The organism is Pseudacidovorax intermedius (assembly GCF_003350475.1).
Classification (GTDB): Bacteria; Pseudomonadota; Gammaproteobacteria; order Burkholderiales; family Burkholderiaceae_C; genus Xenophilus; species Xenophilus intermedius.
Map to the genome: position 1 here is coordinate 283,523 of NZ_QQAV01000002.1, position 111,728 is coordinate 395,250.

The window sequence follows — 111,728 nt, forward strand, 5'->3', positions numbered from 1 at the left end:
TGGTGCGGATGCAGATCTCCGGCCGGTAGACGGCCTGGGGCAGGAAGTTGATCGACAGCCGCGTGTCCATGCCCAGGCCCGCGGCGATGCGGATCGCATTGACGCGGCACGCTTGGTCGAAGCGGTAGCGGTTGTCGGCATTGACTTGGTCGAGCACCGTCATCGCCCCTTCTCCTTCCGGGCCGCGGACCAGCGCCTCATGCGCCCAGATGGCGCGCGCCGGCACGTCCAGGATCGGCTGGTACGCGAAGCTGAAGGGAAAGAGGGGCACCTCGCCTTCGCGGCAGCCCTTGCAGCGCGCGTTGGCGCCGGAAGGCGAGCTTCCAGGAGCCGGTTGCAAGGCGATGGTATGAATCATGAACGGACGCTCGGTCGAAGAGAGGGCGCGACCTGGGCCCGGGCGCCCCAGGCAGGCGGAACGTCTGCATGGCGGCGCTGCGCTGGGCCGACGTCACGAATGGCTGGATGTTCGCCTGGGGCGTCTCGTCCATGTGTAGGCGGCCGTGCCGCACAGGTGAGGTCCGCTTGCGGGGGGCGGCCCGCTTACTCGCACAAGGCGCGGATTTCCGGCGGAATCGGCAGCGCCCGCATCCGGCCATCCGGCCGTTTGCCACCGAAGATGCGCACCTCCTCGCATTCGAGGATCAGCGTCTCGCCCTCGGGGTCGTCCCGCGTCACTCGGTAGGTCTGCACGAAGCTCTTCTCGCGCCATTCGCGGATATGGACGGCGAATTGCAAGGTGTCGCCATAGCTCGCGGTGCTGACGAAGCGCGCCCTGGTGTCCACCAGGGGCGTGCCGATCACACCCAGCGTGCGTGTCGTCTCCTCCCAGCGCGGCACGCCGCAGCTGGCGAAGAAATGGCGCGACGCGGCATCGATCCAGCCGAAGAAGTTGGGAAACCAGACGATGCCGGCAGGGTCGCAGTCGCCGAATTCGACGCGGGCGGTGTAGATGATGGTCTTGGACATCGCGGCAGGTTAACGGCAGCGCGTGGCTTCAATCGGCCTTGATTCCCCGCTCCTTGATGATGGTGCCGAAGCGCGTCGAGTCGGCCATTGCCCGGTCGTGGAAGGCCGCCGGTGTGCCGGGTGCGGCCTCGCCGCCCAGTTGCTGGATCCGTTCCTTGACCATCGGCAGCGCCAGCACCTTGTTGATCTCGGTGTTGAGACGCGCGATCACGGGCGCGGGCGTGCCGGCCGGCGCATAGAAGCCGAACACGGTGTCGGCATCGAAGCCCTTCAGCCCCGCCTCGGCCAGCGTGGGCACGTCGGGAAAGAGCGGCGAGCGCTGCGGGCTGCCCACCGCCAGCAGCCGCAGCTTGCCGGCCTTGACCTGCTGCAGCGCGATGCCGGGGTCGAAGTAGTAGTCGATCTGGCCCGCCAGCAGGTCCTGCAGCGCCGGGGCCGCGCCGCGGTAGGGCACATGGGTGGCGAAGGTGCCGGTCTGCGACTTGAACATCTCGCCGGCCAGGTGCGGCGAACTGCCGACGCCCGGCGAGCCGTACGAGAGCTTGCCCGGCCGCGCCTTGAGGTAGGCGATGAACTCCTGGATGTTCTTGGGCGGCAGCTCGGGCCGGATGACCAGGTACACCAGCACCCGCGCGGCGGCCGCCACCGGCACGAGGTCCTTGGCCGGGTCGAAGGGCATCTTCTCGTACAGGTGCGGATTCACGGACACCATGCCGCCGGAGCTCATCAGCAGCGTGTAGCCGTCGGCCGGCGCGCGGGCCACCACCTCGCCGCCGATGTTGCCGTTGGCGCCGCCGCGGTTCTCCACCACCACCGGCTGGCCCAGGGCTTCCGACAGCGGCTGGCCCACAAGCCGCGCCAACTGATCGGCCGCGCCGCCGGGCGGGAAATTGACGACGACCCGGATCGGCTTGGTCGGCCAGGCCTGGGCTTGGGCCTGCGCAGCCAGCGGGGCGGCGAGTGCCGCGACCATGCAGGCGGCGCCGGCCAGGTTCAGCGCCAGGCGGCGGCGCGGGTTGCGGATCGTGGTGTGGGGTTGAGGGGTCATCGCTTGTCTCCTTTTTTGGCTTCTTGGGGATCTCGGTGGCTCAGGCACCCTGGCCTTGGGAGCGCGGCGGCCGGCGCATCCAGCGGATCGGCTGCTCGGCCACCGGACGCGGCGGCGCGCCGTGGGCCCGCAGCGTGGCGTCGAGGGCGGTGCCGGCCTCGTCGGCCAGCGCGGCCTCGCGGGCTTTGGCAATGGCCTGCGCCCGCTCGGCCGGCGTGCGGCCGGGGCTGCGCGCCAGGTGGTCGACGATGTGCAGCAGGTTGGCCTTCCCGCGCTCGTTGGTGCTGCCGTAGCCCTTGATCAGCCGGCCGCACAGCGCGAGTTCATGGCCCAGGGCCCAGTCCTCGCGCGCGCCGGCCTCGACGGCGGCGAGCCAGTGCTCGATCAGCCGCTGCTCCTCGGCGAAGCGGCTGCCGATGGGGCGCAGGCGGCGCAGGCTGGCCAGCAGCCGCAGCGACGCCATGCCGACGACCGAATGGCTGCCCACCTTCAGCGGCAGGGCCCACGGCGACTGGCCGCGGCGCTGGCGGGCGCGGTCCCAGTCCTGCAGCCGGAGGGCGAGGGCGGGGGGCAGCAGGGCGGCGAATTCCGGCACACCGGGCTTGAAGTGGTCGTAGACGCGCAGCAGGTCGGCCTCGCCGGCCTTGACCTCGGTGCGCACGCGGTCGGCGCGGCTCGCGCGGGCCTTGAGCGCGGCCACGCGCACGATGTCGTCGAAGGCCATCCACAGGGCCAGCCAGCGGGCCATCTCGCGGGTGACGGCCCAGCCCTGTGCGCCCGAGGGGTCGGTTGCGCGTTCGGCATCGAGCACGCGCGCCAGGCGGTCCGTGTAGCGGCGCGCGTAGGCGGCATCCTGGTACTCCCGCGTGCGCGCATGGCCCAAGGCCAGCATCTCGTGCACGGCGAGCGGAAAGCGGCTGGCCAGGTCGGCGGGCGGCGTCGGCGCTTCGGTGGCTTTCACCGCCGGGTCTTTCAGCAGTGCGTCGACGAAGGCCGCCTGCTGGCGCGGCGCATTCACGGTCTCGTAGGCCCGGGCGAAGCCGCGCAGGCTGGCCGCCGCCATCGCTCCTGGCTTCTTGCCCGTGGCGGGATCGTGGATGGCGGCCTCGAAGGCCGCGCGCGGCCAGGGCAGCACGCCGCTGCCGGCGATGGCGCCGTACATGATGCTGCTGATGACGGTGCCGCATTCGCGGGCCATCGTCACCATGTCCAGCACCTGGTGCGCGCGGCTGAAGCGGCGCACCACCTCCAGCAGCTGCGCCGGGTCGGCCCGACCGTCGCCCAGCGCCATGCGTTCGGACGTCGTCAGGCTGCGGCTGGAGGAGGTGATGACCTGCGTGCGCGCCGGGTCGGCCATGCCGTTGGCGATCTGGCGCGTGGTCTCCAGCAGTTCGGAGGAGACGATCACGTCCAGCGCGCCCGGGGCCGGCACCAGGCTGAACACCGGCTGGCGGCCCTGCAGCTGCGCCAGCGGCACCGGGAAGACCTCGACGTAGTAGGTGGTGGCGCCGGTGCGCTGGGCCACGCCGGGCACCGAGGTGCTTTGCGCCGCATAACCGGCATGGCGCGCGGCCTCGATCAGCCATTCGGTGAGCACGCCGCCGCCCTCGCCGCCCAGGGCGCACAGCAGCAGGGTGAGGGGGCGTTGGGTGTTGGCGTGGGTCATCGCGGGCGCAGTGGTGGAAGAGGGCGTCGACATGGCAAGCGTGTTCAGGCAGGCCGCAGCGCGCGCACCAGCGCCGACTGCAGGCCGTGCAGCAGCCGCTCGTGCCAGCGCGGGTTCTGCACCACCTCGGCCCGGTAGAAGCTGGGGCACAGCGTGGCCGCATGGGCATTGGCGCCGCACAGGCCGCAGCCCACGCAGCCGTCGATGACGGTGGCCACCGGGTCCACCTTGAGCGGATCGGGGTTGTCCTTGAGCGTGAGCGTGGGGCAGCCCGACAGGCGGATGCAGGCGTGGTCGCCGTTGCACACGTCCTCGTCCACGCCGTACTTCACGCGCACCACGCGCTCGCCCTTCTTGAGCAGCTGCGCGATCCAGGGCTTGATGCGGCGCTGGCGCTCCAGCTGGCATTCGCCTTCGGCAATGATGACCTTCAGGCCCTCGAAGGACGTGGTGAACGCCTCGGTCAGCGTGGCCCGCATGGTCGCCACCTCGTAGGTGTGGACGGTGCGCATCCATTTCACGCCCAGCCCGCGCAGCGTGTCCTCGATCGTGTGGTTCTTGTGGGCCAGGCTCTGCTGCTTGTCCTCGGCGCGGGCCTTGGTGTCCTCGTCGGGCGTGGAGATGATGTCCTGCGTGCCGGTGGCGCTGGTGTAGCCGTTCTTGAAGATCAGCAGCACCGCGTCGTCGCCGTTGAAGAGGGCGCTCTGCACGCCCGTGAGCAGCCCGTTGTGCCAGAAGCCGCCGTCGCCCATGATCGACAGCACCCGCCGCTGCATCATGGGCGAGACGCCCGCGCGGCTGGCCAGGCTCATGCCGTAGCCCAGGATCGAATGGCCGCCGCTGAAGGGCTCGAAGGTGCCGAAGGCATGGCAGCCGATGTCGGCCGCGATGTGCACCTTGCCCACCTCCTGCTGCGCGAGCTTGAGGGCGGAGAAGACCGGTCGTTCCGGGCAGCCGATGCAGAAGCCCGGCGGCCTGCCCGGCAGCGGCTTGCCGAGCAGCTCGGCCACAGCGCGGCGGCGCGCGTCGTTGGCGGCCAGCCAGTCGCTGCCGGCCTGGCCGGCGCCCTCGGGCATGTAGCGGGCGGCGAAGGCGGCCAGGCCGCGGGTCAGCACCTCGGTGGTGTACTCGCCGGCCATCTGGAGCAGGTCCTTGCCGTGCAGTGGCGTCTGCAGGTCGCGGCGGCGCAGCAGGGTGGCGATGTCCTGCTCGATGTACTCGGGCTGGCCTTCCTCCACCACCAGCAGGGCGCGCTTGCCGGCGGCGAACTGCACGATCTGGTCTGGCACCAGGGGGTAGGTGACGTTGAGCACCAGGATCGGGATCTCGCTCTGGCCGAAGGCATCGGCCAGGCCGTGCTGCTGCAGCGCGCGGATGAGGGCGTTGTAAAGCCCGCCCTGCACCACGATGCCCAGGTCCTCGCGCCTTCCCGCCATCAGCTCGTTCAGGCCATGCTCGGCGATGTAGCGCTGGGCCGCCGGGATGCGCTCGGCGCTCTTGCGCTTCTCGTGGCCAAAGGTCACGGGCGGATGGGCCAGCCGCTCGTAGTCGAAGCGGGCCGGCTCCTCCATCAGGCTGCGGGTGCTGACGGCGGGCGCGCGGTTGTCCTTGCAGTCGAAGCTGCCGCGCACATGGCAGGCGCGGATGCGCAACTCCATCATGCAGGGCATGCTGGACGCTTCGGAGAGGTTAAAGCCTTCCTCCACCATACGCACCATCGTCGGCAGGTGCGGCCGCGGGTCGAGCAGGCAAAGACTGGACTTGAGCGCATAGGCATGGGTGCGCTCCTGGATCACGCTGGCGCCTTCGCCGTAATCCTCGCCCACGACGATCAGCACGCCGCCGGTCACACCGGGCGACGAGAGGTTGGAGAGCGCATCGGCCGCCACGTTGGTGCCGACGATGGACTTCCAGGTCACGGCGCCGCGCAGCGGATAGTGGATCGAGGCGCCGAGCATGGCCGCGGCCGAGGCCTCGTTCGAGCAGGCCTCCACGTGCACGCCGAGCTCCTGCATGTAGTCGCGGCCCTGCACCATCACGTCCAGCAGGTGCGACACCGGCGCGCCCTGGTAGCCGCCCACGTAGGCCACGCCGGCCTGCAGCAGCCCCTTGGTGATGGCCAGGATGCCCTCGCCGTGGAAGGTCTGGCCCGCGCCCAGGCGCAGCGCCTGCACTTCCTTGCTGAAGGAAACTTCCATGTTCTTGTCTCTCCGTCGTGGGGCTTCATGGCCGCCCGTCCTGGGGCGGCGGCAGCGTGCGTGATGCGGGCCAGTCGACCCAGGACCGTTCGGGCTGAGTCAACCCAAATCCGTTCGGGCTGAGCTTGTCGAAGCCTGGGCACCCACCCTTCGACAAGCTCAGGGCGAACGGCATCGCCAACCGGCACTGCGCAGTGTCCGGCGCATCGGGCATGCCCTCAATGCAATGGAGCCGCTAAGTGTTATGAACGACGTGCATATGGAAAAGCTGGATCTGAACCTGCTGCGCGTCTTCGATGCCGTGCACCGCACCCACAACGTAAGCCGCGCCGCAGAGGCCCTGGGCCTGACCCAGCCGGCGGTCAGTCACGGCCTGACCCGGCTGCGGCTGGCGCTGGGCGACGCGCTGTTCACCCGGGTGGCCGGCGGTGTCGCTCCCACGCCGCGGGCCGAGCGGCTGGCCCCGGCCGTGCGGGCGGCGCTCGCCACGCTGGACGAGGCCGTGGCCGAGCCCGAGCGCTTCGACCCGGCCCATTCGCGCAAGACCTTCCGCATCCACATGAGCGACATCGGCGAGGGCCGCTTCCTGCCGCCCTTGATGGAGCACCTGCGCGCCCTGGCGCCCGGTGTGCGGCTGGAGACGCTGCCGCTGCGCCCGCAGGACATCGCCGCCGCGCTGGACGAGGGCCGCATCGACCTGGCCTTCGGCTTCCTGCCCAAGGTGAAGGACACGCGTCACCAGCACCTGCTGAACGACCGCTACATCGTGCTCGTGCGCGCCGGCCATCCCTTCGCCCAGCGCGCCTTGCGCGGCAAGGCGTTGCTGGCGGCACTGCAGGGGCTGGACTTCGTGGCGGTGCGTTCGCATGCCGACACCCTGCGCATCCTGCAGCTCATGGAGCTGGAGGACCGCGTGCGGCTGGTGACCGAGCATTTCATGGTGCTGCCCGCCATCGTGCGCGAGACCGACTTGGCGGTGGTCATGCCGCGCAACATCGCGCGCAGCTTCGGCGAAGGCGCCGGCTTCGCCATCGTCGAACCCGACTTTCCCCTGCGCGATTTCGGCGTGGCCCTGCACTGGAGCCGCCGCTTCGAGGACGATGCGCCCAATCGCTGGCTGCGCGGCGAGATCGTGCGCCTGTTCGGCGAGGACACCGGCCTGCCGGCCTGACCGGATGCTGCACCGCCGCAGGGCCTGCGGCACCAGCATGGGGCGCGCAGGTGACGCCACGGTGCATGGCGAGGGTGCCCACGCGCGGCGCATAACGATTGGCGGATGGCCTCTATGGCCCAGGGCGTATCCGCGTAAGCTCGACTCCGACTAACTTCGCCCATCGCCGCGCCGCCTGCGGCTTCGCTGCCCCCACGAGATCCATGAGCACCTCCACCCAACCCATCCAGTTCTTCCACCGCGGCCGCGTGGTGGCGGTCGACGGCGTGCATCCCACGCGCTCCGTGCTCGACTGGCTGCGCGAGGACGCGCGCTGCACCGGCACCAAGGAAGGCTGCAACGAGGGCGACTGCGGCGCCTGCACCGTGGTGATCGGCGAACTGGCCGCCGAAGGTGAATCCGGCGCCGTCGGCGGGCTGAAGCTGCAGACGGTCAACGCCTGCATCCAGTTCCTGCCCACGCTGCATGGCAAGGCGCTGTTCACCGTCGAAGACCTCAAGGCGCAGACGGCCTGCGTGCACGACGGCGAGCGTCATTCCAAGCACCCTGTCCAGCAACTGCATCCGGTGCAGCAGGCGATGGTGGACTGCCACGGTTCGCAATGCGGCTTCTGCACACCGGGCTTCGTGATGTCGATGTGGGCCAGCTACGAGCAGCACGGCGCCCGCGGCAGCCGGCCGACGCGCCAGCAGCTGGCCGACGAGCTGTCGGGCAACCTGTGCCGCTGCACGGGCTATCGGCCCATCCTCGACGCCGGCCAGAAGATGTTCGACCTGCCGCCGGTCAGGCTGGATACCGCCCCCGTGGTGCAGGCCCTGCAGGCCCTGCGCACCGACGCCACCTTCGACTACGCCGCGCCGCTCGGCCACCGCACTGACCACTTCCACGCACCCGTCAGCCTGGAGGCCTTCGCCGAACTGCGCGTGGCCAAGCCGCAGGCGCGGCTGCTGGCCGGCTCCACCGACATCGGCCTGTGGGTCAACAAGCAGTTCCGCGACCTGGGCGACATCCTCTACATCGGCAACGTGCCCGAGCTCAAGCGCATCGACGTGGTGGAGCAGGACGAGCTGTGGATCGGCGCCGCCGTCTCGCTGGAAGACGCCTGGTCCGCCATCGTGCAGCGCGCGCCCTCGCTGCAGGACATGTGGCTGCGCTTCGCCTCGCCGCCCATCCGCCATGCGGGCACGCTGGGTGGCAACGTGGCCAACGGCTCGCCCATCGGCGACTCGCCGCCCATCCTCATGGCGCTCGATGCGGAGGTGGAACTGCGCAAGGGCCACTGCGTGCGCCGCATGCCCCTGACCGACTTCTACGTCGACTACATGAAGAACCAGCTGCAGAGCGGCGAGTTCGTACAGGGCATCGCGCTGCCGCTGTCGGCGTTCGAGCGCCAGTTGCGCGGCTACAAGATCAGCAAGCGCTTCGACTGCGACATCTCGGCCCTGTGCGCCGGCTTCGCGCTGGAGCTGGACGGCGAGGTGGTGCGCAGCATCCGCCTGGCCTACGGCGGCATGGCCGCCATCGTGCGCCGTGCCACCCAGGCCGAGGCCGCCCTCGTCGGCAAGCCCTGGACCCAGCAGACCGTCGAAGCCGCCAAGGCCGCACTCGCCCAGGACTTCAAGCCGATGACCGACCTGCGCGCCTCGGCCGACTACCGGCTGCAGGTGGCGCAGAACCTGCTGCAGCGCTTCTGGCTGGAGACGCGCGCCGACGAGCCGCTGGAGGCGCAGGAGACCAGCGTCTGGACGGTGATGCCTCACGCCCCTGCCTTCGGAGCCTGAACGATGAACAAGCCGATCGACCCCGCCCTGCTGCAGTCCGCCGAGGCCTTCGCCGACTACGCCGCCAACACGGCCGCCCGCATCGACACCCGGGCCGAAGCCCAGGCCCTGGCCCAGGGCGCCCGCGTGGGCATCAGCCGCCCGCACGAATCCGCCCATCTGCACGTGGCCGGCGAGGCCACCTACACCGACGACCTGCCCGAGCTGGCCGGCACGCTGCATTGCGCGCTGGGCCTGTCGCCCGTGGCGGCCGGCCGGCTGGAAGGGCTGGACCTGGACGCCATCCGCGCCATGCCCGGCGTGGTGGACGTGATCGTGGCCGACGATATTCCGGGCGCCAACGACTGCGGCTCGATCGTGCATGACGATCCTTTTCTGTGCGACGGTGACATCCGCTTCCTGGGTCAGCCACTCTTTGCCGTCATCGCCCGCACCCGCACCGAGGCCCGCCGCGCCGCCGGGCGCGCCAAGGAAGCCGCCCGCGTGGTGCCGGCCGAGCCGGTGCTGACGCCGCAGCAGGCCCATGCCCGCGGCGAGTACGTGGTGCCGCCCATGCACCTGGCTCGCAGCGACAAGGGGCTGGCCGTGCGTGCCGCCATTCAGGCCGCGCCGCATCGCCTGAAGGGCGAACTCGACGTCGGGGGCCAGGAACAGTTTTACCTCGAAGGCCAGATCAGCTACGCCATCCCGAAAGAGGGCGGGACGATGCAGGTCTACTGCTCGACCCAGCATCCCACAGAGATGCAGCACCTGGTGGCGCATGCGCTGCACCTGCATTCCAACGAGGTGCACATCGAATGCCGGCGCATGGGTGGCGGCTTCGGCGGCAAGGAATCGCAGTCCGGCCTGTTCGCCTGCATCGCCGCCGTGGCGGCCAACAAGCTGCGCCGGCCGGTCAAGCTGCGCCCGGATCGCGACGACGACTTCCTGATCACCGGCCGCCGGCACTGCTTCTGGTACGAGTACGAGGTGGGCTTCGACGACGAGGGTCGCATCCTTGGGGCCGAGATCAGCATGGTCTCGCGCGCCGGCCATTCGGCCGACCTCTCGGGCCCGGTGATGACCCGTGCCCTGTGCCACTTCGACAACGCCTACTGGCTGCCCGAGGTGAGCATGCACGGCTTCTCGGGCCGCACCAACACCCAGAGCAACACCGCCTTCCGCGGCTTCGGCGGGCCGCAGGGCGCCATCGCGGTGGAGTACGTGCTGGACTCCATCGCCCGCCAGCTCGGCCGCGATGCGCTCGACGTGCGCCGCGCCAACTTCTACGGCAAGACCGAGCGCAACGTCACGCCCTATGGCCAGACGGTGCGCGACAACGTGATCCACGAGCTTGTCGGCCAGCTCGAGGATTCGAGCAGCTACCGCGAGCGTCGCGAGGCCATCGCGGCCTTCAACGCCAAGAGCCCGGTGCTCAAGCGCGGCATGGCGCTCACGCCGATCAAGTTCGGCATCAGCTTCAACGTGCCGCACTTCAACCAGGCCGGGGCGCTGGTGCACGTCTACACCGACGGCTCCATCCTCGTGAACCACGGCGGCACCGAGATGGGCCAGGGCCTGAACACCAAGGTGGCGCAGGTGGTGGCGCATGAACTGGGCGTGGAATTCGAGCGTGTGCGCGCCACGGCCACCGACACGACCAAGGTGGCCAACACCTCGGCCACGGCCGCATCGACCGGCGCCGACCTCAACGGCAAGGCCGCGCAGGACGCGGCCCGCCAGATCCGCGAGCGGCTTGCCGACTTCGCCGCGCGCCGCCATGGGGGCACGCCCGACGCGGTGCAATTCGCCAATGGCAAGGTGCAGGTGGCCGGGCGCGAACTCACCTTCGCCACGCTCGTGGCCGAGGCCTATACCGACCGGGTGCAGCTGTGGTCCGACGGCTTCTACAGCACGCCCGGCCTGCACTGGAACGCACAGACCATGCAGGGCCATCCCTTCTACTACTTCGCCTATGGTGCCGCCGTGAGCGAGGTGGTGATCGACACCCTGACCGGCGAGTGGAAGCTGATGCGTGCCGACGTGCTGCACGACGCCGGCCGTTCGCTCAACCCCGCGGTGGACATCGGCCAGGTCGAGGGCGCCTTCATCCAGGGCATGGGCTGGCTCACCACCGAGGAGCTGGTCTGGCACCCGGGCAACGGCAAGCTGCTGACGCACGCGCCCAGCACCTACAAGATCCCCACGGCCAACGACTGCCCGCCGGTGTTCAACGTGCGGCTCTTCGATGGCCCCAATGCCGAGGACTCCATCCACCGCAGCAAGGCCGTGGGCGAGCCGCCGCTGCTGCTGCCCTTCTCGGTGTTCTTCGCCATCCGCGACGCCGTGTCGGCCGCGGGCGGCCACCGGGTCGATCCGCCGCTGCGGGCACCGGCCACCAGCGAGGCCATCCTGCGTGCGTTGAACGCGGTCCAGTCCGCTCCCGCCGCCGCCTGATCGTTCGGCCGGGGCCGTCGTCGCCATGGCCCCGCCACGGGGCCGGGCGCCGCCTGTCTCTGGCAGAGTGAGGCCCCATGCGAGACCAGGCCCTCTTCGACAAGATCGATCTGCACCTCATCCGGGTGCTCTACACCGTGCTCACCGACCGCAGCGTCTCGCGCGCTGCCCTGCGGCTGGGCATGTACCAGCCGGCCGTCTCGGCCGCGCTCAAGCGGCTGCGCGAGCTGTCGGGCGACCCGCTGCTGGTGCGCTCGGGCTCCGGCATGGTGCCCACCGAGGCGGGGTTGCGCATGATCGAGCCCGCGGCCAGCATCCTGCGCGCCGCCGAGATGCTGTTCTCGGACGTGCGCGGCTTCGATCCGCAGACGGCGGCCACCACCTTCCGCATCGCCGCCAACGACTACCTCGATCCGCTGTTCCTGCCGCTCGTGGTGACGCAGATCAAGCGGCTGGCACCGCTCACGCGCATCGAGATCCATCCGCTCTCGTCCGATTCCGACTACCACGCCCACCTGGCCGAAGGCACGCTGGACCTGGTGATCGGCAACTGGCTCAAGCCGCCAGAAGACCTGCACATGTCGCGCCTCTTCGGCGACGAGGTCGTGTCGATGGTGAGTCAGGAGCACCCCGCGGTGCGCCGCGGCTGGGACTTCGAGACCTGGCTGGAGGCCGAGCACATTGCGCCGACGCCCACGCACCCGGGCGCGCGCGGGATCATCGACCAGATGCTCGACGCCATCGGCCGCCAGCGCAACATCACGGCGCGCTGCGCGCACTTCAGCCTGATTCCGCAGATGGTGGCCAGCAGCCTGCTGGTGCTGACCACCGGCCGCCAGTTCTGCGAGCGCTTCGCCCAGCAGCTGCCGGTGCGCATCCTCGACTGCCCGGCCACCTTGCCCCGCCTGCTCTATTACCAGCTGTGGCACGAGCGCACGCATTCGTCGAGTGCGGCGCAATGGCTGCGCGAGCAGGTCAAGAACGCGGCCGCCTCGCTGCGGCAGCCCGGCGCCCCCTGATTCCCTTCGCTTTCCTCATCCACAACAACACCGGAGACAAACCCATGAATGCGATCGAGCGGCTGTTCAAGCTGCAGGAGCACGGCACGACCGTGCGCACCGAGCTGCTGGCCGGCCTGACCACCTTCCTCACGATGGCCTACATCATCTTCGTCAACCCCTCGATCCTGGGCGACGCGGGGATGCCGAAGGAGGCCGTCTTCGTCGCCACCTGCGTGATCGCCGCCCTGGGCTCGGCCATCATGGGCCTGTATGCCAACTACCCGATCGCGCTGGCGCCGGGCATGGGTCTGAACGCCTACTTCGCCTACGGGGTGGTGCAGCACATGGGCTTCACCTGGCAGGCAGCGCTGGGGGCGGTGTTCGTCTCGGGTTGCCTCTTCCTGCTGGTGACGCTGTTCCGCATCCGCGAGCTGATCATCCGCGGCATCCCGCTGTCGCTGCGCTATGCCATCACGGTGGGCATCGGCCTGTTCCTGGCGCTGATCGCGCTCAAGAGCGCGGGCATCGTCGCCGCCTCCCCGGCCACGTACGTCACGCTGGGCGACCTGCACCAGCCCGCGGCCGTGCTGGCGGTGCTGGGCTTCTTCCTGATCGTGACGCTGGACCGGCTCAAGGTGCCGGGCGCCATCCTGATCGGCATCGTGGCCGTGACGCTGGCCAGCTTCTTCTTCGCGGGCAACCAGTTCAAGGGCGTGGTGTCGGCGCCGCCCTCCATCGCGCCCACGCTGCTGCAGCTGGACATCAGGGGTGCGCTGGCCGGCGGCATCCTCAACGTGATCCTGGTGTTCTTCCTGGTCGAGCTGTTCGATGCCACCGGTACGCTGATGGGCGTGGCCAAGCGCGCCGGCCTGCTGGTGCCGGGCAAGATGGACCGGCTCAACAAGGCGCTGCTGGCCGATTCGGGCGCCATCTTCGCGGGCTCGCTGCTGGGCACCTCCAGCACCACGGCCTATGTCGAGAGCGCGGCAGGCGTGCAGGCGGGCGGCCGCACGGGCCTGACGGCGCTGACGGTGGCCGTGCTCTTCCTGGCCTGCCTGTTCATCGCGCCGCTGGCCGGCGTGGTGCCGGCCTATGCGACGGCGCCGGCCCTGCTCTTCGTGGCATGTTTGATGCTCAGGGACTTGACCGAACTGGACTGGAACGAGACCACCGAGGTCATCCCCGCGGCCATCACCGCGCTGGCGATGCCCTTCACCTATTCCATCGCCAATGGCCTGGCCTTCGGTTTCATCAGCTATGCGGTGCTGAAGCTGATCACCGGCCGGGCGCGGGAGGCGCACTGGATGGTGTGGGTCATCGGCGGGATCTTCCTGTTCAAGTACATCTACCTGCCGGGTCACTGACCTATCCGGGCCGGCCCCAGGCGACTAGCATTCACCGTTTTTCTTAAAAGAGCGACCCCCGAAGGCCACCCCCCATGTCCCCCCCCAGACTCCAGCTCGCGCACATCACCAAGCGCTATCCCTCGGTGGTCGCCAACAGCGACGTGTCGCTCATCGTGCAGCCCGGCGAAACCCATGCCGTGCTGGGCGAGAACGGCGCCGGCAAGTCCACGCTAATGAAGATCATCTACGGCTCGGTCAAGCCGGACGAGGGCACGGTGAACTTCAACGGCCAGCCGGTGGCGATCCGCAATCCGCAGGAGGCGCGTCAGCTGGGCATCAGCATGGTGTTCCAGCACTTCAGCCTGTTCGACACGCTGACGGTGGCAGAGAACGTGTGGCTGGGCCTGGACAAGAGCCTGGCGCTGGCCGAGGTCACGCGTCGTATCGTGGCCAAGGCCGGCGAATACGGGCTGGAGATCGACCCGCTGCGGCCGGTCCATACCCTGTCGGTGGGCGAGATGCAGCGGGTGGAGATCATCCGCGCGCTGCTCACCGACCCCAAGCTGCTCATCCTGGACGAGCCCACCTCGGTGCTGACGCCGCAGGCCGTGCAGAAGCTCTTCGTGGTGCTCAAGAAGCTGGCCTCCGAGGGCTGCTCCATCCTCTACATCAGCCACAAGCTGCACGAGATCCGCGAGCTGTGCACCGCCTGCACCGTGCTGCGCGGCGGCAAGGTCACGGGCGTGTGCAATCCGCAGCAGGAGACCAACGAGTCGCTGTCGCGCCTGATGATCGGCGCCGAGCCGCCGCCGCTGACGCACCGGCCGTCCAACGTGGGCGAGGTGGCGCTGGCGGTCGAGCGTCTGAGCCTGCCGCGCGAAGACCAGTTCGGCGTGGACCTGGACGGCGTCTCGCTGCAGGTGCGCGCAGGCGAGGTGGTGGGCATCGCCGGCGTGTCCGGCAACGGCCAGAAGGAGTTGCTCTACGCCCTGTCGGGCGAGGACGTGCGGGCCGAGCCCGGCATGGTCCGCCTTTTCGGCCAGGGCGCGGGCCGGCTGCGGCCGCGGGCGCGCCGCAGGCTGGGCCTGCATTTCGTGCCTGAAGAGCGGCTGGGCCGCGGCGCCGTGCCCACGCTGGGCCTCGCGCATAACCTGCTGCTGACGCGCGACGACGCGGTGGGCAGCGGCGGCTGGCTGCGCATCGGCCAGCTGGAGCAGCAGGCCCGCGCCATCATCGAGCGCTTCAAGGTCAAGGCCGGCGGGCCGCAGTCGGCGGCCAAGTCGCTGTCGGGCGGCAACCTGCAGAAGTTCATCGTCGGCCGCGAGATTGACGCCAGCCCCAAGCTCTTCATCGTGTCGCAGCCGACCTGGGGCGTGGACGTGGGCGCCGCGGCGCTGATCCGCGCCGAGATCCTGGCGCTGCGCGACGCGGGCTGTGCCGTGCTGGTGGTCAGCGAGGAGCTGGACGAGCTGTTCGAGATCAGCGACCGGCTGCATGTGATCGCCAAGGGGCGGCTGTCGCCTTCCATCGACCGGGCGGCGGCCACCGTGCCGCAGATCGGCGAATGGATGAGCGGACTGTGGGAGGGCGCGGCTTCGCGCGCGGAGGAGGAGGGCATCCATGCTCAAGCTTGAGTTGCGGCCGCAGCTGTCGCGTTTCTGGAGCTACGGCTCGCCCATCCTGGCGCTGCTGATCACCGTGGTGATCGGCGTGATCCTGTTCGCCGCGCTGGGCAAGGACCCGGTGCGGGGGCTGCAGGTCTTCTTCTGGGAGCCGATCAAGAGCAGCTATGCCATTGGCGAGCTGCTGGTGAAGGCCACGCCATTGCTGGTCATCGCGCTGGGGCTGGCGGTGTGCTTCCGCTCCAATGTGTGGAACATCGGTGCCGAGGGGCAGTTCGTGCTGGGCGCCATCGCCGCGGGCGGCATGGCGCTGCTGGCCGACAAGAACACCGGCCCGTGGATCGTGCCGGCCATCCTGATAGCCGGCGTTCTGGGCGGCATGCTGTGGGCGGCCATCGTGGCCTGGCTGCGGGACGTGTGCAATGCCAATGAGATCCTCACCAGCCTGATGCTGGTCTACGTGGCCACGCTGCTGCTGCTGTGGCTGGTGGGCGGACCGTGGAAGGACCCGATGGGCTACAACTTTCCGCAGACCAAGACCTTCGAGTCGGTGACGCAGATCCCGCGGCTCATGAAGGGCTCGCGCGTGACCATCGGCGTGGTGATCGCTCTGGTGGGCGTGGCGGCGCTGTGGGTCTTCCTGTTCCGCACCCGGCTGGGCTTCGCGCAGCAGGTGGGCGGGCTGGCGCCGGCGGCGGCGCGCTACGCGGGCTTCTCGGCCCGGCGTGCGGTGTGGATCGCGCTGCTGACCTCGGGCGCCGCGGCCGGCCTGGCCGGTGCGCTCGAAGTGGCCGGCCCCATCGGGCAGCTCACGCCCTATGTGCCCGCAGGCTACGGCTTCGCGGCCATCATCGTGGCCTTCGTCGGGCGGCTGCATCCGGTGGGCATGGTGTTCTCGGCCATCCTGATGAGCATGTTCTACATCGGCGGCGAGTTGGCGCAGTCCCGTCTGGGCCTGCCCAAGTCGCTGACGGCGGTGTTCCAGGGCCTGCTGCTGTTCACGCTGCTGGCCTGCGACACGCTGGTGGCGTACCGGGTGCGCGTGAAGGCCGCGGCGCGGCCGGTCTCGCCCGCGGCAGGCACCTCGTCGCTGCAGGTATCGACGCCGGATGTCGTCCCCCAAGTCAAGGAGGCCTGAACATGAACCCCCACGCTCATCACTTCGTGTATTCGCAGCCCCCCGAGGGGGCGCAGGCCTCCCTTGGGGCGGCCCGTCGGGAGGCCTGAATGGAAAGCTACGCACTCCTCCTGGGCGCCATGCTCAGCGCCGGCACCGTGCTGGCCATCGCCGCGCTCGGTCTGCTCATCAACGAGAAGGCCGGCATCGTCAACCTCGGCGCCGAGGGCATGATGCTGTGCGCCGCCATCGGCGGCTTCGCGGCCTATGTGCACACGCACAACGCCTGGATCGGCTTTGCGGCCGGCATGGCGGTGGGTGCGCTGCTGGCGGGCCTGTTCGGCGTGCTGGTGATCTGGCTCAACACCAACCAGTACGCCACGGGCCTCGCGCTGTCGCTCTTCGGCGTGGGCTTCTCGGCCTTCGTCGGCATCAACTACGTGCAGGCCAAGGCGCCAGGCGGCATGGCCTTCGCCATCCCTGTGCTGGGCGACATTCCCTTCATCGGGCCGGCGCTGTTCCGCCACCATCCGCTGGTGTACTTCGCGGTGGCGCTCACCTTCGCGCTGATCTGGTTCCTGTACCGCACGCGGGCCGGGCTGGTGCTGCGCTCGGTGGGCGAGTCGCCCGAGTCGGCGCACGCGCTGGGCTATCCGGTGCGGCGCATCCGGCTGATGGCAGTCATGGCCGGCGGCGCGCTGTGCGGTCTGGCGGGCGCCTACCTGTCGGTGGTCTACACGGGACTGTGGGTGGAGAACATGGTGGCCGGCCGTGGCTGGATCGCGCTGGCGCTCACCACCTTCGCCACCTGGCGGCCCCTGCGGGTGCTGCTGGGCGCCTACCTCTTTGGCGGCGTGACGCAACTGGGCTTCCACCTGCAGAGCGTGGGCGTCGACGTGCCCAGCCAGTTCCTGGCCATGATGCCCTACGTGGCCACCATCGTGGTGCTGGCGCTGATCTCGCGCAACCCCGCCTTCATCCGCGTCAACATGCCGGCCTCGATCGGGAAACCGTTCTACCCCGGCTCATAATGCGCGCTGCATTTTTTCACCTCCCTCAACGTCTTGCTGCCAAGGACCTTTAGACAATGACCGATCTGAACAAGCGCTCGCTGCTCAAGCTCGCCGCCATCTCCGCCGCGGCTGCGGCCGCCCTGGTGGGCTGCGGCAAGAAGGAAGAGGCGCCTGCTGCGGCAGCACCCGCGGCGCCCGCGCCCACCGCCGCCGCGCCCGCTCCGGCTTCGACGGCACCCCTGGAGATCGCCTTCGCCTACGTGGGCCCGGTGGGTGATGGCGGCTGGACCTTCGCCCACGACAACGGCCGCAAGGCGCTCGAGAAGGAATTCGGCGACAAGATCAAGACCACCTTCGTCGAGAGCGTGCCCGAGTCGGCCGATGCCGAGCGCGTGTTCCGCGACTTCGTGGGCCAGGGCAAGAAGCTGATCTTCGGCACCACCTTCGGCTACATGGAGCCCATGCTCAAGGTCGCCGGCGACGCCAAGGACGTGAAATTCGAGCATGCCACCGGCTACAAGACGGCCGAGAACATGCGCACCTACGACAGCCGCACCTACGAAGGCGCGTACATGGCCGGCATCATCGCTGGCGCCATGACCAAGTCGAACAAGCTGGGCGTGGTGGGCTCGGTGCCGATCCCCGAGGTGCTGCGCAACATCAACAGCTTCACGCTGGGTGCCCAGTCGGTGAACCCCAAGATCACCACCAACGTGGTGTGGGTCAATGAATGGTTCAGCCCGCCCAAGGAAACCGAGGCTGCCACTGCCCTGATCAACGGCGGTGCCGACGTGCTGTTCCAGAACACCGATTCGCCGGCCGTGCTCAAGACCGCGCAAGAGAAGGGCAAGCGCGCCTTCGGCTGGGACAGCGACATGACCGCCTACGGTCCCAAGGCCCACTTGGCCTCGGCCGTGATCAACTGGGGCCCGTACTACATCAAGGCCACCAAGGACGTGCTGGATGGCACCTGGACCACCGGCCAGACCTGGTGGGGCGTGAAGGAAGGCGCGATCGACCTGGTTTCCGTGGCCGACGACGTGCCGGCCGACATCAAGGCCAAGGTCGACGAGGTCAAGAAGGGCCTGAAGGATGGCACCTTCCAGATCTGGAAGGGCCCGATCGTCGGCCAGGACGGCAAGGAACTCATCGCCGCCGGCGCAGCCGCTGACGACAAGTTCCTGTCGGGCGTGAACTTCTACGTCAAGGGCGTCGAAGGCAAGGTGCCAGGCGGCGAAAAGAAGTAAGCACGCTGCTGAAAACATCACGGGGCCACCTTCGGGTGGCCTTTTTCGTTGGGTGTCTCCTGCCTCTGACACGCGATGATGCTGATGGGCACGCTCATGCCCGCTTCGGAATTCGCACATCAGGGAAAGCACGATGGCAACTCAAGCGACAAACACCGGCGCAGTCACAACCAGCAGAAAGGAATTGAGCGGAATTCGATGGGTTTCAAGATTTCCAACCAGCACATCTTGCGACGACCTAGCAGCTCCTTTCAGAGGCAACGTGAACAGATTCATTAGCGCCATCCAGGCTGCAGGCGGGACCGTGCGCATTTCGGCCACCTATCGCCCGAGAGAGCGTGCGTATCTCATGCACTACGCTGCAGCAATAGCAAGAGGCAGCGTTGCGCCGGATCGTGTACCTTCCATGGCCGGAGTGGACATCGAATGGGATCATGGGGCGAACGAAGCATCACTCGCTGCAGCCCGAGCAATGGCGGCAGCCTACGACATCGTCTATCCGCCGGCCTTGCTCACACGGCACACGGAACGCGCAGCGATTGACATGACGATTTCTGGTCTGCGCAACAAGACTGTTAAGGATGCGTCGGGCGCTGACATTCCGATCAAGACGGAAAGTGATCTGTACGAAGTGGGTGAGAGCTATGGCGTCATGAAGCATCGCGTTGATCGCCCCCACTGGTCCGACAACGGCCATTGAGGCTCTAATGCAGCGACTTGTACTGCTTGCCATCCTTGGGCTTACAGCCGCCCTCGCACGCGCGGAACCAGCTTTTGTGCAGGTGTTGCCTGACGGCAAGCGCGAGCTATTCACGACCCGCGTGCTGGCGCCGGGTGACGAGATTCAAAGCCAATTTCCTGACTCCAGCGGACGGCCCCGGTGTTGCGTGAAATTGCGGGTACTCAATACGCTACCGGATTCGTCCCGCGTCACCGATCAGTTGAACGAGGAGCACGTGTATTCGTACCAATTGCCAGCGTCAGATCTGATCAATGGCGTGCCCTTCATCGGCGCCGCATGGACGGGCCCGTTCAAGGGAAAAGTTCGCAACCCGATGCCCACGGTCTGCACCAGCAACGAAGGTGCGCATCTTCTGCTGATGGAACGAGGTCGTCCGAAGGCACACCTCTACATGTATTTCGGCTACGACGTGGAGCCCACCTGCACCGAGAGGCTGCTCGCACGCTTCGAATGAGCGGGTGCCCGCTGGGGACGGCGCGGCTTATGCTTGGGCATCGCGATTGCCGACCCCATTCCCACCATGAGCCTGCCCTTCGATACCGCCGCCATCCCCGCCGAGCGCCTTCCTGAGTTGTTGGGCATCATGCCCAAGGCCGAACTGCACATGCATATCGAAGGCTCGCTGGAGCCTGAACTGATCTTCGCGCTGGCGCAGCGCAATGGCGTGACCATCCCCTATGCCAGCGTGGAAGAGCTGCGCAAGGCCTATGCCTTCACCAATCTGCAGAGCTTTCTGGACATCTACTACGCCGGCGCCAGCGTGCTGCTCACTGAGCAGGATTTCTACGACATGGCCTGGGCCTACCTGCAGCGCGCGGCGGCCGACAACGTGCGCCGCGCCGAGATGTTCTTCGATCCGCAGACCCACACGGAGCGCGGCGTGTCGATGGCCACGGTGATCGGCGGCCTGCACCGGGCGTGCGTGGACGCCAAGACGGCGCTGGGCGTGGATGCGGCGCTGATCCTGTGCTTCCTGCGCCATCTCAGTGAGGAGTCGGCCTTCGAGACGCTGGAGCAGGCGTTGCCTTTCCGGGACCAGTTCATCGGCGTGGGCCTCGATTCGAGCGAGGTCGGCCATCCGCCCGAGAAGTTCGCCCGCGTCTTCGCGCGCTGCCGCGAGTTGGGCCTTCACCTCGTCGCGCATGCCGGGGAGGAAGGCCCGCCCGCCTATGTGTGGAGCGCGCTCGATGTCCTCAAGGTCGAGCGCATCGACCACGGCGTGCAGAGCACCAAGGACCCGGCGCTGATGAAGCGCCTGGCCGCCGACCGCATTCCTCTGACGGTCTGCCCGCTGTCCAACCTCAAGCTCTGCGTGTTCCCCCAGTTGTCGCAGCACAACCTGGGGCAGTTGCTCGACGCGGGCCTGATCGCCACCGTGAACTCGGACGACCCGGCCTACTTCGGTGGCTACATGAACGAGAACTTCTTGCAGACCTTCGCGGCCACGGGCTTGGACGCGAAGCAGGCCTGGCAACTCGCCGCCAACAGCTTTGAAGGTAGCTTTGCCGATGTAGCGGCCAAGAAGCAATGGAGAGATGAGCTGGCTCATTGCTTCGCCAGCTTCCGCTGACGATGATCAGCTGCGCTTCGGGCTCACCGTCTTGCGATACCCCACCCGCCCCTTGTCGTCGACGCTTTCCAGGTGGACGTCGAAGCCCCAGAGCCGCGCGACGTGCTTGAGCACCTCGGGCGTCTCTTCATGCAGCGGCCGACCGTTGCGCTGCGTGTGGCGCAGCGTCAGTGAGCGGTCGCCGCGGAGATCCACATTCCAGACCTGGATGTCGGGCTCGCGGCTACCCAGGTCGTACTGTCGCGCGAGCGATTCGCGCAGGGCCCGGTAGCCGGCTTCGTCGTGGATGGCGGCCACTTCCAGTTCCGGATCGGCCTCATGGTCGCGTATCGCAAAGAAGCGGAAGTCGCGCATGACCTTCGGGCTCAGGAACTGGCCGACGAAGCTCTCGTCCTTGAAGTTGCGCATGGCGTAGTCCAGCGTCGTCAGCCAGTTGGAGCCGGCGATGTCGGGGAACCACTGCCGGTCTTCCTCGGTGGGCTTCTCGCAGATGCGCTTGAGGTCGCTGTACATCGCGAAGCCCAACGCGTAGGGATTGATGCCGCTGTAGGCGCGGTGCCCCACCGGCGGCTGGTAGACCACGGCGGTGTGCGAGCTCAGCCACTCGATCATGAAGCCGTCGGCCAGCAGGCCGCGGTCGTACATGGTGTTGAGCAGCGTGTAGTGCCAGAACGTGGCCCAGCCCTCGTTCATGACCTGCGTCTGGCGCTGCGGGTAGAAGTACTGCGCCACCTTGCGCACGATGCGCACCACTTCGCGCTGCCAGGGCTCCAGCAGGGCGGCGTTCTTTTCGATGAAGTACAGCAGGTTCTCCTGCGGCTCCTCGGGAAAGCGGCGCGCCGCCTGTGGGTCCTGCGCCGCGGCACCGGAGCGTGGCACCGTGCGCCACAGGTCGTTGAGCTGGCGCTGGATGTAGGCCTCGCGCTCGGCGCGGCGTTCCTTCTCCTGCGCCAGCGAACGCTTCTGCGGCCGGCGATAGCGGTCCACGCCGTAGTTCATCAGCGCGTGGCAGGAGTCGAGCAAGTCTTCCACCGCCTCCACGCCATGGCGTTCCTCGCACTCGGCAATGTAGTTCTTGGCGTAGACCAAGTAGTCGATGATGGACGAGGCATCCGTCCACATGCGGAAGAGGTAGTTGCCCTTGAAGAAGCTGTTGTGGCCGTAGGCCGCGTGGGCGATCACCAGCGACTGCATGGCCATCGTGTTCTCCTCCATCAGGTAGGAGATGCATGGGTCGGAGTTGATGACGATCTCGTAGGCCAGGCCCATGTGGCCGCGGCGGTAGTTCTTTTCGGTGGCGATGAACTGCTTGCCGTAGGACCAGTGGCGGTAGAGCACCGGCATGCCCACGCTGGCGTAGGCGTCCATCATCTGCTCGGCCGAGATGATCTCCAGCTGGTTCGGGTAGGTGTCCAGGCCGAAGGCGCGCGCCGTTCTGGCGATCTCGTCGTGGTAGGTCTCGATGAGCTCGAAGGTCCAGTCGGACGGGCTGGGCAGGCGCTCGGGCGCGCGCTCGAAGACGGGGGGCAGGCGGGACGGGGTCATCGTGTCCTTGGCTCCTGGCGGGTTCATTCCCACTTAGGCGGCGGCTGCCGCGCCTTCCTTCTTGAACAGCTCGCGGAACACCGGGTAGATGTCCTGCGCGCTCGACACCTTGCGCATCGCGAAGTGGCCGAAGCGGTCTTCGAGTTGCGTGTATTCCTGCCACAGATTCTGCTCGGCCTCGGCCACCTGCACATAGGCGTAGTAGCGCACCAGCGGCAGGATGGCATCGGCCAGCAACTCGCGGCATCGGCCGCTGTCCTGGTGCCAGTTGTCGCCGTCGCTGGCCTGCGCGCCGTAGATGTTCCATTCGCTGCTCGGGTAGCGGGCGCGGATGATGTCGCGCATCAGCACCAGCGCACTGGAGACCACGGTGCCGCCGGTCTCCGTCGCATGGAAGAAGTCGTCCTCGCTCACTTCCTGCGCCTGCGTGTGGTGGCGGATGAAGACGAGTTCGATCTTCTCGTAGTGCTTGGTGAGGAACAGATACAGCAGCATGAAGAAGCGCTTGGACATGTCCTTGCGCGCCTCGTCCATGGAGCCGGAGATGTCCATGAGGCAGAACATCACGGCCTTGGCGCTCGGCACCGGTGTGCGCACCCGGCTGCGGTAGCGCAGGTCGATGGGGTCGATGTAGGGCACATGACGCGCGCGGCGGCGGATGCCGTCCAGCTCGTCCTGCAGCGACTTCATCAACTCCGCATCGGGCTCAGGCTCGCGCGCCAGGTCGGCGATGCGCGCTTCAAGCGCCCGGATGTCCTTGCGGTCCTGCCCACCCAGCGCGATGCGCCGCGCCAGTGCGCCACGCATGGAGCGCACCACATGCAGGTTGTTGGGCGTGCCGTCGCTGGTAAAGCCCGCGCGGTGGCTCTTCCACTCGGGCACCTCGGCCAGTTGCGTGCGGATCAGGTGGGGCAGGGCGAGGTCCTCGAAGAAGACCTGCATGAACTCCTCGCGCGTGAGGCGGAAGACGAAATCGTCCTCGCCTTCGCCGCTGTCGCTGGCCTGGCCACTGCCCGAGCCGCTGCCGCCCTGGCCCTTGGGCCGCTCGATGCGGTCGCCGCGCACGTACTCCTGGTTGCCCGGATGCACGTACTCGCGGTTGCCGCCCTGCGCGTGGCCGAAGGTGGGTTCGGACACGTCGCGCCGGGGCAGCGTGATGTCCTCACCCGCCTCCAGGTTGCGGATGCCCCGGCCGCTGACCGCCTTGCGCACCGCGTCGCGGATCTGCGTGCGGTAGCGGCGCAGGAAGCGCTCGCGGTTGCCGACCGACTTGTTCTTGCCCGACAGGCGCCGGTCAATGATCTGCTGGAACATCGCCAAGGTGCAGCACCTCCATGGTGGCGGAGAGGATTGGTCAGGACGACTTGCGCACGCGCAGGTACCACTCGCAGAGCAGGCGCACCTGCTTGGGCGTGTAGCCCTTCTCGACCATGCGCGTGACGAAGTCCTCGTGCTTCTTCTGCTCGTCGGCGCTGCTCTTGGCGTTGAAGCTGATCACCGGCAACAGCTCCTCGGTGTTCGAGAACATCTTCTTCTCGATCACCGTGCGCAGCTTCTCGTAGCTGGTCCACGTCGGGTTGCGGCCGTTGTTGCTGGCCCGCGCCCGCAGCACGAAGTTGACGATCTCGTTGCGGAAGTCCTTCGGATTGGAGATGCCGGCCGGCTTCTCGATCTTCTCCAGCTCGGCATTGAGGGCCGCGCGGTCGAAGACCTCGCCGGTATCGACATCGCGGTACTCCTGGTCCTGGATCCAGTAGTCGGCATAGGTCACGTAGCGGTCGAAGATGTTCTGGCCGTACTCGGAGTAGCTCTCCAGGTAGGCCGTCTGGATCTCCTTGCCGATGAACTCCGCATAGCGCGGCGCCAGCATCTCCTTGATGTAGCCGATGTACTTCTGCTCGGTCTCGGGCGGGAACTGCTCGCGCTCGATCTGCTGCTCCAGCACGTACATCAGGTGCACCGGATTGGCGGCAACCTCGGTGCTGTCGAAGTTGAAGACCTTGGAGATGATCTTGAAGGCGAAGCGGGTGGAGACACCACTCATGCCCTCGTCGACGCCCGCGTAGTCGCGGTACTCCTGCAGCGACTTGGCCTTGGGATCGGTGTCCTTCAGGTTCTCGCCGTCGTAGATCTGCATCTTGCTGAAGACGTTGGAGTTCTCCGGCTCCTTCAGCCGCGTGAGCACCGAGAACTGGGCCATCATCTTCAGCGTGCCGGGCGCGCAGGGCGCCGCGGCCAGCGAGGAGTTGCGCACCAGCTTGTCGTAGATGCGGATCTCTTCCGAGACGCGCAGGCAGTACGGCACCTTGACGATGTAGATGCGGTCGAGGAAGGCCTCGTTGTTCTTGTTGTTGCGGAAGGCCTTCCACTCGCTTTCGTTGCTGTGGGCCAGCACCACGCCGTCGAAGGGAATGGCGCCGAAGCCTTCGGTACCCTTGAAGTTGCCTTCCTGCGTGGCCGTCAGCAACGGGTGCAGCACCTTGATCGGCGCCTTGAACATTTCCACGAATTCGAGCAGCCCCTGGTTGGCCAGGCACAGGCCGCCGGAGTAGCTATAGGCGTCGGGGTCGTCCTGCGCATAGGTCTCCAGTTTGCGGATGTCGACCTTGCCGACCAGCGAGCTGATGTCCTGGTTGTTCTCGTCGCCTGGCTCGGTCTTGGCCACCGCGATCTGCTTGAGCACCGACGGGTAGCGCTTGACCACCTTGAACTGGCGGATGTCGCCGCCGTACTCCTCCAGCCGCTTGACGGCCCAGGGCGAAAGGATGCGCTGCAGGTAGCGCCGGGGGATGCCGTATTCCTTCTCCAGGATCTCGCCGTCCTCGGCGGCATCGAAGAGGCCCAGCGGCGACTCGTTCACCGGCGAGCCCTGGATGGCATAGAAGGGCACCTGCTCCATCAGCTGCTTGAGCCGCTCGGCGATGGAGCTCTTGCCGCCGCCCACCGGGCCCAGCAGGTAAAGGATCTGCTTCTTTTCTTCGAGGCCCTGTGCCGCGTGGCGGAAGTACGAGACCACCTGTTCGATGGCGTCTTCCATGCCGTAGAACTCGCGGAAGGCCGGGTAGATCTTGATGACCTTGTTCGCAAAGATCCGCGACAGGCGTGGGTCGTTGCGGGTGTCGACCACCTCCGGATCCCCGATGGCCTTCAGCATCCGCTCGGCGGCGGTCGCGTAGGCCGTGGCGTCGCGCTTGCAGACGTTCAGGTAGTCCTGCAGCGACATGACCTCTTCGCGCGTGCGCTCGTACCGGGCGGTGAAGTTGCTGATGACGTCCATGGGTGCACACCTCCAATGGGTCGGCAGGATTCAACATCGAGCCACAGCGGATGACCAGGCCGCCAGGCTCCGGAAACTCCTCAAGACGCGGTTCCAGCATACGGCAGAACCTTGCGCGGCGCGCGCTTCGATGAAAGGGACGAAACCCGCCCAATTCTTCGGGCCGCACGCCGGGCCGAAGTTCCACCCCGACTGGCACATCAGCTGATACGCAAAAGACGTGCCGCTGGATGGAGCCATGCATGCAAACCCGCAGGAATCGAGGGAAAGACCTACGTCCGTCGGTGCCGGCCCACAGGCGCGTAGGCCGAGGACCTCAGCGAAACCAGCGAAGGGAGCGTGGCCCGCCGACAACACTTCCTGGCGGCTGCGGGCGCGGCGCGCGCTGGGCCGGAACACGAAAAAGGCGCTGGGCGACCGGAGTCGCGCAGCGCCTGAGCGGTGGCAGAGGAGGGCACGAAGCACCTCCCCGCGGGGTCAGCTGAAGAACTCCTTGGCCTTGTCCAGCCAGCCCTTCTCCTGCGGGCTGTGCTTGTCGCCGCCCTTCTTGAGCGACTCGTCCAGGTCCTTGAGCAGCTTGCGCTGGTACTCGGTGAGCTTGACCGGCGTCTCCACGCGGATGTGGCAGTACAGGTCGCCCGGATAGCTGGAGCGCACGCCCTTGATGCCCTTGCCACGCAGGCGGAACTGCTTGCCGCTCTGTGTGCCCTCGGGGATGTCGATGGCGGCCGGGCCCTTCAGCGTGGGCACCTCGATCTCGCCGCCGAGCGCAGCGGTGGTCATGCTGACCGACACCATGCAGTGCAGGTCGTCGCCGTCCCGCTCGAAGACGTCGTGCTTCTTCAGCCGGATCTCGATGTACAGGTCGCCGGGCGGTCCGCCGTTGGTGCCTGGCTCGCCGTTGCCGGTGCTGCGGATGCGCATGCCGTCGTCGATGCCGGCAGGGATCTTCACCTCCAGCGTCTTGTTGTTCTTGACCTTGCCCTGGCCATGGCAGGTGGGGCAGGGCTCGGGAATGATCTTGCCCGTGCCGCGGCACTGCGGGCAGGTCTGCTGCACGCTGAAGAAGCCCTGGCGCATCTGAACGGCGCCCGATCCGTGGCAGGTGGTGCAGGTGATCGGCTTGGTGCCGGGCTTGGCGCCGTTGCCGTGGCAGGTGCCGCATTCGTCCCAGCTGGGAATGCGGATCTGCGCGTCCTTGCCGTCGGCCGCCTCTTCCAGCGTGATCTCCATTGCGTAGCTGAGGTCGCTGCCGCGGAACACCTGGCGGCCGCCACCACGACGGGCGCCCGCGCCGCCGCCGAAGACGTCGCCGAAGATGTCGCCGAAGGCCTCGGCGAATCCGCCGAAGCCTTCCGGGCCGCCGCCCATGCCGCCGCGCATGTTGGGGTCGACGCCGGCGTGGCCGTACTGGTCGTAGGCCGCGCGCTTGTCGGCGTCCGACAGCATCTCGTAGGCCTCCTTAGCCTCCTTGAACTTCGCCTCGGCCTCGGTGGCGGCATCGCCCTGATTGCGGTCAGGGTGGTACTTCATCGCCAGCTTGCGATAGGCCTTCTTGATCTCGTCCTCGCCCGCGTTCTTGGGAACGCCGAGGACCTCGTAGTAGTCGCGTTTGCTTGCCATGGGACTCGCGCGGAAGCGGTTCGGTGGAAAACGAAAAGAGGCTGGACCACCCTTGGACAGGTGACCAGCCCCGCGTCAGCTCAAGGCGTTCAGCCCTTCTTGACTTCCTTGACCTCGGCGTCGACCACGTTGTCGTCGGCCGGATTGGCGCTCGCATTTTCTGCGCCAGCGCTACCCGCGCCGGCCGCACCCGCGGCGGCTTCGGCGGCCTGCGCGTCGGCGTACATCTTCTCGCCCAGCTTCTGGCTGGCGGTCATCAGCGCCGTGGTCTTGGCTTCGATGGCGTCCTTGTCGTCGGACTTCAGGACTTCCTCGAGCTCCTTGATGGCAGCCTCGATCTTGTCCTTCTCGCCGGCGTCCAGCTTGTCGCCGTGCTCGCCCAGCGACTTGCGCACGCTGTGGACCATGGCTTCACCCTGGTTGCGCGACTGCACCAGTTCGACCTTCTTCTTGTCCTCGGCGGCGTTCAGCTCGGCGTCCTTCACCATCTTCTGGATCTCGTCCTCGGACAGGCCCGAGTTCGCCTTGATGGTGATCTTGTTTTCCTTGCCGGTGCCCTTGTCCTTGGCGCCGACGTGCAGGATGCCGTTGGCGTCGATGTCGAAGCTCACCTCGATCTGCGGCGTGCCGCGCGGTGCCGGCGGAATGCCTTCCAGGTTGAATTCGCCCAGCAGCTTGTTGCCGGAGGCGATCTCGCGCTCGCCCTGGAACACCTTGATCGTCACGGCCGGCTGGTTGTCGTCGGCCGTCGAGAAGGTCTGCGCGAACTTCGTCGGGATCGTGGTGTTCTTGGTGATCATCTTGGTCATCACGCCGCCCATCGTCTCGATGCCGAGCGACAGCGGGGTCACGTCCAGCAGCAGCACGTCCTTGCGGTCACCCGAGAGCACCTGGCCCTGGATGGCGGCGCCGACGGCCACGGCCTCGTCGGGGTTGACGTCCTTGCGCGGCTCCTTGCCGAAGAACTCCTTGACCTTCTCCTGCACCTTGGGCATGCGGGTCTGGCCGCCCACCAGGATCACGTCGCTGATGTCGTTCACGCTGATGCCGGCGTCCTTGATGGCCGTGCGGCAGGGGGCGATGGTGCGCTCGACGAGGTCCTCGACCAGGCTTTCCAGCTTGGCGCGGGTCAGCTTGATGTTCAGGTGCTTCGGGCCGGTGGCGTCCGCCGTGATGTAGGGCAGGTTGACGTCGGTCTGCGAGGAGTTCGACAGCTCGATCTTGGCCTTCTCGGCGGCTTCCTTCAGGCGCTGCAGGGCCAGCACGTCCTTCGACAGATCGACGCCCTGTTCCTTTTTGAACTCGGTGATGATGTAGTCGATGATGCGCTGGTCGAAGTCTTCGCCGCCCAGGAAGGTGTCGCCGTTGGTGGACAGCACCTCGAACTGCTTCTCGCCGTCGACGTCGGCGATCTCGATGATCGACACGTCGAAGGTGCCGCCGCCCAGGTCATACACGGCGATCTTGCGGTCGCCCTTGTCCTGCTTGTCCAGGCCGAAGGCCAGCGCGGCCGCGGTGGGCTCGTTGATGATGCGCTTGACTTCCAGGCCGGCGATGCGGCCTGCGTCCTTGGTGGCCTGGCGCTGGCTGTCGTTGAAGTAGGCCGGCACCGTGATCACGGCCTCGGTCACGGGCTCGCCCAGGTAGTCCTCGGCGGTCTTCTTCATCTTGCGCAGCACCTCGGCGCTGATCTGCGGAGGCGCCATCTTCTTGCCGCGCACTTCCACCCAGGCGTCGCCGTTGTCGGCCTTGGAGATGGCATAGGGCATCAGGTCGATGTCCTTCTGCACTTCCTTCTCCTCGAACTTGCGACCGATCAGGCGCTTGACCGCATAGAGGGTGTTGCGCGGGTTGGTGACCGCCTGGCGCTTGGCCGAGGCGCCGACCAGCACTTCGCCGTCTTCCTGATACGCAATGATGGACGGCGTGGTGCGCGCGCCTTCCGAGTTCTCGATCACGCGGGTGTTGTTGCCCTCCATGATCGCCACGCACGAGTTGGTCGTGCCCAGGTCGATGCCGATGATCTTGGCCATGTGTCGTTACTCCTGAATCTGAAGAATCTGTTGTGCTGAACTTGTGGATAACCCGGCCGGATTCAAGGGATGCGCCGGGGATTTCCTGTGGAGCAATGTCGAATTACTTGGGCGCCGCGACGGTCACCAGCGCCGGCCGCAGCACGCGCTCGGCGATGGTGTAGCCCTTCTGCAGCACGCTCACGACGGTGTTGGCTTCCTGCTCGGCGGGCACCATCGAGATGGCCTGGTGCTGGTGCGGGTCGAATTTGGTACCGGCGGCAGGCGCCACCTCGATCACCTTGTTGCGCTCCAGTGCGCTCTTGAGCTGGCGCAGCGTGGCTTCGGCGCCTTCGCGGATCTGCTCGGGAGTGGCTTCCTTGATGGCCAGGCCGGCTTCCAGGCTGTCGAGCACCGGCAGCATGCTTTCGGCGAAGGACTCCACGGCGAACTTGCGGGCCTTGGAGATTTCCTCGTCGGCGCGGCGACGGGCGTTCTGCACATCGGCCTGGGCGCGCAGGTACTGGTCGGCCAGCTCGGCCGACTTGGCCTTCAGCTCGGCCAGTTCGGCTTCCAGGTTCTGCTCGGGCGTGGCGGCTTCGGCATGCACGGCGTCGTTCTGGGCGTCGGCCGTGGGCTGCTGGCCTTCCGGGGCGGGCGAATGGGGGGTGTTCTCCGTCATGGTCGATGGAACGTTGGGGTTCAAACTGCCCAGCAGCTAGGGACCCCAAAGCCCTTTTCAAGGTGGGGATGCTGCGCAAAGGCTAAGAAATTTCCAATGAAGGCCGCCAGGGCCATCGAGGAAGGCGATTGAGCCGAAGCAAAAAGGCGGCCGTCGTGGGGCCGCCTGGGTGCGCAGGGTGTGGGGCTCAGCGAGCGTCGAGCAGTTCGACGTCGAACTTCAGGGTGGCATTGGGCGGGATCACGCCGCCGGCGCCACGGGCGCCGTAGCCCAGGCCCGGGGGGATGATCAGCGTGCGCTTGCCACCGACCTTCATGCCGGCCACGCCTTCGTCCCAGCCCTTGATCACGTGGCCGGCGCCCAGCGGGAAGGCGAAGGGGTCGTTGCGGTCCAGGCTGGAATCGAACTTGGCGCCCTGCTGGCCATCGTTGTAGAGCCAGCCGGTGTAGTGCACATGGACGTACTGGCCGGCGCTGGCCTCGGCGCCTTCGCCGACGACGGTGTCTTCGTACTGCAGGCCGGATGCGGTGGTGGGCATGGAGATTCCTTTGGATGGACGGGCCGCACCGGCAGCGGGGGCCGGGCGGCGGGGCAAACGCGCGAGTTTAGGCGGAGGGCGATGCCTCGGCCGGCGTCGCGGGTGTCTTCTTGACGAGACCGACCTGCCAGCGGCCGGCAAAGGCCTGCAGGTCGGACAGGCGCTTGAGCAGATCCTGCCCGCTGGTGGTGAGGCAGTAGCCGTCGCCGCCATGGCACAGCAGGCCGGCCTCGCGCAGTTCCTTGATGCGGGTGTTGAGGGTGTTGGGCGTGATGCCACCCACGCTGTCCTGCAGCAGGCGGAAGGTCTGCGGATGGCCGTCCCTCAGGGCCCACAGCACGCGCAGCGCGTAACGCGCTTCGAGCAGCGCCAGCAGTTGCCGCACGGCGGCCTGGTCTTTGGAGCTCATCGGCAAACCCTCCTCGTCGTGGGCCCGGGGTGGCCCGGTATGTCGTGGCGGAGCTGGGGCCGGCCGTGCAGCCGGTCGTGCCGCAGTCTATCGGTGCGCACCCGCGCCGGCCATCGGCTCACCCAGGCGCACTGCGCGCCCCGGCGCCCAGTCCGGGTTGAACGACAGGGCGGGCGGCGGAAAGAGCATCACCACCGTCGAACCCAGCAGGAAGCGCCCCATCTCCTGGCCCTTGCCGAAACGCAGGGCCGGATCGTCGTAGCGCCATTCGCGGATCTCGCCGCCGCGCGGTGGATTGACCACGCCATGCCAGACGGTCGCCATGCTGCCGACGATGGTGGCACCCACCAGCACCAGCACGAAGGGACCGTGGTCGCCCTCGAAGACGCACACCACCCGCTCGTTGCGGGCGAAGAGCCCCGGCACGCCCCGCGCCGTGGTCGGATTGACCGAGAACAGCGCCCCCGGCACATAGATCATGCGCGTGAGGCGCCCGTCGCAGGGCATGTGGATGCGGTGGTAGTCGCGCGGACTCAGGTAGAGCGTGGCGAAGCTGCCGTCCCGGAACTGTGCTGCCAAGCCGGAATCGCCGCCGATCAAGGCCGTGGTCGTGTAGCGGTGGCCCTTGGCCTGGAAGATCTGGTCGCCCGCGATGGGGCCGAACTGGCTGATGGCGCCATCCACCGGGCAGACCAGCGGCGCGTCGGCGATCGGCCGGGCGCCGGGCTTGAGGGCGCGGGTGAAGAACTCGTTGAAGCTGGGGTAGCGCGCGATGTCGCTCTCGATCGCCTCGCTCATGTCGACGCCGTACTTGGCGACGAAGTTGCGGATGATCCAGGTCGTCAGTGCGCCGCGCTCCTTGCCGGCCACCCAGCCTGCGAAGGAGGTCAATGCCTGCTTGGGATAGAGGTACTGGGGGAGAACGGCGAAACGGTCGGACAAGGGGACACCGGCGATCGTGGGCGTTCGATTCTATCGAGGGGGTTCCCGCAAGCCGCCCCGGGATTTGTACGGTGCAGGCCTGCGGTCAGGTCACCGGCGCCGGGTTGAACAGCACCAGCTGGTTGTGCAGCTTCCACTGCTCGGCCCAGGTCTTCTTGCGGCCCGAGGCCACATCCAGCATCAGTCGGAACAGCTCCCAGCCCATGTCCTCGATGCAGGCCTCGCCATCGGCGATGCGGCCCGCATTGACATCCATCAGGTCGTGCCAGCGGCGCGCCAGATCGCTGCGGGTGGCCACCTTGATGACCGGCGCCTCGGCCAGGCCGTAGGGCGTGCCGCGGCCGGTGGTGAACACATGCAGGTTCATGCCGGCGGCCAGCTGCAGCGTGCCACAGATGAAGTCCGAGGCCGGCGTGGCGGCATAGAGCAGGCCCTTCTGCCGCGCCTTCTCGCCCGGCGCCACCACGCCACTGATGGGCGCGCTGCCGCTCTTGACGATGGAGCCCATCGCCTTCTCGACGATGTTGGACAGGCCGCCCTTCTTGTTGCCCGGTGTGGTGTTGGCGCTGCGGTCCACCTGGCCGCGCTGCAGATAGGCGTCGTACCAGGCCATCTGGTCGATCATGGCCTGCGCCACTTCGGGCGTGGCGGCGCGGGCGGTGAGCTGGTCGATGCCGTCGCGCACCTCGGTCACCTCGCTGAACATCACGGTGGCGCCGGCGCGCACCAGCAGGTCGGTGCAGAAGCCCACCGCCGGGTTCGCTGTGACGCCGCTGAAGGCATCGCTGCCGCCGCACTGCACGCCCACCACCAGCTCGCTGGCCGGCACCGTCTCGCGGCGGCGGGCGTTCAGGCGCGCCAGGTGCACCTCGGCCTGCCGCAGGATGGAATCGACCATGGACATGAAGCCGACGTGCGCCTCGTCCTGCAGGCAGACAACGTCCAGCTTCGCCTCCTCGCTGGTGCCGACGTCGGCCACGCTGCGTTCGTCCAACAGCGGGATGGCGCCGGGCGGCAGCAGCCGCTCGGGCTGCAGCTTTTCGCAGCCCAGGCTGACCACCATCACCTCGCCGCCGAAGTTAGGGTTGAGGCTGATGTTGCGCAGCGTTCGGATGGGCACCACGGCGTCGGGCGCGTCGATGGCCACGCCGCAGCCATACGAATGCTCGAGCGCCACCACGTCGTCCACGTTGGGGTATCGCGGCAGCAGCTCGGTCTTGATGCGCTGCACGGCGAAGTCGGTGACGCCGGCCACGCACTGCACGGTCTGCGTGATCGCGAGGATGTTGCGGGTGCCGACCGAGCCGTCGGCGTTGCGGTAGCCCTCGAAGGTGTAGCCCTTCAGCGGCGCAAGCGGCTCGGGCCGCACGGTCGCGATGGGCAGGCCTTCGAGCGAGCGCGCCTCGGGCATGCGCAGCAGGCGCTCGTGCACCCAGCTGCCACGCGGGATGGGCTTGAGCGCGTAGCCGATGACTACGTCGTAGCGGCGCACGGCACCGCCTTCGGGAATGTCCACCAGCGCCACCTTGTGGGCCTGGGGCACTTTGTCGACCAGCGTCAGGCCATCGGGGAACACGGTGCCGGCCGGCAGCCCGCCGTCGTTGGCCACGATGGCCACGTTATCGGCAGGATGCATGGCGATGCGCAGGGGCGGGCGGGTGGGGCTCATCGGGGGCTCGGCGTCGAAAGGATGGGGCCGCAAGTCGCTCAGGCTCGTTCGCCCACTTCGGCCGTCTCGCGGGTCCAGCTGCGGGCCTGCTCGCTCAGCGACAGACCGAGGCCCGGGCGCGTGGGCACCAACATTCGGCCGCCCGCGATCTCCAGCCGTTCGTTGAACAGCGGCTCCAGCCAATCGAAGTGCTCGACCCAGGGCTCGGTCGGGTAGATGGCACCCAGGTGCACATGCAGTTCCATCGCGAAATGGGGCCCCAGCATCAGGCCGGCATGCTCGGCCTGGGCCGCGATCTTGAGGAAGGGCGTGATGCCGCCCACGCGCGGGGCATCGGGCATCAGGTAGTCGGCGGCACGGTGGCGGATCAGGTCGCCGTGCTCGGCCGCGCTGGTGAGCATCTCGCCGGTGGCGATGGGCGTGTCGAAGGCCGCGGCCAGCGCGGCATGACCCTCGTGGTCGTAGGCATCCAGCGGCTCCTCGATCCACACCAGGTTGAACTGCTCGAAGATGCGGCACATGCGTTGCGCCGTCGGCCGGTCCCACTGCTGGTTGGCATCCACCATGATCGGCACATGGTCGCCCAGGTGCTGCCGCACGGCCTCGACGCGCTGGATGTCGATCTTGCTGTCGGGCTGGCCCACCTTGAGCTTGATGCCGCCGATGCCGCGTTCGATGGACGCGGCAGCGTTCACCTTCAGCTGGTCGATGGGCGTGTGCAGGAAGCCGCCGGAGGTGTTGTAGCAGCGCACCGACTCGCGCTGCGCACCCAAAAGCTTGGCCAGCGACAGCCCGGCGCGCCGCGCCTTGAGGTCGTACAGCGCCACGTCGAAGGCGCCGATGGCCTGCACGCCCATGCCGCTGCGCCCGACCGAGGCGCCGGCCCAGCACAGCTTGGTCCACAGGCGCGCGATGTCGCTCGGGTCCTCGCCCAGCAGCGCGGGCGCCACTTCCTTCGCATGCGCGAACTGCCCGGGACCGCCGGCGCGCTTCGAATACGAAAAGCCCAGCCCGCGATGCCCGTCCTTCGTCTCCATCTCGGCGAAGAGCATGGCGATCTCGGTCATCGGCTTCTGCCGTCCGGTGAGCACCTTGGCGTCGCTGATGGGCGTGGCCAGCGGCAGGTAGCAGGAGGACAGGCGGATCCAGGTGATGCGGTCTTGGGACATGGGCGCGGGGCAGAAGCGGTGGGGCAGCGGAGCAGGGCGAGGCGAGAGCTCAGTCGAGCGAGATCTTTCCGGTCTCGATCACCTTCTTCCAGCGGGCGGACTCGGTCTGCATGAAGGTGGCGAACTGGGCGGGCGTGTTCGTGACCATCTCGAAGCCGATGCCGGTGAACTGGTCCTTGACGCGCGGGTCGTTGAGGGCGGCGACGAAGGCGGCAGCGGCCTTCTCACGAACGTCCGCCGGTAGGCCCTTGGGGGCCACGATGGCCTGCCAGGAGGTCACTTCGACGCCCTTGACGCCCAGCTCCGACAGCGTGGGGACGTCGGGCAGCACCGGCGAGCGCTTGGCGCTGGTCACGGCCAGCGGGCGCATGCGGCCGGCCTTGATGTACTGCAGCACGGCGTTCACGTTCTGGAAGGAGGCATCCACCTGGCCACCCATGATGTCGGTGTGGGCCGGGCCGCCGCCCTTGTAGGGCACGTGGATGCCGGTGGTGCCGGTCTGCTGCCAGAACAGCTCTGCCGTCAGGTGGTCGCTGGAGCCGGCGCCGGCGGAGGCGAAGGTCATCTTGCCCGGATTGGCCTTCTCGTAGGCGATGACGTCGGCGACGCTCTTGTGCGGCGAAGCGGCCGGCACCACCAGCACGTTGGGCGAGGCCACGGCCACGGTGACCGGATCGAAGTCCTTGAGCGGATCGAACTGCAGGCCCTTCATCAGGTGCGGCACGATGACCAGCGGGCCGAGGGAGGTGACCAGGAAGGTGTTGCCATCGGCCGGCGCGCGCTTGACGAAGGTGGCGCCGATGGTGCCGGTGGCGCCGGCCCGGTTGTCCACGATGAAGCTCTGCTTGAGCGACTCGCTCATCACTGGCATCAGCGCCCGGGCCACCTGGTCGGTGGAGCCGCCGGGAGGGAAGGGCACGACCAGCGTGACGGTCTTGCTGGGCCAGGCGTCGGCGGCGGCCGCGGCGAGCGACAGGCCGGCCAATGCTGCACAAAGGAATTGCTTCATGATGTCTCCTGAATGGTTGAGTTGAAATGACAACGTTGTCATTTCCAAGCGCAGCTCCGGCTTGTCATTTGTGTTGGAACACCGAAGCGAACGGCGATCAAATGATATCGTTGTCATTCCTGCTGTCAACGTGCCCTCATGGCGAATGGGTGCGCGCTTCGGCAGGGGCGCACCGCGGCACGGACGCCCCGGGGCCGCGAGTCTCTTCTGGCGTGAAGCTGTTAGGCTCCCGGGCCTTCCTGCCATGAGTGTTCCTCCGCCCCTCAAGCCCGCCACGCTGCACGACGTTGCACGTGCCGCAGGCGTCTCGCCGATCACGGCCTCGCGGGCCCTCAGCAATCCCGCCCTGGTGTCGCCCAAGACCATTGCCCTGGTGCAGCAGGCGGTGGAGGCAACGGGCTACATCCCCAACCTGCTGGCCGGCGGCCTCAAGTCGCGTCGCAGTCGCATGGTCGCGGGCATCGTGCCGGCGCTGTCGGTCGCGCAGTTCCTGCCTTCCGTCCAGACGCTCACAGAGACGCTGGCGGAGGAGGGCTACCAGGTGCTGCTGGGTCAGACCCGCTACGACGCCGCGCGCGAGGAGGCCGTACTCAACACCATGATCAGCCGCCAGCCGGATGGCATCGTCTTCGCTGGCCTGATCCAGTCCGAGGCGGCGCGTGAGCGTCTGCGCCGCGCGGGTGTGCCGGTGGTGGAGATATGGGACCTGTCGCAGCGCCCGGTGGACATGCTGGTGGGCTTCTCGCACCTCAAGGTGGGCAGCGCATTGGCGGGCTTCTGCCTCGCCCGGGGCTGGCGGCGCGTGGGCATCGCCACCGCCGACGACCATCGCGCAATGCAGCGGCGCGAGGGCTTCATTGCCGCCTTCGGCCGCGAGGTGCCCACGGCCTGCGTGACCGCCCCCAGCAATCTGGAACGTGGCCGCCGCGCGCTGGCCGACCTGCTGGCGCAGGATCCGGCACTGCGCATGATCTGCTGCAGCTCCGACCAGCTGGCGCATGGCGTGCTGGTCGAGGCGCATGCGCGCGGCCTGCGCGTGCCGCAGGATCTGGCGATCTGCGGCTTCGGCAACGCCGACTTTTCCGCCCACCTGCTGCCCAGTCTGAGCACCGTGCTGGTCGATGGGCCCGGGATCGGCCGCCTGGCCGCCGAGATGGTCCTGGCCCGCGCGCGCGGCGAACCGGTCGCTCAGCCGGTCGTGGACGTCGGCTTCCGCATCGTCGAGCGCGAATCCACGGCCGGCGGCTGAGCGGCCGTCATGTGAGGTGCCGTTCTACCTCACGACCATGAACATGCTTGGGAGCCACAAGCTGAACTGCGGCACGAACGTCACCAGCCCGAGCGCCAGGATCAGCGCGCCATAGAAGGGCCAGATGGTGCGCATCACCTCGCCCACCGATACCCCGCCGATGGCGCAGCCCACGAACTGGGTGGTGCCCACCGGCGGCGTGTTCAGCCCCAGCGCGCAGTTGATCAGCATCAGGATGCCGAACTGCACCGAGGTCATGCCGTACTGCTGGGCGATGGGCAGGAAGATGGGCGTGCACAGCAGGATCGTCGCCGCCATGTCCAGGAAGGTGCCCAACAGGAACAGGATGACGTTGATCAGCAGGAAGATCACCCACGGCGTCGTCGACACCTTCGACAGCATCTGCCCCGTCAGCTCCGCCACGCCATACAGGCTGATCAGGTAGCCGAAAGTGCTGGAGATGCCGATCAGCAGCAGGATCACGCCCGTGGTGCGCACGGCCTTGGCGGCCGCCTTGATGAAGTGCGCCCACTTGAGTGTGCGGTACAGAAAGATGGTCAGCGCCAGCGCATAGAGCACCGCCACGGCCGCGGACTCGGTGGCCGTGAAGATGCCCGATAGGATGCCACCCAGGATCAGCACCACGATGAACAGCCCCGGCAGCGCCGCGGCGAAGCTGCGCGCCACGATGGCCCAGCCCGGGAAGGTGCCGGCCGGATAGCCGCGGCGCACCGCCACCACATAGGCCGCCAGCAGGTTGCACAGCGTGAGGATGATGGCCGGCAGCAGCGCGGCCAGGATCAGCGCCGCGATCGACACCTTGCCGCCCGCCGCCAGCGAATAGATGATGAGGTTGTGGCTGGTGGGCATTAGCGCGCCGACCAGGGCCGCATGCGTGGTCACGTTGACCGCATAGTCGGCGTGGTAGCCCTCCTTCTTCATCATCGGGATCATCACCGCGCCCATGGCGGACACGTCGGCCACTGGCGAGCCCGAGACGCCGCCGAAGAGCGTGCAGGCCACGACGTTGCTCATGCCCAGGCCGCCGCGCACATGGCCGACCAGCGACTTGGCGAAGTCGACGATGCGGTCGGCGATGCCGCCGTAGAGCATCAGCTCGCCCGCGAAGATGAAGAAGGGGATCGCCAGGAAGGAGAAGATCCCCATGCCGGACATCATCTGCTGGAACCCCACCGCGAGCGGCAGGCCCTCGTAGAGCAGCGTGGCCAGGGCCGACAGGCCGATGGAGAAAGCCACCGGCACGCCCAGCAGCAGCAGGGCGGTGAACGACAGGGTGAGGATGAGCAGCGGGATGGTCATGCGGCCTCCAGGCACGCGGCAGGACGAGGAATGTGCGGGGGGCGCGTGATGAAAAGGGGCCGGCGGCAGCGCATGGGCATCAGGTCCACGACGGCTCCAGTTCGCGGCCCTGGGCCAGCGCCAGGATGTGCTCGATGGAGAACAGCACGATCAGCACGCCGGCAAAGCTGGGCGGCACGTACTTCCAGCCTTCGGAGATGAAGAGCGTGGGCAGCCGGTAGCTCCACACCGACTCGGCCAGGTAGGCGCAGTTCCAGGCCATGGCGGCGCCGAACAGGCCGACCAGCGCGTGGATCAGCATCTCCAGCTTGAGTCGAAGCCGGGGTGGTGCCAGCACGAGCAGCGATTCCAGCCCGATGTGGCCGGCGTCGCGCACGCCCACGGCCACGCCGAACATGGTGACGTAGAGCACCATGAGCAGCGCCAGGCTCTCGGCCCAGGTGGGCGTGCTGTTGAGGATGTAGCGCCCGAACACCTGCCAGCTCACGGCGCAGATCACTGCGACGAGGCCGACGATGCCCAGCACCATGCAGGCGCGCGCGAGGGCGCGGCAGAAGCGGGAGTACATGGGGTTTCTCTCTTTCTCCCTCCCCCGCTGGAGGAGGGCAGGGGTGGGGGCCGGCGGCGGTAGCAAGGCAGAAGCGTTCGATGCGCCGCTGGCTCCCATCCCTGCCTTCCCCCAGAGGGGGAAGGTGCCCAACCCCCGCTGCGGCTTACTGCGTGTCCTGCACCCGCTTGACCAGGTCCTTCAGCCGCGCGTCGGTGATGAACTTGTCGTAGACGGGCTTCATGGCGGCCTCAAAGGGCTTCTTGTCGATCTCGATGATCTCGGCGCCGCCGGCCTTCACGGCGGCCAGCGACTTGGCCTCGCGCTCGGCCCACTGCTTGCGCATGTAGGGCACCGACTCCTTCGCGGCCTGGCGGATCCAGCCCTGCTCCTCGGGCGAGAGGCGGTCCCAGGCACGCTTGGAGAAGAGCAGCATCTCCGGCGCCATCGAGTGCTCGGTCTTGGCGAAGTACTTGGCCACCTCGAAGTGGCGCGAGCTCTCGTACGACGGATAGTTGTTCTCGGCCGCATCCACGAGCCCGGTCTTGAGCGCCGTGTAGACCTCGCCGAAGGGCATGGGCGTGGCATTGCCGCCCATGGCCTCGACCAGCGCCACCCACAGGTCGGATTGCTGAACGCGGATCTTCAGCCCCTTCACATCGGCCAGGCCGCGCACCGGCTTCTTGGCGGTGTAGATCGAGCGGGCGCCGCTGTCGTAGAAGGCCAGTCCGATGAAGCCCTGCTTCTCGCAGCTCTTGAGGATGTCCTCGCCGATCGGGCCGTCCAGCACCTTGTGCAGGTGGTCGGTGGAGCGGAACAGGAAGGGCATGGTCGGCACCTGCGTCTCGGGGCAGATGTTGTTCATCGGCGCGATGTTCACGCGCACCATCTGCAGCGCGCCGATCTTGGTCTGCTCGATGGTGTCCTTCTCGCTGCCGAGCGCGCTGTTGTTGAACACCTTGATGCTGTGCTTGCCACCCGACAACTGCTTGAGCCGCTCGCCCATGAACTTGACCGCCGTGACGGTGGGGTAGTCGTCGGGGTGGATATCGGCCGAGCGGAACTCGGTCGCCTGCGCCGCCAGCGTCGCAGCACTGGCGGCCAGGGCGAGCAGAGCGGTCTTGATACGAAGGGTCTTCATGTTGTCTTCCTCGGGTGGATCCTGGGGGGTGTGGCGGTCTTCTTGGAACTTCAGGGTTGCCAGGCCGGCTCGGGCAGGCCCTGCGTGCCCGGCTGCAGCGCGAAGACGCCGCCAGCCAGGGGTTGATCCGACAGGTCGCCAGCCGGCCGGATCGAGGTGACGAAGAGGGTGTCGAGCGCGGCGCCGCCGAATGCGCACATGGCGGGCTTCTTCACGAGCACTTCGAGCGAACGGTCTAGCCGGCCGTCGGGCGTGAAGCGGTGTACCAGACCGGCATCGTTGCCGCAGATCCAGTAGCCGCCGTCGATGTCGATGGCGGCTCCGTCCGGTCGGCCAGGCAGCGGCTTCATGTCGACGAAGAGTCGGCGGTTTGACGGCGTGCCCGTGTCGGGGTCGTAGTCGAAGGCCCAGATGGCCTGCACCTCGGGATGTGAATCCGACAGGTACATCGTGCGACCGTCTGGACTGAAGGCCAGGCCGTTGGGCGTAATCAGGTCGTCCAGCATCGGCTGCAGCGTGGTGCCGTCCAGCCGGTAGAGCACGCCGACCCGGGCGGCGGCGCCCATGTCCATGAGCATGGTGCCCGCCCAGAAGCGGCCCTGGCGGTCGCAGCGGCCGTCGTTGAAGCGCATGCCGGCGCGGGCATGCTGCACAGGCGCCAGCGTAGTGACCTGTGCCTGGTCTTCCGCACCCAGGGTGAGCGTGTGGACGCCATCTTCCATGCCGGTCAGCCATTGGCCAGGTCGGCCCGCCGCGGCGGCGATGCAGGCGGGCATCTGCGGCGTGGCCCACTGGCGGTGGCCCTCGGCCGCCGCCCAGCGGTTGAGCGTGCGGCCCGGGATGTCCACCCAGTACAGCGCCTGCTCGGCCTCATGCCACACCGGGCTCTCGCCGGTGCCATGGCGCGCGTCGACGACGAGTTCGGCTCGGGATGCCTGCACGGTCTCAGTCTCCGAAGGGGCCCTGGGCGGTGAAGGCACCGCCCTGGTAGATGGCGTTGGGGTCGTCGGCCGCCACCGGCGGCTGGGTCTCGACCTGCGCGCGGAAGACCTCGGAATCGTCCTGCGGCACCCAGCCCAGGTGAGCGGCGGCGCGGTTGTCCCACCACACCTCGCGGTTGGCCGAGGCGCCGAAGACCACCGTGTGGCCGACGTCGGGCGTGAACAGCGACCGCTCCACCAGCCGCGTCAGGTCGTCGTAGCTGAGCCAGGTGCTCATCATGCGGCGGTTGGCGGGGGCCGGGAAGGAGGAGCCGATGCGGATGCTCACCGTCTGGATGCCGTACCGGTCCCAGTAGAACTGGGCCATGTCCTCGCCAAAGGACTTGGACAGGCCGTAGTAGCCGTCGGGCCGGCGCATCGCCGTGGCGTCGATGTGCTCGGTCTGCTTGTAGAAGCCGATCACATGGTTGGAACTGGCGAACACGATGCGGCCCACGCCCTGGCGGCGCGCGGCCTCGTAGACGTTGTAGATGCCCTTGATGTTGGCTTCGAGGATCTGTTCGAAGGGCCGCTCCACCGAGATGCCGCCCAGATGGACCACGGCATCGCAGCCCGCCAGCAGCGCGTGCACGGCCGCTTTCTCGGCCAGGTCGCAATGCACGATCTCTTCGTGCGCGCCCCGCGCTGCGCCCAGCGGCGCGATGTCCGAGACGCGCAACTGCTCGGCAAAGGGCACCAGCCGTTCCCGCAGCACCTGGCCAAGACCGCCGGCCGCGCCGGTGAGCAGCAGCCGCTGCAGGCGACGGGCGGGACTGGAGAAGGAAGGGGCGGTCATGGAATCGGCGGCCTGTGATCGACGCGATGCAAAATGCTGCATCAAGGTAAACGTTTAACTTCGCGGCTCGAAAAAAGCCGCGAAGGGCTGGCCGCGATGGTGCGCACCACCCGCTCCGGCGTCAAGTTCAGCGCGCTAGGTGCTTACCCTTGATGAGACTGCGCGTGGAATTCCGTGCGACGAGTCGCGGAGGTATAACGTTTTCCTGCGCTGCAACATCCTCGCCTTGGATGGCGGCGATCAGCCGGCGCATGGCGAGTTCGCCCGTCGCCTCGCCCATCATGTCCACGCTGGTCAGGGCCGGGCTCACCAGGCGGCCGTAGGCGATGTTGTCGAAGGCCGCGACGGACACCTCGTCCGGCACGGCAATGCCCAGCGACTGGGCCTCAAGCAGCAGGCCCATGGCCAGCAGGTCGTTGTAGGCCACGATGGCGTCGCCGCGGTCGGGCGACAGCAGCAGGCTGGAGGCGAGGCGTTCGCCTTCCTCGGTCGACGGCGCCGACGCATCCACCGTGCGCACGCTTGCCTTGACGCCCTGGAAGGCCTCGCGCAGCCCGCGTTCGCGGTCCGCACTCCAGCGCGCGCCCGAAAACCCCAGATAGGTGATGCGGCGATGGCCGAGGTCCCGCAGATGACGGCCGAGCATCAGCCCGGCCTGATGGCTGTCGCAACCCACGCTGGCGTGGTGTGGATAGGGCGAGGGGCGACCGAAGAAGACGACCGGCGTGCCGCTGTCCAGCACGCCCTGGATGGCCGCGGCCGGCAGACGGGCGCTGACCACCAGCCCATCCACCCGTCGACACAGCGACTGCAGGACGCCCAGTTCGGGCGAGGTGCTTTCGGCCGCGTCGGCAATGATCAGGTTGAGCCCGCCGGCGGCCGCCACCCGCGCGGCGCCGCTGACGAGGCTGGTGAAGTAGGGGTTGCGGATGTCCAGGATCACCACGCCGACGTTGCCGGTGCGGCCGGTGATCATGCCGCGGGCCATCGGGTTGAGCGAATAGCCCAGCTCGCGCACGGCCTGCGTGATGCGGGCCTCGACCTCGGCGGTGAAGCGCTGGCCGCCGTTGACGAACTTGGAGACCGTGGCGGTGGAGACCTTCGCCGCCAGGGCGACATCGCGGATGGTGGCAGCGCGCTTGCGCGGAGAACTCATGGACAGGCAGGCAGAGGGGGCTGGGTGTGGGCGCGACCATGCCACAAACTGCGGGGCTTGCGGCGGCCGTACGTGCCGGCGCCGGCCGGAAGGATAGAGAGTCCTAGGTTGTCGTACAACTGACGACCGTTTTATGATGACCTTCATGCCCCGTCCGACCGCCCCCGCCATGCCCGCGATCCCTGCCGAGAACCAGGCGGTACGGGCCTTGCCGCAGCGTCGCGCGCGTGGCCTGGCGCATGGCCTGGTGGACGACCTGGGTGAGCGCATCCGGGCCGGCCAGATCCGCCCGGGCGACAAGCTGCCCACCGAGTCCGCCATCATGCAGACCTACGGCGTGAGCCGCACCGTGGTGCGCGAGGCACTGTCCCGGCTGCAGGCGGCCGGGCTGGTCGAGACGCGCCATGGCATCGGCACCTTCGTGCTGCCGCCGCGGGCGGCCGGCATGTTCAGCCTGGATGCGTCCGAGATTCCCACGGCGGTCGATGTGATGGCGGTGCTGGAGCTGCGCATCAGCCTGGAGACCGAGTCGGCCGGCCTGGCCGCCCAACGCCACTCCGGGGCCCATCTCCAGGCGATGCGCGAGGCGCTGGATGCCTTCGAGCAGGACGCAGGCGACGCGGGCGATTCCATCTCGCCGGACTTCCGCTTCCACCTCGCCATCGCGCAGGCCACCGGCAACCCCTATTTCGCCGAGATACTGGGCCACCTGGGCACCAACATCATCCCGCGCACGCGCGTCAGCGCGATCCGCAACCAGGCGCACCGCGGCGAATACCTGGAGCGCGTGAACCGCGAGCACGAGGAGATCTTCTCGGCCATCGCCCGCGGCGATGCCGATGCCGCGCGCGCCGCCATGCGCATCCACCTGACCAACAGTCGCGAGCGCCTGCGCCGCGCGCGCGAAGAGGCGGCGCAGCGCCAGGCTTCCGCCGCCACAACCTGAGCACGGAGTGGGGTCTTCGCCCTCGAAAAAGCGCGCACTTAGTTGTACGATGACTGACAACAAGACGGCCAGCAACGACTCTTCATCCAAGCCGCCACGCGTTTAAACCAAGTTGGAGACAGACATGACCCTCAACCGCCGCCAGTTCGTCAGTGGTGCCTCAGGTGTTGCACTCGTGGCCTCGGGCGCCGTCCGCGCCGCGGACACCTGGCCGTCCAAGCCGATCCGCATCGTCGTGCCCTATCCGCCGGGCGGTTCCTCCGACATCATCGCCCGGGCCATCAGCCAGCCGCTGTCGCAGGCGCTGGGCCAGAGCGTGATCGTGGACAACAAGCCCGGCGCCAATGGCAACCTGGGCGCGGACATGGTCGCCAAGGCTGCGCCGGACGGCTACACGGTGCTGCTCTGCGACGTGGGCGCGCTCGCCATCAGCCCGTCGGTCTACACCAGGCTGCCTTTTGACCCCTCCAAGGATCTGCGTGGCGTCACCATGCTGGCCTATTCGCCGCACCTGCTGGTGGTTCATCCCTCGGTCAAGGCCAATACGCTGCAGGAACTGGTGGCGCTGTCGAAGACCAGCGACCTGAACTTCGCCGTCACCGCCACCGGCAGCGCGCCGCACCTGGCCGGCGTGGCGCTGGAGCGCGCCAGCGGCGCCCGCTGGACCTATGTGCCCTACAAGGGCGGCGTGCAGGCCATTCAGGACACCGTGGGCGGCCAGACGCAGGTGCTCATGAACGGCATGCTCGCCACGCTGCCGCATGTGCAGAGCGGCAAGCTCAAGCTGCTGGGCGTCTCCAAACCCACGCGCATGCCCCTGGTGGGCGACGTGCCCACCATCGCCGAGCAGGGCGTGCCCGGTTTCGAGTCGGGCACCTGGCAGGGCGTCAAGGCGCCGCGCGGCACGCCCGACGCCATCGTGCAGCGGCTCAACCGCGAATTCATCGCTGCCATCCGCGCTGCCGAAGTGCGCTCGCGCCTCGCAGGGCAGGGCGCCGAGGTCGTGACCATGACCGGCGCCCAGGAAGAGCAGTTCTTCGACAAGGAACGCGCCCGCTGGGCCACCGTGGTGCGGCAGGCCGGCATCAAGCTCGACTGAGCGCTTCCCTTCTTTTTCTTCTTCTTCTTTCAACAAACGCTTCCAGGAAACCTGCAGATGAACCCGCAAGATCTCAAGACCATCATGGGCTCCGGCCTGCTGTCCTTCCCGCTGACGGACTTCGACGCCGAGGGCAACTTCGACAAGAAGGGCTATATCGAGCGCCTCGAATGGCTGGCCCCGTATGGCGCCAGCGCGCTGTTCGCCGCGGGCGGCACGGGCGAGTTCTTTTCGCTCACCGCCGACGAATATCCCGAGATCATCAAGACCGCGGTCGACACCTGCCGCGGCAAGGTGCCGATCATTGCCGGCGCCGGCGGCCCCACCCGCTTCGCCATCCAGTGCGCCCAGGCTGCCGAGCGGGCCGGCGCCCACGGCATCCTGCTGCTGCCGCACTACCTGACCGAAGCCGGCCAGGAAGGCCTGGCCGCCCATGTCGAGGCCGTGTGCAAGAGCGTCAAGTTCGGCGTCATCGTCTACAACCGCGGCCAGGCCAAGTTGATGCCCGAGACGCTGGCCAAGCTGGCCGAGCGCAATCCCAACCTGATCGGCTTCAAGGACGGCATCGGCGACATCGAGCTGATGAGCTCCATCTTCCTGACCATGGGCGACCGCTTCGCCTACCTGGGCGGCCTGCCCACGGCCGAGGTCTATGCCGCCGCCTACAAGGCGCTGGGCACGCCGGTGTATTCGTCGGCCGTCTTCAACTTCATCCCCAGGACGGCGATGCAGTTCTACGAAGCCGTGCGCGACGACGACATGGCGACGCAGCATCGCCTGCTGAAGGACTTCTTCATGCCCTACCTGGCCATCCGCAACAAGGGCCAGGGCTATGCGGTGAGCATCGTCAAGGCCGGTGCCAAGATCGTCGGCCACGACGCCGGCCCGGTGCGCACGCCGCTGACCGACCTCAGGGCCGACGAATACGCTGCGCTGGAGGCACTGATCGCCAAGCTGGGCCCGCAGTAAGCCAGGCGCTGCATTGCCGGCACACTCCGAGGCGGCTGGCGCCTCGCAGCTGACCGGCCATCGAAGCGGCCGCGCGATGAGCGCGGGCCGCTTTTCCCATCCCTCTGCGTCGATCATGAGCCACACGCCCACCATCACCGACATCGAAGTCATCCCGGTCGCCGGCCGCGACGGCATGCTGATGAACCTCAGCGGTGCCCACGCGCCCTTCTTCACCCGCAACGTGCTGCTGGTGCACGACAGCGCCGGCCGCACCGGCGTGGGCGAAGTGCCCGGCGGCGAGGGCATCCGGCAGGCCCTCGAGGACAGCCGCCCGCAGCTCGTCGGCCAGTCCATCGGCCAGCGCCTGCAACTGCTGCAGCATGTGCAACAGGCGCTGGCCGGCCGCGACCCGGGCGGCCGCGGCCTGCAGACCTTCGACCTGCGCATCGGCGTGCATGCGGTTACGGCCATCGAGTCGGCGCTGCTCGACCTGCTCGGCCAGCACCTGGGCGTGCCCGTGGCGGCCCTGCTGGGCGAAGGCCAGCAGCGCGAGCGGGTGGAGATGCTGGGTTACCTCTTCTTCGTCGGCCCTTCCGACAAGACCGATCTGCCCTACGTGAAGCCCGGCGAGGACACCAGCGCCAGCGACGACTGGGCCCAGGTGCGCCACATGACCGCCATGACGCCCGAGGCCACCGTGCGCCAGGCCGAGGCTGCGCACGCGCGCTACGGCTTCAACGACTTCAAGCTCAAGGGCGGCGTGCTGGCCGGCGAGCAGGAAATCGAGGCCGTCACGGCACTGGCCAAGCGCTTTCCCGAGGCCCGCGTCACGCTCGATCCCAACGGCGGCTGGCTGCTCAAGGACGCCATCCGCCTGATGCGCGACATGCGCGGCGTGCTGGCCTATGCCGAAGATCCGTGCGGCGCCGAAGGCGGCTTCAGCGGCCGCGAGGTGATGGCCGAGTTCCGCCGCGCCACCGGCCTTCCCACCGCCACCAACATGATCGCCACCGACTGGCGGCAGATGGTGCATGCGCTGTCGCTGCAGTCGGTGGACATTCCGCTGGCCGACCCGCATTTCTGGACCATGGCCGGCAGCGTGCGCGTGGGCCAGACCTGCCGCGACTGGGGCCTGACCTGGGGCTCGCATTCCAACAACCACTTCGACATCTCGCTGGCCATGTTCACGCATGTGGCGGCAGCTGTGCCCGGCAAGGTCACGGCCATCGACACGCACTGGATCTGGCAGGACGGTCAATTCCTCACGCAGAACCCGTTGCAGATCCGTGGCGGCTTCGTCGAGGTGCCCACGGTCCCGGGCCTGGGCGTCACCGTGGACCGGGCCGCGCTGCAGCGTGCCAACGCGCTGTATCAGCAGCATGGCCTGGGCGCGCGCGACGACGCGATCGCCATGCAGTACCTGATCCCCGGCTGGAAGTTCGACAACAAGCGCCCGGCCATGGTGCGCTGAGCCAACCCGTCATTCGACAAGGAGCATCCCCATGAGCGAATTCAACAACCTCATCAACGGTGAATGGCTGGCCGGTGCCAGCTACAGCCCCAACCTCAACCCCAGCAACCTGGCGGACGTGATCGGCCAGTACACGCAGGGCGATGCCTCGCACGTCGATGCCGCCGTGGCGGCCGCGACCGCAGCCTTCCCGGCCTGGTCCACGGGCTCGGTGCAGGCGCGCAGCGATGCGCTGGACAAGATCGGCACCGAGATCCTGGCCCGCAAGGAAGAGCTTGGCGCGTTGCTGGCGCGCGAAGAGGGCAAGACCCGCGCCGAAGGCATCGGCGAGGTCACCCGCGCCGGCCAGATCTTCAAGTTCTTCGCCGGCGAGTGCCTGCGCCTGTCGGGCGAGACCGTGCCTTCGGTGCGCCCCGGCATCGGCGTGGAGATCACGCGCGAGCCGGTGGGCGTGGTGGGCCTGATCACGCCGTGGAACTTCCCCATCGCCATTCCGGCGTGGAAGATCGCGCCGGCCCTGGCCTTCGGCAACTGCGTGGTGCTCAAGCCGGCCGACCTGGTGCCGGGCAGCAGCTGGGCACTGGCCGAGATCATCCATCGCTCGGGCATTCCGGCCGGCGTGTTCAACCTGGTGATGGGCCGTGGCAGCGTCATCGGCAATGCGCTGGTGCAGCATCCCGGCATCCACGCGATCAGCTTCACCGGCTCGGTGGGCGTGGGCCGCGGCATCGCGCTGGAATGCGCCAAGAGCGGAAAGAAGGTGCAGCTGGAGATGGGCGGCAAGAACCCGCAGGTGGTGCTGGACGATGCCAACCTGGACCAGGCCGTCGAGCTGTGCGTGCAGAGCGCCTTCTATTCCACCGGCCAGCGCTGCACCGCGTCGAGCCGGCTGATCGTGACCGAGGGCATCTACCCGCGCTTCATCGAGGCCATGAAGGCCCGCATGGCGAAGATCAAGGTGGGCGATGCGCTGGCGCAGGGCACCGACATCGGCCCCGTCTCCAGCCAGTCGCAGCTGGAGCAGGACCTGGGCTATGTCGAGATCGGCAAGGCCGAGGGCGCCATGCTGGCGGTGGGCGGCGAGCGGCTCGCCCTCGGCACCGAAGGCTTCTACATGGCGCCGGCGCTGTTCAGCGACAGCGGCAAGACCATGCGCATCAACCGCGAGGAGATCTTCGGCCCCGTGGCCAGCGTGATCCGCGTGAAGGACTACGACGAGGCGCTGGCCACCGCCAACGACACCGAGTTCGGCCTGTCGGCCGGGATCGCCACCACCAGCCTGAAGTACGCCACGCACTTCAAGCGCCACAGCCAGGCCGGCATGGTGATGGTCAACCTGCCCACCGCGGGCGTGGACTACCACGTGCCCTTCGGCGGGCGCAAGGGCAGCAGCTACGGGCCGCGTGAGCAGGGGCGCTATGCGCAGGAGTTCTTCACCATCGTGAAGACGGCGTACACGCTGGCTTGAAAATAAAAAGCACCCCCCATGCCGCTTCGCGGCTCCCCCCTCTCTGGCGCCTTCGGCTTGGAGGGGGGCGCACCCAGAGGCCTGGCGAAGCCAGTTCCTCGGGTGCCCGCGCGTGGCCTGCTCCGCGGCCATTTGATCATTGGCGTCGCGCCAGTTTTATGCGGCGTGGGTGGCACGCAGCGCCGCGGAAAACTGACATGACGTGCTCGGCCTTGCGGCCGGCAGGTGGCTTCATCGCCGTCTGCCGGCCGTTGTCGTTTCAATGGGACGTCAGGGCGGGCCGGCGCGTTGCGATCCACAGCCCCAGCGCAATGGCCAGTCCCAGCGCTGCCGCGACGGTGCCGACGAGGAACACGCCGCGGTAGCCCGCCCAGTCGGCCAGCAGCCCGGCCAGCGGCCCGGTCAGGCCATAGGCCAAGTCCTGGAAGGCCGAGAAGGCGCCCATGGCCGTGCCGCGCAGCGGCGGGGCCACGCGGTGCACCACGTCGCGGCCCATGGCCGGGAACACCATCGAGCAGCCCAGGCCGGTCATGAAGGCACCCGCCAGCGCCGCATTGGGCGTGGTTGCGCTCCACAGCAGCGCCTGGCCCAGCGCCTCCACCGCCAGTGAGGCGGCAGCCACCGGCAGCCCGCCGATGCGGTCGGGCAGGCCGCCGAACAGCAGCCGCACCAGCACGAAGCCGGCGCCGAAGGCCGTGAGGCCCAGGCCCGCATGCGCCCAGCCTTGGGCCCGGAAATGCAGCGCGAAGAAGGCGCCGATGGCCGCGAAGCCGATGCCCTGCAGGCACACGATGGCGCCCTGCGGCGCGATGCGGCCGACCACGCGCCAGATCGAAGGTCGTTGGGCGGCCGCCATCACGGGCATGCCGTCGAGCCGTGCCACGGCCAGCAGCGCCAGCGCCGGCAAGCCGGTGGCCACAGCCATCGCACCGGCCAGACCCAGTCGGTCGTACAGCGCGATGCCCAGCGGCCCTCCGACGGCCAGCGCGCCGTAGATGGCGGCGCCGATCCACGCCAGCACCTGGCCCGAGCGGGCCGGCCCCACCAGTCCGATGCACCAGGTGATGGTGCCCACGGCCACCAGGCTTTCGCCCACGCCGAGGAGCAGGCGCCCGATCAGCAGCACCTCGTACGCCGCGATGGCGCGCAGGCCCGGCAGGCCGGCCGCCAGGCAGACCACCGCGCCGGCGATGTAGCAGAACAGGCCGCGCACCGTCGCCACCTTGGCACCCTGCCGGTCGGTGAGCGTGCCGGCGAAGCCGCGGCTGAGGATGGTGGCCAGGAAGGCGATGCCCACCGCCAGCCCGGCCCAGGCATTGCCCAGGCCCAGCGTGCCTGCCACGAAGAGCGGCACCGTCGGCAGCGTCATGCCCACGCACAGGCAGGCCACGAAGAGCACGCCGACCAGCCACCAGAAGGGCAGCGGCATCGGCGCGGAAGAAGTCGTTGGAGAAGGTCTTGAAGTCATGCGCCGATAATGCGACGAGTTCGTCAGGTTTTCCATTCGCATTCGCAGCCCCCGCCATGAGCCCACGTCGCAGCGCACCTCTGTCCTCGAGAAAGGAGCCCCAGCAGGCCCGCTCCGCCAACCTCGTGGCGGCGGTGCTCGAAGCGGCTGTTCAGGTTCTGGCCCAGGAAGGCGCGCAGCGCTTCACCACGGCCCGTGTGGCGGAGAAGGCGGGTGTCAGCGTCGGTTCGCTCTACCAGTACTTTCCCAACAAGGCGGCGATCCTGTTCCGGCTTCAGAGCGACGAATGGCAGCGCACCACCACGCTGATGCGCGGCATCCTGGAGGACGAGGCCTTGCCCCCGCTCGCGCGGCTGCGGCGGCTGGTGCAGGCTTTCATCCGCTCCGAATGCGAGGAGGCCGAGGTGCGCACCGCGCTGGCCGATGCCGCCCCGATGTACCGCGATGCGCCTGAGGCCGGCGAAGCACGGGCGACCAGCGCGCGGGCCTTCCGCGTCTTCCTCAAAACGGTGCTGCCCGAGGCCGCCGGCCCCACGCGCAGCCGCGCCGGCGACCTGATCCTGGACACGCTGAGCGGCGTGGGCAAGGCCTTCTCCGACAAGCCCCGCAAGCCGGCCGAGATCGAGGCTTATGCGGCGGCCATGGCCGACATGTTCTGCGCTTATCTTGTGGGCCTGGGCGCGTTGCCCGAGCCTGCACCGCCGGCCCGCCGCCTGCGCGTTGCGCGAAAGCGTGGATGATGTCGGGCCACTGCGGAGATCCCATGCACCTCACCCCTTCGCCTTCGACGATGGCGCCGCGCGATGCGCTCGGCTGCACCGCCAGCACGCTGGTGCACGATGACGAGCTCGACGCGGGTGGCGTCCGTGTCTATCGCAAGGCCGTGACGATGACCGAGCTGGGGCCGGTGGAGACTGCGCCCTCGGACAGGGGCCTGCTGCTGGGCATTTCGCTCGCCCCGGGGCATCGCCGGCGCATCGTGCACGCGCGGCACGCCAGCACGCACGACTTCGGCTGCGGCGCGATCTATCTGCGCGACTTCGGCGAGCGTTACCGCGCCGACATGAAGACGGGTTTCGACTTCCTGCTGGTGGAGTTTCCGCAGGCCGTGCTGCGCCAGACCACGGAGCGGCCCCTGGCTCTGGGCGAACTGCTGGCGGCCTCGCCGGTGGGCGCCCATGACGCGGTGCTGCACCATCTGGCGCTGGCGCTGCTGCCCGCGCTCGGTCGGCCGCAGCCGGGATGCGGCCTGTTCGTCGAGCAGGTCACGGCGGCGATGGCCGCCCAGCTCCTCTTGCGCGCGGGCGCCTCGCAGCCGGCCGGCACGCGTGCGCGCCGCCGGCTGTCACCCCGTCAGGAAGCGCGCGCCAAGGAGATGCTGTCGATGCGCGTGGATGGGGACCAGAGCGCCCAGGCCGTGGCCGAGGCCTGTGGCCTGTCGCGCAGCTATTTCATCGAGGCCTTCCGCGAGACGACTGGCCAGACGCCCTACCAGTGGGTGCAGGCGCAGCGCCTGGCACGTGCCCAGGCACTGCTCGCGCAGCCCGGGCTGTCGCTGGCGGCCATCGCGCTGGCCTGTGGCTTTGCGGACCAGAGCCACTTCACCCGCGTCTTCACCCGGCACATGGGCATGCCGCCGGGAACCTGGCGGCGCAGTGCCGGCCACTGAGGACCAACGCCGGCACCGACCCCGACGGCCGCCGCGCGATCAGCCCTCGATCAGCCCTCGATCAGCGCCAGCAGGTCGGCGTTGACCTGGTCCTTGTGCGTGGTGCAGGTGGCGTGGGGCGCACCGGGGTAGACCTTGAGCGTGGCGCCCTTGATCATCTGCGCGGCGAGCTTGCCCGTGCCCTCGATGGGCACGACCTGGTCGTTGTCGCCATGGATGACCAGCGTGGGCACGTCGATCTTCGCCATGTCGGCGCGGAAGTCTGTGCCGGAGAAGGCCGTCACACAGTCCAGCGTGCCCTTGATCGAGGCCTGCAGCGCAATCTGCAGCGTCTGCTTGAAGATGCCCTGCGACACCGGCGTGGCCCCCGGCCGGTTGGTGCCGTAGAAAATGGCGCTGAAGTCGTCCAGGAACTGCGGCCGGTCGGCCATCAGCCCGGCGCGCAGGCCTTCGAACATGGCGGCCTCGGGCCCCTCCGGATGGTCCGCCGTCTTGACGAACAGCGGCGTCACCGCACTGACCAGTGCCAGCCGGGCCACACGGCCGCTGCCATGGCGGGCGATGTAGCGCGTCACGTCGCCCCCGCCCATCGAGAAGCCCACCAGCACCACGTCCTTCAGGTCCAGGGCCTCGATCAGCTCCGAGATGTCGTCGGCGAAGGTGTCGTAGTCGTAGCCGGTCCAGGGCTGCCCGGAGCGGCCGAAGCCGCGGCGGTCGAAGGCGACGGTGCGGTAGCCGCGCTCGGCGAAGAACATCATCTGGGCGTCCCACATGTCGGCGCTCAGGGGCCAGCCGTGGCTGAACAGGATGGGCTGGCCGCTGCCCCAGTCCTTGTAGTAGAGGTCGGTTCCGTCGCGCAGGGTGAGGAAGCTCATGCAAATCTCCAGGGGTTGAAGAAGACAGGGAGGGGAGAGGAAAGTGGCTCTGGTGTTCAGAGCGCCAGGAAGTGGTGGACCTCGGGCTGGCCCGGACCGATGTGGTAGCGGACCACCTCGCCTTGAAGGTCGGCATCGGCCTGGGACACGCGGTGGTGCTGGCGCAGGTGCTCCGCCCAGGACTCGACCATGAACCATTCGACGATGCGCTGCGGATCGGCCGTGTGCTCGTGCAGTCCCCAGGCATAGGCGCCGTCGCGTCGGCGCTCGGGCGCCAGGCGCCGCACAGCGGCCAGGAAGGCGGGGCGGTCTTCCGCGCGGATGCGGTACTCGATCTGGATCATGACCGGGCCGCGGTCATGGGCCACGGGCTCGGCCAGCAACGGCTCCGGCCAGTGGCGCGAGGCCTGCAGGTCCGCGTCGCCCGCGGGCAGGCGTACGCGGTGGAAGAGCAGGGCCACCACCAGCAGGCCCAGCGCAGCGGCGGCGAGCGCGCCGCGCACGCCGATCTGCTGCGCCACCAGGCCCCAGCCCAGGCTGCCGGCAGCCATGGCCCCGTTGAACACCGTCAGGTAGACGGCCAGGCCGCGACCACGGACCCAGTTGGGCAGAACGGCCTGGGCCACGCCGTTGAGCGTGGTCAGGGCGGTGATCCAGCCCACGCCCAGTATCAATAGCAACAGCACGGCCAGCCACTGGGGCGGGGCCAGCACCAGCGCACCGAGCACCACCGCCGTGAGCACCGATGCCAGCAGCACCAGCCCGTCCGCATCGAGCCGGGCGCGCAGCCGCGGCATGACCAGCGCACCGACGATGGCGCCCGCGCCGACGGCACCCATCAGCACGCCGTAGAAGCCGGCCGTGCCCTGAAGCATCTGGCGTGCGACCAGCGGCAGCAGCGCCCAGGCCGCGCTCGCGAAGAGGAAGAACACCGCCGCGCGCACCAGCACCACATGCAGCTCGCGGCTGGCGCGTGCATAGCGCAGGCCGGCGCGGAAGGCGCCGAGGAAGTTCTCGGACAGGCCCTCGTCCGCCGCGGGCGCAGGCCGGCGCCACCACAGCAGTGCGGCGATGACGAAGACATAGCTCAGCACGTCCGCGCCGTAGGTCACGGCTGCGCCGAAGCTGGCCAGCAGCAGGCCGCCCAGGGCCGGCCCGACGGCGCGGGCGATGTTCACGCCCAGCGAGTTGAGCGCCACCGCGTTCTTGAGCTGCGCGCGCGGCACCAGCTCGGGCACGATGGACTGCCAGGTCGGTCCCATCAACGCCGCGCCCACGCCGCCCACGAAGGTCAGCACGATCAGCAGCTCCACCGTCAGTGCTCCGCTGCGGGAGAGCAGCAGCAGCGCCGCGCTCACGCCCGCCAGCAGCAGCTGCACGGCGATGAGGAAGCGTCGGCGGTCCAGGATGTCCGACAGCACGCCGGCCGGAATGGCCAGCAGGAAGACCGGCAGCGTGGCCGCCGTCTGGATCAGCGCGACGGCCGTGGGGCTGGGCGACAGGTCGGTGACCAGCCAGCCGCTGGCCACGTCGCGCATGAAGCTGCCGATGTTGCCCAGCACCGTGGCGCACCACAGCACGGCGAACACCGGCAGGCGCAGGGGCGCGAAGCTGCCGCCTTCCTTGCCCGCCTCAGCCATGCCGCCGTTCCCGCGCATCGAGCCAGGCCACCAGCAGGAAGCCGCCGACCAGGCCCAGGTGCTCGAAGAAGGCATTGGCCGCCATGAAGCGTTGCGGCTGCGGCATCTCCCAGAAGCGCAGCGCGACCAGGGTGGCGCCCAGCGTGAAGGCGGCGAGCACCAGGGCCCCCAGCCAGCGCAGCCGGCCGCTGATGACCATGGCCGAGGCGCCGAGTTCGAGCACGATCACGGCCAGCGCCATCGGCGCGGCGGGTGCGATGCCGAAGTGCTGCATCTCGGCCACGGCACCGGAGAAGTCGAAGGCCTTGACCAGTCCGCCCTGCAGGTAGGCTGCGCACAGCAGCAGCAGGCAGACGGGCCTGATCCATGAAGACTGCGTCCAGCCCATCAGACCGCCCAGCAGGCGCAGCCCAGCGCGCCCCAGAAGCTTTTGAGGTCGCCCACCGGCAGGCGGCTGCCCCAGGCGCTCGCATGCGCATGGCCATGCACGTTGCAGGCGCTCGCGCAGCCGCAGGATGCGGCCGCCTGCCGCAGGGTGGCCTGCAGCGGTGCGCCTTCCTGCGCGCCCCAGGCGCCGTAGCCGCCGTAGCGGCGCACGGGCGACCAGTCGGGCATGGCTGGCGGCGGGCCGCCTTCATCCAGCGTGGCGAAGGGACCCGCGCCGTAGACGACCTTGCCGCCCACCATCGTGAGCAGCGCGCTGGTGTCGGCGATGTCGGATTCGGGGCAGGCGAAGAAATCGCGGTCGGGCACGACGAGGTCGGCGAACTGGCCGGCCTCGATGCGGCCCTTGCGGCCTTCCTCGTTCGAGAACCAGGTGACCTTTTCGGTCCACATGCGAAGCGCGGTCTCCCGGTCGAGCAGGTTGCGCTGCGGCGTGATCTGCAGCCCGCCCACCGTGCGGCCGGTGATCAGCCACGACAGCGAGACCCAGAGGTTGTACGAGGCCACGCGCGTGGCATCGGTGCCGGCCGACACATGGATGCCCTTCTCCAGCATGCGCTTGACCGGCGGCGTGGCCTCGGCCGCGGCGGCGCCGTAGCGCTCGACGAAATACTCGCCCTGGTAGGCCATGCGGTGCTGCACGGCCACGCCGCCACCCAGCGCCGCGATGCGGTCGATGGAGCGCTCCGAGATCGTCTCGGCATGGTCGAAGAACCAGTTCAGGCCCGCCAGCGGCGTGTCGCGGTTGACCTTCTCGAACACGTCCAGCGCGCGGCTGATGGTCTCGTCGTAGGTGGCATGCAGGCGCCAGGGCCAGCGGTTCTGGGCCAGCACGCGCACCACCTCTTCCAGCTCGCCTTCCATCTCGGGGGCCATGTCGGGCCGTGGCTGGCGGAAGTCCTCGAAGTCGGCGGCCGAGAACACCAGCATCTCGCCCGCGCCGTTGTGGCGGAAGTAGTCGTCACCCTGCTTGTATTTCGAGGACGCTGTCCAGTTCAGGAAGTCCTGCTTCTCCTGTTTGGGCTTCTGCGTGAAGAGGTTGTAGGCCAGGCGGATCGTGAGCTGCCCCGCGTCCGCGAGCTGCTGGATGACCTGGTAGTCCTCCGGGTAGTTCTGGAAGCCCCCGCCCGCGTCGATGGCGCCGGTCACGCCCAGGCGGTTGAGCTCGCGCATGAAGTGCCGCGTGGAGTTGAGCTGGTACTCGGGCGGCAGCTTCGGCCCCTTGGCCAGCGTGGCATACAGGATGGCCGCATTGGGCTTGGCCAGCAGCAGGCCGGTGGGGTTGCCGGCGGCATCGCGCACGATCTCGCCGCCGGGCGGCGCGGGCGTGTCCTTGCCGTAGCCCACGGCCCGCAGCGCGGCGCCGTTGAGCAGGGCGCGGTCGTACAGGTGAAGGATGAAGACGGGCGTGTCGGGGGCGACGGCGTTGAGCTCGTCGATGGTGGGCAGCCGCTTCTCCACGAACTGGTGTTCGGTGAAGCCGCCGACCACGCGCACCCACTGCGGTGCCGGCGTGATCGCCACCTGCTGGCGCAGCATGGCCATGGCGTCGGCCAGGCTGCGCACGCCGTCCCAGCGCAACTCCAGGTTGAAGTTCAGGCCGCCGCGGATGATGTGCAGGTGGTTGTCGATCAGACCGGGCAGCACGGCGCGGCCCTGCAGGTCGACCATGCGGGTGGCGGGGCCGGCCAGCGGCAGCACGTCCTCGCGCCGGCCCACGCGCAGGAAGCGGCCGTCGCGGATGGCGACCGCGTCGGCCACGGGATTGGCGCGGTCCAGCGTCGTGAAGCGGCCGTTGTGAAGGATGAGGTCGGGAGGCAGGGTGTCGTCAGCCATGGGGTCCATTCCGTGAAGTGGCGCTGGGCGGGAGCGGTCGGGTGCCGCCGGTCAGGCCGGGTCGTGGGGCTGGGGCGCCTCGGCCTTGGCGCACTGGGGCAGCTTGCCGAAGACGTGCGGCTTGACCTGGTGCTGCAGCCAGGACGTCGACACCGCATCGGGGCGGATCCAGCCGCGGATGAGCGGCGGGATCTGCTCGCCCACCAGGATGCCCAGCAGGCCCACTAGCGCGATGACGGGCGGCGCGGGCGAGCGCACCTGGACCAGGGCGTAGATCACGCCGACCAGGATGCCGACGGCCAGCGAAAGCAGGTAGGGCTTCATCGTCGTGGTCGCCGCGTCAGCCTTCGTGGGCACCGAACATGGTCTTGGCGTAGGTGACGCCCAGGCCGTAGGCGCCGCCCCATTGGCGTGCGATGCCGGTGGTCAGCTCGTAGGTCTCGCCGCGGGCCCAGTCGCGTTGCAGCTCCAGCAGGTACTGCAGCGAGGTCATGGGCCGTGCGCCGGCCTGCACCATGCGCTGCATGGCGCGCTCATGGGCTTCGGGAGAGACGTCGCCGCAGGCGTCGGCGATCACGTAGACCTCGAAGCCCTGGTCCAGCGCGGACAAGGCCGGGCCGACGATGCACACGCTGGTCCACAGGCCGGCCAGCACGATGCGCGGCTTGCCGATGGCGTTCACGCGCTCGATCACGGCCGCGTCTTCCCAGGTGTTCATCGAGGTGCGGTCCAGCATGGCCTGGCCGGCGAAGGCTTCGGTGATCTCGCTGAACATGGGGCCCGAGAAGCTCTTCTCGGCCACCGTGGTCAGGATGGTCGAGACGCCGAAGCCGGCCGCCGCCCGCGACACCAGCGCCGCGTTGTTGCGCAGCACGGTCGCGTCGATGGAGTGCGTGGCAAAGGCCATCTGCGGCTGGAAATCGATCAGGATCAGCGTGTGATCCTGGGGTGCGAGCAGCAGGGCGCCGGGGGTGGGCTTGGCTTGGACGGTCATGGTCGGTTCCTCGTTTGCGGATGCAGAGACGGCTTGCGAGGGGCGGATGCTCGTCGGGCCGGTCGGTGCACGTCTTGTCGATTGGTCGGGCTTTTTGAACGTTTGGCGGGCGGGCCGTGCACGGTTGCTGGCCGCCTGTCTTTCTCGCATTCCATCGAAATACTTCACCGGTGGGCCGCCCAACCTTTCGGGGTACGGCTCACTTGTGGATTCGCTGGAATGAATGAATCATCCGCGTCGCTCGCTGCGCCGTTGGCGAGTTTTTCCATTCGTGAGCATCGAAGTTTTCGATGGTCCGCACCGCCCCAGGACGCCCATGCTCAAGCTCACCCTCGAGGCCATCGAACTGGTCGACGCCATCGACCGCCACGGCTCCTTCGCCGCAGCCGCCGTGCGGTTGAACCGCGTGCCCTCGACCATCTCCTATGCCGTGGCCAAGCTGGAGGAGCAGCTGGGCCTGCGCCTGTTCGAGCGGCAGGGTCCGCGCGTCGAACTGAGCGCGGCGGGGCGCGAGATGCTGGACGAGGGCCGCTGGCTGCTGGGTGCCGCCGCCACGCTCGAATCGCGCATGCGCCAGGTGGCCACCGGCTACGAGTCCGAGCTGCGGCTGGTGCATGACTCCCTCATCCCGACCGAGGCGCTGATGGACGACATCCGCGACTTCGAGGCGCTGCGTTGCGGCACCCGCCTGCGCCTCGGTTGTGAAGCCCTGTCCGGCAGCTGGGAGGCGCTGCGTGACGGCCGGGCCGATCTCGTCATCGCCGCGGGCGAAGGGCCGGCCGGCGGCGGCTACCAGGTGCATCCGGCGGGCACGCTGGACTTCGTCTTCTGCGTCGCGCCCCAGCATCCGCTGGCGCGGGCCAAGGGCCCGCTGCGCCGTGCCGACCTGCTGGCCCACACCGCCATCGTGGTGGGCGACACGGCGCGTTCGCTGTCGGACCGCACGGTCGGCCTCATGGCCGGGCAGCCGCGCATCACGGTGCCCTCCATGGCGGCCAAGATCGCCTGCCAGCGCAGCGGGCTGGGGCATGGCTTTCTGCCGCGCGCCTGCGTCGAGGCCGACCTGGCGCGCGGCAGTCTGGTGGCCGTGCCCATTGAGGAAGGCCGTCCGCCGGAGAGCTTCTTCCTGGCCTGGAAGACCGGGGCCGGCGGTCGTGCCCTGCAGTGGTGGCGCGAGCGCCTGCAGCGCCCGCTGGTGCCGGCCTTGCTGCCCCGCAGCGTGTGACGCATCGATATGGCATCGGTATGGCCTCCGGATCGTCAGCCGTTGCTGCGGCGGCTCTCGGGCGTCATGTCGATCACGGATGATCGGGGCCCCCTCACAGGAGCACGCATGCCCGACAAGATCCTCGTCTTCTACGGTTCCTACCGCGCCGACCGCATGGGCATCCGCCTGGCGGACTACATCGTGGCCCAGTTCAAGGCGCGCGGCGCCGAGCCCGAACTCATCGACGCCCAGGCCGTGGGCCTGCCCATGCTGGACCGCATGTACAAGGAGCATCCCAAGGGCCAGGCGCCCGCAGCCATGGAGGCATTGGCCGGCAAGATTCGCGATGCCGATGCCTTCGTCTTCGTCACCGGCGAATACAACTGGGGCGTGCAGCCGGGGCTGAAGAACCTCACCGACCACTTCCTGGAGGAATGGTTCTGGCGGCCGGCGGCCATCGCCAGCTATTCGGCCGGCCGCTTCTCGGGCGTGCGTTCGGGCACGGCCTGGCATTCGATCCTGTCGGAGATGGGCATGGTGGTCATCTCCAGCACACTGGCGGTCGGCCCCATCTCGCAGACGCTGGACGAGGCGGGCGAGCCCACGGGCGATGCCGGCAAGTCGCTGGCCAAGGCCTTTCCGCGCTGGGCGGACGACCTGGCCTGGTGGACGAATGCGGCGCGCGTGCAGCGTGCAACGCAGGCGCCGCCGTACTGATCAAACCGAGGGCGCGGGGCCGCGGCCGCGACGCAGCAGCGCTTCGAGCCCTTCGAACAGCAGCTCCGACATCACCGCCAGCGCTGCGGCCGGCAGCGCGCCGGCCATCAGAAGTGCGCGGTCGTTGAGCGCCAGGCCGGTGACGATGCGCTCGCCGAAGCCGCCGGCACCGATGAAGGCCGCGATGGTGGCCGTGCCCACGGCGATGGTGGTGGCGGTGCGCACACCGGCGATCAGCGTGGGCAGGGCCAGCGGCAGCTGCACCAGCCGCAGGTTCTGCGCCCCGGTCATGCCCAAGGCAGTGCCGGCCTGGGTGAGGCCCGCAGGCACCTCGGCCAGGCCGGTGACGGCATTGCGCATGATCGGAAGCAGCGCATAGAGCGTGAGGGCCACCAGCGCCGGCAGCGTGCCGATGGCGCCCAGCAGCGAGATCAGGATGGCCAGCAGCGCCAGCGAGGGCACGGTCTGCAGCAGCCCGGTCAGGCCCAGCACCAGCGCTCGCAGCCGCACATGGGCGAACACCGCCATCGCCAGCGGCACGCCGATCAGCACCGCGAGGCCCACCGACACGGCCACCAGCATCAGATGCTGGCGCGCGAGCCGGCCCAGGTCGGGCCCGAAGAGCTTGGCGACGAAGCCGCGCGCGGCCTGCGCGTCGGAGCCCGCGCCGCCCGCGAGGAAGTCGCGTGCGATGTCGGCGAAGGCCACGCCCTGCAGCTCGGCCCGCGCGTTCATGCGGATCATGGCGGCCTCGTCGATGCGACCCTCCAGCTGCTGCAGCGCGGCCCAGGCCTGGGGCAGGCGCTGCGGCAGGTCCAGGCGGTAGAGCAGCACCGCGTCGTAGCGCGGAAAGTAGCCGCGGTCGTCCTGCAGCACCGTCAGGCCCAGGTGTTCGATCTTGGCGTCGGTGGTGTAGATGTCGATCACGTCCACCTGGCCGGCGCCGATGGCGTCGTAAGCCAGGCCGTGGTCCAGCCCGGTGGGTCGCTGCGGCAGGCCGTAGCGCGCGGCCACGCCGCGCCAGCCGTCGGCGCGGCCGATGAATTCGTTGGTCAGACCCAGGCGCAGCTCGGAGTGCTTCGCCAGGTCGCCCAGCGTGCGGATGCCCAGGCGTTCGGCCTCGCTGGCGCGCATGGCCAGCGCGTAGCCGTCGTTGAAGCCCAGCGGCACGGCCATGCCCAGGCCCAGCGGCTGCAGCGCGGCCCGCATCTCCTCGGGCGCGAGCGGCTTCGGGCTCTTGAGGATCTCCAGCGCGATGGTGCCGGTGTATTCGGCATAGAGGTCGATGCCGCCAGAGCGCAGCGCCTCGTAGACGATGGCTGTGTTGCCCAGGCCCTGGCGCACCGTGGGCGCGCGCCGCAGATGGGGTGCGGCCGTCTGGACCAGCACTTCGGCCAGGATGTACGACTCGGTGAAGCGCTTGGAGCCGATGCGCAGCTCGCCTTCGTCGCGCTGCTGGGCCCAGGCGGTTGGCATGGCGAGCAGCAGGAAGGCCAGCCAGAGCCGAAGGCGGGGAAGATGAAGTGCGCCGGTCATTCGGCCAGTATGGCCGAGGCGCTGCGCTCAGTACGTGCTGCGGGCTGGGGCTGTGCTCGACTGCCGCCACCGCGCGGCACTCGCATCCAGCGTGCTGCGCAGCGCCACCAGGTCCAGCGCCGTCGCCACGAAGAGCGCGCCCAGGTCCAGGCATTGCCGTGCCCGTGCCTCGTCCACCATGAGGATGCCGGGCGCCTTGCCCGCCGCGCGGATACGGCGGATGGCATCGTCGATGGCCACATCCACCTCGGGGTGGCGAGGGTTGCCCGCGTGGCCCATGCTGGCCGACAGGTCGGCCGGGCCGATGAAGATGCCGTCCACGCCCTCGACCGCGGCAATGGCCTCGATCTGGTCCAGCGCCTCGCGCGTCTCCACCTGCACCAGCACGCACAGTTCCTCCTGCGCGCGGGCCACGTAGTCCGCGGTGCGGCCGAAGTTGCTGGCGCGCATGGAGCCGCCCATGCCGCGCAGGCCGGCAGGCGCATAGCGGGTGGCGGCGACCGCAGCGCGGGCCTCGTCGGCGTTCTGGACGAAGGGCAGCAGCAGGCTCTGCGCGCCCACGTCCAGGTAGCGCTTGATGAGCACCGGGTCGTTCCAGGCGGGCCGCACCACCGGGGCGCAGGGCATGCAGCCGGCGGCAGGCTGGGCGGCGGCCACTGCCTGCAGCTGCTGCAGCATCAGCGGCACATCGCTGGGCGTGTGCTCGGTGTCCAGCAGCATCCAGTCGAAGCCGGCGCCGGCCACCAACTCGCTCACGTAGGGCGAGGGCAGGGTGGACCAGACGCCGATCTGCGGCCGGCCTTCGGCCAGGGCCTTCTTGAAAGGGTTCGGGAGCAGGGCCATGGCCGTCCTCAGCTGAAGTGGCAGGCCACGCTGCCGAAGTCGCCGTAGTCGGCCACGATGGTGTCGCCCTGCGCCACATCGATGGGCCGGATGAAGGAGCCGGCCAGCACCACCTCGCCCGTGGCCAGCGTCACGCCGTGCCGGTGCAGTCGGTTGGCCAGCCAGGCAATGCCGTGGCCCGGATGGTTGAGCACACCGGCGGCCAGGCCGGTTTCTTCCACTTCGCCGTTGCGGCTGACGATGGCGCCGATGCGGCGCATGTCCACGTTGAGCTGGTCAGGCTTGAAGGGCCGTCCGCCCAGCACGATGGCGGCATTGGCCGCGTTGTCGGCGATGGTGTCGAGCACGGTGCGGGTGCGGCCGGTGGCCGGATCCACACGCTGGATGCGCGCGTCCAGGACCTCCAGCGCGGGCACGACGTAGGCGGTGGCGTCCAGCACGTCGAAGAGCGTGCAGTCGGGCCCGGCGAGCGGCTTGGCGAGGATGAAGGCCAGCTCGGCCTCGACCTTGAGCTGAAGGAAGCGCCCGGCCGGAATGGTGGCGCCGTCGCGGTAGAACATGTCGTCGAGCAGCACGCCGAAGTCGGGCTCGTCGATGCGCACGGCGCGCTGCATGGCCTTGGAGGTCAGGCCGATCTTGTGGCCCTTGATGGTGCGGCCGGCCTGCTGCTTGAGCGCCATCCAGGCGGCCTGGATGGCATAGGCATCGTCCGTGGTCATGCCCGGATGGGCCAGCGACAGCTGGCCGCAGGGCACGCGGCTGCGCTCGGCCTCGTCCAGCCGGGCGGCGGCCTCGCGGCAGGCCTCGGGGCTGAGGGTGGTGCTCATCGCGGTTCGGCCTCCACCACGTTGCGCAGCACGCCCACGCCGGTGACTTCGACCTCCACCAGGTCGCCCGGTTGCAGGAAGCGCGGCGGGTCGAAGCGGATGCCGGCGCCGATGGGCGTGCCGGTGGCGATCACGTCGCCGGGCAGCAGCGGCGCGAAGGTCGACAGGTAATGGATCAGGTAGGCGAAGTCGAACATCAGGTGCTCGGTCGTGTCCTCCTGCCGCGTCTCGCCGTTCACGCGGGTCTGCACGCGGAGCTTGCCGAAGCCGTCGGGGTATTCGTCGGCCGTGACCAGCCAGGGGCCGATGGCGCCGGAGCGGAACCAGTTCTTGCCCTGCGTGACGTTGAACTTGGCATGGTGCACCCAGTCGCGGATGGTGCCTTCGTTGATGCAGGTGAGGCCGCCGATGTGGTCCAGGGCCGACTCGCGCGGGATGCGCCGTCCGCCCTGGCCGATGACGATGCCGATCTCGCCTTCGTAGTCCAGCTGCTGCGAATCGGCCGGCTGCAGCAGCGCCTCGCCATGGCCGCAGAAGGACTCGGGCACGCGCATGAAGATGCTCGGGTAGCGCGGCAGGTCGCTGCCGTCCTTGTACTCGGCATTGCGGTGCGCATAGTTGACGCCGATGCAGAAGATGCGGCGCGGCTCGCGCACGGGCAGGTCCAGTTGCACATCGGCCAGCGCATGGTCGGCGCTGGCGCCGGTCCAGGCCTCGCGCGCCTGCGCCATGGCGGGCGCGCCGCCTGCCAGCAGTTCGCGCACGCCGGCGATGGCGGGCAGGCGGCGGCCCAGGTCGATCACGCCCTGGCCGGACGCGTCGAGCGCGCCCCAGCTTTCACGGCCCTGGTGGGTGTAGCTCAGCAGCTTCATGCGGCCACCTCCGCGTGGGCGTCGAAGCCGAAGAAGGCGGCGGGGTTGTCCACCAGGATGCGGCGCAGCGTTGCCTCGTCGGGCGCGAAGCGCGTCAGCAGGTCGAGCAGCGCGCCCTCGTTGGGCGGCTGCTTGAGCGAGATGGGGTGCGGCCAGTCGCTGCCCCACACGCATCGGTCCGGCGCCGCGTCGATCAGGCGCCGTGCCAGCGGCACCACATCGTCCCAGGGCTCGCCGGTGTGCGACAGCTTTTCGGACAGGGACAGCATCACCCAGAAGTTGCCGCGCTGGAACAGCTCCAGCAGGCAGCGCAGGCTGGCATCGGCCTCGCCGGCGGCGGGGTCGGCGCGGCCCATGTGGTCCACCAGCACCGGCACCTCCAGGTGGGCGAAGGCCTTCATCTGCTCGGCCACGCCCTTGGGCTCCGGCTGCACCTTCACGTACCAGCCCAGCTCGCGCACGCGGCCCAGGGCGCGGTCCATCTCGGCCGGGCCGAAGCTGATGCCCAGGCCGCCGCGGGTGAAGCGGGCGCCGCGCACGCCGGCGTCATGCAGCTGCTGCAGGTAGGCGTCGTCGCGTTCGATCAGCACCGCCGCGTTGGCGCAGCCCATGTAGCGTCGCGGGCCGTCGCCGTTGAGGCCGACCAGCGCATCGAGCACCACCTGATGGTCGGCACCATAGGTGGTGGCCTGCACGATCACGCCGCGCTGGATGCCCAGCGTGGCATGCAGGCGCTGCGCCACCTGCCAGGTGGCGGTGGGCATCTCGTAGGCGGCGCCGGGGCGCACGGGGTAGCGCTCGGGCGGGCCGAACACATGGAACTGGCTGTCGCAGGCCAGCGGCGGCAGCGGCCTGGCCGGCGCGCGCGGATGGGGGTCGAAGGGCAGGTAGTCGGGCATGTCGGCAGTCGGGCGGATCAGACGATGTAGGCGGTGAACACGCACTCGATGAGCTTGCCCATATCGAGCTCGGGTGCGTGGATGGCATGGCGCGCGGGGCGCGTGGCGGCGTCGGGGAACATCTCCAACCAGGGCGCGTTGAGGGCGGGCCGCTGGCTGCGGTCCTTCATCCACACCGTGACCTTGACCACGTCGGCGGTGCTGCCGCCGGCGGCTTCGACGATGCGGCGCAGGTTGTCCAGCATGTGCCGGCACTGGGCCTCGATGCCCTCGGCGATCTGGCCGGTGGCCGGGTCGGTGCCCAGCACGCTGCCACTTTCGACCAGCGGGCCGATGCGGCAGGCGGCGGGAATCGGATTCTTGTGGCCGAAGCCGCCCACGTAGATGGCGGTGCGGCCGGCGGGCGCGGCGCGCCCCAGGCTCACTGGGCCGTGATGTTGGCCTGCTTGATGATGGGGATCCATCGCTTGTCTTCCTTGTCGAGGAACTGGGTGAATTCGGCGGGTGTCATCGCGCGGGCCTGCGAGCCCAGCACGTTGAAGCGCTCCTGCACGGTCTTGTCGGCCAGGATCTTCTGCAGCGCCTGCGACAGCTTCTGCACGATGGCGTCGGGCGTGCCTTTGGGCGCCATCAGGCCGGTGAAGGTCTCGGTGCTGAAGTCCTTGAAGCCGGACTCCTGCAGCGTGGGCACATCGGGCAGCTGCGGCAGACGCTGCGGCGAGGTCACGGCCAGCGGCCGCGTGCGGCCCTGCTGGATGAATGGCTGCGCCACGGAGATCTGGTCGAAGTTGAAGTCCACCTGCCCGCCCAACAGGTCGGTGGTGGCGGGCGCATTGCCCTTGTAGTGCACGGTGACCCAATGGGCGCCGCTGTCGCGCTGCAGGTATTCGCTGACCAGATGGTTCTGCGTGCCGGCGCCGGGCGAGGCCATGGTGAGCTTGTTGCCGGGCTTCTTGCCGGCCTCGATCAGCTCGCCGATGGTCTTGTAGGGCGTCGACGGATTCACCTGCAGCACCAGCGGCGTGAATGAGACCGAACTCACCGGCACGAAGTCGCGCCGCCAGTCGTAGGCGTCGCGCTTGAAGATGGTGGGCGAGAACAGCAGCGGCCCGTTGGCCGTCATGAAGAAGGTGTAACCATCGGGCGCCGCCTTGGCGACGAACTCGCCGGCGATCAGCCCGCCCGCCCCGGGCTTGTTGTCCACCAGGAAGGGCTGCTTGAACTGGGCCTGCAGCTGGTCGCTGATGATGCGCGCGGCGCCGTCCACGTTGCCGCCGGGCGGGTAGGGCAGCACCAGGCGCACGGGCTTGTCGGGCCAGTTGCCCGCGCCTTGCGCCTGGGCCGCCACGGGGGCGAGGGAAAGAAGGGCGCCGGCGGCAATGGCCGCGGCCAGGCTCAGGGCCTTGGATCGATGCATGGGCTTGTCTCCATAGGGCTGCTCGGGCAGCGTTCGCAATGGCCCCACTGTAGGAAGCGAAGGCACGAGGCCGCAATGCGAACATCGCAGATAAGTCCATGATGTGGACTTTCCGGCCTCGCCGGCTGTGGGGCCCGCGTCCACAATGCGGGCCATGCAGATCGATCCCCACACCCTCACGCCCGAAGCCACCTACCGCCTGCTCAGCGGCCTGGTGGTGCCACGGCCCATCGCGTGGATCAGCACGCTCTCGCCCACCGGCGTGGTCAACCTTGCGCCCTTCTCCTGCTTCACCTTCGTATCGAACAAGCCGCCGCTGCTGGGCGTGAACGTCGGGCGCAAGGCCGGCCGGCGCAAGGACACGGCGGCCCACATCCACAGCCGCGGCGAGTACGTGGTGCACATCGGCGACGCCTCGCAGCTCAACGCCATCCATGAGAGCAGCGAGGAGCATCCCGAGGACGTGAGCGAGGCCGAGCTTCTGGGCCTGGCCACGCTGCCCGGCGAGACGGTGGCGGTGCCGCGGCTGCGCGATGCACCGGTGGCCATGGAATGCCGGCTGTCGCAGGTCATCCCCTTCGGCGAGACGGGCGCGGAGTTCATCGTCGGCGAGGTCACGCGCTTTCACCTGCGCGACGGCCTGATGAACGACGGCAAGGTCGAGACGATGGCCCTCGATCCCGTCTGTCGCATCGGCGGGCCCAATTACGCCACGCTGGGCCGCATCGTCACGCTGCGACGCATGCAGCAGACCGAGAAGTCGGTCGTCTGATCCATCCGCGCCACGCATGCCCGGCAGCGAAGCCGCCACCGCACCGACCACCGGCGCGCAGTCCGTGCGCCGTGCCCTGGCCGTGCTGCGCATCGTGGCGGCCGGGCAGGAGCACGGCGTGCGCCTGCTCGACGTGGCCCAGGCCACCGGCCTGAACCGCGCCACGGTGCACCGTCTGCTGCAGGTGCTGGTGGAAGAGGGCGCCGTGGAGCAGGACGCCGCCACGCGCCGCTACCTGATCGGCGGCGAGGTCTCGCTGATGGGCCTGGCGCGCTCGGCGGGCTTTCCCTTGCGCGCGGTGGCCGCGCCGCATCTGCAGGCCCTGGCCGAGGCCGAGGGCGAGACCTGCTTCCTCACCATCCGCAACGGCGACGACTCGGTCTGCCTGGCGCGGCATCCGGGCAGCTATGTGGTGAAGGTGCTGTCCATCGAGGTGGGCGCGCGCCGGCCGCTGGGCGTGGGTGTGAGCGGGTTGGTGCTGCTGGGCGGCCTGTCCGACGACGAGCGCGCCGACACCATCGCCCGCAATGCGCGGCGGCTGCGCGCCCTGCGCATCGAGCCCGAGGAACTGCGCCAGCGCCTGCGGCTGCTGCAGCGGCGCGGCCATGCCTATGCGCCGGTGGGCGTGGTGCCGGGAACGCGGGCGCTGGCGGTGCCGGTGCGGCATCCGGATGGGCAGATCCTCGCCGGCCTGGCCATCACGGCGATCCGCGAACGGTTGCCGGACGAGCGGGTGCCGAAGCTGGTGCAGGCCATGGAGCGGCACGCCCGGCTCATCGGCCAGCAATGGGCGCAGCGGGAGCAGGCGCGTCGGCGCTGAGCGCGGCCCGGGTGTTCGAAGCCTTCGCACGCCCCGCACGAAATTCGGCGCTTCCCGGCATCGGGCCGGCTGCCTAGCATCCGCACCCGCGGGCGCACGGGGCGACAAGCCTCCGACCGCTCGACCACGACACCCTCCTTCGAAAGACCCTTGCCGATGTCCTCTTCCACCTTCTCCTGGCTGCGCATGGCCGGCCTGGCCCTTGCGGCCGTGCTGGCCGCTGGCTGCGCCTCCACCCAGAGCGCCGCGCCGACGGCGGCTTCGACGACCGCGGCGCCGGCGCCCACCGCCGCCGCACCCGTGCGCGTCAAGGTCTTCGTGGCCGCCATGTTCGAGATCGGCCAGAACACGGGCGACCGCGCCGGCGAGTTCCAGCACTGGTACGAGCGCTACTGGCGCAGCAGCGCGCCCATCGCGGTGAAGGGCGCGCTGAGCCCCGTGTATTGCAATGCCGACGGTGTCTGCGGCGCCGTGCTGGGCATGGGCAAGGTCAACTCGTCCTCGTCGATGCAGGCCATCCTGCTCGACCCGCGCTTCGACTTCTCCGAGTCTTACTACATCCTGTCGGGCGTGGCCGGTACACCGCCCTCGCGCGGCACCATCGGCATGGTGAGCTGGGCCACCTGGCTCGTCGACTACGACCTGGGCCACCGCTGGGCACCCGAAGAGAACACGGCCGGCGCGCCCACCTTCATGCCGCGCAAGGGCTACGAGAACTACCGCCGTTTCCAGCTCAACCCGGCCCTGGTCGGCTGGGCCGTGAAGCTGTCGGCCGACACGCCGCTGGCCGACGACGACAAGGCCCGCGCCTACCGCCTGCGCTACCCGGACGCCGCGGCCCGCCGTGCACCCTTCGTGGGCACCGGCACGCACATGACCGGCGACACCTTCTTCCACGGCCCCGGCCTGTCGAAGCAGGCGCAGTACATCGCCAAGCTCTACGGCGCCGACGACTACGTCATCACCGAGATGGAGGCGGCGGCGATCACGCTGGTCATCAACCGCACCCACGGCACCAGCCGCGTGATGAGCCTGCGCGGCGCCGTCAACTTCGACCAGGGCAACCCGCGCGAGACCACGCTGGCCCACCTGGACCCGGCCCCGGGCGAGACGGCCGGCGGCTTTGCCGAGACGGTGCTGAACATCGAGCGTGTGGGCTCGCGCGTGGTGGACCACATCGTCGTCAACTGGCCACAGTGGCGCGCCGGCGTGCCGCCGATGGCGCCCTGAGCCTGGCTTGTCCTGAGCTTGTCGAAAGGGTCGAGGGGCTTGTGGCCCGGCTTCGACAGGCTCAGCCCGAACGGTCTTGGGTTGACTGAACGGCCTTGCCCCGGGCCCCTTGCGTTTTGGGGCGGAGCGGACCGGCATCGCAAGACTTGCGTCGCCGCTACAGTGCCGGCATGCATGCCAGCGTCCTCAAGTACTTCGTCGAAGTGGCCCGCTGCGGTTCGGTGCGCAAGGCCTCCGAGCGGCTCTTCGTCGCGGCCAGTGCGGTCAACCGCCAGATCCTCAAGCTCGAAGAGGAGCTGGGCTGCGAACTCTTCGACCGCCTGCCCGCCGGCCTGCGCCTGAACCCGGCGGGCGAGCGCCTGCTGCGCCATGCGCAGGAGACCCTGCAGCAGTACCAGCTGGTGCGCACCGAGATCGATGCCCTGCGCGGCGAGCGCAGCGGCGAGGTCAAGGTGGCCGCCATGGATTCCTTCTTCGAGGAGCTGTTGCCCGCCACGCTGGAGGAATTTCTCCAGGTCTTTCCCGCCGCCACCTACAGTCTGGCCGCCGTGCAGCCCATGGCCGTGCCGCCGATGGTGCTCGCGGGCGAGGCCGACCTGGGCCTGTGCTTCCTGCATCGCCTGCCAGCCGGCGTGGACGTGGTGGCCCGCGCCCGGCTACCGCTGGGCGTGGTGATGCCGCCCGGCCATCCCATGGCCGCGCTGGACGAGGTGCCGCTGGACGAATGCGCGCGCTATCCCTTCCTGCGCTCGGGCACGCAGCCGGTCATCGACGCGGCGCTGTCACCCGCCTTCGCCGCCTTCTGGGAGGCGATGACGCCGGCCGCCACCTGCAATTCCACGCCGCTGCTCAAGCGGCTGATCCGCGCGGGGCGCGGCGTCTCGTGCTTCTCCAAGATCGCCTTCATGCCGGAGCTGGCGCGCGGCGAGCTGGTGTGGCGGCCCTTTGCGCTGCCGGCCGTCAACGCCTTGCAGGTGGGGGTGCTGCTGCCCTCGCAGCGCAGCGTGCCGGGCGTGTGCCGCGACTTCGCCGAGCGCATGGCGCGGCGGCTGGCGCAGCTGGAGCGGGCGGCGAGCGCGCTGTAGCCGGGTCCCATTCCGGCCCTGCCGTGCCCGTGGGCCGGCGCGCGGTCTTCCTCCCTCTCCCCTCGCGGGAGAGGGCCGGGGAGAGGAGGGCGTTCAAGCGCCGCCGCAAGTCGCGGGCCGCTTTCCTACGGTCATTGCCGCCCCTCGCCGATGCCCGATGCCGACGGCAACGCGCTCCCGAAGCGGCCTTCCGCCGTCAGCATGGGGCGTTCCACTTCCTGCCCAACGATGCCCAACAAGACCGCCGACCGCGACGCCGCCCCGTCCCCTCGCCGCCGCCCGCATCACCCGCCCAGTGTGGTCGGCGCCCACCACGGCATGCTGGAGCTGGCCTCGGTGACCATCGCTGGCTACAACCTGGAGGTCAAGGACGACGAGGGCTTCATCGGCGACCGGGCCAGCCAGGGTGCCTTCCGCGACCTGCTCGACGACTGGCGCCGTCGCTGCCGCGAGCGCGGCGAGGCCGACCCTTTCGGCAGGCTGCCCTCGCGTAAGCTCAGCAAGAAGCGCATCGACAAGGCGCTCGCGGATTCGCCAAACGTGGGAACCGACCTGGTCAATGGCGCCATCGAAGAGTTCGCCTTCGAGCTGACCCACATCATCCAGCGCTTCATGCGGCAGCAGTCGTGGAAGGGCGTGCAGCGCATCGTGGTGGGTGGCGGGTTTCCCGAAAGCGATGCCGGCGAGCGCGCCATCCTGGAGGCCGCGGCCCTGTGCCATGTGCAGGAGTTGCCCGTCCAGCTCGCCCGCCTGCGCCACGAGGTGGACGACGGCGGCCTGATCGGCTGGGTGCACCTGGCCCCGGCGCACTTCGTGGAGCACGACGATGCGCTGCTCGCACTGGACATCGGCGGCACCAACGTGCGCTGCGGCGTGGTGCGCTTCCGCCGCGACAAGGCCGAGGACCTGTCGCGCGCCGACGTGGTGTGGCGCGAGAAGTGGCGCCATGCGGATGACAAGCCCAGCCGCGCCGCCCTCGTCGAGCGGCTGGCCCAAATGCTGGAAGAGGCCATCGAGTTCGCGCACCGCAAGAAGATCAGGCTGGCACCCTTCATCGGCATCGCCTGTCCGGGGCTGATCCGTGAGGACGGCACCATCGCCCGCGGCGCGCAGAACCTGCCCGGCGACTGGGCGGCCGACACCTTCCACCTGCCCACCAAGCTGCGCGAGCGGCTGCCGCTGATCCGCCACCAGCCCACGCAGGTGCTGATGCACAACGACGCGGTGGTGCAGGGCCTGTCGGAACTGCCCTTCATGCGCGACGTCAAGCGCTGGGCCGTGCTGACCATCGGCACGGGACTGGGCAATGCGAGCTATGTGAACGCGCGGGTGATGAAGGCGGGGGCGAAGAAGGGATGACGGGGGGCGGGGCGGGGCTTCGACAGGCTCAGCCCGAACGATGGAGCGTCTCAGCCCGAACGGTGGATAGGCTCAGGCCGAACGCTTGAGGGGGCGCGTTTTTGCTCATCCCCATCCGTTCGCACTGAGCTTGTCGAAGTGCCACCCCGGGCGTGCCAAGTGCGCTCCCTCCGCCGCAGTCAGAGTTGAAACGCAATGGTCAGCAGCAGACCTTCGGCCACGTCGCGTGCGAGGCCTGGCCTGCGCGGCCGATAGGGCTGTCCGGCCGCGGCCAGCGCCTCCACCCATTCCGACAGCCACGCCACATCCTGCGGGTCATAGAACACCGTCGCCGCCTCGTGGTTGAGCAGCAGGCTGCGCAGATCGAGGTTGATCGAGCCGCACAGGGCCAGGTCGTCGTCCACCACCACCGCCTTGGCATGGGCCATGAAGGGAAGCATGCGGAACTGCACGCCGGCCCGCGCCAGGTCGCGCATGGCGCGGCTGCGCACGAAGTCGGCCATGCGATGGTTGGACTGCTGCGGGATGGCCAGCGTCACCTGCACGCCACGCCGCGCTGCCAGCCGCAGGGCATCGCGCAGCCCGTCGCCCGGTACGAAGTAGGGTGACACCGCCAGGATGCGGTGCTCCGCCCGGAAGCAGGCGCCGATCAGCAGCGACTGGGCCGTGTCCTCGGTCTGGTCGGGCCCGCTGGGCAGGAACTGCACCAGGCGGCCATCGGTCATGTCCTCGATGGGCGGCACGGTGCGCGGGACTTCGTCGTCGACCGAGGCCCAGTCCTGGGCGAACTGCCGGGCGGCCGCCGCCGCCGCATCGCCCCGCACGTCGAAGGAGAGGTCGACCCAGGGCCGCTCGCCATCGCCCTTGCCGGTGAAGTACTCGCCCGCCAGGTTGCGTCCGCCGCTCCACAGCCAGCGGTCGTCGGCGATGGTGAGCTTGCGGTGGTTGCGCAGGTTGCGCGGGCCGCCCGCCCGCAGGCGCAGCAGCGGGCGGAACACGCGCACTTCACCGCCCGCGGCACGAAGCGCGTCGAAGTAGCGACGCGGCAGCTGCAGTGCGCCGAAGCCATCCAGCAGTACACGAACCTGCACGCCGGCCCGCGCTCGGGCGGTGAGCCGCTCGACCACGGCCTGCCCCAGCGGGTCGCTGCCGATGATGAAGGTGCACACGTCCAGCCGCCGCTCGGCGGCATCGATCACGGTCCACAGCGCCTCACGCGCGGCCTCGCCGTCACCGTGGAAGCGCAGGGCGCAGCGGCTGGGCGGCGCCAGGCCGAAGCTGTCGAGCAGTTCGGCGGCCCAGTGACCGGGCAGGGCGGCCCGGGCCGGCCGCGGCGGCACCGTGGGCCGCAGCTTGCGCTGGCCGAACATCAGGTAGCCCGGCAGTGCCAGGTAGGGCATGAGCAGCATGCCGAGCACCCAGGCGATGGCGGCGGTAGGCGCCCGTTGCTCCCGTCGGCCCCGGGTGGTCAGCACATAGACGAGCAAGGCCAGCGCGACGGCCAGGAAGTGCTCGGAGATGCTGGGCAGCCAGGGCGCGAAGGAGTGGAGCATGGGCCGAGCTTCGCATACCCGGACATCTCAGCCGCAAAGGTCCGGGCAAACGGCGCCTGCGCTGGCGCCGAGGCAAAAGGCCGCGGAGCAGGCCATGCCAGGGCACCCGCGGAACCGGCTTTGCCGGGCCGCTGGGTGCGCCCCCTGGAAGGGGGGATGCGTGCTCACGCAGTGAGCACGAAAGGGGGTGAGCTCAATGTCCCCAGACCTCTTGAGCGGTCTCGATCACGAGGCGCAGCTTCTGCCGCTGCGCTTCGACGGCGATGTTGTTGCCGTGCACGGTGGACGAGAAGCCGCATTGCGGCGACAGGGCCAGCTGCTCCAGCGGCGCGTACTTCGCGGCCTCGTCGATGCGGCGCTTGAGGTCATCCTTGCTCTCCATCTCGCCGAACTTGGTGGTCACCAGGCCCAGCACCACGGTCTTGCCCTTGGGCAGGAAGCGCAGCGGACGGAAGTCGCCGGAGCGGTCGTCGTCGTATTCCAGGAAGAAGGCGTCCAGGTTCATCTCGGCCAGCAGGGCCTCGGCCACGGGCTCGTAGTTGCCGGCGGCGGCATGGGTGCTTTTGAAGTTGCCGCGGCACAGGTGCATGGCCAGCAGCATGCCTTCGGGCTTGTGGGCCACCACCTTGTTGATGAAGCCGGCATAGCGGTGCGGCAGCTCGTTGGGGTCGTCGCCGCGCTGACGGGCGGCCTCGCGCATCTTCTCGTCGCACAGGTAGGCGAGGTTGGTGTCGTCCATCTGCACGTAGCGGCAGCCGGCGTCGTACAGGCTCTTCAACTCATCGCCATAGGCCTTGGCCACGTCGTCGTAGAAGGCCGGGTCCAGCTCGGGATAGGCCGTCTTGCTGATGCCGGCCCGGCCGCCGCGAAAGTGCAGCATGGTCGGCGAGGGAATGGTCACCTTGGGCGTGCAGCCGGCGGCCACCTGCCCCTTGAGGTATTCGAAGTCGGCGCGCTGGATGTCCTTGGCATGGCGCACCTTGTCGACGACGCGGATCACCGGCGGGGCCAGCTCCTCGGTGCCGTCGGCCTTCTTGACGGTGACCGGGATGTCGGTCTTGACGCCGCCCAGCTGCTCCAGGAAGTCGATGTGGAAGTAGGTGCGGCGGAATTCGCCGTCGGTGATGCTCTTGAGGCCGACGTCCTGCTGGAACTTGACGATCTCGGCGATGGCCTTGTCCTCGACCTCGCGCAGCGCCTCGGCGCCGATCTCGCCTTTGGCCTTCTTGTCGCGGGCCTCCAGCAGGTATTGCGGGCGCAGGAAGCTGCCGACATGGTCGTAGCGGGCGGGCAGTTGCATGGTGTCTCCTGAGAGGGAAAAAAGAACGCCGCCCTGTGAGGCGGCGGCCGGGGGATCGTAGCCGCTGGCGCGCTACTTCACAGATCCAGTACGAGCAGCGGCGTCTTCGACCGCGAGCAGCAGGGCGTGAACTGGTCGTTGGCCACCCGCTCATCGTCGGTGAGGTAGCAGTCGCGGTGGTCGGGCACGCCCTCCAGCACGCGCGTGATGCAGGTGCCGCACACGCCCTGTTCGCACGAGACCATGATCTCCACGCCCTCGGCGCGCAGGGCCTGCACGATGGTCTGGTCCTTGGGGATGCGGTAGGTCTGGCCGCTGCTGGTGAGCTTGACCTCGAAGGGCTGGTCGCCGCTGGTGTCCTGCGCGGCGGCGGCGAAGTACTCCAGGTGGATCTGCTGCGCCGGCCAGCCGTTGGCCTTGGCGGTGTTCACCACATGGTCGATGAAGCCGCCGGGGCCGCAGACGTAGATCTGCGTGCCGGGCTCGGGCGTCTTGAGCAACTCGGCCACGCGCAGCTTCTGCGCTTCGGGGCCGTCGTCGTGGTGCAGGTGCACCTTGTCGGCGAAGCCGCTGGCGGCGATCTCCTCGCGGAAGGCGGTGCGGGCGGGCGAGCGGGTGCAGTAGTGCATCTCGAAGTCCGCGCCCCAGGTGGCCAGCCGCTGCGCCATGCACAAGATGGGCGTGACGCCGATGCCGCCGGCCAGCAGCAGGCTGCGCGGTGCGTCGTGCAGCGCGAAGTGGTTGCGCGGCGCGCTGATGGTGAGCACATCGCCTTCCTTGACCAGGTCGTGTACGGCCGCCGAGCCGCCGCGCGAGGCGGGCTCGCGCAGCACGGCGATGCGGTAGCGATGGCGCTCGGCCGCGCTGTTGCACAGCGAGTACTGGCGCACTAGCCCATTGGGCAGGTGCACGTCGATGTGGGAACCAGCGCCAAAGCCCGGCAGCGGACGCCCGTCGGCGCTGACCAGTTCGAGCGCGACGATGCCCTCGGCCTCCTGCGACTTGCGCTGCACGCGCACCTGCAACGACGTCATGCGGCCACCGCCTCGCCCGCCGGAGCGCGCTCGGCCGCCAGCAGGCGGTCGATGATGCGGCGCGACTGCACGCCGCCCGCATCAATGTTGAGCATCAGCAACCGGCGCGCCGGGTGGGCCAGCAGCGAGCGCTGCTGCGCTTCGAGCATCTCGGTGTCCTCGGCGAAGACCATGCCCTGGTTCTCGCGGATCTGCGCAGTCAGCGCCTCGTCCTTGACGTTGAAGTTGCGCGCCATGCCCCAGAAGTACCAGTGCGAGGTCTCGGTCTCCGGCGTGATGAAGTCCACCACGATGCTGTAGACCTTCTTGTCGGCCGGCGCGTGGTAGCCGCCATGGCCCGCGAGTGCCACGCCCACTTCGATCATGACGTGACTGGGCGGGGTGAAGCGGCAGACCTGCCAGCGGTCCACCGGCTGGTCGTCCGGCAGGCCGTTGCCGCGCAGGTTGGCCTGCCAGAAGGGCGGGGCCATCACGTTGTCCATGAAGCGGCTGGTGACCACCTGCTCGCCTTCGGTCTTGGTGGTGACGGGCGTCTCGTCGATCTCCTTCTGGCCGATGCTGGTGCTGTGCACGTAGGTCTCGTGCGTCAGGTCCATCAGGTTGTCGATCATGAGCCGGTAGTCGGCCTGGATGTGGTACAGGCCGCCGCCGTAGGCCCAGTCGGAGTTCTGCGCCCATTCCAGGTGGTGGATCTTGGCGGTGTCGGCCTGGGCTTGGTCGCCGGGCCACACCCAGATGAAGCCGTAGCGCTCCTCGACCGCGAAGCGCTTGATGCACGGGAAGCCGCCGACGCGCTGGCCGGGCATGGAGACGGTCTTGCCTTCCTCGCCCATCACCAGGCCGTGGTAGCCGCAGACCAGCTTGCCTTCGCACACCTGGCCCAGCGACAGCGGGGCGCCGCGATGGGGACAGAAGTCTTCGAGGGCGACGACGCGACCGCCTTCGCCGCGGTAGAAGACGATGCGCTCGCCGCAGATGGTGCGGCCGAGCGGCTTGTGGGCGATCTCATCGGGGGTACAGGCCACGTACCAGGCGTTCTTGGGATACATCGGGGGTCCTCGGGAATCGGCTTGGGAATGGCGCGATTATGGAAAGCGACTTTGGCGATGTATACAGAGATGCCGCTCAAATGGCGTGAAACCTAGGGAAAACCACGAATAAGTGCTTTGATCTTTGTCGCAATGTATACAGATAGACTCCCTCCTCATGCCAGAAGCCGCACCCTCCATCGCCGCTGACGCAGGCGCCTCCCAGGCGGTGCGGGCCCAGTTGCGGCTGCGGGAAATGATCCTGGCGGGCGAACTGCCGCCCGGCGAGCGCGTGGGTGAGGTGGCCATCGTCGAGAAGCTGGGCATCTCCCGCACGCCGATCCGCACCGCGCTGGTCCGGCTGGAGCAGGAGGGCCTGCTGCAGGCCCTGCCGCATGGCGGCTTCGCGGTGCGTTCCTTTTCGGAGCGCGAGGTGTCCGACGCCATCGAGCTGCGCGGCACGCTCGAAGGCCTGATGGCCCGCCTGGCGGCCGAACGTGGCGCGGCGTCGGCGCTGCTGGCCCAGGCCGACGAGAGCCTGGCCGACATCGACGCCGTGCTGGCCCGTCCGCGGCTCGACGATGCCGACTTCCTGCACTACGTGGAGGCCAACCAGCGCTTCCACCGCCTGCTGGGCCAGATGGCCGACAGCAGCGTGCTGCAGCGCGAACTGGACCGCGCGGTGCAAATGCCTTTCGCGTCGCCCTCGGGCTTCGTGGTGGTGCAGGCCAACTCGCCGCAGGCGCGCGACATGTTCATCGTGGCGCAGGACCACCACCGCGCCATCCTCGAAGCCATCCGCCACCGCGAGGGCGCCCGGGCCGAGGCACTGGTACGCGAGCACGCGCGCATCGCGCAGCGCAACCTGCGCGCGGCGATGCGCGACCGCGAGGGCCAGCGCCTGCCGGGCGTGGGCCTGATCCGCCCCGATGCGCCGCGCGCGGCCTGAGAGGCCGCGGAGGACGTCGGCCATGAAAGGGACCGTCTCGGTGTCTGTTTCCATGCGGTCCTGCACGGCCGGGTCCACAATCGCCGGCGCGTTCGGCGCCGTGCCCGCTCCAGCTGGTTCCCGCGGACGGGGGCCTGTGGCCGCCGATCTCTCTTCTTCTACTTCTTTCTGACCCACGGAGACTTCTTCATGCAAAAGCGATTGTTCGTCCAGGCCACGCTCGCGGCCGCGGCCCTGGCCAGCGCCCCCGCCTGGGCGCAGGGCACGCCCTTCAAGATCGGCCTGATCCTGCCGATGACCGGCCAGCAGGCCTCCACCGGCCGCCAGGTCGAGGCCGCCGCCCGGCTGTACATGGCGCAGAACGGCGACACCGTGGCCGGCCGCAAGATCGAACTGATCGTCAAGGACGACACCGGCCTGCCGGACGTGAGCAAGCGCCTGGCGCAGGAGCTGGTGGTCAACGAGAAGGTCAACGTGCTGGCCGGCTTCGGCCTCACGCCGCTGGCCTTGGCCGTGGCGCCCATCGCCACGCAGAGCAAGACGCCCCAGGTGGTCATGGCCGCCGCCACGTCGAGCATCACCGAGGCCTCGCCCTTCATCGTGCGCTCCAGCTTCACGCTGCCGCAGGTGTCGGTGGCCATGGGCGACTGGGCGCCCAAGAACGGCATCAAGAGCGTGGTCTCGCTGGTCAGCGACTACGGCCCGGGCAACGACGCCGAGAAGTTCTTCACCGATCGCTTCCAGCTCAACGGCGGCAAGGTGATCGAGAAGCTGCGCGTGCCGCTGCGCAACCCCGACTTCGCGCCCTTCCTGCAGAAGGTGCGCGACGCCAAGCCCGATGCACTGTTCGTCTTCGTGCCCTCCGGCGCGGGCGCGGCGGTGATGAAGCAGTTCCTGGAGCGCGGCATGGACAAGGCCGGCATCAAGCTGATCGCCACCGGCGACGTGACGGACGACGATCAACTGGCCGACATGGGCGATGGCGCCCTGGGCGTGGTCACCTCGCACCACTACTCGGCGGCGCATCCGTCGGCACTGAACAAGAAGTTCGTCGAGGCCTTCGAGAAGGCCAACAAGGGCATGCGCCCCAACTTCATGGCCGTGGGCGGCTATGACGGCATGCGCGTGATCTACGAAGCCCTGAAGGCCACCGGCGGCAAGGGCGACGGCCCGGCGCTGCTCGACAAGATGAAGGGCCAGATCTTCGAGAGCCCGCGCGGGCAGGTGCTGATCGATGCGCAGACCCGCGACATCGTGCAGGACGTTTACCTGCGCAAGGTCGAGAAGAAGGATGGGTCGCTCTACAACGTGGAGTTCGACGTGATCAAGGCCGTCAAGGACCCGGCGAAGAAGTAACTCGCCTACGGGCTGCGCGGCCCCTCGAGGCCGCTGCGCCGCCCCCTTCGGGGGGCGCACCCGTGGCCCGGCGACGCCGGTCCCACGGTCTCTTCTCTTCCTTTCTCGATGCGGCGCCCATGCTGACTATCCTGTTCGACGGCATTGCCTACGGCATGCTGCTATTCGTGCTCGCCGTGGGGCTGGCCGTGACGCTGGGGCTGATGAACTTCATCAACCTCGCGCACGGCGCCTTCGCTATGGCGGGCGGCTACATCACGGTCTATGCGATGCAGAAGCTGGGGCTGCCCTTCCTGCTGTGCCTGCCGCTCGCGTTCGTGTTGACGGCGCTGATCGGCGCCCTGCTGGAGCGCACGCTCTACCGGCCCATGTACGGCAAGCCGCACCTGGACCAGGTGCTGTTCTCCATCGGCCTGGCCTTCATGGCGGTCGCGGGCCTGGACTACTTCGTGGGCTCCTCGCAGCAGAACCTGCAACTGCCCGAGTGGCTGCGCGGCCGAACCGAGATCGGCGATGGCGCCCTGCTGCTGGGCATGGGCCACTACCGCCTCTTCATCATCGCGGTGTGCGCGGTGCTGGCGGTGGTGCTGCAGCTGGTGCTCACGCGCACCCGCTTCGGCAGCCGGCTGCGTGCGGCGGTGGACGACCCCACCGTGGCCGCGGGCCTGGGCATCAACGTGAACCAGGTCTTCCTGGCCACCTTCGCAGTGGGCTCGGGCCTGGCGGGCCTGGGCGGCGCACTGGGCGCCGAGGTGCTGGGCATGGACCCGACCTTCCCGCTCAAGTACATGATCTATTTCCTGATCGTGGTGGCGGTGGGCGGCACCTCGTCCATCACCGGCCCGCTGGCGGCGGCCCTGCTGCTGGGCATTGCCGACGTGGGCGGCAAGTACTTCATTCCCAAGATGGGCGCCTTCACGGTGTACCTGCTGATGATCCTGATCCTGATGTGGCGCCCGCAGGGCCTGTTCACCCGGAAGGGAGGGAAATGATGCCCACCCCCGTTTCTTGCTCACTGCGTGTAGCCGAATCCCCCCTTGCAGGGGGCGCACCCGGTCGCCCGGCCAAGCCGGTTCGACGGGTGCACTGGCATGGCCTGCTCCGCGGCCTCTCGAAAGGAGTCGCAGCATGATCACCAAAGGAAGCAGCAACGACTGGCGCGCCCCGCTGCTCGGCCAGGCCCGCTGGCGGTGGTGGGAATTCCTGCTCTGGGCGCTGGCCTTCGCCGCGCCGCTGGTGCTGCCGCAGCATGCGCTGATGGTCAACGAGATCGCCATCGTGGCGCTGTTCGCCATGTCGCTGGACCTGGTGCTGGGCTACACCGGCATCGTCTCGCTGGGCCATGCGGCCTTCTTTGGCTTCGGTGCCTATGCGGCGGCGCTGTTCGCCAAGCTGGTGATGCCCGATCCGACCGTGGGCCTGGTCGTCGCCACCGTGCTGGCCGCGGTGCTGGGCCTGGCCGCCAGCGTGACCATCCTGCGCGGCAGCGACCTCACGCGGCTGATGGTGACGCTGGGCACGGCCCTGCTGCTGCTGGAGTTGGCCAACAAGCTCGACTGGCTGACCGGCGGCGCCGACGGCCTGCAGGGCGTGGTGATGGGGCCGGTGCTGGGCCTGTTCGACTTCGACCTCTACGGCCGCGTGGCGGCGTGGTACTCGCTGGCCGTGGCGCTGGTGCTCTTCCTGCTCATGCGCCGGCTGGTGCATTCGCCCTTCGGCGCCACGCTGATGGCGATCCGCGACAACCGGCTGCGGGCCATGGCCATCGGCATTCCGGTCACCTCGCGCATGTCGGTGATCTACACCATCGCCGCTGCCGTCGCCGGCGCCGCGGGTGCGCTGCTGGCGCAGACCACCGGCTTCGCCTCGCTGGACGTGCTGGCCTTCGACCGCTCGGCCGACGTGCTGCTGATGCTGGTCATCGGCGGCGTGGGCTGGCTCTATGGCGGCGTGGCGGGCGCCATCGTCTTCAAGTTGCTGCAGGACACGCTCTCCAGCGTCACGCCGCAGTACTGGATGTTCTGGATTGGCCTGCTGCTGGTGCTGCTGATGCTGGTGGGTCGCGAGCGCCTGCTGCGCCCGCGGACCTGGTTCCGGAAGGGAGGCGCGGCATGACGGTCACCTCTCCCGAGACTCCCGAAATCGTGCTCGAGGCCGAGTCGCTGGTGATGCGCTTCGGCGGCATCACCGCCACCGACCATGTGTCGATGCGCCTGGCCAAGGGCGCGCGCCATGCGCTGATCGGCCCCAACGGTGCCGGCAAGACCACGCTCATCAACCAGCTCACCGGCGTGCTCACGCCGAGCGAAGGCCGCATCCGGCTGCTGGGCGAGGACATCACCCGCCTGGCGCCGCACCGGCGCGTGACGCGCGGATTGGTGCGCACCTTCCAGATCAACCAGCTCTTCGACAGCATGACGCCGCTGCAGACGCTGGCCCTGGTGGTGGCGCAGCACCGGGGGCAGGGTGCCCGCTGGTGGCAGCCGCTGGGCCGCGATGCGGCGGTGGCCGAGCGTGCCGGTGAGCTGCTGACCCAGTTCCACCTGGCCGATGTGGCGCACACGGAGGTGCGTCACCTGGCCTACGGCAAGCGCCGCCTACTGGAAATCGCCATCGCCCTGGCCTGCGAGCCGCGTGTGCTGCTGCTGGACGAGCCGGTGGCTGGCGTGCCGGCCGGCGAACGCGAGGAACTGCTGCAGACCGTGGCCGCGCTGCCGGCCGATGTCTCCGTCCTGCTGATCGAACACGACATGGATCTCGTCTTCAGCTTTGCCAAGCGCATGACTGTGCTGGTCAATGGCGCCCTGCTCACCGAGGGCACGCCCGAGGAGATCGCGGCCGACCCGCGGGTGCGCGAGGTCTACCTGGGCCAGACGGAGGTGCACGCATGAGCGGCACGACGAATGCGCTGTTGCAGATCGAGGGTCTCAGCGCCGGCTATGGCGAGGCCGTGGTGCTCAACGACGTCTCCCTGTCGCTGGGCGAGGGCGAGACGCTGGCGCTGCTGGGCCGCAACGGCACGGGCAAGACCACGCTGATCAACACCCTGGCCGGCGCCACGCGCCAGCATGGCGGACGCATCCTGCTGGGCGGCCAGCCGCTGCACACGCTGCCGGCCTACCGCCGGGCCGCCGCCGGCGTCGGCTGGGTGCCGCAGGAGCGAAACATCTTCAAGTCGCTCACCGTGCACGAGAACCTCACAGCGGTGGCGCGCCCCGGCCGCTGGACGCCGGCGCGCGTCTACGAGATGTTCCCGCGCCTGGCGGAGCGCAAGGGCAACCTGGGCACGCAGTTGTCGGGCGGCGAGCAGCAGATGCTGGCCGTCGGCCGCGCCCTGGTGCTCAACCCGCGCCTGGTGCTGCTGGACGAGCCGCTGGAAGGCCTGGCGCCGATCATCGTGGAGGAATTGCTGCGCGCCATTCGCCGGCTGACCCGCGATGAAGGATTGACCGCCATCATCGTGGAACAGCATCCGCAAGCCATTCTGGCGATTTCGGATCGCGCCGCCGTGCTGGATCATGGCTCGGTGGTGCATCGGGGTGCTGCGGCTGAATTGCTGGCGCAGCCCGCCCTGCTGGATCGCCTGTTGGGGCTGGCCCGCTGAGAGAGCCGTGCCGATGCCTAGTCGCCGGCGCCGTTATTGGGATGCGAATACCCTTGTAGTCCGGGGGTATTCAATTCGTGCGCGCCCGCCGTGGCTTGTGGTGTTCAATTCTTGAATTAGAATTCGCGAACTGCTTTCTCAATACAAAGGATTCGAGCAATGGCAACTTTGGCAGAGATCACCGCGCAGATCCAGCAGCGGGACCAGGAAATCGCGGAATTGCGCCGCCAAGCCGAGGAACTGCGCAGCCACGAGCGCGCTGGCGTGATCGAAGAACTCCGCAAGAAGATCGCCGAATACGGCATTACCGCGGCTGACCTCAAGCTGAATGGCCGCGGTGCCGCTACGGGCGCCAAGCGCAGCGTTTCGGCCGCTCCGGCCAAGGCGGCCGCGGTCGTCAAATACCGCAGCCCCACCGGTGAAACCTGGTCCGGTGGCCGCGGCCGCAAGCCCCGTTGGGTGACCGAGGCGCTGGCCGCTGGCAAATCGCTTGACGAGTTCGAAGTCAAGTAAGCAATACACCGCTGCACCTGCTGCAGCGTGAACAAACAAAAATCCCGCGCACTGCGCGGGATTTTTGTTGACGGGTCGCCGATCTACGGGTTCACCATCACCAGCTTGCCCTTGACCCCCCGCGAGCCCATGTGGGCGTAGGCCGCCTTCAACTCGTTCATCGGCATCGTGCGGTCGATCACCGGCTTGATCTTGCCCTGGGCATACCAGCCGGCCAGTTCTTCCATCATCCGGGCATTGGCCTTGGGCTCGCGCCGCGCGAAATCGCCCCAGAACACGCCGACCAGCGACGCGCCCTTGAGCAGCGTGAGATTCAGCGGCAGCGAAGGAATGGGCCCCGAAGCAAATCCCACCACCAGATAGCGTCCGCGCCAGGCGATGGAGCGAAATGCCGGTTCGGCGAAATCGCCGCCCACCGGGTCATAAATCACGTCGGGTCCCTTGCCATCGGTGGCGTCCTTGATGGCATCGCGGAAGCCATGGGGCAGCGCATGCTGGCTGTAATTGATGGTCGCGTCCGCACCGATGCTTTTGCACAGCGCGCATTTCTCGTCGGTGGATGCCGCTGCAATGACGCGCGCGCCCGCCGCCTTGGCGATCTGGATGGCGGAGGTGCCGACGCCGCCCGCGGCGCCGAGCACCAGCACGGTTTCACCCGCCTTGAGCGCGGCGCGATCCATCAGGGCGTGCCAGGAAGTCGCATAGATCATGATGAAGGCGGCTGCGTCCACCATGTCGAATTGCGGTGGCAGCGGCATGCACAGGGCTGCCGGCGCCAGGGTGTGGGTGCCGAAGCCGCCCGTGCCGGAAAGGCAAGCAATGGGCTGGCCGACCTTCAGGTGGGTGACGCCTTCGCCGACGGCCTGCACGATGCCCGCATATTCGGAGCCCGGCACGAAGGGCAGCTTCGGCTTCATCTGGTATTTGTTCTGCACGATCAGCAGATCGGGAAAGTTCAGGCTGGCCGCCTTGATTTCCACCAGCACTTCGCCCGGACCGGGCTGCGGCGTGGGCAATTCCTTCCAGGTCAGCGCGTCGACGCCGACCGGGTTTTCGCAAAGCCATGCGTGCATGGAATCAGTCTCCGTCTTCATTGAGGCGCAGGCATGATAGGGGGCCGCCTCGCGGCGTTCTTGTCTCTGCGGCGACCCCGTGCCCGTGGGGCTTCGCCTCCTAAAATCCCGCCGCCCATGAAGATCCTCATCTCCAACGACGATGGCTACCAGGCCCCCGGCATCGTGGCCCTGCACGACGCGCTGCGCGAGGTGGCCGATGTCGAGGTCATCGCGCCCGAGCACAACAACAGTGCCAAGTCCAACGCCCTGACCCTGGCGGCCCCGCTGTACGTGCACCGTGCACACAACGGCTTCCGCTACGTCACCGGCACGCCGGCCGACTGCGTCCACATCGCGCTCAAAGGCCTGCTGGACTACCGGCCCGACCTCGTCGTCTCCGGCATCAACAACGGCGCCAACATGGGGGACGACACCATCTATTCGGGCACCGTCGGCGCGGCCATGGAGGCCTACCTGTTCGGCATCCCGGCGATCGCCTTCTCGCAGACCGAGAAGGGCTGGGCCCACGTCGACGCGGCCGCCCAGGCGGCCCGGCGGCTGGTGGAGCGCATCCAGCGCGAGCGCATGCACGAGCAGCCGGCGTGGCTGCTGAACGTCAACATTCCAAATCTGCCGGCCGAGTCCCTCAAGCCGATCAAGGTCTGCCGCCTGGGACGCCGCCATGCAGCCGAAAAGGTGATCACCCAGCAGAGCCCCCGCGGCGAGACCATGTACTGGATCGCCGGCGCGGGCGGTGCCAAGGACAGCGGTGAAGGCACCGATTTCCACGCCACCGCCGCTGGCCACGTGGCGGTCACGCCGCTGCAGATCGACCTGACCGACCACGCCAGCCTGGGCGAGTGGCGCGAGGCCGTGCGCCGGCTCGACGCCAGCGACTGAGCCGGACCGACGCAGGAGTCACGGTGCCGCAGCCTCCACGTTCCCGTCCCACCTTTCCCGTCACCCTCGACCGCGCGCCCGCGCCAGCGGCGCCGACACCTCTGCGGGCCAAGCTGCCCGCGGTTCCGCCGCCGCCACTCAGTGTCACCCCGGCCATGGCCTCGGAGGCGGTCCGTCAGCGCATGGTGCGGCGGCTGGCCGCGCAGGGCATCGCCGACGAGCGCGTGCTGAAGGCCATGGGCGCGGTGGCGCGGCATGCCTTCGTCGATGGCGCCCTGGCCGCGCAGGCCTACGAGGACACCAGCCTGCCCATCGGACTGGGACAGACCATTTCCAAACCGAGCGTGGTGGCGCGGATGGTCGAACTGCTGCTGGCGGCCCCGGCGTTGGCCGACCAGCCGCAGGCACGGCTGGGGCGGGTGCTGGAGATCGGCACGGGCTGCGGCTACCAGGCGGCCGTGCTCAGCCACGTGACCCGCGAGGTCTACAGCATCGAGCGGCTGCGCGGCCTGCATGAGAAGGCGCGGGCCAATCTCAGGCCTCTGCGGCTGGCCACCGTGCATCTGCTGCTGGGCGATGGCATGCAGGGCTACCCGGCGGGCGCACCCTACGCGGGCATCATCGCGGCGGCGGGCGGGGCTGACCTGCCGGCGGCCTGGCTGGACCAACTGGCACCGGGCGGGCGCCTCGTTGCTCCAGTACAGTCTGGAAATGCGGGCCAAGCACTTGTCATCATTGACAAAACGAACAGGGGGGTTGAGCGCCGGTTTCTTGAGGCCGTCAACTTCGTGCCTCTAAAATCGGGAATTGCATGAAGGAAAGACATATGCAGGGTTCTGGTCGCTGGCACAGGCTGGCTTGGATGGGCGCTGCGGCGGCCTGCGTCGTGCTGGCGGGTTGCGCCTCTTCGCGTGGACCGGCCCCGGTTGAAGATCGCGCGCCCGTGAATGGGGCGGGCGCCGCGAGCCCAGCGGCGTCAGGACTGCCGACCACGGACGCCAGCGGCAAGCCGCTGCCCGGCATCGAGAACCTGGGCAAGCCGGGTTACTACGCCGTCCGCCCGGGCGACACCGTGCGGCGCATCGCGCTGGATACCGGCCACAGCTGGCGGGACATCGTCCGCTGGAACAACCTTGACAATCCCGACCGCATCGAAGTGGGTCAGGTGCTGCGCGTGGTGCCTCCCGTCGCGGGCGCGCCCCTGGTGCCGCCGCCTGCCGTCGCGGGCACGGGTGCCATCCCGCCGGCGACGACCACTCCGGTGACCCCACCGGTGGTGGCCGGTGCGACGCCCCCCGCCAAGCCGGCGGGCAATCCGCCCGCCGCCAGCGGCGAGGACGACCTGGGATGGATCTGGCCCGCCCAGGGCGCCTTGATTGCCGGCTTCGACGATGCCAAGAACAAAGGCCTGGACATCGCCGGCCGCGCCGGCGATCCGGTGCTGGCAGCTGCTGATGGCAAGGTGGTGTACGCCGGTGCCGGCCTGCGCGGCTACGGCAACCTGATCATCCTCAAGCACAACAACACCTTCCTCACGGCCTACGCGCACAACCAGGCGCTGCTGGTCAAGGAAGACCAGTCGGTGCAGAAGGGCCAGAAGATCGCCGAGATGGGCAGCAGCGACGCCGACCGCGTGAAGCTGCACTTCGAGATCCGCCGTCAGGGCAAGCCGGTGGATCCCTCGCGCTACCTGCCGGCGCGGCCCTGAGCATGCGCCGGCCGTCCCCATCAGGGCGGCCGGCGACAATCGGGGGATGACGGATTCCCTCGACAACAAGGACACGCTCCTCACGTCCCCCGCTTCTGCCGACGCCTCTGGGCCCGCTGGCGTCTCGGCCGCTTCTTCCTCTCTCCTCGACCTTCCCGTGCCTTCCGATCGCCCGGCCAGTGCGGCGCTCGAGCCGGGCTGGCTCGCCGTCGAATCGCTCGACCTGGAGGCCCAGGGCGTCGCCCGACGGGAAGACGGCAAGGTCGTCTTCATCGATGGCGCGCTGCCTGGCGAGATCGTCCGGGCCAATGTGCACCGCAAGAAGAACAACTGGGAGCAGGGCCAGCTCACCGACATCCGGCGCGAGTCGCCGCTGCGCGTGCGGCCCGGTTGCCCGCACTTTGGCCTGCACGCAGGGGCGTGCGGCGGCTGCAAGATGCAGCATCTGCATGCCTCGGCCCAGGTGGCCGTGAAGCAGAGGGCCCTCGAAGACAACCTGTGGCACCTGGGCAAGGTGCGGCCCGATACGCTGCTGCGCCCCATCGAGGGCCCGGCCTGGCACTACCGCTACCGCGCCCGTCTGTCGGTGCGCTACGTCCAGAAGAAGGGCACGACGCTGATCGGCTTCCATGAGCGCAAGAGCCGCTATGTGGCCGACATGGAAATCTGCCCCGTGCTGCCGAAGCCGGTCAGCGACATGCTCATGCCGTTGCGCGGGCTGATCGACTCCATGGATGCACGACTGACTTGCCCGCAGATCGAGGTGGCCTGCGGCGATGCGGCGGGCACCACCCGACTCGGCGTCATCGCCCTGGTGCTGCGCCACCTGGAGCCGCTGGGGGAGGCCGACCGGGATCGCCTGCGCGCCTTTGCCGCGGCGCACCCCGGCGTGCAGTGGTGGCTGCAGCCCAAGGGACCGGACACCGTCCACCTGCTCGACGAGGCCGTGCCCGACCTGGCCTATGAACTGCCTGAATTCGGCATCACCATGCCCTTCCGGCCCACCGACTTCACCCAGGTCAATCCGCACATCAACCGCGTGCTCGTCTCCCGCGCCCTGCGCCTGCTCGACGTTAAGCCGGAGGAGCGCGTGATCGACTGGTTCTGCGGCCTGGGCAACTTCACCCTGCCGCTGGCCACCCAGGCACGCGAAGTCCTGGGCATCGAGGGCAGCGAGACGCTGGTGGCGCGTGCGCGTCACAACGCAGCCGGCAACAGGCAGGCCGCGCAGCGGCCCTGGGGCAAGGCGGATTTCGTCGCCCGGAACCTGTTCGAGATGACGCCCGAGATGTTGGTGGCGGACGGGTATGCCGATCGCTGGCTGGTCGATCCGCCGCGCGAGGGCGCCTTCGCGCTGGTGAAGGCGCTGGCCGACCTGCATCAGCAGCCGGAACTGCGCACAGGGGGCTGGACACCACCCCAGCGCATCGTCTACGTCAGCTGCAACCCGGCCACGCTGGCGCGCGACGCGGGCCTGCTGGTGCATCAGAGCGGCTACCGCTGCAGCTTTGCCGGCGCGGTGAACATGTTCCCGCACACGGCACACGTCGAGTCCATCGCCGTCTTCGACCTGGCGGACTGAGGCGGGCGGGATCGTCCAAAAGCAAAGGGGCCCGCGCGGGCCCCTTTTTCCGTTTCAGTGCGCTCGGACGGGCGTCAGTCGCGCTCGCCGCCGAAGATGCCCAGCAGGGCCAGCAGGCTCTGGAAGACGTTGAACACGTCCAGGTACAGCGCGAGCGTGGCGCTGATGTAGTTGGTCTCGCCGCCGTCGATGATCTGCTTCAGGTCGTACAGCATGTAGGCGGAGAAGATGCCGATGGCCGCCACCGAGATCGCCATCATGCCGGCGCTGGAACCGATGAAGACATTGATGATCGAGCCGACGAAGAGCACCAGCACGCCCACGAACAGGAACTTGCCCATGCCGCTCAGGTCGCGCTTGATCACCGTGGCCAGCGAGGCCATCACGAAAAACACGCCGGCCGTGCCCGCAAAGGCGGTCATCACCAGCTCGGAGCCGTTCTTGAAGCCCAGCACCATCGCGATCAGCCGCGACAGCATCAGACCCATGAAGAAGGTGAAGCCGAGCAGCACCGGCACGCCGGCGGCCGAGTTCTTGGTCTTCTCGATGGCAAACATGAAGCCGAAGGCGCCGGCCAGGAAGACCACCAGGCCCAGGCCTCCCGTGAGCGCGGCCGTGATGCCGGTGGCCACGCCGAGCCAAGCGCCCAGTACGGTGGGAATCATGCTCAGCGCGAGCAGCCAGTAGGTGTTGCGCAGAACGCGGTGGCGCTCTGCCTGGGGCAGCACCTGGCCGTAGCCGGCCGGTGTGTCAAAGGTGGGGGCTCTGTCGTTCATGGCAAAACTCCTGAAAGGGTTGAGGGGACTGCTTGACGGGCAGTTGCAGGTCATTCTAGGAAAGATCAAGGGCCGCATTGGCATATCCGGACGGCGCGTCGCCCTTTGGAACCATGGGGTCTTGCTGCACGTTGGCGGCACCTGGCGCCAGTGACGCATCCTGTATTCTTCACCCCCATGAAGACCAAGCACTTTCTCGAACTCGAAGACGTCAAGAAGATCGCCGCCGCTGCCGAAGCGGAAGCCGTCAAGAACCAATGGGCCGTGACCATCGCCATCTGCGACGACGGCGGCCACCTGCTGTGGCTGCAGCGCCTGGATGGCGCCGCGCCGGTGTCGGCTCACATCGGCCCGGCCAAGGCCCGCACGGCCGCCCTCGGTCGTCGCGAGAGCAAGGTCTATGAAGACATCATCAATGGCGGCCGCACCGCCTTCCTGTCGGCGCCCACGGTGGACGGCCTGCTCGAAGGCGGCGTGCCGATCGTCAAGGACGGCCAGGTGATCGGGGCGGTGGGCGTCAGCGGGGTGAAGTCCAACGAGGACGCGCAGATCGCCAAGGCGGGCATCGCGGCCATCGGCCTGTAACAGGACAGCCGGCGGCCCCCCGGCCGCCGCTCCAATGAAAAACGCCCCGCCGGGCAATGCCGGCGGGGCGTTTTCGTTTGGAACTCAAGACGCGTTCAGCGCAAAAAAAGGCGTGGCTGGTCGAACACTGGCTGGCCAAAAAACGACCCTTGGAGAGTCAGATCTCCTCGAGTCGCCCCACGATGAACGGTCGGGGCAGGGGCTGCATCACTTGGTCAGGATGAGCTTGCCGAGCTTGGTGGCCTGCAGGCGATAGAGCGCGCCGTTGTGCAGGATGCCGATGGTCTTCTGGCCCTTGAGCAGCTCGCTGCTCTGCAGCAGCTGGGCCGGAGAGGGCGTGATGTGCGCCGATGCGCCGCTGCCGCCCTGGTCGAGCGAAGGATGGCTGAGCACTTTCTGGGAATGCGAGGACTGGGCTTGCACGGGATGGACCTTTCGAATCGGATCAGTGAAGCGGATGAGCAAATGATAACGATTCGCACTTAGAAAAGCAATCGTCGTCATGAGTTTTTTTGAAGGCAAACCGCCAGCGGGTCCGGCCGGCTCGATTCGCCCTGGGGCGGCCGCCCGCTGGGGGCTCTTGCAGGCGCGCCAGAGAAAAAAGCCGGCTGCTGCCGGCTCGTTCAGGATGCGCCCGCTTTCCGGACGGGTCCAAGGAAGTCACTGCGGCGTCGGATCGGTGATGAAGCCGATCTTGCGCACGCCGGCCTTTTGGGCAGCGGCCATGGCCGTCGCGACGCGTTCGTAGCGCACGTCCTTGTCGCCCCGGATGTGCAGTTCGGGCTGCGGATCGCGCGCGCCTTCGGCCGCCAGGCGCGACACCATCGTCGCGTCGTCGATCTTTTCCTGGTTCCAGAAGTAGCTGCCATCGGCGGCCACGCTCAGCTGGATGGTCTGCGGCTTGGTCTCCTCGCGCTCGTTGGTGGCGCGCGGCAGGTCGATGTTCACCGCATGCTTCATCACCGGCACGGTGATGATGAAGATGATGAGCAACACCAGCATGACGTCCACCAGGGGCGTCATGTTGATCTCGTTCATCACGTCGTCGGCTTCGTCCTGGGTTCCGAAGGCCATGGCATCAGCCCTTCTTGAGCGGCAGGATGGTGGCGGCCTCGCCGTTGGCCTGCACCCGGCCACCGGTCACGAAGTAGGCGTGCAGGTCGTGGGCGAAGCTGTTGAGCTTGTTCAGCACGAACTTGTTGCCGCGCACCAGCGCGTTGTAGCCCAGCACGGCAGGAATGGCCACTGCCAGGCCCAGGGCCGTCATGATCAGCGCTTCGCCGATCGGGCCGGCCACCTTGTCGATGGTGGCCTGGCCTGCGGTGCCGATGCCCAGCAGCGCGTGGTAGATGCCCCAGACCGTGCCGAACAGGCCGATGAAGGGCGCCGTCGAGCCCACCGACGCCAGGATGGCCAGGCCGCCCTGCAGGCGGGCTGTGAATTCGTCGATGGCATTGCGCAGGCAGCGCGTGATCCAGTCGCTCACGTCGAGCGCGTCGTGCAGGTGCGCCTTGGTGTTGCGATGGTGGGCTGCGGCCTCGCGCCCTTCGAGCGCGAGCACGCGGAAGGGGTTGCTGTCGTCCTTGCCCAGCTTGTCCAGCGCCGCGGCGAAATCCTCGCTGTGCCAGAAGTTGCCGGACTGACGTGCCATGCGCTTGTAGCGCACGATGTCGATCGCCTTGATGAGGATGACGATCCACGACGCGAGCGACATGCCCAGCAGCAGCAGGGCCACGGCCTTGGTGACGAAGTCGCCCTGCGTCCAGACGTGCATCAGGCCAAATTGGGAATCCATAAATACTCCAGCGAAAAGATCAGTTCAGGACGAAGTTGAAGGGGGCGCGCAGCAGGTACACCGTCTGGGCGTCGCCGCCGCCCAGCTGGCGGAAGGGCGTCACCTGCGCAGTCATGGCCGCGCTCAGCGCGGCCTGGTCCAGCCGCTCGTAGCCGCTGGACTTGGCGATCTCGGCCCGCTTGGCCATACCGTCGGCATTGAAATAGACGGCCACCACCACGGTGCCCGTCTCGCCGAGCTTGCGGCTCATGGTCGGGTAGATCGCGCGTGGTTCGCGCACGTAGGTGGTCTGTCCCTGCGTGACCTCCACCAGCCGCGGTGCCGGCGGCGCGACCGGCGCAGGTGGTGCGACGGGGGCGGCAGGCGCCGGCGGCGCGGGTGGCATGGGCGCGGGTGCAGTAACGGGCGGCGGCTCCACCACGCCGGTGGGCGCATTGGGCGCCGGCACGGGCTTGGGCTCCCGGATTGCAATCGGCCGGGGCGGAGGCTTGGGTGCCTGCTTCTGCGGTGGAGCGGGCGGCGGCGGCGGGGGCGGGGGCGGCGGTGCCGGCCGTGGCGGCTCGATGATCTGCGCCAGGATCTCCACCGGCACGATCACTTCGGCGGCCTTGCGGATGAGCCCGCTCTGCAGCGCCCAGAGCGCCGCGGCATGGAAGAGCACCACGCCACCGACGATCAAGGTCGTGCGGGAGACGCCAAGAGGAGAAGAGGGGGGAGAGGAAAAGCGGCTCGACACGGTCAACCCAGAAACACAGCCCGGCCATGCATGCAGAGCCGGTGAGCGTAGATCAGAAAAGAGGATCTAGCGGCGCAGTACCCACCAGACCGAGCCGGCGAAGATCAGGCCGCCGACGAGGGCTGCGACGAATTCCATGCTTTGCTCTCCGTGATGGCAGTGGCAAGCTGGATCGCGCGGGGTTCGATGTCGCTGTGGAGGGCGGCCACCGGATGCGACGCACTGCATTGGGCCACCACGTCGCGTGCACAGGTTTCGCAGCGGCCGCACTGGGTGGCCACACCGAGCTCGAATTGGATCTCGTCGAAACTCATGCCTGCACGGGCATGCCGCACGATCTCGCGGTCCGACACTCGGCGGCATACACAGACGATCATGGCGGTGGCTGCAGTTGGCTGGCTGTGAGGAAGAAGTTGGGCGATTATAAATACGAATTTCTCGCATTCGCAATCTCTATCCTCACTGCAAAGAAGGGTGTCTCCGACGGGGCGTGAGCTACACCTCGGCCCACATCCGAAGCAGGTTGTGGTACGTGCCGGTCAGCGCCACGGTCTCGTCGGTCTCGCCCAGGCGTGCGCGCAGGCTCTGGATGTTCTGGTCCAGCTCGAACAGCAGTGCGCGGTGGGCGTCGTCGCGGACCATGCTCTGCAGCCAGAAGAAGGAGCACACCCGGGCGCCGCGCGTCACCGGCTGCACGCGGTGCAGGCTGCTCGACGGATACAGCACCAGGTCTCCCGCGGGCAGCTTGACCTCGTGCGTGCCATAGGTGTCGACCACCTCCAGTTCGCCGCCGTCGTAGTCCTGCGGGTCGCAGAGGAAGAGCGTGCACGACAGGTCCGTGCGCAGCTGTCCGCCGCCGCCCGGCAGGGAGCGCACCGAGCCGTCCACATGCAGGCCATAGGTCTCGCCGCCCTCGTAGCGGTTGAACATCGGCGGCACCACCCGCAGGGGCAGGGCCGCCGAGAAGAACTGGGGATGCCGGGCCAGCGCCTCGCGGATCACGCCGCCCAGTTCCTGAGCCACGGGCGACTGCTCCGAGAGCTGCCGGTTGTTCTTGACCCGCGCGCCCTGCGGGCCCGCCGAGTCGCGGCCGTCGATCCAGTCGGCGGCGTCCAGCGCCGCACGCAGCTGCCGCACCTGCTCGGGGCTGAGGACTTCGGGGACATGGACCATCATGGTGTCGTTCTCCTCGACAAGCGAAAAACCCGGCCAGGCGGCCGGGTCCGATGGAAGCCCGCCGCCCGGGGGCGGCGTCTGGCGATCAGAAGCGGAAGTTGGCGCTCAGCAGGGCCGAGCGCGGCGTGCCCATGACCAGCCGGTTGCCACCGTTGTTCACCCGTGCCAGGTAGAACTTGTCGGCCAGGTTGTACAGGTTCAGCTGGATGCTGACGTTGCGGTTGATCTCATATCCCACCATCGCATCCCACACGGTGTAGCTCGGCACCTCGGGGAAGAAGCTGGTGGCCGTGATGGCTGCGTTGCTGGTCGAACGCTGCTGCGTCGACACGTAGCGCACCCCGCCGCCGACTGTCAGGCCGAACGGGAACCTGTAGCTGGTCCACAGCGTGGCCGTGAGCTTGGGCGAATAGCGGATCTGCGCGCCGTTCTGCGTGGTGCTGGTGCGCGAGCCTTCGAGGATCTTCGTGTCGATGCGCGCCAGGCCGCCGATGACCTGCCAGGCCGGCGTGATCTGGCCGACCGCGCTCAGCTCCAGGCCTTGAACGCGCGTCTTGCCGTACTGCTCGAAGTTGCCGAAGGTGTCGACCTGCACCTGTTCGTTCTCGTTCTTCGTGCGGAAGGCGGCGGCCGACAGGGCCAGGCGCTTGTCCAGCACGTCCCACTTGGTGCCCAGCTCGAAGGTCTTGGACTTCTGCGGATCGAGGCTCAGGTTGTTGACGTTGGCCGTGGTCAGTGAGGTGGGGAAGCTGAAGTTGCCGCCCGGCGGCTGCGCGCCGGTCGCATAGGCGGCGTAGACGCTGCCGTTGTCCGCCGGCTTGTAGACCAAGCCAAGCTTGCCGGTCAGCAGGTTGTCCGAGCCTTCCTGCGTGAGTGCCGTCTGCACACCATTCACCGGTGCGGCCAGGCTGGTGAAGCGGGTGCGGTAATGCTCCCAGCGCAGGCCGCCCGTGAGCTGCCACTGCTCGTTGAACTTGAGCGTGTCGAAGGCATACAGCGCCGCCGTGCTGGTCGTGCCTTCGGTGGTGGCGCCGGTAGGCAGCACGGGCACGAAGGCGCGGTACGGGTTCGGCATGTACAGGCTGTTGTAGGCCTGGTAGGACACCGTCCCGCCCGACACCGTGCGCACGCCGTTGGCTGCATTGATGGTGGCGGCCATCGTGGTGTTGTCCTGCTGCTCGCGCGCCAGTTCCAGGCCGGCGCTGATCGAGTGCTTGATGCTGCCCGTGGTGGCCTCGGCCGTCACGTTGGTCTGGTTGGTCAGGATCTCGTTGCGCTGGCCCTTGCCTTGCGGCAGCACCCGCGTCGACCAGGTCAGCGGGTTGGTGACCGAGGGCGTCAGCAGCCCGCTGCTGAACACGCCCGTGAGCACCAGGTCCTGGTCGGTGCGGCCCCAGCGCGTCAGGTTGCGCAGCTTCACGCCCGAGTCGAAGTCGTGTTCGATGCGCGCGGTGAACATGTCGCCGTCGACGGTGTCGTGGTCGGAAAGCGAGCCGTAGTAGTTGCTGGTGTCGGGCTGCGGGCCGTTGCCGCCGATGCCTTTCAACTGGTCCAGGTAGTAGCCCTTCAGGCCCACCGTGGGAATGCCGCCGTCCGGCCGGTTGCGCTGGTTGACGTGCTGGTACTGCAGGATGACGCGCGTCGGCGTGTTCAGTCCGAAGGCGATGGAGGGCGCGATGGCCCAGCCCTTGTTCTTGACATCGTCCCTGCCCGGCACGCCGCTGTCCTGCGTCATCACGTTCAGGCGCAGGGCCATCGTGCCCTCAGCGTTGAGCACGCGGTTGATGTCGGCCGTCGCGCGCTTCTGGTCCCCAGAACCCAGGCTCACGCTGCCAGTGAAGAAGTTGGAGGTCTGCGGCACCTTGCTCACCAGGTTGATGTAGCCGGTGGGGGCGGTGCGGCCGATGTCGGCGCTGGCCGGGCCCTTGACCACTTCGACCTGCTCGATGTTGAACATGTCGCGGGTGACGGTGCCGACGTCGCGCGCGCCGTCCACGAAGATGCTGCCGGAGCTGTCGAAGCCGCGCAGGAAGACGGCGTCACCGGTCGAGGTGTTGCCGTTCTCGCCCATCTGGAAGGTGATGCCGGGCGTGTTGCGCAGTGCCTCGGTCAGGGTGTTGGCACCCTGCTCCTGCAGCACTTCCTTCTTGATGACGGTGATGGTCTGCGGCGTGTCGACCAGCGGCTGCGTGAACTTGGGCGAGGAGACGGTGTCGGCCTTGAAGGACTCGCGCGCGCCCTCCACGCGGACTTCGCGCAGCGTGCTGGTGCTGGCGGTGGTGTCGGTGGTGGACGGGGCGGTCTGCGCGCCCGCAGGTGCGGCGATCGCCACGAGCGTGGCGGCGGCGGCGCCGGTCCAGCCGGCCGCCTTGCGCGGCACCGCGTGTTTGCGGCTCTTGATGTGTTGTGCCATGGGATTCCCTCCGGAAGCTGATTGCGTTGCGTGTTTCGCTTGGCTGGCGCAACGGGGAGGGCGCGTGGCTGGCAGGAGCCGCGGCAGTCGATGCTGCGGCGCCGTGAATGATAACGACTCGCAACAAAATTGGAGGGATCGAGGCGGTCTCGGCGCATCGGAATCGCACCGCTGTGGCCCTGCGGCAACGCTGCCCCACGGTCCTGATGCCGTGGACGGCGTTTCCGCGCCTCAGTACACGTCGCGCCGGTAACGGCCTTCGCGCTGGAGCCGTTGCATCGCGGGCTCGCCCAGGATCTGGCGCAGGGCGAGGTCCACCGCCGCTGCCATGCCCTGCAGGCTGCCGCAGACGTGGACGACTGCGCCGCGCTCGCACCAGGCGCTGACCTGCGCCGCTTCGTGCAGCAGGCGGTGCTGCACATAGGCGACATCGTCGCCGTCGCGGGAGAAGACCCAGTCCAGCCGCGCCAGTCGGCCCTCGGCTTGCCACGCGGTCAATTCGTCGTCGAGCAGCCGGTCGTGCGCACGCTGCCGCTCGCCGAAGACCAGCCAGTTCTCATGCTGCCCGCGCCGGATGCGCTCGCGCAGCAGTGCCCTCAGGCCGGCCAGGCCGGTGCCATTGCCGATCAGCAGCAGAGGTCGTTGCGCGTCGGGGTGCAGGCGGAAGCCGGGATGGGGGCGCAGCCGCAGCGGCACCGACTGGCCGGGCTGCAGCGTCTCGGTCAGCAGCCCCGACGCGGCACCGGGCCGCCCATTCGGATGCCGGGTCTGCCGCACCATCAGCTGCAGATCGCCTTCCTCGGGAATGGAGCAGATCGAGTAGGCGCGGGGCCGCGCGGGGTCGCTGTCCAGGTGGAGGTCGACCAGGTCGCCCGCCTCCCAGTGCGGGGCCATGCCGGCAGGCGCCTGCAGGTGCAGGCGATGGATCGGTCCGCCCAGGCTGCCGGGGTTCAGGTGCTCGCGCTGGCGCAGGGTCCAGGCGTGGAAGGCCGTTTCGGCGCCGGCGCTGGCGGCCGGCGCGACCAGGCCGAGGTGTTCGTGCCAGCGCTGAAGCGCTTCGGGATCGCCGCGGTCCACGTCGATGCGCGCGAATTCCGGCGTGGCGCCCGCCGCCTGGAGCCAGGCGTCCAGCCGCCGGCCGAAGCCGCAGAACTCGCTGTACTGCCGGTCGCCCAGCGCCAGCACCGCATAGCGCAGGTGGGCCAGTGCGGCCGGACGGTGCATCACCGCGTCGGCAAATGCGCTTGCGCCATCGGGGGCGTCCCCTTCGCCGTAGGTGCTGGCGATGAACAGGGCGCGGAGCGTGCCGGCCAGCAGGTCGGCATCCAGTGCGTTGAGTGCCAGCACGCGCGCGGGCGTGCCGCTGCGGTGAAGGGCTTCTGCGGTGGCCCAGGCCCACTGCTCGGCCAGGCCGGTCTGCGTGGCGTGCAGCACCAGCACCGGGGAATCGGCGGTGCCAGCGAGATCCACCGCCGCTGCAGCTCTCGCCTTCGCCCGATGCCGCTGCCTGGCGTAGATGGCGGCGCACAGCGCGGCATAGGCCAACGTGGCGCCGCCGGCCGTCCAGTGGCGCAGCGCTTCGCTCACGACGCGGCGCCGATGCCGAAGCGCCAGCACCCGCTTGCCTGCCGGTGCAGCGTGCCATCCGGCCGGCGCTCGGTGAAGAGCGCGGCGACCTCATGCGCATCCGCGAAGGCCAGCCCTTCCTCGATGCCCATGACCGTGAGCAGCGTGGCCAGCGCATCGGCATCCATGCAACTGGCGTGCACCACCGTCACGGCGGCCAGGGCGTGGCCGACCGGCTCGCCGGTGTGCGGATCGAGCGTGTGCGACCAGCGCCGCCCCGCGTGCTCCCGCACATGCCAGTGGTCGCCCGAGGTGGCGGCGGCTTCGTCGCGCAGCGGCAGGACCAGCGGCGCCTGGGCATCGGTGTCGGCGGCCGCGACCTGCACCCGCCAGGGCTGTCCGTCCGGGCGCTGGCCGCGGGCGATCAGTTCGCCGCCGATCTCGAAGAGAAAGTCGTGCAGGCCCAGTGCGGTGAGCGCCTCGGCCCCGCGGTCTACGGCATGGCCCTTGGCGATGCCGGACAGGTCCAGCCTGAGGTCGCCGGGCTGCCTGGCCGACCGGCCATGCGCTTCGTCCCGTAGATCGAGCCGGTGCCAGCCGCAGCGCGCCCGGGCCATGGCCAGCCTGGGTGCGTCCGGCGAGGCGGGCGAGGCGCTGGCGTCGGGTCCGAAGCCCCAGGCCGCCACCAGGGCGCCAAGCGTTGGATCGAAGGCGCCGTCGCTGGCCTGCGCCCAATGCAGGGCGCGACCGAGCACCTGCGCCAGTCCGTCGGGCAGGGCATGCCAGCTGTCCGGCGGCGCATCGTTGAAGCGACAGAGGGCGGAATCCCTCGCCCAATGGCTCATCTGAGCAACGACCTCGTCCAGCACCGCTTGGACCGCCGCACGCACCTCGCCGAGCGGCAACATCCGCGGGTTGTCCAAGCGCAGCGACCAGTGGGTGCCCATGGTCTGGCCCGCCAGCGACTGCAGCCGTGCGGGGTCGGCCGCTCGCGGCATGCGCATCGGTGCGTAGCCGCCGGCCTGCCAGCGGGCGAAGGACAGCGGCGTACTGGCCGGGCGGTCGCGCCCGATGGAGGACGAAGCGCTCACGCTCAGGGCAGGACCTCGAGCGTGGCCGCGTAGCTGAGCCGCCGCTCCTTGGCCTGCGGCAGCGAGGTCTTGGCGTCGCGCGTGCTCGCCTCCAGCCAATACATGCCGGCCGCGGGCCAGGTGATGTCGAACCGCCCCTGTGCGTCGGTCTTGACGGTCGTTTCGTTCAGCTTGTCGCGGTAGACGGTGTTGCCCTGCGTGACCGTCACGTCCAGTCCCGCCGCGGGCTGGCCATCGATCAGCAGCGTGAAGCCGGACTTCTCGCCCTTGGCGTGGTCGGTGGCGCTGCCCGCCGCCACCAGTTCGAGGCCCTGGCCAGTCGGCTTGAGCACCGTCGGCTTGCCCACCGAGATGAAGGTCTCCACGCGGCCCAGCGACTGCGTGACGGCGACATCCTGCGCATCGGCAGGGATCTCGCGGCCGATGGTCTCGGCCGTACCGCGCGCACGGCGGGGCTGGCCGGTGGCCTTGTCCTTCCAGCTGGCGAAGACGCCGTTGTTGACCACGGCAATGCGGTAGGTGCCCGGCTGCGCCAGGTTCAGGTCGAACACGCTGCGGTACTTGAGCTTGGCCGTGTTCTCTGGCTTGACAGCGGCACCGTCGGGGCCGGTGACCTGCAGGTTGTCGAGGTTGAGCGGGAAGTGGTTGGCGACGAACAGGTCGTTGGAGACGGCGCCGTCCACGGTCACCCAGTCGGGCTTGGACAGCACGGTGGTGGAGGGCAGCAGCCAGAGGTTGTGCGCCTGGGCGGCGAGGGTGGCGCAAAGGCCCAGGGCCAGGGTGGCGAGACGGAAGGGAGTGCGCATGAGAGGCTCCGAAAAAAGGACGGGGAAAAGGCGGCTGGCGACGGTCAGGGCTTGAGATCGAGCTTGATCTCGCCCAGCTCTTCCTTGCCGGCGGCGCCGGCCTGCTCGGCCTTCGCGGGCGGCCACTGGAAGGGGACGGTCACCACTTCGCGACCGCCGACCTCGCGCGCAGCCTCGACGACCAGCCGGTAGCTGCCGGGCGCCAGTTGGCCCAGCGGCTTGGTGCCTTCGGTGAAGGCGAGCGCATGGCGGCCCGCCGGCTTGGTGGCGCCGGTCACGCCGTCGATGGGCACGGACAGCTCGCGGCCGGTGCGGCGCCACCACTGTCGCAGGTCCTTGAGCCACTTGGTGCCTTCGCCCTCCGGGTTGTTGGCGCGGGTGCGCACGTCGTACCAGACGGCCAGCGTCGTGGCCACGGTGTTGTCGGGCCTCTCGATCCAGGCTGCCACATAGGGCCGGTGGTACTCGGATACGGAAAGCCGCGGAATCTCGATGTTGACACCGAGCCCGGCGGCTGCGGCCGGGCCGGCGAACAGCGCGGACAAGGTGAGAGGCGCAAGGGGATAGCGAAGCTGCACGGAGCGTCCTTTGAAAGAGAAGCGAGGGAAGGGCGGTGGCGATGGGGTCAGTGCATGAGCAGCAAGGCCAGCAGCAAAGGCGCGAGCAGGCCCATGCCGACCATCGGCCAGGTGAAGGGGCGACGGCCCGCATGCATCTTCAGGATCAGCAGGCCCGTGAGCGAGAAGAGCAGGGCGGCGGCCGCGAACGCGTCGATGAACCATCGCCACGCCGCCCCGGTGTGGCGGCCTTTGTGCAGGTCGTTGAGGTAGGCGATCCAGCCGCGATCGGTCCGCTCGTATTCGGCACTGCCGTCGTCCAGGGCGATGCGGACCCAGGCGTCGCCGCCCGGTCGGGGCAGGGACAGGTAGAACTCGTCGGCCGACCATTCGGCGTCTTGTCCGCGGGCGTCGACGGCCCACTGCGACTTCAGCCAGGTGGCCAGTGCGGCCGGGGCGGGGGCGCGGCCATGGAGCTGTCGGTCGACATCGGGCTGCTGCTGCCGCAGGGCGTCGCGCAGCGCCGGTGGCAAGGTGGCCGTCTCGTGGAGGACGTCCGGCCTGGCTTCGATGTCCGCCGCGTGGTTGAGCGTGATGCCCGTGAGGCTGAACAGCAGCATGCCCACCAGGCACAAGGCCGAGCTCACCCAGTGCCATTCATGGAGGGTCTTGAGCCAATAGGCGCGGCGGGCGGAAGAGGCGGGGGATGTCATCGGCGCCGCGGATTCTATCGCCGCAAATGAGAATAGGTTCTATTTGATTTTTGGCGCGGGAAGTCGCCGATGTGGAAATGTCGTTGTTTCGTCGATGTCTCTTGCTATCGAATTCGCAGCGACCTGTGTCGGTAAAGTTTCATGAAGCGGCAAGGGCCCGCGACGGGCCCTTGATGAAAGCTCGGCAAATCGTGGCGCCGTGCGCCCGCCCGACTCAGTCGGCGTCGCCCATCTGCGACTGCAGGTAGTTCTGCAGGCCCACCTTGCCGACAAGGTCGATCTGCGTCTCCAGAAAGTCGATCTGCTCTTCGGTGTCTTCGAGGATGTCCTCCAACAAGTCGCGCGAGACGAAGTCGCGCACCGACTCGCAGTAGGCGATGCCGGCCTTGAGCGTGGCCTGCGAGCCCTGCTCGGTGCGCAGGTCGCAGTCGAGGATCTCGGGCACGTCCTCGCCCACGTTGAGCTTGCCCAGATCCTGCAGGTTGGGCAGGCCGTCGAGCATGAAGATGCGGTCCATCAGCTTGTCCGCGTGCTTCATGGCTTCGATGGATTCGGAATATTCCTTCTTTGCCAGCTTGTCGAAGCCCCAATGCTTGAGCATCCGGTAGTGAAGGAAGTACTGGTTGATGGCCGTCAGCTCGATCTTGAGCTGGGCCTGGAGATGATCGATGACCTGGGGATCGCCTTGCATGTTCTCGTCCTCGGACCGGAGGGTCCCAAAGCGGCGGATTGTGCGGGCGCACTCCAGCGCCCACAAGGCAAGACCCGCCCGATCCGGTCTGCATGCGTTTGATCGTGAGAGGCGTTCGTATCGATCCGGCCGCGCACACCCACTTCCCATAGCCACCGGGTTCCCGAATGATAGTGTTTATCTATCAATTTCCTGTAGCTCATGCATATACTAGAGCCTCGCAAGTTTTTTCGACCTCAAGAGGAACCGCACATGTCCGTGATCAACACCGAAATCAAGCCCTTCAAGGCCACCGCTTACAAGGATGGCAAGTTCGTCGACATCTCCAGCGACGACATCAAGGGCAAGTGGGCCGTCTTCTTCTTCTACCCGGCCGACTTCACCTTCGTCTGCCCGACCGAACTGGGCGACGTGGCCGACCACTACGCCGAGTTCCAGAAGCTGGGCGTGGAGATCTACTCGGTTTCGACCGACACGCACTTCACCCACAAAGCCTGGCACGACTCGTCCGAGACCATCGGCAAGATCAAGTACACGATGATCGGCGACCCCACGCTGGCCATCAGCCGCAACTTCGAAGTGCTGCGTGAAGACCAGGGCCTGGCCAACCGCGGCACCTTCATCGTCGACCCGCAGGGTGTGATCCAGGCGCTGGAAATCACCGCCGAAGGCATCGGCCGCGACGCCAAGGACCTGCTGCGCAAGGTCAAGGCCGCTCAGTACGTCGCCTCGCACCCGGGCGAAGTCTGCCCCGCCAAGTGGGAAGAAGGCGCCGCCACGCTCAAGCCGTCCTTCGACCTGGTCGGCAAGATCTGAGCATGCCCTTCGCCCGGCTGGCGTCAGGCCGTCCGCACCGAGCCTCGTCCCCCACGGGAGGACGGCCGGCGCGCGCCTGACACCGCCTGCCGGGCGGCTGCGCAGCAGCTGCCCCCGAGCCCGGGGCACCCACGTGACCCGGGCTTTTTTATTGCCGGCCCGTCCCTAGATGCCGGAGACGAGCCCGTGCCGCCGGGCAAGCGCCCCGAGGCCCCTCTCCCATTGAAGACCCGAACGCCAGAAAGACACCGCCATGCTTGACGCCGCCACCAAAGCCCAGCTTTCCAGCTACCTGGAGCGCATTTCCCAGCCCATCGAGATCGTGGCTGCGCTGGACGACTCGCCGGCGTCGGCACAGACGCGCGAACTGCTCCAGGACATCGCCAGCACGTCCAAGCTGGTCACCGTGATCGACCGTGCAGAGAGCAGCGAGCGCAAGCCCTCGTTCTCGATCAACAAGCCCGGCCAGACGGACGGCCCGCGTTTCGCCGGCCTGCCCATGGGCCATGAATTCACCTCGCTCATCCTGGCCATGCTGCAGCAGGGCGGCTATCCGCCCAAGGTCGAGCAGGCCATCCTCGACCAGATCAAGCAGATCGACGGCGACTTCGAATTCGAGGTCTACGTCTCGCTGACCTGCCACAACTGCCCGGACGTGGTGCAGGCGCTGAACCTGATGGCGGTGCAGAACCCGCGCATCAAGACCACCATGATCGAGGGCGGCACCTTCCAGAAGGAGATCGAGGACCGCCAGATCATGGGTGTGCCCACCGTCTTCATGAACGGCCAGATGTTCGGCTCCGGCCGCATGAGCCTGGAAGAGATCCTGGCCAAGATCGACACCAGCGGCGTCGAGCGCGAGGCGAAGAAGCTCAGCGCCAAGGACGCCTTCGACGTGCTGATCGTCGGCGGCGGCCCCGCCGGCGCCGCGGCCGCCGTGTACGCCGCCCGCAAGGGCATCCGCACCGGTGTGGCGGCCGAGCGCTTCGGCGGCCAGGTGCTGGACACGCTGGGCATCGAGAACTTCATCTCGGTCAAGGAAACGCAGGGCCCACACTTCGCGCTCGCGCTGGACGAGCACGTGCGCCATTACGACGTGGACGTGATGAACCTGCAGCGCGCCGCCGCACTGGTGCCGGGCAAGGACCTCATCGAAGTCCGCATGGAAAGCGGCGCGACGCTCAAGGCCAAGACCGTGATCCTGTCGACCGGCGCGCGCTGGCGCAACATCAACGTGCCGGGCGAGCAAGAGTTCAAGAACAAGGGCGTGGCCTACTGCCCGCACTGCGACGGTCCGCTGTTCAAGGGCAAGCGCGTGGCGGTGATCGGCGGCGGCAACTCCGGCGTCGAGGCGGCCATCGACCTGGCCGGCATCGTTGGCCACGTCACGCTGATCGAGTTCGACACCCAGTTGCGCGCCGATGCCGTGCTGCAACGCAAGCTCACCAGCCTGCCCAACGTGACGGTGCTGACCAACGCGCAGACCACGTCCATCACCGGCACCGACAAGGTGAACGGCCTGACCTACAAGGACCGCGCGACCGGCCAGGAGCAGCGCGTGGACCTGGAGGGCGTGTTCATCCAGATCGGCCTGGTGCCCAATACCGACTGGCTCAAGGGCACGGTCGAGCTGTCGCGCCACGGCGAGATCATCGTGGACGCGAAGGGCCAGACCTCGGTGCCGGGCGTGTTCGCGGCGGGCGACTGCACCACGGTGCCCTACAAGCAGATCATTATTGCCGCCGGCGAGGGCGCGAAGGCGGCGCTCAGCGCCTTCGACCACCTGATCCGCACCAGCGCGCCCGTGGCTGCCTGAGCGAGGGCGGTGCCCGCGAAGGGTGCCGCCTTTGCCCCCAGGCCGCCGTGTCGCGGCGCCGCTTCTTAGAATCCCGCCCGCCGTGCAGTGCCCCGCTGCACGGCGTTTTCGTTTTCGGGGCCATGTCGAGGAACACCATGTACAAAAACCTCGCAGTCGCGCTCGCGGCCGCCTGCTGTTTTCTTTCTTCTCCCTTCACCCATGCCCAGCCGGCGCCGTCTCAGGCACCGCTAAAGGTTGGCATCGTCTATGTCGCGCCACTGGGCGACGCGGGCTGGGTGCACCAGCACGAGCTGGGCCGCCAGGCCATCGAGGCGGCGCTGCCCGGCAAGGTGAAGACCACCTATGTGGAGAACGTGGCCGAAGGGCCCGACGCCGAGCGCGTCATCCGCGATCTGGCACGCCAGGGCAACCAGCTCATCATCACGCCCAGCTTCGGCTACATGGCGCCGACGATGCGTGTGGCGCGCGAGTTTCCGCAGGTGCGCTTCGAATCGATCACCGGCTACCAGCGGGCCGACAACGTGGCGACGGCCAATGCGCGCTACTACGAAGGCCGCTACCTGGCGGGCGTGGCGGCGGGGCGCATGAGCAAGTCGCATGTGGCCGGCTACGTGGCGGGCTTCCCGATTCCCGAGGTGCTGCAGGGCATCAATGCCTTCACGCTCGGCATGCGCTCGGTCGACCCCACCGCGCAGGTCAAGGTCGTGTGGCTCAACCAGTGGTTCGACCCAGCCCTGGAGCGCGACGCGGCCATGCGGCTGATGGACCAGGGCGCGGATGTGCTGGCCTTCCACACCGGCTCCTCCGCCGTGATGAAGGCGGCGCAGGAGCGTGGCCGGATGGCCGTGGGGTATCACTCCGACATGCGCCAGGTGGCGGCCGATGCGCAAATCGTCGCGGTCACGCACCGCTGGGGCGACTACTACGTGCAGCGCGCCAAGGCCATGCTCGACGGCAGCTGGAAGAGCACCGACACCTGGGGCGGCGTCAAGGAGGGCATGATCCGCGTTGGCGACTTTGGCCCCAAGGTGCCCAAGGCAGTGCAGGACGAGGTGATGGCGCGCCAGCAGGACATCGCGGCCGGCCGGCTGCAGCCCTTCCGTGCCGTGGCCGCCGATGTGCGCGACAACCAGGGCCGCGTCGTGATCGCACGCGGCCAGGCGCTGGACGACGGACAGATCCTCAAGATGAAGTGGCTGGTCGAGGGCGTGCAGGGGCGCATCGAGCCCTGAGAAGGTGTGAACGAGCCCGTCATGCCCGCTCGTCCTACCAAAACGCGCCCACTCCGCGTTGCAAATGCTCGCCATGGCCCGAGCTATGGCTGCGCTTTGCGCCTTGATCGGGCGCTTTTTCGCTGCCCGCTCGGCCACGCCGGATTCATTCACACCTTCTGCCCCTGGGCTGCCGCGCGGCATATATATATAGCCGCTATAAGCCGAGCGGCAGCCGCGGCACCGCGGCTTCCAGTACGCTCCGCCGAAGTACCTGCCGCGGCCTTGGGCCGCTGCATCCTTCCCCCCGATTCCGACCAATGAAAAAAGCCTACCGCGCCTCGCTGCTGCGTTTCGACGACGCCGGCCGACCCCTGTTCGACACCGACGGCCTGCTGGTCGTCGCGCCCGATGCCCAAGGTCGCGAGCGCGTGGTCGACGCTGGCAGCCACGGCGCGGTGCAGCCTCGCCATCCCGACGTGGAGCCCGAACGCCTGCCGGGCCGCATCCTGACGCCGGGCTTCGTGGACATGCACATCCACTTTCCCCAGACGGACATCATCGGCGCGCCCGCCGACGGCCTGCTGCCCTGGCTGGAGAACTACACCTTCCCGGCCGAGACCCGCTTCGCCGAAGCCGCGCATTCGGCCGAGGTGGCCGAGGTCTTCTTGGACGAACTGCTGCGTCACGGCGTGACCACCTCGCTGACCTTCGCGACCTCGCATCCGGCCTCGGTGAATGCGCTGTTCTCGGCCGCCCGGCACCGGCAGATGCGCCTGATCACCGGCAAGGTGCTGCAGGACCGCCATTCGCCCGACGGCGTCCGTGACGACACTGAGCGCAGCCTGGCCGATACCGAAGACCTGATCCGCCGCTGGCACGGCGTGGACCGGCTCGGCTACGCCATTACGCCCCGCTTTGCACCGACCAGCACCGAAGCGCAACTGAGGGGGGCCGGCGAACTGGCGGCGCGCTACGCCGACACCTGGATCCAGTCGCACGTGGCCGAGAACAAGGACGAGGTGAAGTGGGCGCGCGAGCTGTTCCCCGCATCGCGCTCCTACCTGGGCGTCTACGACGACTTCGGCCTGATGCGCGAGCGGGCGGTGTATGCCCACTGCATCCATTTCGACGACGACGACCGCCACCTGATGCGTGCCACCCGCACCGCGGCGGCCGTCAGCCCCACCAGCAACCTGTTTCTGGGCAGCGGCTTCTTCGACTTCGAGGGCGCTCAGCGCGTCGACTACCTGCATGGCCTGGCCAGCGACGTGGGCGGCGGCACCAGCTTCAGCCCCTTCCATACCATGCTGGCCGCCTATTACGCGGGACGTGAAGGGCAGACCAAGCCGGGCCTGAGCCTCGCCCCCTCGCGCCTGTGGTGGCTGCACACGGCGGGCGCCGCGCAGGCCCTGGGGCTGTCCGGCACCATCGGCAACCTGCAACCGGGTTGCGAGGCGGACTTCCTGGTGCTGGATCCGGCGGCGACGCCCTTGCTGGCGCGCAAGTCGGCCAACGCGGCGTCCCTGGAGGAACTGCTGTTCGCCCTTATCGTACTGGGCGACGACCGCGTCATCGAACGCACGGTGATCGCCCGCGCCGGCTGAGCGGCCGCCTGGGTTGCGCGTGCCACAATGCGGGCCCTCTTTTCCGACGCGTGCCCCGGCACGCCCAGCGCGAGTCTTCCCATGAGCATCAAGAGCGACCAATGGATCCGGCGCATGGCCGAGCAGCACGGCATGATCGAGCCCTTCGAGCCCGGCCAGGTGCGCCAGCAGGACGGTCGCAAGCTCATCAGCTACGGCACCAGCAGCTACGGGTACGACATCCGCTGCGCCCCTGAATTCAAGGTCTTCACCAACATCCACAGCACGGTGGTGGACCCGAAAAATTTCGACGAAAAGAGCTTCGTCGACATCCAGGCGGATGTCTGCATCATCCCGCCCAACAGCTTCGCGCTGGCGCGCACGGTGGAGTACTTCCGCATTCCCCGCAACGTGCTGACCATCTGCCTGGGCAAGAGCACCTACGCGCGCTGCGGCATCATCGTCAACGTCACGCCTTTCGAGCCGGAGTGGGAAGGCTACGTAACGCTGGAGTTCTCCAACACCACGCCGCTGCCCGCCAAGATCTATGCGGGCGAGGGCTGTGCGCAGGTGCTGTTCTTCGAGAGCGACGAGGTCTGCGAGGTCAGCTACAAGGACCGCGGCGGCAAGTACCAGGGGCAGAGCGGCGTGACGCTGCCCAAGGCCTGAGGCCATGACCGCAGCCGGTGTAGCCGCCAGCTGCCAAGGGGATGCCCGGCGCGGCTGACAGCCGCCGCTTGGCGGCGCCTACAAGGATTCGCGCAGCGGGCCGCCACGCCCTGGCCCGTTTGCCCACGAGTCTTCGGCCACCCGCACGGATGGGCCGTGCAGGAGATGCCGATGTCCCAACACCCTGCCGCACGCCCTTCCTTCCTTTCGCCCTCTCAGTGGCTGCTGATCGGCTCGCTCGCCGTGGTGGCGCTGTTCCTTCTTGCCGCGATCTACCAGGTGGCGCGCGGGCAGGTCCAAGCCGCCCAACTGCGTGACGCCCAGGCGCGCATCGCCGTCCAGACGGCCGAGGAGGTCCGTGCCCAGCGCGCCCGGCTGACGGCGGCCTTCGAGCAGCCCGCGGGCGTACAGTCCGTGAGCTACACCCTGGCCCGCTGACACAAACGCGGCGCATCGTCGCGCCGTTGGCCGGCCGGGCCGATTCGAAAGGAAAGCAATGCGCTGGGAAGGCAACGACCAATCCGACAACGTCGAAGACCGCCGCGGCATGGGCGGCGGCGGTGGCGGCTTCCCCATCGGCGGCCGCAGCATCGGCCTAGGCACGGTGGCCGTGGCGGTGGTGGCGGGCTGGCTGTTCGGGATCAATCCGCTGACCTTGCTGGGCCTGCTCAGCGGAGGCGGCAGCCCGGTCGTCCAGCAGCAGCAAGCCCCCGCCCATGCGCCGCGCAACGACCGCGAGACCGCATTCGTACGCACGGTGCTGCGCAACACTGAGGTGGTCTGGGGCGAGGTGTTCCGCGAAGGCGGCGCCCAGTACCGTGCGCCCACGCTGGTGCTTTTCGATAACAGCACGCCCACGGCCTGCGGCACCGGGCAGAGTGCCATGGGTCCCTTCTACTGCCCGGGCGACAGCAAGGTCTACATCGACCTGCGCTTCTACGACACCCTGCGCGACCGGCTCGGAGCGCCGGGGGAATTCGCGCAGGCCTATGTCATCGCGCATGAGGTGGGCCATCACGTTCAGCACCTGCTGGGCATCACCGACAAGGTCGACGCGATGCGCCGGCGCCAGAACGAGACCCAGGCCAACGCGACGAGCGTGCGGGTCGAACTGCAGGCGGACTGCTTCGCGGGCGTATGGGCCCAGCGCTCGCAGGAGTCGAAGCAGTGGCTCGACCCGTCCGACATCGCCGCCGCGATGAATGCGGCCGAGAAGATCGGCGACGACGCCCTGCAACGTTCCGCCGGCCGGGCGGTGGTGCCCGACAGCTTCACCCACGGCAGCAGCGCCCAGCGCCAGCGCTGGTTCATGAACGGCTACAAGAGCGGACAGGTGAAGGCCTGCGACACCTTCAACGCCTCCACGCTCTGAGCCTTGCACGGTCGGCCTGAAGGGCCCGAAACGCCCGTCACCCCGCTGTCACTGCCGTTTTTTGCGGCAATGCGACAATCGCGGACTTCCTATGAGTACTCTCTATTCCGACCTCGCGCTGGCGGACCCGTTGAAGCGCGCCGTGGCCGACATGGGCTACGAACACATGACGCCGATCCAGGCGCAGGCGATTCCGGTGGTGCTGTCCGGCCAGGACGTGATGGGTGCCGCCCAGACCGGCACCGGCAAGACCGCCGCCTTCTCGCTGCCTCTGCTGCATCGCCTGCTCAAGCATGAGAACGCCTCGACTTCGCCGGCCCGGCACCCGGTTCGTGCGCTGGTGCTGCTGCCCACGCGCGAACTGGCCGACCAGGTGGCCCAGCAGGTCAAGCTCTACGCCAAGTACACCCAACTGCGCAGCGCGGTGGTCTTTGGCGGCATCGACATGAAGCCGCAGACCGCCGAGTTGAAGAAGGGGGTGGAGGTGCTGGTGGCCACGCCCGGCCGGCTGCTGGACCACATCGAAGCCAAGAATGCGGTGCTGAACCAGGTCGAGTATGTGGTGCTCGACGAGGCCGATCGCATGCTCGACATTGGCTTCCTGCCCGACCTGCAGCGCATCCTGTCGTACTTGCCCAAGCAGCGCACCACGCTGCTGTTCTCGGCCACCTTCTCGCCCGAGATCAAGCGGCTGGCCTCCAGTTATCTGCAGGACCCCATCACCATCGAGGTGGCCCGGCCCAACGAGACGGCCTCCACCGTCGAGCAGGTGTTCTATGGTGTCCATGAAGACGACAAGCGGCGCGCGCTCAAGCAGATCGTGCGTCAGCGCGGCATCACCCAGGCCTTCGTCTTCGTCAACAGCAAGCTGGGCTGTGCCCGCCTGGCGCGCTCGCTGGAGCGCGAGGGCTTGCGCTGCACCGCCCTGCACGGCGACAAGAGCCAGGACGAGCGCCTGAAGGCGCTGGCCGCCTTCAAGGCCGGCGAGGTGGACCTGCTGGTGTGCACCGACGTCGCAGCCCGCGGCCTGGACATCAAGGACGTGCCCGCCGTCTTCAATTACGACGTGCCCTTCAACGCCGAGGACTACGTGCACCGAATCGGCCGCACGGGCCGCGCCGGCGCCTCGGGCCTGGCGGTGAGCTTCGCCGGCGGTGGCAACGATGCACGCCTGGTGGCCGACATCGAGAAGCTCATAAAGAAGAAGATCGAGCTGCAGCCCCTGGAGATGGACGACGAGCGTCCGCGTGGCCGGATGAACGACGGCCGCCGCCGTTGGCGCGAGGACGGCGAGACGGGCGATGCCCGCGACGCCCTCGATGCGCCGCGCAGCAACCAGGGCAGCAGCGAAGGCTACCGTGCCCCTCGTCCGCAGCGCACCACGCACGCGTCGCGCGATCCCTTCTTCGACAAGCCCTACGAGGCGTCCGACCGCGGCGAGGAAAAGCCGGCCTGGGAGGCCTCGGCCAAGGCGCCCGCGCCGCGCCAGCCCGGCTCCACCAACATCCGTTCGAAGCGCAAGGTGGCGGCCCTGTTCAAGGCTGCCGAGACGCAGCAGAACTGACGGTGCTGCCCCGGCCGCGCCGCGTGCTCGGGGCTGACCCTCGGCGCCTCGCCGATCACAGCGCCAGACCCCGCCGGCCCGTGGCCGGCGTTTGCATCCACAACAAGGAGACTCCCATGCCCGGCTTGCTGCCCGACGTCGATCCCGACGGCCTGCTCGAGTTCTCGGTCGTCTACACCGACCGCGCGCTCAACCACATGTCCAAACGCTTCACCGGCGTAATGCAGGACATCCTGGCCACGCTGAAAGAGGTCTATCACGCCCGCACCGCGGTGCTGGTGCCGGGCAGTGGCACCTTCGGCATGGAGGCGGTGGCCCGCCAGTTCGCCAACCGCGAGAAGGTGCTGATCGTGCGCAACGGCTGGTTCAGCTACCGCTGGAGCCAGATCTTCGACGCGGGTGGACTGGGCGGTGGCGCCATCGTCTGTCAGGCCCGCCAGCAAGGCGAAGGCCCGCAGGCGCCCTGGGCGCCGTGCCCCGCGGAAGAGGTGGCCGCCACCATCCGCGCCGAAAAGCCCAAGGTCATCTTCGCGCCGCATGTGGAAACGGCCAGCGGCATCCTGCTGCCCGATGACTACCTGCGCACCGTGAGCGCCGCTGCCCGCGAGGTGGGCGCCCTGTTCGTGCTGGACTGTGTGGCCTCCGGCGCCGTCTGGGTCGACATGCAGGCCACCGGCGTGGACGTGCTGATCAGCGCGCCGCAGAAGGGCTGGAGCGGCTCGCCCTGCTGCGCCATGGTGATGCTGGGCGAGCGCGCCCGCGAAGCCATCGAGGGCACGACCAGCAGCAGCTTCTCCTGCGACCTCAAGAAGTGGATGCAGATCGCCGAGGGCTACGAGCGCGGCCAGCATGCGTATCACACCACCATGCCGACCGACGCACTGGTGCTGCTGCGCGACGTGATGAAGGAGACGCGCGACTGGGGCTTCGAAGCGGCGCGCCAGGCGCAGTTCGAATTGGGCGACAAAGTGCGCGCACTGCTGGAGTCGCGTGGCCTGCCGAGCGTGGCGGCTGAAGGCTTCAAGGCCCCCGGCGTGGTGGTGAGCTACACCACCGACCCCGGCATCCAGAGCGCCAAGAAGTTCATCGAGGCCGGCCTGCAGACCGCCTCCGGCGTGCCGCTGCAGTGCGGCGAGGGGCCGGACTTCATGACCTTCCGCATCGGGCTGTTCGGCCTGGAGAAGTGGCGCAATGTCGACCGCAGCGTGGGCCACCTGAAGGCCGGCCTGGACAAGGTGCTCGGCACGGCCTGAGCCGCTGCCGCCGCTGTGTGACGGTGGCGCTCAGCCTGGCGCCTGCGCCTGGGAGCAGCGCACCTCGATGCGCTCGCGCTCATCCAGCGTGGCGCCGATGCGCACGGCTGTGAGGCAGCCGCCCCACACGCAGCCGGTGTCGGTCGACAGCAGGTCCGGCCGTGAGAGCCAGCCCAGCGTCGACCAGTGGCCGAAAGCCACCACCGCCCCGGCAGTGCGACGACCCGGCACATCGAACCAGGGCAGATAGCCCGTTGGGGCCTCGGCCGCGCTGTCCTTGGCCTCGAATTCCATCCTCCCTTCCGGGCTGCAGAAGCGCAGGCGGGTGAGCGTGTTGACGATCACCCGCAGGCGCGCGCTACCGGCGAGCTCGTCGGACCAGGCAGCCGGCTCGTTGCCGTACATCTCCGTGAGGAACCGGCCCAGATGCGGGCCGCGCAGCACGGCTTCCAGCTCGTGCGCGCGAGCCATCGTGTCGGCCACGGTCCAGGCGGGCAGCACGCCCGCATGCACCA

The 111,728-nt window shown here is 68.6% G+C and carries 105 protein-coding genes (2 of these 105 running past the window's edge); 48 read left to right on the forward strand and 57 right to left on the reverse strand.

Annotated features, from left to right (window positions below):
• The 5 genes from DFR41_RS07965 to DFR41_RS07985 form a co-directional block, all read right to left on the reverse strand.
• Nucleotides 1–358 carry the start of an EAL domain-containing protein gene (locus DFR41_RS07965; protein ID WP_017759228.1) on the reverse strand. 443 nt of this gene lie to the left of the window's left edge, so 358 of the gene's 801 nt are visible here — the first part of the coding sequence; its start codon is at nt 356–358; the stop codon falls past the left edge of the window.
• A 185-nt stretch (nt 359–543) separates the two neighbouring features.
• Nucleotides 544–969 carry an acyl-CoA thioesterase gene (locus tag DFR41_RS07970; RefSeq protein WP_114802354.1) on the reverse strand — a complete coding sequence of 142 codons (426 nt, stop codon included), beginning with the start codon at nt 967–969 and terminating at the stop codon, nt 544–546.
• 28 nt (nt 970–997) lie between these two features.
• Nucleotides 998–2,017 carry a Bug family tripartite tricarboxylate transporter substrate binding protein gene (locus DFR41_RS07975; RefSeq protein WP_114802355.1) on the reverse strand — a complete coding sequence of 340 codons (1,020 nt, stop codon included), beginning with the start codon at nt 2,015–2,017 and terminating at the stop codon, nt 998–1,000.
• A 40-nt stretch (nt 2,018–2,057) separates the two neighbouring features.
• On the reverse strand, nt 2,058–3,683 hold the full coding sequence (locus tag DFR41_RS07980; protein ID WP_114802356.1) for an indolepyruvate oxidoreductase subunit beta family protein: 1,626 nt from the start codon (nt 3,681–3,683) through the stop codon (nt 2,058–2,060).
• Between the two features lie 44 nt (nt 3,684–3,727).
• Nucleotides 3,728–5,881, reverse strand: a complete 2,154-nt coding sequence (locus DFR41_RS07985) for a thiamine pyrophosphate-dependent enzyme (RefSeq protein WP_114802357.1) — start codon at nt 5,879–5,881, stop codon at nt 3,728–3,730.
• A gap of 244 nt (nt 5,882–6,125) precedes the next feature.
• Between DFR41_RS07985 and DFR41_RS07990 the strand changes: the two genes are divergently transcribed.
• From DFR41_RS07990 to DFR41_RS08040, 12 genes are all read left to right on the forward strand, one after another.
• Nucleotides 6,126–7,052, forward strand: a complete 927-nt coding sequence (locus tag DFR41_RS07990) for a LysR family transcriptional regulator (RefSeq protein ID WP_017759129.1) — start codon at nt 6,126–6,128, stop codon at nt 7,050–7,052.
• A gap of 203 nt (nt 7,053–7,255) precedes the next feature.
• Nucleotides 7,256–8,833: a xanthine dehydrogenase small subunit gene (gene xdhA / locus DFR41_RS07995; protein WP_114802358.1), complete on the forward strand. Its 1,578-nt coding sequence runs from the start codon at nt 7,256–7,258 to the stop codon at nt 8,831–8,833.
• 3 nt (nt 8,834–8,836) lie between these two features.
• The gene (xdhB, locus tag DFR41_RS08000) at nt 8,837–11,269 is read left to right on the forward strand and encodes a xanthine dehydrogenase molybdopterin binding subunit (RefSeq protein WP_017759131.1); all 2,433 of its coding nucleotides are present in this window, start codon (nt 8,837–8,839) and stop codon (nt 11,267–11,269) included.
• Between the two features lie 77 nt (nt 11,270–11,346).
• Entirely contained in the window at nt 11,347–12,288 is a 942-nt protein-coding gene (locus DFR41_RS08005; RefSeq protein ID WP_017759132.1) for a LysR family transcriptional regulator, read from the forward strand.
• A 44-nt stretch (nt 12,289–12,332) separates the two neighbouring features.
• Entirely contained in the window at nt 12,333–13,634 is a 1,302-nt protein-coding gene (locus DFR41_RS08010) for an NCS2 family permease (protein ID WP_114802359.1), read from the forward strand.
• 74 nt (nt 13,635–13,708) lie between these two features.
• A complete protein-coding gene (locus DFR41_RS08015) occupies nt 13,709–15,250 on the forward strand; it encodes an ABC transporter ATP-binding protein (protein ID WP_114802360.1) in 1,542 nt (513 codons plus the stop codon).
• Nucleotides 15,237–16,376, forward strand: a complete 1,140-nt coding sequence (locus DFR41_RS08020; protein WP_114802361.1) for an ABC transporter permease — start codon at nt 15,237–15,239, stop codon at nt 16,374–16,376. The genes DFR41_RS08015 and DFR41_RS08020 overlap by 14 nt, the downstream gene beginning before the upstream one ends.
• Nucleotides 16,377–16,465: 89 nt before the next feature.
• The gene (locus tag DFR41_RS08025; RefSeq protein ID WP_017759136.1) at nt 16,466–17,386 is read left to right on the forward strand and encodes an ABC transporter permease; all 921 of its coding nucleotides are present in this window, start codon (nt 16,466–16,468) and stop codon (nt 17,384–17,386) included.
• A 56-nt stretch (nt 17,387–17,442) separates the two neighbouring features.
• Nucleotides 17,443–18,615, forward strand: a complete 1,173-nt coding sequence (locus DFR41_RS08030) for a BMP family ABC transporter substrate-binding protein (RefSeq protein ID WP_114802362.1) — start codon at nt 17,443–17,445, stop codon at nt 18,613–18,615.
• A gap of 262 nt (nt 18,616–18,877) precedes the next feature.
• Complete coding sequence (locus DFR41_RS08035; protein WP_244917692.1) at nt 18,878–19,315, forward strand: hypothetical protein; 438 nt, start codon at nt 18,878–18,880, stop codon at nt 19,313–19,315.
• 7 nt (nt 19,316–19,322) lie between these two features.
• On the forward strand, nt 19,323–19,811 hold the full coding sequence (locus DFR41_RS27330; RefSeq protein WP_147284326.1) for a hypothetical protein: 489 nt from the start codon (nt 19,323–19,325) through the stop codon (nt 19,809–19,811).
• A gap of 66 nt (nt 19,812–19,877) precedes the next feature.
• A complete protein-coding gene (locus DFR41_RS08040) occupies nt 19,878–20,927 on the forward strand; it encodes an adenosine deaminase (RefSeq protein WP_114802537.1) in 1,050 nt (349 codons plus the stop codon).
• 6 nt (nt 20,928–20,933) lie between these two features.
• Here the strand turns inward: DFR41_RS08040 and DFR41_RS08045 are convergent, their stop codons facing one another.
• From DFR41_RS08045 to DFR41_RS08100, 12 genes are all read right to left on the reverse strand, one after another.
• The gene (locus tag DFR41_RS08045) at nt 20,934–22,472 is read right to left on the reverse strand and encodes a SpoVR family protein (RefSeq protein WP_211322562.1); all 1,539 of its coding nucleotides are present in this window, start codon (nt 22,470–22,472) and stop codon (nt 20,934–20,936) included.
• 33 nt (nt 22,473–22,505) lie between these two features.
• On the reverse strand, nt 22,506–23,792 hold the full coding sequence (locus DFR41_RS08050) for a YeaH/YhbH family protein (RefSeq protein WP_114802365.1): 1,287 nt from the start codon (nt 23,790–23,792) through the stop codon (nt 22,506–22,508).
• A gap of 34 nt (nt 23,793–23,826) precedes the next feature.
• Nucleotides 23,827–25,749: a PrkA family serine protein kinase gene (locus tag DFR41_RS08055; protein ID WP_017759142.1), complete on the reverse strand. Its 1,923-nt coding sequence runs from the start codon at nt 25,747–25,749 to the stop codon at nt 23,827–23,829.
• Between the two features lie 477 nt (nt 25,750–26,226).
• A complete protein-coding gene (dnaJ, locus tag DFR41_RS08060) occupies nt 26,227–27,372 on the reverse strand; it encodes a molecular chaperone DnaJ (RefSeq protein WP_017759143.1) in 1,146 nt (381 codons plus the stop codon).
• Nucleotides 27,373–27,461: 89 nt separating this feature from the next.
• Nucleotides 27,462–29,405 carry a molecular chaperone DnaK gene (dnaK, locus tag DFR41_RS08065; protein ID WP_114802366.1) on the reverse strand — a complete coding sequence of 648 codons (1,944 nt, stop codon included), beginning with the start codon at nt 29,403–29,405 and terminating at the stop codon, nt 27,462–27,464.
• Between the two features lie 103 nt (nt 29,406–29,508).
• The gene (gene grpE / locus DFR41_RS08070) at nt 29,509–30,066 is read right to left on the reverse strand and encodes a nucleotide exchange factor GrpE (RefSeq protein WP_017759145.1); all 558 of its coding nucleotides are present in this window, start codon (nt 30,064–30,066) and stop codon (nt 29,509–29,511) included.
• Between the two features lie 187 nt (nt 30,067–30,253).
• Nucleotides 30,254–30,610 (reverse strand): FKBP-type peptidyl-prolyl cis-trans isomerase, encoded by a 357-nt coding sequence (locus DFR41_RS08075; protein ID WP_043113473.1) that lies wholly within the window; start codon nt 30,608–30,610, stop codon nt 30,254–30,256.
• A gap of 61 nt (nt 30,611–30,671) precedes the next feature.
• The gene (locus DFR41_RS08080; protein WP_017759147.1) at nt 30,672–31,013 is read right to left on the reverse strand and encodes a winged helix-turn-helix transcriptional regulator; all 342 of its coding nucleotides are present in this window, start codon (nt 31,011–31,013) and stop codon (nt 30,672–30,674) included.
• Nucleotides 31,014–31,100: 87 nt separating this feature from the next.
• Nucleotides 31,101–31,955: an archaetidylserine decarboxylase gene (asd, locus tag DFR41_RS08085; RefSeq protein ID WP_114802367.1), complete on the reverse strand. Its 855-nt coding sequence runs from the start codon at nt 31,953–31,955 to the stop codon at nt 31,101–31,103.
• Between the two features lie 85 nt (nt 31,956–32,040).
• Nucleotides 32,041–33,624 carry a galactarate dehydratase gene (garD, locus tag DFR41_RS08090; RefSeq protein ID WP_114802368.1) on the reverse strand — a complete coding sequence of 528 codons (1,584 nt, stop codon included), beginning with the start codon at nt 33,622–33,624 and terminating at the stop codon, nt 32,041–32,043.
• A 38-nt stretch (nt 33,625–33,662) separates the two neighbouring features.
• Nucleotides 33,663–34,793: an L-talarate/galactarate dehydratase gene (locus tag DFR41_RS08095; protein ID WP_114802369.1), complete on the reverse strand. Its 1,131-nt coding sequence runs from the start codon at nt 34,791–34,793 to the stop codon at nt 33,663–33,665.
• A 49-nt stretch (nt 34,794–34,842) separates the two neighbouring features.
• Entirely contained in the window at nt 34,843–35,802 is a 960-nt protein-coding gene (locus tag DFR41_RS08100; RefSeq protein ID WP_114802370.1) for a Bug family tripartite tricarboxylate transporter substrate binding protein, read from the reverse strand.
• A 244-nt stretch (nt 35,803–36,046) separates the two neighbouring features.
• On the opposite strand from DFR41_RS08100, the gene DFR41_RS08105 reads away from it, so the two are divergent.
• Complete coding sequence (locus DFR41_RS08105; protein ID WP_114802371.1) at nt 36,047–37,051, forward strand: LacI family DNA-binding transcriptional regulator; 1,005 nt, start codon at nt 36,047–36,049, stop codon at nt 37,049–37,051.
• Between the two features lie 24 nt (nt 37,052–37,075).
• On the opposite strand, the gene DFR41_RS08110 is transcribed toward DFR41_RS08105, so the two are convergent.
• The 6 genes from DFR41_RS08110 to DFR41_RS08135 form a co-directional block, all read right to left on the reverse strand.
• Nucleotides 37,076–38,371, reverse strand: a complete 1,296-nt coding sequence (locus DFR41_RS08110) for a TRAP transporter large permease (RefSeq protein ID WP_114802372.1) — start codon at nt 38,369–38,371, stop codon at nt 37,076–37,078.
• A gap of 79 nt (nt 38,372–38,450) precedes the next feature.
• A complete protein-coding gene (locus DFR41_RS08115) occupies nt 38,451–38,939 on the reverse strand; it encodes a TRAP transporter small permease (RefSeq protein WP_114802373.1) in 489 nt (162 codons plus the stop codon).
• A 145-nt stretch (nt 38,940–39,084) separates the two neighbouring features.
• Nucleotides 39,085–40,059 carry a TRAP transporter substrate-binding protein gene (locus DFR41_RS08120; protein ID WP_114802374.1) on the reverse strand — a complete coding sequence of 325 codons (975 nt, stop codon included), beginning with the start codon at nt 40,057–40,059 and terminating at the stop codon, nt 39,085–39,087.
• A gap of 50 nt (nt 40,060–40,109) precedes the next feature.
• The gene (locus tag DFR41_RS08125; RefSeq protein ID WP_114802375.1) at nt 40,110–41,000 is read right to left on the reverse strand and encodes an SMP-30/gluconolactonase/LRE family protein; all 891 of its coding nucleotides are present in this window, start codon (nt 40,998–41,000) and stop codon (nt 40,110–40,112) included.
• 4 nt (nt 41,001–41,004) lie between these two features.
• Nucleotides 41,005–41,835, reverse strand: coding sequence for an NAD-dependent epimerase/dehydratase family protein (locus DFR41_RS08130; RefSeq protein WP_017759157.1), 831 nt, complete (start codon nt 41,833–41,835; stop codon nt 41,005–41,007).
• Nucleotides 41,836–41,962: 127 nt separating this feature from the next.
• Entirely contained in the window at nt 41,963–42,991 is a 1,029-nt protein-coding gene (locus DFR41_RS08135; RefSeq protein ID WP_170159331.1) for a LacI family DNA-binding transcriptional regulator, read from the reverse strand.
• Between the two features lie 169 nt (nt 42,992–43,160).
• On the opposite strand from DFR41_RS08135, the gene DFR41_RS08145 reads away from it, so the two are divergent.
• The 5 genes from DFR41_RS08145 (at nt 43,161) to DFR41_RS08165 (ending at nt 48,926) form a co-directional block, all read left to right on the forward strand.
• Nucleotides 43,161–43,937 carry a FadR/GntR family transcriptional regulator gene (locus tag DFR41_RS08145; RefSeq protein WP_244917702.1) on the forward strand — a complete coding sequence of 259 codons (777 nt, stop codon included), beginning with the start codon at nt 43,161–43,163 and terminating at the stop codon, nt 43,935–43,937.
• Nucleotides 43,938–44,061: 124 nt separating this feature from the next.
• Nucleotides 44,062–45,036 (forward strand): Bug family tripartite tricarboxylate transporter substrate binding protein, encoded by a 975-nt coding sequence (locus DFR41_RS08150; RefSeq protein WP_114802377.1) that lies wholly within the window; start codon nt 44,062–44,064, stop codon nt 45,034–45,036.
• Nucleotides 45,037–45,093: 57 nt separating this feature from the next.
• Nucleotides 45,094–46,005 carry a 5-dehydro-4-deoxyglucarate dehydratase gene (gene kdgD / locus DFR41_RS08155; RefSeq protein WP_114802378.1) on the forward strand — a complete coding sequence of 304 codons (912 nt, stop codon included), beginning with the start codon at nt 45,094–45,096 and terminating at the stop codon, nt 46,003–46,005.
• 115 nt (nt 46,006–46,120) lie between these two features.
• Complete coding sequence (locus DFR41_RS08160) at nt 46,121–47,458, forward strand: enolase C-terminal domain-like protein (protein ID WP_114802539.1); 1,338 nt, start codon at nt 46,121–46,123, stop codon at nt 47,456–47,458.
• A 31-nt stretch (nt 47,459–47,489) separates the two neighbouring features.
• Nucleotides 47,490–48,926 carry an aldehyde dehydrogenase family protein gene (locus DFR41_RS08165; protein WP_114802379.1) on the forward strand — a complete coding sequence of 479 codons (1,437 nt, stop codon included), beginning with the start codon at nt 47,490–47,492 and terminating at the stop codon, nt 48,924–48,926.
• Between the two features lie 259 nt (nt 48,927–49,185).
• On the opposite strand, the gene DFR41_RS08170 is transcribed toward DFR41_RS08165, so the two are convergent.
• Nucleotides 49,186–50,355, reverse strand: a complete 1,170-nt coding sequence (locus DFR41_RS08170) for an MFS transporter (protein ID WP_211322564.1) — start codon at nt 50,353–50,355, stop codon at nt 49,186–49,188.
• Between the two features lie 95 nt (nt 50,356–50,450).
• Between DFR41_RS08170 and DFR41_RS08175 the strand changes: the two genes are divergently transcribed.
• Nucleotides 50,451–51,134, forward strand: coding sequence for a TetR/AcrR family transcriptional regulator (locus DFR41_RS08175; RefSeq protein WP_114802381.1), 684 nt, complete (start codon nt 50,451–50,453; stop codon nt 51,132–51,134).
• Nucleotides 51,135–51,157: 23 nt separating this feature from the next.
• Nucleotides 51,158–52,063, forward strand: coding sequence for a helix-turn-helix domain-containing protein (locus tag DFR41_RS08180; protein WP_244917693.1), 906 nt, complete (start codon nt 51,158–51,160; stop codon nt 52,061–52,063).
• A gap of 50 nt (nt 52,064–52,113) precedes the next feature.
• Here DFR41_RS08180 and DFR41_RS08185 read toward each other — a convergent pair whose 3' ends face one another.
• From DFR41_RS08185 to DFR41_RS08210, 6 genes are read right to left on the reverse strand one after another with little or no spacing between them, the layout of a single operon-like run.
• On the reverse strand, nt 52,114–52,938 hold the full coding sequence (locus DFR41_RS08185) for an alpha/beta fold hydrolase (RefSeq protein WP_017760013.1): 825 nt from the start codon (nt 52,936–52,938) through the stop codon (nt 52,114–52,116).
• 56 nt (nt 52,939–52,994) lie between these two features.
• Nucleotides 52,995–54,578, reverse strand: coding sequence for an MFS transporter (locus DFR41_RS08190; RefSeq protein ID WP_043113447.1), 1,584 nt, complete (start codon nt 54,576–54,578; stop codon nt 52,995–52,997).
• Nucleotides 54,571–54,966, reverse strand: a complete 396-nt coding sequence (locus DFR41_RS08195) for a DoxX family protein (RefSeq protein WP_017760011.1) — start codon at nt 54,964–54,966, stop codon at nt 54,571–54,573. The genes DFR41_RS08190 and DFR41_RS08195 overlap by 8 nt, the downstream gene beginning before the upstream one ends.
• Nucleotides 54,966–56,858: an amidohydrolase gene (locus DFR41_RS08200; protein ID WP_114802382.1), complete on the reverse strand. Its 1,893-nt coding sequence runs from the start codon at nt 56,856–56,858 to the stop codon at nt 54,966–54,968. Before DFR41_RS08200 ends, DFR41_RS08195 begins: the two co-directional genes overlap by 1 nt.
• A gap of 51 nt (nt 56,859–56,909) precedes the next feature.
• Nucleotides 56,910–57,182: a XapX domain-containing protein gene (locus DFR41_RS08205; protein WP_017762069.1), complete on the reverse strand. Its 273-nt coding sequence runs from the start codon at nt 57,180–57,182 to the stop codon at nt 56,910–56,912.
• A gap of 16 nt (nt 57,183–57,198) precedes the next feature.
• Nucleotides 57,199–57,852 (reverse strand): hydrolase, encoded by a 654-nt coding sequence (locus tag DFR41_RS08210; RefSeq protein ID WP_114802383.1) that lies wholly within the window; start codon nt 57,850–57,852, stop codon nt 57,199–57,201.
• 316 nt (nt 57,853–58,168) lie between these two features.
• Between DFR41_RS08210 and DFR41_RS08215 the strand changes: the two genes are divergently transcribed.
• Both DFR41_RS08215 and DFR41_RS08220 read left to right on the forward strand, forming a co-directional pair.
• A complete protein-coding gene (locus tag DFR41_RS08215) occupies nt 58,169–59,077 on the forward strand; it encodes a LysR family transcriptional regulator (RefSeq protein ID WP_114802384.1) in 909 nt (302 codons plus the stop codon).
• A 108-nt stretch (nt 59,078–59,185) separates the two neighbouring features.
• Entirely contained in the window at nt 59,186–59,776 is a 591-nt protein-coding gene (locus tag DFR41_RS08220) for an NADPH-dependent FMN reductase (RefSeq protein ID WP_114802385.1), read from the forward strand.
• Here the strand turns inward: DFR41_RS08220 and DFR41_RS08225 are convergent, their stop codons facing one another.
• Genes DFR41_RS08225 through DFR41_RS08255 form a run of 7 tightly spaced genes read right to left on the reverse strand, consistent with a single transcriptional unit; the run spans nt 59,777 to nt 66,170 of the window.
• A complete protein-coding gene (locus DFR41_RS08225; protein WP_114802386.1) occupies nt 59,777–61,312 on the reverse strand; it encodes an ABC transporter permease/substrate-binding protein in 1,536 nt (511 codons plus the stop codon).
• Nucleotides 61,313–61,339: 27 nt separating this feature from the next.
• Entirely contained in the window at nt 61,340–62,155 is an 816-nt protein-coding gene (locus DFR41_RS08230; RefSeq protein ID WP_114802387.1) for an aldolase/citrate lyase family protein, read from the reverse strand.
• A gap of 8 nt (nt 62,156–62,163) precedes the next feature.
• The gene (hpaH, locus tag DFR41_RS08235; RefSeq protein ID WP_114802388.1) at nt 62,164–62,982 is read right to left on the reverse strand and encodes a 2-oxo-hept-4-ene-1,7-dioate hydratase; all 819 of its coding nucleotides are present in this window, start codon (nt 62,980–62,982) and stop codon (nt 62,164–62,166) included.
• On the reverse strand, nt 62,979–63,854 hold the full coding sequence (locus tag DFR41_RS08240; protein ID WP_114802389.1) for a fumarylacetoacetate hydrolase family protein: 876 nt from the start codon (nt 63,852–63,854) through the stop codon (nt 62,979–62,981). Before DFR41_RS08240 ends, hpaH begins: the two co-directional genes overlap by 4 nt.
• A complete protein-coding gene (locus DFR41_RS08245; RefSeq protein ID WP_114802390.1) occupies nt 63,851–64,753 on the reverse strand; it encodes an amidohydrolase family protein in 903 nt (300 codons plus the stop codon). The genes DFR41_RS08240 and DFR41_RS08245 overlap by 4 nt, the downstream gene beginning before the upstream one ends.
• Before the next feature lie 17 nt (nt 64,754–64,770).
• Nucleotides 64,771–65,217, reverse strand: a complete 447-nt coding sequence (locus DFR41_RS08250) for a RidA family protein (protein ID WP_114802391.1) — start codon at nt 65,215–65,217, stop codon at nt 64,771–64,773.
• A complete protein-coding gene (locus DFR41_RS08255; RefSeq protein WP_114802392.1) occupies nt 65,175–66,170 on the reverse strand; it encodes a Bug family tripartite tricarboxylate transporter substrate binding protein in 996 nt (331 codons plus the stop codon). Before DFR41_RS08255 ends, DFR41_RS08250 begins: the two co-directional genes overlap by 43 nt.
• A gap of 154 nt (nt 66,171–66,324) precedes the next feature.
• On the opposite strand from DFR41_RS08255, the gene DFR41_RS08260 reads away from it, so the two are divergent.
• The 5 genes from DFR41_RS08260 (at nt 66,325) to DFR41_RS08280 (ending at nt 71,436) form a co-directional block, all read left to right on the forward strand.
• Complete coding sequence (locus DFR41_RS08260; RefSeq protein ID WP_114802393.1) at nt 66,325–66,942, forward strand: flavin reductase family protein; 618 nt, start codon at nt 66,325–66,327, stop codon at nt 66,940–66,942.
• A 16-nt stretch (nt 66,943–66,958) separates the two neighbouring features.
• Nucleotides 66,959–67,762: an IclR family transcriptional regulator gene (locus DFR41_RS08265; protein ID WP_114802394.1), complete on the forward strand. Its 804-nt coding sequence runs from the start codon at nt 66,959–66,961 to the stop codon at nt 67,760–67,762.
• A gap of 156 nt (nt 67,763–67,918) precedes the next feature.
• A complete protein-coding gene (locus DFR41_RS08270) occupies nt 67,919–68,992 on the forward strand; it encodes a purine-nucleoside phosphorylase (RefSeq protein ID WP_114802395.1) in 1,074 nt (357 codons plus the stop codon).
• 170 nt (nt 68,993–69,162) lie between these two features.
• Nucleotides 69,163–70,077: a LysR family transcriptional regulator gene (locus DFR41_RS08275; protein WP_114802396.1), complete on the forward strand. Its 915-nt coding sequence runs from the start codon at nt 69,163–69,165 to the stop codon at nt 70,075–70,077.
• 228 nt (nt 70,078–70,305) lie between these two features.
• Nucleotides 70,306–71,436, forward strand: coding sequence for an ROK family protein (locus DFR41_RS08280; protein ID WP_114802397.1), 1,131 nt, complete (start codon nt 70,306–70,308; stop codon nt 71,434–71,436).
• 179 nt (nt 71,437–71,615) lie between these two features.
• On the opposite strand, the gene DFR41_RS08285 is transcribed toward DFR41_RS08280, so the two are convergent.
• The 4 genes from DFR41_RS08285 to DFR41_RS08300 all read right to left on the reverse strand — a co-directional run bounded on the left by DFR41_RS08285 (nt 71,616) and on the right by DFR41_RS08300 (nt 76,372).
• Nucleotides 71,616–72,989 (reverse strand): phospholipase D-like domain-containing protein, encoded by a 1,374-nt coding sequence (locus DFR41_RS08285; protein WP_114802398.1) that lies wholly within the window; start codon nt 72,987–72,989, stop codon nt 71,616–71,618.
• Between the two features lie 193 nt (nt 72,990–73,182).
• The gene (locus DFR41_RS08290) at nt 73,183–74,289 is read right to left on the reverse strand and encodes a 5-methyltetrahydropteroyltriglutamate--homocysteine S-methyltransferase (protein ID WP_017760118.1); all 1,107 of its coding nucleotides are present in this window, start codon (nt 74,287–74,289) and stop codon (nt 73,183–73,185) included.
• 77 nt (nt 74,290–74,366) lie between these two features.
• Nucleotides 74,367–75,323, reverse strand: coding sequence for a PDR/VanB family oxidoreductase (locus tag DFR41_RS08295; RefSeq protein ID WP_017760119.1), 957 nt, complete (start codon nt 75,321–75,323; stop codon nt 74,367–74,369).
• The gene (locus tag DFR41_RS08300) at nt 75,320–76,372 is read right to left on the reverse strand and encodes an aromatic ring-hydroxylating oxygenase subunit alpha (protein WP_017760120.1); all 1,053 of its coding nucleotides are present in this window, start codon (nt 76,370–76,372) and stop codon (nt 75,320–75,322) included. Before DFR41_RS08300 ends, DFR41_RS08295 begins: the two co-directional genes overlap by 4 nt.
• 157 nt (nt 76,373–76,529) lie before the next feature.
• On the opposite strand from DFR41_RS08300, the gene DFR41_RS08305 reads away from it, so the two are divergent.
• From DFR41_RS08305 to DFR41_RS08335, 7 genes are all read left to right on the forward strand, one after another.
• A complete protein-coding gene (locus DFR41_RS08305; RefSeq protein ID WP_043116843.1) occupies nt 76,530–77,300 on the forward strand; it encodes a GntR family transcriptional regulator in 771 nt (256 codons plus the stop codon).
• A gap of 189 nt (nt 77,301–77,489) precedes the next feature.
• Nucleotides 77,490–78,656 carry an ABC transporter substrate-binding protein gene (locus tag DFR41_RS08310; protein ID WP_043116845.1) on the forward strand — a complete coding sequence of 389 codons (1,167 nt, stop codon included), beginning with the start codon at nt 77,490–77,492 and terminating at the stop codon, nt 78,654–78,656.
• Between the two features lie 119 nt (nt 78,657–78,775).
• A complete protein-coding gene (locus tag DFR41_RS08315) occupies nt 78,776–79,648 on the forward strand; it encodes a branched-chain amino acid ABC transporter permease (RefSeq protein WP_017760123.1) in 873 nt (290 codons plus the stop codon).
• A 136-nt stretch (nt 79,649–79,784) separates the two neighbouring features.
• A complete protein-coding gene (locus tag DFR41_RS08320) occupies nt 79,785–80,771 on the forward strand; it encodes a branched-chain amino acid ABC transporter permease (protein WP_017758501.1) in 987 nt (328 codons plus the stop codon).
• Entirely contained in the window at nt 80,768–81,547 is a 780-nt protein-coding gene (locus DFR41_RS08325; RefSeq protein WP_114802399.1) for an ABC transporter ATP-binding protein, read from the forward strand. Before DFR41_RS08320 ends, DFR41_RS08325 begins: the two co-directional genes overlap by 4 nt.
• Entirely contained in the window at nt 81,544–82,260 is a 717-nt protein-coding gene (locus tag DFR41_RS08330) for an ABC transporter ATP-binding protein (RefSeq protein ID WP_017758503.1), read from the forward strand. Before DFR41_RS08325 ends, DFR41_RS08330 begins: the two co-directional genes overlap by 4 nt.
• A gap of 159 nt (nt 82,261–82,419) precedes the next feature.
• Entirely contained in the window at nt 82,420–82,773 is a 354-nt protein-coding gene (locus DFR41_RS08335; RefSeq protein ID WP_017758504.1) for an H-NS histone family protein, read from the forward strand.
• Between the two features lie 83 nt (nt 82,774–82,856).
• Here the strand turns inward: DFR41_RS08335 and DFR41_RS08340 are convergent, their stop codons facing one another.
• Nucleotides 82,857–83,846 carry an NADPH:quinone oxidoreductase family protein gene (locus DFR41_RS08340; RefSeq protein WP_017758505.1) on the reverse strand — a complete coding sequence of 330 codons (990 nt, stop codon included), beginning with the start codon at nt 83,844–83,846 and terminating at the stop codon, nt 82,857–82,859.
• Between the two features lie 117 nt (nt 83,847–83,963).
• Here DFR41_RS08340 and surE point away from each other — a divergent pair, with 117 nt between their 5' ends.
• From surE to rlmD, 4 genes are read left to right on the forward strand one after another with little or no spacing between them, the layout of a single operon-like run.
• A complete protein-coding gene (surE, locus tag DFR41_RS08345; protein ID WP_017758506.1) occupies nt 83,964–84,728 on the forward strand; it encodes a 5'/3'-nucleotidase SurE in 765 nt (254 codons plus the stop codon).
• 23 nt (nt 84,729–84,751) lie between these two features.
• Complete coding sequence (locus DFR41_RS08350; protein ID WP_425326690.1) at nt 84,752–85,543, forward strand: protein-L-isoaspartate(D-aspartate) O-methyltransferase; 792 nt, start codon at nt 84,752–84,754, stop codon at nt 85,541–85,543.
• Between the two features lie 11 nt (nt 85,544–85,554).
• Nucleotides 85,555–86,436, forward strand: a complete 882-nt coding sequence (locus DFR41_RS08355) for a peptidoglycan DD-metalloendopeptidase family protein (protein WP_043116851.1) — start codon at nt 85,555–85,557, stop codon at nt 86,434–86,436.
• A 46-nt stretch (nt 86,437–86,482) separates the two neighbouring features.
• Entirely contained in the window at nt 86,483–88,018 is a 1,536-nt protein-coding gene (gene rlmD / locus DFR41_RS08360) for a 23S rRNA (uracil(1939)-C(5))-methyltransferase RlmD (RefSeq protein WP_114802401.1), read from the forward strand.
• A 74-nt stretch (nt 88,019–88,092) separates the two neighbouring features.
• Here rlmD and DFR41_RS08365 read toward each other — a convergent pair whose 3' ends face one another.
• Entirely contained in the window at nt 88,093–88,794 is a 702-nt protein-coding gene (locus tag DFR41_RS08365; protein WP_017758510.1) for a Bax inhibitor-1/YccA family protein, read from the reverse strand.
• A 177-nt stretch (nt 88,795–88,971) separates the two neighbouring features.
• Here DFR41_RS08365 and DFR41_RS08370 point away from each other — a divergent pair, with 177 nt between their 5' ends.
• Nucleotides 88,972–89,379: a GlcG/HbpS family heme-binding protein gene (locus tag DFR41_RS08370; protein ID WP_114802402.1), complete on the forward strand. Its 408-nt coding sequence runs from the start codon at nt 88,972–88,974 to the stop codon at nt 89,377–89,379.
• Nucleotides 89,380–89,586: 207 nt separating this feature from the next.
• Here the strand turns inward: DFR41_RS08370 and hemP are convergent, their stop codons facing one another.
• The 13 genes from hemP to bfr all read right to left on the reverse strand — a co-directional run bounded on the left by hemP (nt 89,587) and on the right by bfr (nt 100,923).
• Nucleotides 89,587–89,802, reverse strand: coding sequence for a hemin uptake protein HemP (gene hemP, locus DFR41_RS08375; protein ID WP_043116852.1), 216 nt, complete (start codon nt 89,800–89,802; stop codon nt 89,587–89,589).
• A 237-nt stretch (nt 89,803–90,039) separates the two neighbouring features.
• Nucleotides 90,040–90,453, reverse strand: coding sequence for an ExbD/TolR family protein (locus tag DFR41_RS08380; RefSeq protein ID WP_017758513.1), 414 nt, complete (start codon nt 90,451–90,453; stop codon nt 90,040–90,042).
• 4 nt (nt 90,454–90,457) lie between these two features.
• Nucleotides 90,458–91,174, reverse strand: a complete 717-nt coding sequence (locus DFR41_RS08385; protein ID WP_017758514.1) for a MotA/TolQ/ExbB proton channel family protein — start codon at nt 91,172–91,174, stop codon at nt 90,458–90,460.
• A 19-nt stretch (nt 91,175–91,193) separates the two neighbouring features.
• Nucleotides 91,194–91,910 carry an energy transducer TonB gene (locus tag DFR41_RS08390; RefSeq protein WP_114802541.1) on the reverse strand — a complete coding sequence of 239 codons (717 nt, stop codon included), beginning with the start codon at nt 91,908–91,910 and terminating at the stop codon, nt 91,194–91,196.
• 104 nt (nt 91,911–92,014) lie between these two features.
• A complete protein-coding gene (locus DFR41_RS08395; RefSeq protein ID WP_043112580.1) occupies nt 92,015–92,287 on the reverse strand; it encodes a (2Fe-2S)-binding protein in 273 nt (90 codons plus the stop codon).
• Between the two features lie 118 nt (nt 92,288–92,405).
• A complete protein-coding gene (locus DFR41_RS08400; protein ID WP_114802403.1) occupies nt 92,406–93,086 on the reverse strand; it encodes a Fe2+-dependent dioxygenase in 681 nt (226 codons plus the stop codon).
• Between the two features lie 85 nt (nt 93,087–93,171).
• Entirely contained in the window at nt 93,172–95,499 is a 2,328-nt protein-coding gene (locus DFR41_RS08405) for a catecholate siderophore receptor Fiu (RefSeq protein ID WP_114802404.1), read from the reverse strand.
• Between the two features lie 231 nt (nt 95,500–95,730).
• Nucleotides 95,731–97,086, reverse strand: a complete 1,356-nt coding sequence (locus DFR41_RS08410; RefSeq protein WP_114802542.1) for a sulfite reductase subunit alpha — start codon at nt 97,084–97,086, stop codon at nt 95,731–95,733.
• Nucleotides 97,083–98,162, reverse strand: coding sequence for an FAD:protein FMN transferase (locus DFR41_RS08415; RefSeq protein ID WP_425326694.1), 1,080 nt, complete (start codon nt 98,160–98,162; stop codon nt 97,083–97,085). The genes DFR41_RS08410 and DFR41_RS08415 overlap by 4 nt, the downstream gene beginning before the upstream one ends.
• Nucleotides 98,159–98,962, reverse strand: a complete 804-nt coding sequence (locus DFR41_RS08420; RefSeq protein WP_017762076.1) for a DUF4198 domain-containing protein — start codon at nt 98,960–98,962, stop codon at nt 98,159–98,161. The genes DFR41_RS08415 and DFR41_RS08420 overlap by 4 nt, the downstream gene beginning before the upstream one ends.
• A 44-nt stretch (nt 98,963–99,006) precedes the next feature.
• Entirely contained in the window at nt 99,007–99,540 is a 534-nt protein-coding gene (locus DFR41_RS08425) for a DUF2271 domain-containing protein (protein WP_017762077.1), read from the reverse strand.
• A 47-nt stretch (nt 99,541–99,587) separates the two neighbouring features.
• Complete coding sequence (locus DFR41_RS08430) at nt 99,588–100,232, reverse strand: PepSY-associated TM helix domain-containing protein (RefSeq protein ID WP_114802405.1); 645 nt, start codon at nt 100,230–100,232, stop codon at nt 99,588–99,590.
• 214 nt (nt 100,233–100,446) lie between these two features.
• Nucleotides 100,447–100,923: a bacterioferritin gene (gene bfr, locus DFR41_RS08435; protein WP_017762079.1), complete on the reverse strand. Its 477-nt coding sequence runs from the start codon at nt 100,921–100,923 to the stop codon at nt 100,447–100,449.
• 252 nt (nt 100,924–101,175) lie between these two features.
• Between bfr and ahpC the strand changes: the two genes are divergently transcribed.
• The 9 genes from ahpC to DFR41_RS08480 all read left to right on the forward strand — a co-directional run bounded on the left by ahpC (nt 101,176) and on the right by DFR41_RS08480 (nt 111,213).
• Nucleotides 101,176–101,739 (forward strand): alkyl hydroperoxide reductase subunit C, encoded by a 564-nt coding sequence (ahpC, locus tag DFR41_RS08440; protein WP_017762080.1) that lies wholly within the window; start codon nt 101,176–101,178, stop codon nt 101,737–101,739.
• A 253-nt stretch (nt 101,740–101,992) separates the two neighbouring features.
• Nucleotides 101,993–103,555 (forward strand): alkyl hydroperoxide reductase subunit F, encoded by a 1,563-nt coding sequence (ahpF, locus tag DFR41_RS08445; RefSeq protein WP_114802406.1) that lies wholly within the window; start codon nt 101,993–101,995, stop codon nt 103,553–103,555.
• 137 nt (nt 103,556–103,692) lie between these two features.
• Nucleotides 103,693–104,790, forward strand: a complete 1,098-nt coding sequence (locus tag DFR41_RS08450; RefSeq protein ID WP_114802407.1) for a BMP family ABC transporter substrate-binding protein — start codon at nt 103,693–103,695, stop codon at nt 104,788–104,790.
• A 299-nt stretch (nt 104,791–105,089) separates the two neighbouring features.
• The gene (gene guaD / locus DFR41_RS08455; RefSeq protein WP_114802408.1) at nt 105,090–106,376 is read left to right on the forward strand and encodes a guanine deaminase; all 1,287 of its coding nucleotides are present in this window, start codon (nt 105,090–105,092) and stop codon (nt 106,374–106,376) included.
• Nucleotides 106,377–106,457: 81 nt separating this feature from the next.
• Nucleotides 106,458–107,024, forward strand: coding sequence for a dCTP deaminase (dcd, locus tag DFR41_RS08460; RefSeq protein WP_017762084.1), 567 nt, complete (start codon nt 106,458–106,460; stop codon nt 107,022–107,024).
• A gap of 171 nt (nt 107,025–107,195) precedes the next feature.
• The gene (locus DFR41_RS08465; RefSeq protein ID WP_114802409.1) at nt 107,196–107,462 is read left to right on the forward strand and encodes a hypothetical protein; all 267 of its coding nucleotides are present in this window, start codon (nt 107,196–107,198) and stop codon (nt 107,460–107,462) included.
• 58 nt (nt 107,463–107,520) lie between these two features.
• Nucleotides 107,521–108,396, forward strand: coding sequence for a KPN_02809 family neutral zinc metallopeptidase (gene ypfJ, locus DFR41_RS08470; protein WP_017762086.1), 876 nt, complete (start codon nt 107,521–107,523; stop codon nt 108,394–108,396).
• A 91-nt stretch (nt 108,397–108,487) separates the two neighbouring features.
• On the forward strand, nt 108,488–109,960 hold the full coding sequence (locus tag DFR41_RS08475; protein ID WP_114802410.1) for a DEAD/DEAH box helicase: 1,473 nt from the start codon (nt 108,488–108,490) through the stop codon (nt 109,958–109,960).
• Nucleotides 109,961–110,076: 116 nt separating this feature from the next.
• Nucleotides 110,077–111,213: an aminotransferase class V-fold PLP-dependent enzyme gene (locus DFR41_RS08480; protein WP_114802411.1), complete on the forward strand. Its 1,137-nt coding sequence runs from the start codon at nt 110,077–110,079 to the stop codon at nt 111,211–111,213.
• Between the two features lie 30 nt (nt 111,214–111,243).
• Here the strand turns inward: DFR41_RS08480 and DFR41_RS08485 are convergent, their stop codons facing one another.
• Nucleotides 111,244–111,728: the 3' portion of a symmetrical bis(5'-nucleosyl)-tetraphosphatase gene (locus tag DFR41_RS08485; protein ID WP_114802412.1), read on the reverse strand. Its footprint extends 358 nt past the window's final position; the window shows 485 of its 843 coding nt (coding positions 359–843); its start codon lies off the right edge, out of view — the gene reads right to left on this strand; it ends in the stop codon at nt 111,244–111,246.

Coding starts and splice junctions, on each gene's coding strand:
- DFR41_RS08180 (WP_244917693.1), top strand. CDS start 51,158: ATGCACCTCACCCCTTCGCCTTCGACGATGGCGCCGCGCGATGCGCTC.
- DFR41_RS08305 (WP_043116843.1), top strand. CDS start 76,530: ATGCCAGAAGCCGCACCCTCCATCGCCGCTGACGCAGGCGCCTCCCAG.
- garD (WP_114802368.1), bottom strand. CDS start 33,624: ATGAGCCCCACCCGCCCGCCCCTGCGCATCGCCATGCATCCTGCCGAT.
- DFR41_RS27330 (WP_147284326.1), top strand. CDS start 19,323: ATGCAGCGACTTGTACTGCTTGCCATCCTTGGGCTTACAGCCGCCCTC.
- DFR41_RS08270 (WP_114802395.1), top strand. CDS start 67,919: ATGTCCTCTTCCACCTTCTCCTGGCTGCGCATGGCCGGCCTGGCCCTT.
- kdgD (WP_114802378.1), top strand. CDS start 45,094: ATGAACCCGCAAGATCTCAAGACCATCATGGGCTCCGGCCTGCTGTCC.
- DFR41_RS08285 (WP_114802398.1), bottom strand. CDS start 72,989: ATGCTCCACTCCTTCGCGCCCTGGCTGCCCAGCATCTCCGAGCACTTC.
- DFR41_RS08385 (WP_017758514.1), bottom strand. CDS start 91,174: ATGGATTCCCAATTTGGCCTGATGCACGTCTGGACGCAGGGCGACTTC.
- DFR41_RS08115 (WP_114802373.1), bottom strand. CDS start 38,939: ATGTACTCCCGCTTCTGCCGCGCCCTCGCGCGCGCCTGCATGGTGCTG.
- DFR41_RS08005 (WP_017759132.1), top strand. CDS start 11,347: ATGCGAGACCAGGCCCTCTTCGACAAGATCGATCTGCACCTCATCCGG.
- DFR41_RS08300 (WP_017760120.1), bottom strand. CDS start 76,372: ATGTATCCCAAGAACGCCTGGTACGTGGCCTGTACCCCCGATGAGATC.
- DFR41_RS08340 (WP_017758505.1), bottom strand. CDS start 83,846: ATGCACGCATGGCTTTGCGAAAACCCGGTCGGCGTCGACGCGCTGACC.
- DFR41_RS08450 (WP_114802407.1), top strand. CDS start 103,693: ATGTACAAAAACCTCGCAGTCGCGCTCGCGGCCGCCTGCTGTTTTCTT.
- DFR41_RS08020 (WP_114802361.1), top strand. CDS start 15,237: ATGCTCAAGCTTGAGTTGCGGCCGCAGCTGTCGCGTTTCTGGAGCTAC.
- DFR41_RS08255 (WP_114802392.1), bottom strand. CDS start 66,170: ATGCATCGATCCAAGGCCCTGAGCCTGGCCGCGGCCATTGCCGCCGGC.
- DFR41_RS08150 (WP_114802377.1), top strand. CDS start 44,062: ATGACCCTCAACCGCCGCCAGTTCGTCAGTGGTGCCTCAGGTGTTGCA.
- DFR41_RS08405 (WP_114802404.1), bottom strand. CDS start 95,499: ATGGCACAACACATCAAGAGCCGCAAACACGCGGTGCCGCGCAAGGCG.
- DFR41_RS08135 (WP_170159331.1), bottom strand. CDS start 42,991: ATGAGTTCTCCGCGCAAGCGCGCTGCCACCATCCGCGATGTCGCCCTG.
- dnaJ (WP_017759143.1), bottom strand. CDS start 27,372: ATGGCAAGCAAACGCGACTACTACGAGGTCCTCGGCGTTCCCAAGAAC.
- surE (WP_017758506.1), top strand. CDS start 83,964: ATGAAGATCCTCATCTCCAACGACGATGGCTACCAGGCCCCCGGCATC.
- DFR41_RS08250 (WP_114802391.1), bottom strand. CDS start 65,217: ATGGATCCCCATCATCAAGCAGGCCAACATCACGGCCCAGTGAGCCTG.
- hpaH (WP_114802388.1), bottom strand. CDS start 62,982: ATGAGCACCACCCTCAGCCCCGAGGCCTGCCGCGAGGCCGCCGCCCGG.
- DFR41_RS07980 (WP_114802356.1), bottom strand. CDS start 3,683: ATGACCCACGCCAACACCCAACGCCCCCTCACCCTGCTGCTGTGCGCC.
- DFR41_RS08370 (WP_114802402.1), top strand. CDS start 88,972: ATGAAGACCAAGCACTTTCTCGAACTCGAAGACGTCAAGAAGATCGCC.
- DFR41_RS08190 (WP_043113447.1), bottom strand. CDS start 54,578: ATGGCTGAGGCGGGCAAGGAAGGCGGCAGCTTCGCGCCCCTGCGCCTG.
- DFR41_RS08240 (WP_114802389.1), bottom strand. CDS start 63,854: ATGAAGCTGCTGAGCTACACCCACCAGGGCCGTGAAAGCTGGGGCGCG.
- DFR41_RS07985 (WP_114802357.1), bottom strand. CDS start 5,881: ATGGAAGTTTCCTTCAGCAAGGAAGTGCAGGCGCTGCGCCTGGGCGCG.
- bfr (WP_017762079.1), bottom strand. CDS start 100,923: ATGCAAGGCGATCCCCAGGTCATCGATCATCTCCAGGCCCAGCTCAAG.
- DFR41_RS08015 (WP_114802360.1), top strand. CDS start 13,709: ATGTCCCCCCCCAGACTCCAGCTCGCGCACATCACCAAGCGCTATCCC.
- DFR41_RS08025 (WP_017759136.1), top strand. CDS start 16,466: ATGGAAAGCTACGCACTCCTCCTGGGCGCCATGCTCAGCGCCGGCACC.
- DFR41_RS08110 (WP_114802372.1), bottom strand. CDS start 38,371: ATGACCATCCCGCTGCTCATCCTCACCCTGTCGTTCACCGCCCTGCTG.
- ahpC (WP_017762080.1), top strand. CDS start 101,176: ATGTCCGTGATCAACACCGAAATCAAGCCCTTCAAGGCCACCGCTTAC.
- DFR41_RS08220 (WP_114802385.1), top strand. CDS start 59,186: ATGCCCGACAAGATCCTCGTCTTCTACGGTTCCTACCGCGCCGACCGC.
- DFR41_RS07970 (WP_114802354.1), bottom strand. CDS start 969: ATGTCCAAGACCATCATCTACACCGCCCGCGTCGAATTCGGCGACTGC.
- DFR41_RS08100 (WP_114802370.1), bottom strand. CDS start 35,802: ATGAAGCAATTCCTTTGTGCAGCATTGGCCGGCCTGTCGCTCGCCGCG.
- DFR41_RS08200 (WP_114802382.1), bottom strand. CDS start 56,858: ATGGCTGACGACACCCTGCCTCCCGACCTCATCCTTCACAACGGCCGC.
- dcd (WP_017762084.1), top strand. CDS start 106,458: ATGAGCATCAAGAGCGACCAATGGATCCGGCGCATGGCCGAGCAGCAC.
- DFR41_RS08010 (WP_114802359.1), top strand. CDS start 12,333: ATGAATGCGATCGAGCGGCTGTTCAAGCTGCAGGAGCACGGCACGACC.
- DFR41_RS08225 (WP_114802386.1), bottom strand. CDS start 61,312: ATGACCGGCGCACTTCATCTTCCCCGCCTTCGGCTCTGGCTGGCCTTC.
- ypfJ (WP_017762086.1), top strand. CDS start 107,521: ATGCGCTGGGAAGGCAACGACCAATCCGACAACGTCGAAGACCGCCGC.
- DFR41_RS08170 (WP_211322564.1), bottom strand. CDS start 50,355: ATGCCGCTGCCCTTCTGGTGGCTGGTCGGCGTGCTCTTCGTGGCCTGC.
- DFR41_RS08030 (WP_114802362.1), top strand. CDS start 17,443: ATGACCGATCTGAACAAGCGCTCGCTGCTCAAGCTCGCCGCCATCTCC.
- DFR41_RS08355 (WP_043116851.1), top strand. CDS start 85,555: ATGCAGGGTTCTGGTCGCTGGCACAGGCTGGCTTGGATGGGCGCTGCG.
- DFR41_RS08145 (WP_244917702.1), top strand. CDS start 43,161: ATGCCCGCGATCCCTGCCGAGAACCAGGCGGTACGGGCCTTGCCGCAG.
- DFR41_RS08165 (WP_114802379.1), top strand. CDS start 47,490: ATGAGCGAATTCAACAACCTCATCAACGGTGAATGGCTGGCCGGTGCC.
- DFR41_RS08130 (WP_017759157.1), bottom strand. CDS start 41,835: ATGACCGCCCCTTCCTTCTCCAGTCCCGCCCGTCGCCTGCAGCGGCTG.
- DFR41_RS08195 (WP_017760011.1), bottom strand. CDS start 54,966: ATGGGCTGGACGCAGTCTTCATGGATCAGGCCCGTCTGCCTGCTGCTG.
- DFR41_RS08045 (WP_211322562.1), bottom strand. CDS start 22,472: ATGACCCCGTCCCGCCTGCCCCCCGTCTTCGAGCGCGCGCCCGAGCGC.
- DFR41_RS08245 (WP_114802390.1), bottom strand. CDS start 64,753: ATGCCCGACTACCTGCCCTTCGACCCCCATCCGCGCGCGCCGGCCAGG.
- DFR41_RS07990 (WP_017759129.1), top strand. CDS start 6,126: ATGAACGACGTGCATATGGAAAAGCTGGATCTGAACCTGCTGCGCGTC.
- xdhB (WP_017759131.1), top strand. CDS start 8,837: ATGAACAAGCCGATCGACCCCGCCCTGCTGCAGTCCGCCGAGGCCTTC.
- DFR41_RS08210 (WP_114802383.1), bottom strand. CDS start 57,852: ATGACCGTCCAAGCCAAGCCCACCCCCGGCGCCCTGCTGCTCGCACCC.
- DFR41_RS08205 (WP_017762069.1), bottom strand. CDS start 57,182: ATGAAGCCCTACCTGCTTTCGCTGGCCGTCGGCATCCTGGTCGGCGTG.
- DFR41_RS08160 (WP_114802539.1), top strand. CDS start 46,121: ATGAGCCACACGCCCACCATCACCGACATCGAAGTCATCCCGGTCGCC.
- DFR41_RS08120 (WP_114802374.1), bottom strand. CDS start 40,059: ATGAAGACCCTTCGTATCAAGACCGCTCTGCTCGCCCTGGCCGCCAGT.
- DFR41_RS08430 (WP_114802405.1), bottom strand. CDS start 100,232: ATGACATCCCCCGCCTCTTCCGCCCGCCGCGCCTATTGGCTCAAGACC.
- DFR41_RS08420 (WP_017762076.1), bottom strand. CDS start 98,962: ATGCGCACTCCCTTCCGTCTCGCCACCCTGGCCCTGGGCCTTTGCGCC.
- DFR41_RS08230 (WP_114802387.1), bottom strand. CDS start 62,155: ATGGCCCTGCTCCCGAACCCTTTCAAGAAGGCCCTGGCCGAAGGCCGG.
- DFR41_RS08260 (WP_114802393.1), top strand. CDS start 66,325: ATGCAGATCGATCCCCACACCCTCACGCCCGAAGCCACCTACCGCCTG.
- DFR41_RS08330 (WP_017758503.1), top strand. CDS start 81,544: ATGAGCGGCACGACGAATGCGCTGTTGCAGATCGAGGGTCTCAGCGCC.
- DFR41_RS08105 (WP_114802371.1), top strand. CDS start 36,047: ATGAGTGTTCCTCCGCCCCTCAAGCCCGCCACGCTGCACGACGTTGCA.
- DFR41_RS08310 (WP_043116845.1), top strand. CDS start 77,490: ATGCAAAAGCGATTGTTCGTCCAGGCCACGCTCGCGGCCGCGGCCCTG.
- DFR41_RS08465 (WP_114802409.1), top strand. CDS start 107,196: ATGTCCCAACACCCTGCCGCACGCCCTTCCTTCCTTTCGCCCTCTCAG.
- DFR41_RS08365 (WP_017758510.1), bottom strand. CDS start 88,794: ATGAACGACAGAGCCCCCACCTTTGACACACCGGCCGGCTACGGCCAG.
- DFR41_RS08095 (WP_114802369.1), bottom strand. CDS start 34,793: ATGTCCCAAGACCGCATCACCTGGATCCGCCTGTCCTCCTGCTACCTG.
- DFR41_RS08395 (WP_043112580.1), bottom strand. CDS start 92,287: ATGATCGTCTGTGTATGCCGCCGAGTGTCGGACCGCGAGATCGTGCGG.
- grpE (WP_017759145.1), bottom strand. CDS start 30,066: ATGACGGAGAACACCCCCCATTCGCCCGCCCCGGAAGGCCAGCAGCCC.
- dnaK (WP_114802366.1), bottom strand. CDS start 29,405: ATGGCCAAGATCATCGGCATCGACCTGGGCACGACCAACTCGTGCGTG.
- guaD (WP_114802408.1), top strand. CDS start 105,090: ATGAAAAAAGCCTACCGCGCCTCGCTGCTGCGTTTCGACGACGCCGGC.
- DFR41_RS08280 (WP_114802397.1), top strand. CDS start 70,306: ATGCCCAACAAGACCGCCGACCGCGACGCCGCCCCGTCCCCTCGCCGC.
- DFR41_RS08320 (WP_017758501.1), top strand. CDS start 79,785: ATGATCACCAAAGGAAGCAGCAACGACTGGCGCGCCCCGCTGCTCGGC.
- DFR41_RS08315 (WP_017760123.1), top strand. CDS start 78,776: ATGCTGACTATCCTGTTCGACGGCATTGCCTACGGCATGCTGCTATTC.
- DFR41_RS08480 (WP_114802411.1), top strand. CDS start 110,077: ATGCCCGGCTTGCTGCCCGACGTCGATCCCGACGGCCTGCTCGAGTTC.
- DFR41_RS08080 (WP_017759147.1), bottom strand. CDS start 31,013: ATGAGCTCCAAAGACCAGGCCGCCGTGCGGCAACTGCTGGCGCTGCTC.
- xdhA (WP_114802358.1), top strand. CDS start 7,256: ATGAGCACCTCCACCCAACCCATCCAGTTCTTCCACCGCGGCCGCGTG.
- DFR41_RS08400 (WP_114802403.1), bottom strand. CDS start 93,086: ATGATGGTCCATGTCCCCGAAGTCCTCAGCCCCGAGCAGGTGCGGCAG.
- DFR41_RS07975 (WP_114802355.1), bottom strand. CDS start 2,017: ATGACCCCTCAACCCCACACCACGATCCGCAACCCGCGCCGCCGCCTG.
- DFR41_RS08475 (WP_114802410.1), top strand. CDS start 108,488: ATGAGTACTCTCTATTCCGACCTCGCGCTGGCGGACCCGTTGAAGCGC.
- DFR41_RS08040 (WP_114802537.1), top strand. CDS start 19,878: ATGAGCCTGCCCTTCGATACCGCCGCCATCCCCGCCGAGCGCCTTCCT.
- DFR41_RS08215 (WP_114802384.1), top strand. CDS start 58,169: ATGCTCAAGCTCACCCTCGAGGCCATCGAACTGGTCGACGCCATCGAC.
- DFR41_RS08295 (WP_017760119.1), bottom strand. CDS start 75,323: ATGACGTCGTTGCAGGTGCGCGTGCAGCGCAAGTCGCAGGAGGCCGAG.
- DFR41_RS08335 (WP_017758504.1), top strand. CDS start 82,420: ATGGCAACTTTGGCAGAGATCACCGCGCAGATCCAGCAGCGGGACCAG.
- DFR41_RS08325 (WP_114802399.1), top strand. CDS start 80,768: ATGACGGTCACCTCTCCCGAGACTCCCGAAATCGTGCTCGAGGCCGAG.
- DFR41_RS08185 (WP_017760013.1), bottom strand. CDS start 52,938: ATGAGCTTCCTCACCCTGCGCGACGGAACCGACCTCTACTACAAGGAC.
- DFR41_RS08265 (WP_114802394.1), top strand. CDS start 66,959: ATGCCCGGCAGCGAAGCCGCCACCGCACCGACCACCGGCGCGCAGTCC.
- DFR41_RS08380 (WP_017758513.1), bottom strand. CDS start 90,453: ATGGCCTTCGGAACCCAGGACGAAGCCGACGACGTGATGAACGAGATC.
- DFR41_RS08175 (WP_114802381.1), top strand. CDS start 50,451: ATGAGCCCACGTCGCAGCGCACCTCTGTCCTCGAGAAAGGAGCCCCAG.
- DFR41_RS08275 (WP_114802396.1), top strand. CDS start 69,163: ATGCATGCCAGCGTCCTCAAGTACTTCGTCGAAGTGGCCCGCTGCGGT.
- DFR41_RS08290 (WP_017760118.1), bottom strand. CDS start 74,289: ATGCAACTGCCCGCCCGCTACGACCATGTCGGCAGCTTCCTGCGCCCG.
- ahpF (WP_114802406.1), top strand. CDS start 101,993: ATGCTTGACGCCGCCACCAAAGCCCAGCTTTCCAGCTACCTGGAGCGC.
- DFR41_RS08055 (WP_017759142.1), bottom strand. CDS start 25,749: ATGGACGTCATCAGCAACTTCACCGCCCGGTACGAGCGCACGCGCGAA.
- rlmD (WP_114802401.1), top strand. CDS start 86,483: ATGACGGATTCCCTCGACAACAAGGACACGCTCCTCACGTCCCCCGCT.